This is a genomic window from Arthrobacter sp. AIWTK1 (assembly GCF_056680535.1).
The window spans coordinates 4,369,360-4,484,702 of sequence record NZ_CM155287.1; the positions used below are offsets into that span (position 1 = coordinate 4,369,360).

88 protein-coding genes, 1 tRNA gene and 6 rRNA genes (2 of these 95 only partly in view) are annotated in these 115,343 nt (G+C 65.4%); 40 read left to right on the top strand and 55 right to left on the bottom strand.

Annotation, left to right across the window (positions count from 1 at the left end; translation table 11 throughout):
- Nucleotides 1-74 carry the start of an SRPBCC family protein gene (locus AC1MDG_RS20060; protein ID WP_479806352.1) on the bottom strand. Its footprint begins 373 nt before the window's first position, so the window shows 74 of its 447 coding nt (coding positions 1-74); the start codon lies at nucleotides 72-74; its stop codon lies beyond the left edge, outside the window.
- A gap of 265 nt (nucleotides 75-339) precedes the next feature.
- Here AC1MDG_RS20060 and AC1MDG_RS20065 point away from each other — a divergent pair.
- From AC1MDG_RS20065 to AC1MDG_RS20075, 3 genes are all read left to right on the top strand, one after another.
- Nucleotides 340-413: transfer RNA gene (locus tag AC1MDG_RS20065), tRNA-Gly, on the top strand.
- 93 nt (nucleotides 414-506) lie between these two features.
- Nucleotides 507-656 carry a hypothetical protein gene (locus tag AC1MDG_RS20070; RefSeq protein WP_198011525.1) on the top strand — a complete coding sequence of 50 codons (150 nt, stop codon included), beginning with the start codon at nucleotides 507-509 and terminating at the stop codon, nucleotides 654-656.
- On the top strand, nucleotides 653-1,813 hold the full coding sequence (locus tag AC1MDG_RS20075) for a N(5)-(carboxyethyl)ornithine synthase (RefSeq protein WP_479806354.1): 1,161 nt from the start codon (nucleotides 653-655) through the stop codon (nucleotides 1,811-1,813). The genes AC1MDG_RS20070 and AC1MDG_RS20075 overlap by 4 nt, the downstream gene beginning before the upstream one ends.
- Here the strand turns inward: AC1MDG_RS20075 and AC1MDG_RS20080 are convergent.
- Nucleotides 1,746-3,293 (bottom strand): MFS transporter, encoded by a 1,548-nt coding sequence (locus AC1MDG_RS20080; RefSeq protein WP_479806356.1) that lies wholly within the window; start codon nucleotides 3,291-3,293, stop codon nucleotides 1,746-1,748. The two genes, AC1MDG_RS20075 and AC1MDG_RS20080, sit on opposite strands and share 68 nt — an antisense overlap.
- Nucleotides 3,294-3,466: 173 nt before the next feature.
- On the opposite strand from AC1MDG_RS20080, the gene AC1MDG_RS20085 reads away from it, so the two are divergent.
- Nucleotides 3,467-4,321: a LysR substrate-binding domain-containing protein gene (locus tag AC1MDG_RS20085; RefSeq protein WP_479806358.1), complete on the top strand. Its 855-nt coding sequence runs from the start codon at nucleotides 3,467-3,469 to the stop codon at nucleotides 4,319-4,321.
- 741 nt (nucleotides 4,322-5,062) lie between these two features.
- On the opposite strand, the gene AC1MDG_RS20090 is transcribed toward AC1MDG_RS20085, so the two are convergent.
- A complete protein-coding gene (locus AC1MDG_RS20090) occupies nucleotides 5,063-8,614 on the bottom strand; it encodes a bifunctional proline dehydrogenase/L-glutamate gamma-semialdehyde dehydrogenase (protein ID WP_479806360.1) in 3,552 nt (1,183 codons plus the stop codon).
- Between the two features lie 343 nt (nucleotides 8,615-8,957).
- A complete protein-coding gene (locus tag AC1MDG_RS20095) occupies nucleotides 8,958-10,421 on the bottom strand; it encodes an amino acid permease (RefSeq protein WP_479806362.1) in 1,464 nt (487 codons plus the stop codon).
- Between the two features lie 141 nt (nucleotides 10,422-10,562).
- On the opposite strand from AC1MDG_RS20095, the gene AC1MDG_RS20100 reads away from it, so the two are divergent.
- The 3 genes from AC1MDG_RS20100 to AC1MDG_RS20110 all read left to right on the top strand — a co-directional run bounded on the left by AC1MDG_RS20100 (nucleotide 10,563) and on the right by AC1MDG_RS20110 (nucleotide 13,092).
- Nucleotides 10,563-11,498 (top strand): LysR family transcriptional regulator, encoded by a 936-nt coding sequence (locus AC1MDG_RS20100; protein ID WP_043485245.1) that lies wholly within the window; start codon nucleotides 10,563-10,565, stop codon nucleotides 11,496-11,498.
- 97 nt (nucleotides 11,499-11,595) lie between these two features.
- A complete protein-coding gene (gene panD / locus AC1MDG_RS20105; RefSeq protein WP_200891066.1) occupies nucleotides 11,596-12,024 on the top strand; it encodes an aspartate 1-decarboxylase in 429 nt (142 codons plus the stop codon).
- Nucleotides 12,025-12,168: 144 nt separating this feature from the next.
- Nucleotides 12,169-13,092, top strand: a complete 924-nt coding sequence (locus AC1MDG_RS20110) for an AEC family transporter (protein WP_479806365.1) — start codon at nucleotides 12,169-12,171, stop codon at nucleotides 13,090-13,092.
- On the opposite strand, the gene AC1MDG_RS20115 is transcribed toward AC1MDG_RS20110, so the two are convergent.
- The 4 genes from AC1MDG_RS20115 to AC1MDG_RS20130 form a co-directional block, all read right to left on the bottom strand.
- Nucleotides 13,089-15,716 (bottom strand): trehalase-like domain-containing protein, encoded by a 2,628-nt coding sequence (locus AC1MDG_RS20115; protein ID WP_479806367.1) that lies wholly within the window; start codon nucleotides 15,714-15,716, stop codon nucleotides 13,089-13,091. The genes AC1MDG_RS20110 and AC1MDG_RS20115 overlap by 4 nt on opposite strands.
- Before the next feature lie 156 nt (nucleotides 15,717-15,872).
- Nucleotides 15,873-16,976, bottom strand: a complete 1,104-nt coding sequence (locus tag AC1MDG_RS20120) for a PP2C family protein-serine/threonine phosphatase (protein WP_479806369.1) — start codon at nucleotides 16,974-16,976, stop codon at nucleotides 15,873-15,875.
- Between the two features lie 84 nt (nucleotides 16,977-17,060).
- Entirely contained in the window at nucleotides 17,061-18,050 is a 990-nt protein-coding gene (locus AC1MDG_RS20125; RefSeq protein WP_479806372.1) for an LLM class flavin-dependent oxidoreductase, read from the bottom strand.
- Nucleotides 18,051-18,275: 225 nt separating this feature from the next.
- Nucleotides 18,276-19,082: a glycoside hydrolase family 25 domain-containing protein gene (locus AC1MDG_RS20130; protein ID WP_479806374.1), complete on the bottom strand. Its 807-nt coding sequence runs from the start codon at nucleotides 19,080-19,082 to the stop codon at nucleotides 18,276-18,278.
- A 104-nt stretch (nucleotides 19,083-19,186) separates the two neighbouring features.
- On the opposite strand from AC1MDG_RS20130, the gene AC1MDG_RS20135 reads away from it, so the two are divergent.
- From AC1MDG_RS20135 to AC1MDG_RS20150, 4 genes are all read left to right on the top strand, one after another.
- Nucleotides 19,187-19,888, top strand: coding sequence for a type 1 glutamine amidotransferase domain-containing protein (locus AC1MDG_RS20135; RefSeq protein WP_479806376.1), 702 nt, complete (start codon nucleotides 19,187-19,189; stop codon nucleotides 19,886-19,888).
- A gap of 198 nt (nucleotides 19,889-20,086) precedes the next feature.
- Entirely contained in the window at nucleotides 20,087-21,067 is a 981-nt protein-coding gene (locus tag AC1MDG_RS20140; protein WP_479806378.1) for an ABC transporter substrate-binding protein, read from the top strand.
- Between the two features lie 92 nt (nucleotides 21,068-21,159).
- Nucleotides 21,160-21,639: a helix-turn-helix transcriptional regulator gene (locus AC1MDG_RS20145; RefSeq protein ID WP_479806380.1), complete on the top strand. Its 480-nt coding sequence runs from the start codon at nucleotides 21,160-21,162 to the stop codon at nucleotides 21,637-21,639.
- Nucleotides 21,640-21,648: 9 nt separating this feature from the next.
- The gene (locus tag AC1MDG_RS20150) at nucleotides 21,649-22,059 is read left to right on the top strand and encodes a VOC family protein (protein WP_055807104.1); all 411 of its coding nucleotides are present in this window, start codon (nucleotides 21,649-21,651) and stop codon (nucleotides 22,057-22,059) included.
- A gap of 102 nt (nucleotides 22,060-22,161) precedes the next feature.
- On the opposite strand, the gene AC1MDG_RS20155 is transcribed toward AC1MDG_RS20150, so the two are convergent.
- From AC1MDG_RS20155 to AC1MDG_RS20185, 7 genes are read right to left on the bottom strand one after another with little or no spacing between them, the layout of a single operon-like run.
- The gene (locus AC1MDG_RS20155; protein WP_479806383.1) at nucleotides 22,162-23,535 is read right to left on the bottom strand and encodes an NtaA/DmoA family FMN-dependent monooxygenase; all 1,374 of its coding nucleotides are present in this window, start codon (nucleotides 23,533-23,535) and stop codon (nucleotides 22,162-22,164) included.
- A gap of 9 nt (nucleotides 23,536-23,544) precedes the next feature.
- Nucleotides 23,545-24,630 carry an LLM class flavin-dependent oxidoreductase gene (locus AC1MDG_RS20160; protein ID WP_479806385.1) on the bottom strand — a complete coding sequence of 362 codons (1,086 nt, stop codon included), beginning with the start codon at nucleotides 24,628-24,630 and terminating at the stop codon, nucleotides 23,545-23,547.
- Nucleotides 24,627-25,463: a DUF1684 domain-containing protein gene (locus AC1MDG_RS20165; protein ID WP_479806387.1), complete on the bottom strand. Its 837-nt coding sequence runs from the start codon at nucleotides 25,461-25,463 to the stop codon at nucleotides 24,627-24,629. Before AC1MDG_RS20165 ends, AC1MDG_RS20160 begins: the two co-directional genes overlap by 4 nt.
- The gene (locus tag AC1MDG_RS20170) at nucleotides 25,441-26,607 is read right to left on the bottom strand and encodes an LLM class flavin-dependent oxidoreductase (RefSeq protein ID WP_479806389.1); all 1,167 of its coding nucleotides are present in this window, start codon (nucleotides 26,605-26,607) and stop codon (nucleotides 25,441-25,443) included. The genes AC1MDG_RS20165 and AC1MDG_RS20170 overlap by 23 nt, the downstream gene beginning before the upstream one ends.
- The gene (locus AC1MDG_RS20175; RefSeq protein WP_479806391.1) at nucleotides 26,604-27,638 is read right to left on the bottom strand and encodes a transporter substrate-binding domain-containing protein; all 1,035 of its coding nucleotides are present in this window, start codon (nucleotides 27,636-27,638) and stop codon (nucleotides 26,604-26,606) included. The genes AC1MDG_RS20170 and AC1MDG_RS20175 overlap by 4 nt, the downstream gene beginning before the upstream one ends.
- 10 nt (nucleotides 27,639-27,648) lie before the next feature.
- Nucleotides 27,649-28,485, bottom strand: a complete 837-nt coding sequence (locus AC1MDG_RS20180) for an amino acid ABC transporter ATP-binding protein (RefSeq protein WP_479806393.1) — start codon at nucleotides 28,483-28,485, stop codon at nucleotides 27,649-27,651.
- On the bottom strand, nucleotides 28,482-29,540 hold the full coding sequence (locus AC1MDG_RS20185; protein ID WP_479806395.1) for an amino acid ABC transporter permease: 1,059 nt from the start codon (nucleotides 29,538-29,540) through the stop codon (nucleotides 28,482-28,484). Before AC1MDG_RS20185 ends, AC1MDG_RS20180 begins: the two co-directional genes overlap by 4 nt.
- Before the next feature lie 263 nt (nucleotides 29,541-29,803).
- On the opposite strand from AC1MDG_RS20185, the gene AC1MDG_RS20190 reads away from it, so the two are divergent.
- From AC1MDG_RS20190 to AC1MDG_RS20205, 4 genes are all read left to right on the top strand, one after another.
- Nucleotides 29,804-31,807, top strand: a complete 2,004-nt coding sequence (locus AC1MDG_RS20190) for an FAD/NAD(P)-binding protein (RefSeq protein WP_479806397.1) — start codon at nucleotides 29,804-29,806, stop codon at nucleotides 31,805-31,807.
- Complete coding sequence (locus AC1MDG_RS20195; protein ID WP_479806399.1) at nucleotides 31,795-32,343, top strand: GNAT family N-acetyltransferase; 549 nt, start codon at nucleotides 31,795-31,797, stop codon at nucleotides 32,341-32,343. The genes AC1MDG_RS20190 and AC1MDG_RS20195 overlap by 13 nt, the downstream gene beginning before the upstream one ends.
- 9 nt (nucleotides 32,344-32,352) lie before the next feature.
- Nucleotides 32,353-34,077 carry a helicase HerA-like domain-containing protein gene (locus AC1MDG_RS20200; RefSeq protein ID WP_479806401.1) on the top strand — a complete coding sequence of 575 codons (1,725 nt, stop codon included), beginning with the start codon at nucleotides 32,353-32,355 and terminating at the stop codon, nucleotides 34,075-34,077.
- 144 nt (nucleotides 34,078-34,221) lie between these two features.
- Nucleotides 34,222-35,214 carry a hypothetical protein gene (locus AC1MDG_RS20205; RefSeq protein ID WP_200891068.1) on the top strand — a complete coding sequence of 331 codons (993 nt, stop codon included), beginning with the start codon at nucleotides 34,222-34,224 and terminating at the stop codon, nucleotides 35,212-35,214.
- 77 nt (nucleotides 35,215-35,291) lie between these two features.
- On the opposite strand, the gene AC1MDG_RS20210 is transcribed toward AC1MDG_RS20205, so the two are convergent.
- The 15 genes from AC1MDG_RS20210 to rpmB form a co-directional block, all read right to left on the bottom strand.
- Nucleotides 35,292-37,310: an NHL domain-containing thioredoxin family protein gene (locus AC1MDG_RS20210; protein WP_479806404.1), complete on the bottom strand. Its 2,019-nt coding sequence runs from the start codon at nucleotides 37,308-37,310 to the stop codon at nucleotides 35,292-35,294.
- On the bottom strand, nucleotides 37,310-39,469 hold the full coding sequence (locus AC1MDG_RS20215) for a bifunctional copper resistance protein CopD/cytochrome c oxidase assembly protein (protein ID WP_479806406.1): 2,160 nt from the start codon (nucleotides 39,467-39,469) through the stop codon (nucleotides 37,310-37,312). Before AC1MDG_RS20215 ends, AC1MDG_RS20210 begins: the two co-directional genes overlap by 1 nt.
- Nucleotides 39,470-39,638: 169 nt before the next feature.
- Nucleotides 39,639-39,923: an HU family DNA-binding protein gene (locus tag AC1MDG_RS20220; RefSeq protein ID WP_011693739.1), complete on the bottom strand. Its 285-nt coding sequence runs from the start codon at nucleotides 39,921-39,923 to the stop codon at nucleotides 39,639-39,641.
- A 725-nt stretch (nucleotides 39,924-40,648) separates the two neighbouring features.
- Nucleotides 40,649-40,765, bottom strand: a 5S ribosomal RNA gene (gene rrf / locus AC1MDG_RS20225).
- A gap of 211 nt (nucleotides 40,766-40,976) precedes the next feature.
- Nucleotides 40,977-44,102, bottom strand: a 23S ribosomal RNA gene (locus tag AC1MDG_RS20230).
- Between the two features lie 536 nt (nucleotides 44,103-44,638).
- Nucleotides 44,639-46,162, bottom strand: a 16S ribosomal RNA gene (locus tag AC1MDG_RS20235).
- Together the 16S, 23S and 5S rRNA genes form the textbook arrangement of a ribosomal RNA operon.
- A 540-nt stretch (nucleotides 46,163-46,702) precedes the next feature.
- The gene (locus AC1MDG_RS20240; protein ID WP_479806409.1) at nucleotides 46,703-49,828 is read right to left on the bottom strand and encodes a glycoside hydrolase family 2 TIM barrel-domain containing protein; all 3,126 of its coding nucleotides are present in this window, start codon (nucleotides 49,826-49,828) and stop codon (nucleotides 46,703-46,705) included.
- Nucleotides 49,829-49,986: 158 nt separating this feature from the next.
- Complete coding sequence (locus AC1MDG_RS20245) at nucleotides 49,987-50,745, bottom strand: glucose 1-dehydrogenase (protein ID WP_479806411.1); 759 nt, start codon at nucleotides 50,743-50,745, stop codon at nucleotides 49,987-49,989.
- 182 nt (nucleotides 50,746-50,927) lie between these two features.
- Nucleotides 50,928-51,953 (bottom strand): LacI family DNA-binding transcriptional regulator, encoded by a 1,026-nt coding sequence (locus AC1MDG_RS20250; protein ID WP_479806413.1) that lies wholly within the window; start codon nucleotides 51,951-51,953, stop codon nucleotides 50,928-50,930.
- 399 nt (nucleotides 51,954-52,352) lie between these two features.
- Nucleotides 52,353-52,469, bottom strand: a 5S ribosomal RNA gene (gene rrf / locus AC1MDG_RS20255).
- A gap of 211 nt (nucleotides 52,470-52,680) precedes the next feature.
- Nucleotides 52,681-55,806, bottom strand: a 23S ribosomal RNA gene (locus AC1MDG_RS20260).
- Between the two features lie 536 nt (nucleotides 55,807-56,342).
- Nucleotides 56,343-57,866: ribosomal RNA gene (locus AC1MDG_RS20265) — 16S ribosomal RNA — on the bottom strand.
- Between the two features lie 686 nt (nucleotides 57,867-58,552).
- Nucleotides 58,553-58,858, bottom strand: a complete 306-nt coding sequence (gene rpsN / locus AC1MDG_RS20270) for a 30S ribosomal protein S14 (RefSeq protein WP_043485315.1) — start codon at nucleotides 58,856-58,858, stop codon at nucleotides 58,553-58,555.
- Between the two features lie 5 nt (nucleotides 58,859-58,863).
- Entirely contained in the window at nucleotides 58,864-59,031 is a 168-nt protein-coding gene (gene rpmG / locus AC1MDG_RS20275) for a 50S ribosomal protein L33 (RefSeq protein WP_011693743.1), read from the bottom strand.
- Nucleotides 59,031-59,267, bottom strand: coding sequence for a 50S ribosomal protein L28 (gene rpmB, locus AC1MDG_RS20280; RefSeq protein WP_011693744.1), 237 nt, complete (start codon nucleotides 59,265-59,267; stop codon nucleotides 59,031-59,033). The genes rpmG and rpmB overlap by 1 nt, the downstream gene beginning before the upstream one ends.
- 479 nt (nucleotides 59,268-59,746) lie before the next feature.
- Here rpmB and AC1MDG_RS20285 point away from each other — a divergent pair, with 479 nt between their 5' ends.
- Genes AC1MDG_RS20285 through AC1MDG_RS20295 form a run of 3 tightly spaced genes read left to right on the top strand, consistent with a single transcriptional unit; the run spans nucleotide 59,747 to nucleotide 62,542 of the window.
- Nucleotides 59,747-61,192 carry a ferredoxin reductase family protein gene (locus tag AC1MDG_RS20285; RefSeq protein ID WP_479806415.1) on the top strand — a complete coding sequence of 482 codons (1,446 nt, stop codon included), beginning with the start codon at nucleotides 59,747-59,749 and terminating at the stop codon, nucleotides 61,190-61,192.
- Complete coding sequence (locus AC1MDG_RS20290; RefSeq protein ID WP_479806417.1) at nucleotides 61,189-61,722, top strand: FMN-binding protein; 534 nt, start codon at nucleotides 61,189-61,191, stop codon at nucleotides 61,720-61,722. Before AC1MDG_RS20285 ends, AC1MDG_RS20290 begins: the two co-directional genes overlap by 4 nt.
- 46 nt (nucleotides 61,723-61,768) lie before the next feature.
- Nucleotides 61,769-62,542: an FAD:protein FMN transferase gene (locus AC1MDG_RS20295; RefSeq protein WP_479809150.1), complete on the top strand. Its 774-nt coding sequence runs from the start codon at nucleotides 61,769-61,771 to the stop codon at nucleotides 62,540-62,542.
- A gap of 42 nt (nucleotides 62,543-62,584) precedes the next feature.
- Here AC1MDG_RS20295 and AC1MDG_RS20300 read toward each other — a convergent pair whose 3' ends face one another.
- From AC1MDG_RS20300 to AC1MDG_RS20310, 3 genes are read right to left on the bottom strand one after another with little or no spacing between them, the layout of a single operon-like run.
- Complete coding sequence (locus AC1MDG_RS20300) at nucleotides 62,585-63,346, bottom strand: SGNH/GDSL hydrolase family protein (RefSeq protein WP_479806419.1); 762 nt, start codon at nucleotides 63,344-63,346, stop codon at nucleotides 62,585-62,587.
- A 43-nt stretch (nucleotides 63,347-63,389) separates the two neighbouring features.
- Nucleotides 63,390-65,204, bottom strand: a complete 1,815-nt coding sequence (gene glsA / locus AC1MDG_RS20305; protein ID WP_479806421.1) for a glutaminase A — start codon at nucleotides 65,202-65,204, stop codon at nucleotides 63,390-63,392.
- A 57-nt stretch (nucleotides 65,205-65,261) separates the two neighbouring features.
- Complete coding sequence (locus AC1MDG_RS20310; RefSeq protein WP_043485332.1) at nucleotides 65,262-65,741, bottom strand: MarR family winged helix-turn-helix transcriptional regulator; 480 nt, start codon at nucleotides 65,739-65,741, stop codon at nucleotides 65,262-65,264.
- 79 nt (nucleotides 65,742-65,820) lie between these two features.
- Between AC1MDG_RS20310 and AC1MDG_RS20315 the strand changes: the two genes are divergently transcribed.
- Both AC1MDG_RS20315 and AC1MDG_RS20320 read left to right on the top strand, forming a co-directional pair.
- Entirely contained in the window at nucleotides 65,821-66,453 is a 633-nt protein-coding gene (locus AC1MDG_RS20315; RefSeq protein ID WP_043485335.1) for an NADPH-dependent F420 reductase, read from the top strand.
- Between the two features lie 22 nt (nucleotides 66,454-66,475).
- On the top strand, nucleotides 66,476-66,763 hold the full coding sequence (locus AC1MDG_RS20320; RefSeq protein WP_043485337.1) for a YciI family protein: 288 nt from the start codon (nucleotides 66,476-66,478) through the stop codon (nucleotides 66,761-66,763).
- Here the strand turns inward: AC1MDG_RS20320 and AC1MDG_RS20325 are convergent.
- From AC1MDG_RS20325 to AC1MDG_RS20350, 6 genes are all read right to left on the bottom strand, one after another.
- Nucleotides 66,760-67,611 carry an SGNH/GDSL hydrolase family protein gene (locus AC1MDG_RS20325; RefSeq protein WP_479806424.1) on the bottom strand — a complete coding sequence of 284 codons (852 nt, stop codon included), beginning with the start codon at nucleotides 67,609-67,611 and terminating at the stop codon, nucleotides 66,760-66,762. The two genes, AC1MDG_RS20320 and AC1MDG_RS20325, sit on opposite strands and share 4 nt — an antisense overlap.
- A gap of 157 nt (nucleotides 67,612-67,768) precedes the next feature.
- On the bottom strand, nucleotides 67,769-68,809 hold the full coding sequence (locus AC1MDG_RS20330; protein ID WP_479806426.1) for a siderophore-interacting protein: 1,041 nt from the start codon (nucleotides 68,807-68,809) through the stop codon (nucleotides 67,769-67,771).
- Nucleotides 68,806-69,633 (bottom strand): ABC transporter ATP-binding protein, encoded by an 828-nt coding sequence (locus AC1MDG_RS20335; protein WP_479806428.1) that lies wholly within the window; start codon nucleotides 69,631-69,633, stop codon nucleotides 68,806-68,808. The genes AC1MDG_RS20330 and AC1MDG_RS20335 overlap by 4 nt, the downstream gene beginning before the upstream one ends.
- A gap of 1 nt (nucleotide 69,634) precedes the next feature.
- Nucleotides 69,635-70,768, bottom strand: coding sequence for a FecCD family ABC transporter permease (locus AC1MDG_RS20340; RefSeq protein ID WP_479806430.1), 1,134 nt, complete (start codon nucleotides 70,766-70,768; stop codon nucleotides 69,635-69,637).
- Nucleotides 70,765-71,826 (bottom strand): FecCD family ABC transporter permease, encoded by a 1,062-nt coding sequence (locus tag AC1MDG_RS20345; RefSeq protein ID WP_479806432.1) that lies wholly within the window; start codon nucleotides 71,824-71,826, stop codon nucleotides 70,765-70,767. Before AC1MDG_RS20345 ends, AC1MDG_RS20340 begins: the two co-directional genes overlap by 4 nt.
- A gap of 10 nt (nucleotides 71,827-71,836) precedes the next feature.
- Nucleotides 71,837-72,955 carry an iron-siderophore ABC transporter substrate-binding protein gene (locus AC1MDG_RS20350; RefSeq protein ID WP_479806434.1) on the bottom strand — a complete coding sequence of 373 codons (1,119 nt, stop codon included), beginning with the start codon at nucleotides 72,953-72,955 and terminating at the stop codon, nucleotides 71,837-71,839.
- A gap of 254 nt (nucleotides 72,956-73,209) precedes the next feature.
- Between AC1MDG_RS20350 and AC1MDG_RS20355 the strand changes: the two genes are divergently transcribed.
- The 3 genes from AC1MDG_RS20355 (at nucleotide 73,210) to AC1MDG_RS20365 (ending at nucleotide 77,204) form a co-directional block, all read left to right on the top strand.
- On the top strand, nucleotides 73,210-75,162 hold the full coding sequence (locus AC1MDG_RS20355; RefSeq protein WP_479806436.1) for an MFS transporter: 1,953 nt from the start codon (nucleotides 73,210-73,212) through the stop codon (nucleotides 75,160-75,162).
- Nucleotides 75,159-75,716 (top strand): TetR/AcrR family transcriptional regulator, encoded by a 558-nt coding sequence (locus AC1MDG_RS20360; RefSeq protein ID WP_479806438.1) that lies wholly within the window; start codon nucleotides 75,159-75,161, stop codon nucleotides 75,714-75,716. The genes AC1MDG_RS20355 and AC1MDG_RS20360 overlap by 4 nt, the downstream gene beginning before the upstream one ends.
- A 279-nt stretch (nucleotides 75,717-75,995) precedes the next feature.
- The gene (locus AC1MDG_RS20365; RefSeq protein ID WP_479805105.1) at nucleotides 75,996-77,204 is read left to right on the top strand and encodes an IS110 family RNA-guided transposase; all 1,209 of its coding nucleotides are present in this window, start codon (nucleotides 75,996-75,998) and stop codon (nucleotides 77,202-77,204) included.
- Between the two features lie 92 nt (nucleotides 77,205-77,296).
- Here the strand turns inward: AC1MDG_RS20365 and AC1MDG_RS20370 are convergent.
- Nucleotides 77,297-78,510 (bottom strand): IS3 family transposase gene (locus AC1MDG_RS20370; RefSeq protein ID WP_479805279.1). Its coding sequence is split into 2 segments (ribosomal slippage): nucleotides 77,297-78,249 and nucleotides 78,249-78,510, totalling 1,215 coding nucleotides; the frame shifts between segments, so codons are not numbered across the junction.
- Nucleotides 78,511-78,870: 360 nt separating this feature from the next.
- Here AC1MDG_RS20370 and AC1MDG_RS20375 point away from each other — a divergent pair.
- Nucleotides 78,871-79,365: an FBP domain-containing protein gene (locus tag AC1MDG_RS20375; RefSeq protein WP_479806440.1), complete on the top strand. Its 495-nt coding sequence runs from the start codon at nucleotides 78,871-78,873 to the stop codon at nucleotides 79,363-79,365.
- Nucleotides 79,366-79,394: 29 nt separating this feature from the next.
- Here AC1MDG_RS20375 and AC1MDG_RS20380 read toward each other — a convergent pair whose 3' ends face one another.
- The 4 genes from AC1MDG_RS20380 to AC1MDG_RS20395 form a co-directional block, all read right to left on the bottom strand.
- Entirely contained in the window at nucleotides 79,395-80,132 is a 738-nt protein-coding gene (locus AC1MDG_RS20380) for a hypothetical protein (protein ID WP_479806442.1), read from the bottom strand.
- A gap of 119 nt (nucleotides 80,133-80,251) precedes the next feature.
- Nucleotides 80,252-83,731 (bottom strand): ATP-binding protein, encoded by a 3,480-nt coding sequence (locus tag AC1MDG_RS20385; protein ID WP_479806444.1) that lies wholly within the window; start codon nucleotides 83,729-83,731, stop codon nucleotides 80,252-80,254.
- Nucleotides 83,728-84,597 carry a DUF4194 domain-containing protein gene (locus AC1MDG_RS20390; RefSeq protein WP_479806446.1) on the bottom strand — a complete coding sequence of 290 codons (870 nt, stop codon included), beginning with the start codon at nucleotides 84,595-84,597 and terminating at the stop codon, nucleotides 83,728-83,730. The genes AC1MDG_RS20385 and AC1MDG_RS20390 overlap by 4 nt, the downstream gene beginning before the upstream one ends.
- A 2-nt stretch (nucleotides 84,598-84,599) precedes the next feature.
- Nucleotides 84,600-86,048 (bottom strand): DUF3375 family protein, encoded by a 1,449-nt coding sequence (locus tag AC1MDG_RS20395; RefSeq protein WP_479806448.1) that lies wholly within the window; start codon nucleotides 86,046-86,048, stop codon nucleotides 84,600-84,602.
- A 304-nt stretch (nucleotides 86,049-86,352) separates the two neighbouring features.
- Here AC1MDG_RS20395 and AC1MDG_RS20400 point away from each other — a divergent pair, with 304 nt between their 5' ends.
- From AC1MDG_RS20400 to AC1MDG_RS20410, 3 genes are all read left to right on the top strand, one after another.
- Nucleotides 86,353-86,655 carry a hypothetical protein gene (locus AC1MDG_RS20400; protein WP_479809151.1) on the top strand — a complete coding sequence of 101 codons (303 nt, stop codon included), beginning with the start codon at nucleotides 86,353-86,355 and terminating at the stop codon, nucleotides 86,653-86,655.
- Between the two features lie 64 nt (nucleotides 86,656-86,719).
- On the top strand, nucleotides 86,720-88,705 hold the full coding sequence (locus AC1MDG_RS20405) for an acyl-CoA dehydrogenase family protein (RefSeq protein ID WP_479806450.1): 1,986 nt from the start codon (nucleotides 86,720-86,722) through the stop codon (nucleotides 88,703-88,705).
- A 157-nt stretch (nucleotides 88,706-88,862) separates the two neighbouring features.
- Nucleotides 88,863-89,693 (top strand): TIGR04086 family membrane protein, encoded by an 831-nt coding sequence (locus AC1MDG_RS20410; protein WP_479806452.1) that lies wholly within the window; start codon nucleotides 88,863-88,865, stop codon nucleotides 89,691-89,693.
- Here the strand turns inward: AC1MDG_RS20410 and AC1MDG_RS20415 are convergent.
- Nucleotides 89,690-90,106, bottom strand: a complete 417-nt coding sequence (locus AC1MDG_RS20415) for a YchJ family protein (RefSeq protein ID WP_479806454.1) — start codon at nucleotides 90,104-90,106, stop codon at nucleotides 89,690-89,692. The two genes, AC1MDG_RS20410 and AC1MDG_RS20415, sit on opposite strands and share 4 nt — an antisense overlap.
- Nucleotides 90,107-90,302: 196 nt before the next feature.
- Here AC1MDG_RS20415 and AC1MDG_RS20420 point away from each other — a divergent pair, with 196 nt between their 5' ends.
- The 6 genes from AC1MDG_RS20420 (at nucleotide 90,303) to AC1MDG_RS20445 (ending at nucleotide 97,617) form a co-directional block, all read left to right on the top strand.
- On the top strand, nucleotides 90,303-90,944 hold the full coding sequence (locus tag AC1MDG_RS20420; protein WP_479806456.1) for a hypothetical protein: 642 nt from the start codon (nucleotides 90,303-90,305) through the stop codon (nucleotides 90,942-90,944).
- 151 nt (nucleotides 90,945-91,095) lie between these two features.
- On the top strand, nucleotides 91,096-92,169 hold the full coding sequence (locus tag AC1MDG_RS20425) for an aldo/keto reductase (RefSeq protein ID WP_479806458.1): 1,074 nt from the start codon (nucleotides 91,096-91,098) through the stop codon (nucleotides 92,167-92,169).
- 50 nt (nucleotides 92,170-92,219) lie between these two features.
- Nucleotides 92,220-93,224 carry an aldo/keto reductase family protein gene (locus AC1MDG_RS20430; RefSeq protein ID WP_479806460.1) on the top strand — a complete coding sequence of 335 codons (1,005 nt, stop codon included), beginning with the start codon at nucleotides 92,220-92,222 and terminating at the stop codon, nucleotides 93,222-93,224.
- Between the two features lie 2 nt (nucleotides 93,225-93,226).
- On the top strand, nucleotides 93,227-94,129 hold the full coding sequence (locus AC1MDG_RS20435) for an SDR family oxidoreductase (RefSeq protein WP_479806462.1): 903 nt from the start codon (nucleotides 93,227-93,229) through the stop codon (nucleotides 94,127-94,129).
- Between the two features lie 149 nt (nucleotides 94,130-94,278).
- The gene (locus AC1MDG_RS20440) at nucleotides 94,279-96,399 is read left to right on the top strand and encodes a M12 family metallo-peptidase (protein WP_479806464.1); all 2,121 of its coding nucleotides are present in this window, start codon (nucleotides 94,279-94,281) and stop codon (nucleotides 96,397-96,399) included.
- 108 nt (nucleotides 96,400-96,507) lie between these two features.
- Nucleotides 96,508-97,617, top strand: a complete 1,110-nt coding sequence (locus AC1MDG_RS20445; RefSeq protein WP_479806466.1) for a sulfite oxidase — start codon at nucleotides 96,508-96,510, stop codon at nucleotides 97,615-97,617.
- A 19-nt stretch (nucleotides 97,618-97,636) separates the two neighbouring features.
- Here AC1MDG_RS20445 and AC1MDG_RS20450 read toward each other — a convergent pair whose 3' ends face one another.
- The 4 genes from AC1MDG_RS20450 to AC1MDG_RS20465 are packed head-to-tail and all read right to left on the bottom strand — an operon-like array spanning nucleotide 97,637 to nucleotide 101,571.
- The gene (locus tag AC1MDG_RS20450; RefSeq protein ID WP_479806468.1) at nucleotides 97,637-98,128 is read right to left on the bottom strand and encodes a ribose-5-phosphate isomerase; all 492 of its coding nucleotides are present in this window, start codon (nucleotides 98,126-98,128) and stop codon (nucleotides 97,637-97,639) included.
- On the bottom strand, nucleotides 98,125-99,891 hold the full coding sequence (locus AC1MDG_RS20455) for a dihydroxyacetone kinase family protein (RefSeq protein ID WP_479806470.1): 1,767 nt from the start codon (nucleotides 99,889-99,891) through the stop codon (nucleotides 98,125-98,127). The genes AC1MDG_RS20450 and AC1MDG_RS20455 overlap by 4 nt, the downstream gene beginning before the upstream one ends.
- Nucleotides 99,892-99,936: 45 nt before the next feature.
- Nucleotides 99,937-100,713, bottom strand: coding sequence for an SDR family NAD(P)-dependent oxidoreductase (locus tag AC1MDG_RS20460; protein ID WP_479806472.1), 777 nt, complete (start codon nucleotides 100,711-100,713; stop codon nucleotides 99,937-99,939).
- 33 nt (nucleotides 100,714-100,746) lie between these two features.
- On the bottom strand, nucleotides 100,747-101,571 hold the full coding sequence (locus tag AC1MDG_RS20465; RefSeq protein ID WP_479806474.1) for a sugar phosphate isomerase/epimerase family protein: 825 nt from the start codon (nucleotides 101,569-101,571) through the stop codon (nucleotides 100,747-100,749).
- Between the two features lie 184 nt (nucleotides 101,572-101,755).
- On the opposite strand from AC1MDG_RS20465, the gene AC1MDG_RS20470 reads away from it, so the two are divergent.
- The 5 genes from AC1MDG_RS20470 (at nucleotide 101,756) to AC1MDG_RS20490 (ending at nucleotide 106,264) form a co-directional block, all read left to right on the top strand.
- Nucleotides 101,756-103,093 (top strand): MFS transporter, encoded by a 1,338-nt coding sequence (locus tag AC1MDG_RS20470; RefSeq protein ID WP_479806476.1) that lies wholly within the window; start codon nucleotides 101,756-101,758, stop codon nucleotides 103,091-103,093.
- A 23-nt stretch (nucleotides 103,094-103,116) separates the two neighbouring features.
- Nucleotides 103,117-103,998, top strand: a complete 882-nt coding sequence (locus AC1MDG_RS20475) for a transketolase (RefSeq protein WP_479806478.1) — start codon at nucleotides 103,117-103,119, stop codon at nucleotides 103,996-103,998.
- Nucleotides 103,995-105,002, top strand: coding sequence for a transketolase family protein (locus tag AC1MDG_RS20480; RefSeq protein WP_479806480.1), 1,008 nt, complete (start codon nucleotides 103,995-103,997; stop codon nucleotides 105,000-105,002). The genes AC1MDG_RS20475 and AC1MDG_RS20480 overlap by 4 nt, the downstream gene beginning before the upstream one ends.
- Nucleotides 105,003-105,135: 133 nt before the next feature.
- Nucleotides 105,136-105,795, top strand: coding sequence for a GntR family transcriptional regulator (locus AC1MDG_RS20485; RefSeq protein ID WP_043485402.1), 660 nt, complete (start codon nucleotides 105,136-105,138; stop codon nucleotides 105,793-105,795).
- Between the two features lie 34 nt (nucleotides 105,796-105,829).
- The gene (locus AC1MDG_RS20490) at nucleotides 105,830-106,264 is read left to right on the top strand and encodes a DUF1003 domain-containing protein (protein ID WP_479806482.1); all 435 of its coding nucleotides are present in this window, start codon (nucleotides 105,830-105,832) and stop codon (nucleotides 106,262-106,264) included.
- Here the strand turns inward: AC1MDG_RS20490 and AC1MDG_RS20495 are convergent.
- From AC1MDG_RS20495 to AC1MDG_RS20510, 4 genes are all read right to left on the bottom strand, one after another.
- Nucleotides 106,258-107,040, bottom strand: a complete 783-nt coding sequence (locus tag AC1MDG_RS20495) for an SDR family NAD(P)-dependent oxidoreductase (protein ID WP_479806484.1) — start codon at nucleotides 107,038-107,040, stop codon at nucleotides 106,258-106,260. The two genes, AC1MDG_RS20490 and AC1MDG_RS20495, sit on opposite strands and share 7 nt — an antisense overlap.
- Before the next feature lie 94 nt (nucleotides 107,041-107,134).
- On the bottom strand, nucleotides 107,135-108,835 hold the full coding sequence (locus tag AC1MDG_RS20500) for a DUF4389 domain-containing protein (protein ID WP_479806486.1): 1,701 nt from the start codon (nucleotides 108,833-108,835) through the stop codon (nucleotides 107,135-107,137).
- A gap of 73 nt (nucleotides 108,836-108,908) precedes the next feature.
- Nucleotides 108,909-109,964 (bottom strand): zinc-dependent alcohol dehydrogenase family protein, encoded by a 1,056-nt coding sequence (locus tag AC1MDG_RS20505; protein ID WP_043485412.1) that lies wholly within the window; start codon nucleotides 109,962-109,964, stop codon nucleotides 108,909-108,911.
- Nucleotides 109,961-110,362: a hypothetical protein gene (locus AC1MDG_RS20510; RefSeq protein ID WP_479806488.1), complete on the bottom strand. Its 402-nt coding sequence runs from the start codon at nucleotides 110,360-110,362 to the stop codon at nucleotides 109,961-109,963. The genes AC1MDG_RS20505 and AC1MDG_RS20510 overlap by 4 nt, the downstream gene beginning before the upstream one ends.
- 288 nt (nucleotides 110,363-110,650) lie before the next feature.
- On the opposite strand from AC1MDG_RS20510, the gene AC1MDG_RS20515 reads away from it, so the two are divergent.
- Both AC1MDG_RS20515 and AC1MDG_RS20520 read left to right on the top strand, forming a co-directional pair.
- Nucleotides 110,651-111,289 carry an SRPBCC family protein gene (locus AC1MDG_RS20515; protein WP_479806490.1) on the top strand — a complete coding sequence of 213 codons (639 nt, stop codon included), beginning with the start codon at nucleotides 110,651-110,653 and terminating at the stop codon, nucleotides 111,287-111,289.
- Nucleotides 111,290-111,301: 12 nt separating this feature from the next.
- A complete protein-coding gene (locus AC1MDG_RS20520) occupies nucleotides 111,302-112,825 on the top strand; it encodes an amidohydrolase (RefSeq protein WP_479806492.1) in 1,524 nt (507 codons plus the stop codon).
- A gap of 81 nt (nucleotides 112,826-112,906) precedes the next feature.
- Here AC1MDG_RS20520 and eat read toward each other — a convergent pair whose 3' ends face one another.
- Entirely contained in the window at nucleotides 112,907-114,340 is a 1,434-nt protein-coding gene (gene eat, locus AC1MDG_RS20525; protein ID WP_479806494.1) for an ethanolamine permease, read from the bottom strand.
- Nucleotides 114,341-114,427: 87 nt separating this feature from the next.
- Nucleotides 114,428-115,343: the 3' portion of a phosphotransferase enzyme family protein gene (locus tag AC1MDG_RS20530; protein ID WP_479806496.1), read on the bottom strand. It continues 125 nt past the right edge of the window; only the last 916 of its 1,041 coding nucleotides appear in the window; the start codon falls outside the window, past its right edge; it ends in the stop codon at nucleotides 114,428-114,430.

The window sequence follows — 115,343 nt, forward strand, 5'->3', positions numbered from 1 at the left end:
AGCCCGTCCTGCAGGAAGTGGTACACGGTCATGGCATCGCGTTCCACGACGACCTCGTACTCTGCAAATGCCACGGGGATCCCTTGATAGTCGGACAGCTTTCGTGCGTAGCCCGTTCCCCTGATACTGCAGCTAACCCCAACAGGATAGTCAGCCGGGACAGCGTCGGAGCGGCTGCGGCCGTGCCTTAACCGAAGAGTTATCGAAAGGACCGAAGCGTTATCGAAAGGGCGCCTTCGCCGGACGGACGTGTCCCTGTTCTGGGAGTGCGCACGGCTGGGGTAAAGTAAATCCGGTTGACGCAACCGGGACGCAGCCGAGGTAGTGGCTGGTCCCTCTGCGGCTGTAGCTCAATGGTAGAGCGCTAGCTTCCCAAGCTTGATACGCGGGTTCGATTCCCGTCAGCCGCTCCATTCCTTCCACCCTGCTTCTTCCGCCGGGGCATTAGGCGGCTACCTGTATCGTCAGAAGTCAGGAACCCCTTCGGTTCCGCTACAGGAGCAATCATGGCTGACAAGTCCCCGCGTCAAGCAGCATCCGCAAAATCCGGCAAATCCATCAAGGAAAAACGAGCCGACAAGCGAGCCGCGGCAGCGCCGCCCAGCTCCCTCGACAAGGCAACCGCCACCAAGGCAGCGAGCCCCAAAAAGAAGTGACCGGTTCCCAGAACCACCTCAGCCTCGGAGTACTGGCCAGCACGCGCAAGCCTGACGAACGCCGGCTCCCGCTCCATCCCCTGCACTTTGACCGCATAGCACCTGGGCTGCGGCGGAACATCATCCTCGAAGAAGGCTACGGTGAACGGTTCGGCGTTTCGGACCGACACCTGGCCACCCTCGTGGGACGGATTGCCACCCGGGGCCAGATCATTGCCGACGCCGACGTCGTCCTGCTGCCCAAGCCGCAGCCGGAGGACCTGGCCGAACTCCGCGACGGCCAGGTCCTCTGGGGCTGGCCGCACTGTGTCCAGGACCGCGCCGTCACCCAGCTGGCCATCGACAAGAAGCTCACGCTGATCGCCTTCGAGGCCATGAACCACTGGGCGGGCGACGGCGGCTTCGGCCTCCATGTCTTCCACAAGAACAACGAACTGGCCGGATATTGCTCGGTCATCCACGCCCTCGCCCTCACCGGCTCCACGGGTGTCTACGGACGGCGGCTCAGCGCCGTCGTCATCGGTTTCGGGGCCACGGCCCGCGGTGCCGTCACGGCGCTGAACGCCCACGGCATCCACGATGTCCAGGTGCTCACCAACCGGGGCGTGGCCGCCGTCGGCTCGCCCATCCACTCGGTGCGGATCGCCCAGTTCGACCATGACGACAAGGCGCCGTTCCTCAGCCAGGTCATCACCGAACGCGGCCGGGTGCCGCTGGCACCGTTCCTGGCCGAGAGCGACATTGTGGTGAACTGCACGCTGCAGGACCCCAACGCCCCGCTGACGTACCTGCGTGAAGAGGACCTCAGCGCGTTCCGTCCCGGCAGCCTGATCGTGGACGTTTCCTGCGATGAGGGAATGGGCTTCAGCTGGGCGAAGACCACCACCTTCGCCGAGCCCATGCTCACTGTGGGCGACCATATCGACTACTACGCCGTGGACCATAGTCCGTCCTACTTGTGGAACGCCTCCAGCTGGGAAATCAGCGAGGCACTGCTTCCCTTCCTGGAGACCGTCATCTCCGGCCCCGAGGCCTGGGCCGGAAACGAGACGATCGCCCGCGCCATTGAAATCCGCGCCGGCGAGATCCTCAACAAGGACGTGTTGCAGTTCCAGCAGCGGCAGGCGGAGTACCCGCACGCCCCTCTGGGCGGGTAGGGGCCGGCTGGGGCGCCGTGAGCCTGGCACTCCCGGGCAGGCGGCGCGCCGGCTTCTTCGCCGTCCGGCTGACAATCCGGAGGAGGCGGCGCCGGTCCTTGAGGTCCACCTTGAGGGTCAGCTCGCCGCGCCGGGCCAGCACGACGGCGATAGTCACCGCTGCCAGGACCGGCATCCCGCCGGAGACGAGGATGGCGGTGTGCGGATCCAGGTGCTCGGCAATCCAGCCCATCATGGGGCCGCCGATGGCCTGGCCGCCGATCAGCACCATGATGTACAGGCTCATGACTCGTCCGCGGATCCCCATGTTGGAGCTGATCTGCACCAACTGGTTGGCCGCGGTGAGGAACATCAGGCACCAGAAACCGGAGAGCACCATAGCGGCGCCGAACCACACCATGGACGGCGCCAGGGCCGCCAGGCAGAGCATCAGGCCGTACATTCCGGCGCCCAGCACCACCGACCGCAGTCGCAGCTGCCGGCGGCGGGTGGAGGTTATCGCCCCGGCGAGCGCACCTAGCGCCACCAGCGCGTTCAGCAGGCCGTAGCCGCCGGCACCGGCGTCGTATACGTGGTCGGCGAACGCGGCCAGCAGCACAGGCAGGCTCATGGCGAAAACGGCGATGAACCCGGCCATCAGCCACGGCCAGTAGATGGTGGGCTTGCTCAGCGCGTACTGCAGCCCCTCCCGGAGCATCCCCTTGCGCTTCGGTGCGGGTGCCGAGATGAACAACTGGTCCTTGCGCAGGAGCAGCAACATGGCCACCGTGGAACAGCAGGCCGCGGCGTTGGCGGCGAAGGCCCAGCCTGCGCCCACCGCAGTGAGCAGGATGCCGGCAAGTGCGGGTCCGATCAGCCCGCCCAGCTGGAACGTCGTGGAGTTCACGCTGATGGCGTTGCGCAGGTACGTGGGGCCCACGAGTTCGTTGACGAAGACCTGCCGGGCCGGCTGGTCCAGCACAGTGACGAGCCCTAGAACGAGAGCGATCGCGTAGACGTGCCACACTTCAATGCGCTGGCTCAGCGCCAGGATGGCAAGGGCGGCGGCAAGCCCTGCGGCAACCGACTGGCAGAGGATGAGGATCTTCCGCTTGGGGAACCTGTCCGCCATCATCCCGCCCCACGGCCCCAGCACCAGCGACGGCATGAACTGCAGCGCCACGGTGATGCCCACCGCCGTGACGGAGCCTGACAGCTGCAGCACCAGCCAGTCCTGCGCGATCCGTTGCATCCAGAGTGCGATCACCGCGATGAAGTGTCCGATGGCGAAGATGCGGAAGTTGGGGACGCGGAGGGAAATGAAGGTGTGGCGCCAAGGCAGCCGTTCACTGACGACGGCGATCGGCTGGGTGACGTCCTGCGGCTGCGGTGACGGCGGCTCCAGTGACGGTGTCCGCGACGCGGACTGCGGTGACGGGGAAACTGCGGAATCGATGACGGGCTGGCTGACGGTTGCCGTGGAAGGCGGAGGGGGTGCCACAGGGAATCCTCAAGGGTGCGGGCGGGCGGGATACGTCCACGCTATGGTGGCCCCAAAGAATTATGAAGCGTATTGTTCCTATAACTAACATTGCGAAACGTAATGCCGCAGAGGGGCTTGCCCGGTTGCGCCGGGCCGCCACCCGGCACGCCGCCCGTTATCCCAGGAGTGCCATGTTTGAACCCGCCCAGCTCCGCTCCTTCCTGGCGGTTGCCGAGACCCTCAGCTTTACCAAGGCGGCGGAACGGCTCGGCCTGGCCCAGCCCACCGTCAGCCAGCATGTTCGCAAGCTGGAGGCCGCGGCCAAAAGGGTCCTGATTGCACGGGATACCAGGGACGTGCGGCTGACGGATAATGGCGATGCCATGGCAGGTTTCGCGCGGACCATCCTGGCCGCCCACGATGCGGCGTCCCGCTATTTCTCCGGGTCCGCGATGCGCGGCCGGCTGCGCTTCGGGACGGCGGACGACCTCGCGATCACTGGGCTCCCGCGCATCCTCCGGGAGTTCCGCCAGATCTACCCCCAGATCAACCTGGAACTCACCGTGGGCCAGAGCGACCAGCTCTACCGGAAATTGAACGCCGGCCAGCTGGACCTCGTGTTCGTGAAATGGGTCGCCGGGGCCAAGGACGGCACCGTGGTCCAGCACGACGCCTTCGCCTGGGTGGGCTTGGAGCAGACTGTGCTGGAGCCGGGGGACCCTGTACCGCTGATCGCCTACCCGTCGCCCAGCCTCAGCCGGAAGCTTGCCATCGACGCCCTCGAATCCCGGGGCCGGACCTGGCGCATTACGTGCACCACCCGGCAGATCAGCGGAGTCCTGGCGGCAGTAAGAGCCGGCATCGGGGTCGCCGTGATGCCGTCCTCGCTGGTCCCGGATGACCTCAAGATCATCACCCGCCGCTTTGACCTGCCACCCGTGGGAGACGTCGACTTCACCCTCATCCGCAACCCGCTGGCCAATGCCGAAGTGATCGAAGCACTCACTCAGGCAATTGTTGGGCGCACGCTCAAGCGCTCCGCATAGCAGTTAGCACTCGCCCGCGTCAGGGCACTGCAACTAATTAAGTAAGTAGGTAGTTGGCCCCGGGCGGGTGGTTATTCCACGTAAGTGATTGAAGATATTACGTGCGTAAATTATGCTGAATTTTGTTAGAGGTTAAGCAGAAGCCAATGACAACGATTCGATGACGAACCGTGTCCGCCGCCGCTGCCTTGGGGGCGCCTGACGGACTAAGTTCGGGATAGGCATGCGATGACGCCAACCACGAACCACCCGCAACTTTCAGTCTCAAATTCAGTCCACTCCCACAAAACGGTACGCCCGCTGACCGTTGGGACACACCGCAACACGCCGGTGCATCACGAAACGAGCCCACACGCCGACCTAGTCAGTCAGCGCGAACCGCACCCCGCCGCCACCCTGGTGGACACTGAGTTTGTAGGCAGCCCCTACTGCGAAAGCTGCGGGACAGATGAATTCATTTACCTGGAGACGTTTGTCCCGGCCACGTTCCGGCACGACGGCACTGTCCGGAAGCCGGGTGAAGTCACGTATTTCTGCACTGGATGCGAAGAATTCTCGGCACACTCGGTCCCGGCCTCGTGGGTGCCGCCCGGTTGGTACCTGGGCTAGCTCCGTCAACCGACATCGCCGCAAATAGACATCGCCGCCGGCAGGCACCCTCGGGTACCTGCCGGCGGCGATTGCTTTGTGGGAGGTAACTCGGTGGCCGCGTCCCGCCCCGCGGGCGGGACGCGGAGCCTCTTAGATCAGGCTGTCCGAGAGGTGGTTGGGCGTGCCGAAGCGGTGTGCGGTGATGCTGACTGCCTGCTCGTGCAGGAAGGGCAGCAGTTCCACACGGCCGGCTTCGGTGACCGGGTGGGCGTAGATGGCCAGGTCCGGGCGTCCGCCGGTAGCTTCAGCCAGCGCCGTCGCGTCGCCGCCAAGGAGCCGGATCCGGCCGCCGGACAGCTTTCCGGCGTCCGCGAGCTTCGCGGCGGAGGCCAGCCACGCGGCGTCGTCCTCCACCGTGGCGGTGATGTCCAGGGCGGCGAGCGCCGCCTTCAGCGGAGCGGGGAGTTCGACGGCGGTGGAGACCGTCAGTGCCGAACCCGCCAGGACACCGGCGGCTACCGTCCTGACCAGGGTGGCGACCGGTTCGCCCTCGGAGAGCCGGACCGTTACCGGCAGGGAGCGGTAGCGGAAGATGTTCCGCTCCGCGCTGAGTCCGGAGACATCCTTGGCGGTGCCGAACTCATCGGCCCAGGCAAGGGCGTCGGAGGCCAGGGCCCGCTGCAGGGCTTCGAAGGCGGCAGCATCGAGTGCGTCCTTCGCGGCACCCGCCAGACGGCGGACGCCGGCGTGGGTCACAGCCGTCTTGGGGCTTTCACCGGGGCCGCCGGCCGTGCTGGCTTTGCTGACCCAGTCGCCGAGTCCGGCGAGGTAGTTGGGTCCGCCCGCTTTGGTTCCTGCACCGACGGCGGACTTCTTCCAACCGCCGAACGGCTGGCGCTGCACGATGGCGCCGGTGATGCCGCGGTTCACGTAGAGGTTGCCGGCCTGGACGGTGTCCAGCCATACGCCCACCTCTTCAGTGCTGAGTGAGTGCAGGCCGGCTGTCAGGCCGTACTCCACCTGGTTCTGGATGGCGATGGCGTCTTCCAGGGTGTCCGCGGTCATGACGCCGAGCACCGGTCCGAAGAACTCGGTGAGGTGGAAGTACGATCCGCGGCGCACGCCGTAACGGATACCGGGGCTCCAGAGCCGGCCGGTGTCGTCGAGCTTCCGCGGTTTGACCGCCCAGTTTTCGCCTTCACCAAGGGTGGTGAGTGCATTGAGGAGCTTGCCGTTGGCGGGTTCGATGATCGGACCCATCTGGCTGGCGGGGTCCTCGGGGTAGCCCACCTTGAGTGAGGTGACGGCGTCGATCAGCTGGTTGTGGAACCGCTTGGAGGTGGCCACGGAGCCCACCAGGATCACCAGTGAGGCGGCGGAGCACTTCTGCCCGGCATGGCCGAAGGCGGAGTAGGCCACGTCCTTGGCGGCGAGGTCAAGGTCGGCGCTGGAGGTAACGATGATGGCGTTCTTGCCGCTGGTTTCGGCCAGGAGCGGCAGGTCCTTGCGGAAGGAGCGGAACAGTTCGGCGGTCTCGTAGCCTCCGGTCAGGATCACACGGTCCACGGACGGGTGGGAGATCAGCTGCTGGCCGAGCTCACGCTCCCCCAGCTGGACCATGGTCAGGACGTCGCGGGGCACGCCGGCTTCCCAGAGCGCCTCGATCATCACGGCACCGCTGCGGCGGGCCTGCTTGGCGGGCTTGATCACGACGGCGGAGCCGGCGGCGAGCGCCGCGAGGGTGGAGCCGGCCGGGATGGCCACCGGGAAGTTCCACGGCGGGGTCACCACGGTGAGCTTCGCGGGCACGAACGTGGCGCCGTCGACGTCGTCGAGCTTGCGGGCGGACTCGGCGTAGTAGTGGGCGAAGTCCACTGCTTCGCTGACCTCGGGATCACCCTGGTCGATGGTCTTGCCAGTTTCGCTGGCCATGACCTCGAGCAGGTCCGCGCGGCGGGCCTCCAGGATGTCGCCGGCGCGGTGCAGGACGGCGGCGCGCTCGGCACCGCTGAGGGCGCCCCAGGCCTTGCCCTTTTCGACGGCGGTGGCGATCACCGTGTTGAGCGTTTCAGCGTCGGTGATGGTGGCAGCTTCCACGGAGGCGTTGCCCAGCGTGGAGAACGGGACGCGGTCCAGGATAGCCCGGCCCCAGTCACGGTTGGCGGGCAGGGAGGGGTCCGTGTCGGGGGTGTTCTCGAAGGAGTCATGCGGCATCGGCTCGGCCGGGAGGCTGCGGTTCTGCCGGCGGTTGGGGCCGGGAACTTCGTCGTCGAGCTCTGCCAGGGAGGCGAGGAAGCGCTGCTTCTCGCGCTCAAAGAGCACCTCGTTTTCGCTGAGCTCGAAGACGGCGGACATGAAGTTGTCTTGGCTGGCGCCTTCTTCGAGGCGGCGGATCAGATAGGCGATGGCCACGTCGAACTCGGCCGGGTGCACCACGGGGGTGTAGAGCAGCAGCGAACCGACGTCCTTCTTGACGGCTTCGGCCTGGCCCTGCGCCATGCCCAGCAGCATCTCGAATTCGATGCTCTGCTGTGCGGTATCCGCGATGCCGCGCTGCTTGGCGAGAAGCCAGGCAAAGGCGATGTCGAAAAGGTTGTGGCCTGCGACGCCGATCCGGATGTTCTTGATCCGTTCCGGGTGCAGTGCGTAGTTGATGACGCGTTTGTAGTTGGTGTCCGAGTCCTGCTTGGTGCCCCAGGTGGCCAGCGGCCAGTCGTGGAGCGAGGACTCGACCTGTTCCATGGGCAGGTTGGCGCCCTTGACCACGCGGACCTTGATGGCGGCTCCGCCGTCGGCGCGGCGGGCGGCGGCCCAGTCCTGCAGCCGGATCATGGCGGCGAGGGCGTCCGGGAGGTAGGCCTGGAGCACGATGCCGGCCTCGAGGTTCTTGAATTCTGGCTTGTCCAGGATCCGGGTGAAGACCGCGATGGTCATGTCCAGGTCCTTGTACTCCTCCATGTCCAGGTTGATGAACTTGGCCTTCTGTCCGCCGGCGGCAAAGGAAGCGGCGCGGGTGAAGAGGGGAGTGAGCTTTTCGACGACGTGTTCCACGGCCTCGTCAAACGCCCAGGCGGAGTGCGGCGCGACGGTGGAGGAGACCTTGATGGACACGTAGTCCACGTCGGGGCGGGCCAGCAGGGTGTGTGTTCCCTCGAGCCGGCGGGAAGCCTCGTGCTCACCCAGCACCGCTTCGCCGAGGAGGTTGACGTTGAGCTTGATGCCGTCCTTGCGGATCTTGGCGATGGCCGGACCCAGCTTGGCGTCCGTGGCATCGACGATCAGGTGGCCCACCATCTCGCGGAGCACCTTCCGGGCCGCAGGGATGACAACCTGCGGCAGGACGGGGGCCATGGTGCCGCCAAGGCGGACGGCGCTGCGCATGTACCAGGGCAGGAACGCGGGAACCTTCGGCGCAAGGGCTGCCAGGTTGCGGGCGGCGACGTGCAGGTCCTCGGGGCGGACCACGCCGTCGACGAAGCCCACCGTGAAGTCGAGGCCGTTCGGGTCCTTCAGGACACCGGCGAGCTGTTCAGCGGATGAGTCCACGGGCACCTTGGCGGCTTCCGTCAGCCAGTGGCGCACCAGAGCGATGGCTTCCCCGGCCACGGCCTGGGCCTCAGGTACGTGCGAACCGCCCTTAGGGGCCGATTCGGTGACCGTCTTTCCGGTGCGGACACCGGGCTCCGTCGAAATGTGGGTCATGGCTAACACTCGTTCTTTCCGTAGGTGAGGACCTTCTTTCCATCAGTATGATCCTCCCGTCACTTAAGATAAAGCGACGTTTTCTGAGCAATACAGGTTAGAAAAGCCAATGATTTGGAGCCCAGCCCGAACGTTCGGACACCACCCCGACGCTCTCTCACTTCCGGCCCCCTTTTCCCCGACGCTCTCTCACGTCCGGCCCCCTTTCGGCCGAAGATCCCTCACTTCCGGCCGGAAACGACGAACCCCCTCCCACCGGAGTGAGAGAGGGTTCGTCGGTAAGGCACCGGACCTGAGAGAGCGTCCAGTTATTTGCCGCAGGAAGTGAGAGAGCATTGGGTGGCTACGCCAGGGGGCGGTGCATCTCCACGGCCTCTTCGTGCCTGGGGCTGTCCGGGTTCATCAGCGAATGCTTGCGGCCGTAGCCGAAGTAAATGACCAGCCCAACCACCAGCCAAACGCCGAAGCGGAGCCACGTCTCCCAGTGCAGCTGGAACATCAGGAAGGCCGAGGCCAGCACACCGAATGCAGGGATGACCGGCATGAACGGCAGGCGGAAGGCGCGGGGAGCGTCGGGCTTCTTGTAGCGGAAGACGATCACCGAGAAGCAAACCACTACGAACGCGGCCAGGATGCCGATATTCGTCAGGTCTGCGACGGCCTTGATCGGGAAGACTCCTGCCAGCAGGGCCGACGCGACGCCGGCAATCCAGGTCACCCGCTGAGGGGTTCCGTGATGGTCCGTCTTGGCGAACCAGCCCGGGAGCAGGCCGTCGCGGCTCATGGAGAACCAGACGCGGGTGACACCGAGGAGGAAGGTCAGCATCACGGTGAGGATCGACAGCACCGCGAACACGGAGATGATGGTGGCAATGACAGGCAGGCCGACGCCGCTAAACGCGGAGGCGAAGCCGGCCTTGGGATCGATGTCCTTGTAGTTCTGCATGCCGGTGAGGACCAGGGTGGCTGCCACGTAGAGGAGCATGGCGATGATGAGCGACAGGATAATCGCCTTCGGCATGTGCTTCTTGCCGTCGGTGGCTTCCTCGGCCGCGGTACTCATGGCGTCGTACCCGAACACCGCGAAGAACACAGTGGCCGAACCAGCCAGCACGGGGCCGAACCCGCTTGGCATGAACGGGTTGTAATTGTTCGTGTCGATGTAGAAGATGCCCAGGCCAATAATGAACAGGATCAGGACAACCTTGATGGCCACTGCCACCAGCTCAAACCGGCCGAACGCCCGGGTTCCCCGGGAAAGGATCCAGGTCACGATGAGGCAGACAACAATGGCGGGGATGTTGACGATTCCGCCCTTGCCCTCGTCCGGGGTTGACGTCATCCAGACGGGCATGTGGACGCCGATGCCGGAAAGGAAGGCATCGAAGTAGCCGGAAATACCAATGGCCACCACGGCCACAATTGCGATGTATTCGAGGAGCAGGTCCCAGCCGATGAACCAGCCGATCACTTCGCCAAGGGCCACATAGCCGTAGGTGTAGGCCGAGCCTGCGCGGGGAATCATGCCGGCAAATTCCGCATAAGACAATGCGGCGGCCGCCGAGGCGAGGCCCGCAATCAGGAAGGAAAACAGTACGGCAGGGCCCACGCCCGGCTCGCTCTCGCTCCCGTGGGCGACGAGGCCCGCCAGGGAAAAGATGCCGACGCCGATGATGCCGCCGACGCCGATGGCTGTCAGCTGCCATAGGCCCAGGCTTTTCATCAACCCGCTGTGTTTGTTTTCTTCTTCGATGTCGTCAATCGGCTTACGCCGCATGATCGACTGGGATAAATCTTTTGTTCTCATCAGGGACTCCTGCATAGATGTGGACCCATCAATCCGCCCTGTGATGGGGGTTACTCAGTCTGTTTAGTATGCAAGCCCGGTTGCATTAGATAAAGTGAATTCTCCTAATTAATATTCATTAGATTTAGCGAAGGAACGGCCATGCTTGATGTCAGGCGATTGAGGCTGCTCCGTGAGCTCAAAATCCGTGGAACCCTGGCCGAGGTGGCGGACGCCCTCCAGTACAGCCCATCCTCGGTTTCCCAGCAGCTGGCGCTGCTGGAGAAGGAGGCCGGGGTGCAGCTGCTGCGCAAGACCGGACGGCGGGTCCAGCTCACCCCGCAGGCTGAAGTCCTGGTGGCGCACACCGCTCACCTGCTCGAAACGCTGGAACAGGCCGAGGCCGATCTGGCCGCAAGCCTCACCACCGTGTCCGGGACCGTCCGGATCGCCGTCTTCCAGTCCGCCGCCCTCGCCCTAATGCCGGGGATGCTGACCCGGATGGCGTCCACGTATCCCGAAGTCAGGATCGAGATGGTGCAGCGCGAACCGGAAACGGCGTTGCATGAAACGTGGGCCCGGGACTTTGACCTGGTGATCGCCGAGCAATATCCGGGCCACGCCGCCCCGCGGTACGCGGAACTGGACCGGATCCGGCTGACCGGAGACGCCATCCGGCTGGCCGTCCCCGGACCGGACAAGGGCCTGCAGCCCATCCGGTCACTCGAAGACACGGCGGACCTTGCCTGGGTGATGGAGCCGCGGGGTGCGGCATCCCGCCACTGGGCTGAGCAGGCGTGCCGCAGCGCCGGCTTCGAGCCCGACGTCCGGTACGAAACCGCGGACCTGCAGGCGCAGATCCGGCTGATCGAGTCCGGCAACGCCGTCGGCCTGATGCCCGACCTTGTCTGGACCGGCCGGGAAACGTCGGCGCAGCTGCTGCTGCTGCCCGGCAACCCGCACCGGACCGTCTTCACGTCCGTTCGGCGGTCCAGCGCCAAGCGGCCCGCCATCCTCGCCGCCCGCGAGGTGCTGGCAGTTACAGCCGATTCGATTGCCCCCGCGGGCCCGGTCCCGCCGGAGGCAAAATCGGCATAATCCCCAGGAAAAACAATCTGGTGGACGCCCCGCGGGTTGGTGGGAAGTTCCCTGCGTCACAGCGCGAAAGTGCGCCGGGCGTTAGACTGGGCACGTTATGAATCGCACAATGTTTAAGTCCAAAATCCACCGGGCCACTGTCACGCATGCCGATCTGCACTACGTGGGGTCGGTCACCGTTGACCTGGACCTGCTGGAGGCTGCGGACATTCTTCCCGGGGAGCTCGTGGCGATCGTTGACGTCACCAACGGCGCCCGGCTGGAGACGTACACCATCGCCGGCGAACGCGGTTCGGGCGTTATCGGCATCAACGGCGCGGCTGCGCACCTAATGCACGAAAATGACATCGTCATCCTGATCACCTATGCCGAGATGACCACCGAAGAAGCCAGGGCCTACACGCCCAAGGTGGTCCACGTGGACAAGGACAACAAGATCGTCCAGATCGGCAACGACCCCGCCGAGGGGCACACCCGCGGCCTGATGCGGCCGCCGTTCGCCCTCAACAACTCCGCCCTGAACTAGGCATCCCCTCCGGAACAGCCCCGTCCGGATACCGAGATCCTTCCCACACTCCGGCTGCGGGCTGAATAAATCTGATTAGGCTGGGATGGTGAACGCCACCCCCCTCCCGCCCGGCCTGCCGGGGAACCTGTCAGGGACATCCGGGTGCTAGGCGTTCTCGCGGGCTTCTTCGTAGTGTGGTCCATCATTCTGGTGGGCATGTTCGTGGGCCGCCGGAAGATTCTGGGAGAACACGCCCGGCCCGTGCTCAGCTCGCTGACGTTCTTCGTGGCCAGCCCGGCGCTCCTTTTCGAGACCCTTAGCAAGGCCAAACTCCACGACGTCTTTGCCGCTCCCCTGCTGGTGACCGCCGCCGGCGCGATGATCACGGCAGCAATCTTCTTTGTGATCGTCCGGTTCCTGCTGAAACGGACCGTCCCGGAATCGCTGATGTCGTCCATGAGTGCGTCCCTGGCGAACTCGGCCAACCTGGGTATTCCCATCGCGGTGTACGTCCTCGGCGACGCCAGTTACGTGGCACCTTTGCTGATCTTCCAGCTGGCGTTCTTTACCCCGCTGTTCCTGATGGCCCTGGATGCCACCACCAGCGCCCACCGGACCACCCCTGCCGGCTTTGCGCTGATGATCCTCAAGAACCCGATGATTGTGGGCTCCGCACTGGGCCTGGTGGTCGCGGGAACGCACTGGCAGGTGCCGGAGCTGGTCATGCAGCCGATCCACCTGATCGGAGGGGCGGCCATCCCGGCCATGCTGATCGCGTTCGGCATGAGCCTGAACGGCTCCCGGCCCTTGCATGCAGCCGCCGGCCGCCGCATCGACACGGTCCTCGCCAGCGCATTCAAACTCGTGGTCCATCCGGCCATCGCCTATCTGGTGGCACGGCTGATCGGCATGGAGGGGCAGGCCCTGTTCGCCGTCGTGGTGACGTCTGCATTGCCCACCGCCCAGAATGTTTTCGTCGCGGCCAGCCGCTACCGAACAGGCATCACCGTGGCCAAGGACACAGTGTTGATCACCACGGTCGTGGCAGTACCGGCCATGATCTGCGTGGCCCTGCTCCTCACCTAGGTCTTCTGGTGCTGGTCCAGGATCCGGGCACAGCGGATGAAGCCCAGGTGGGAGTACGCCTGCGGATGGTTTCCCAGGTGCGTTTCGGTACCGGGATCGTACTCTTCGGGCAGCAGGCCGGTGGGGCCGAACAGGTTCACCAGCTGGTCGAACAGGTCCCAGGCCTCCTCGATCCGGCCCACCGCCACATAGGCCTCGATCAGCCAGGTGGTGCAGATGTGGAAGCCGCCCTCCAAACCCGGCAGGCCGTCGTCGTACCTGTACCGGAAAACGGTGGGTCCCACCCGAAGATCCCGTTCCACGGCCGTGACGGTGTCCAGGAACCGCTGGTCGTTCACGTCCAGCAGCCCGGACAGGCCGATGTGCAGCACGGCGGCGTCGAGGTCGGGACTGTCGTAGGCCACCGTGTAGGACGCGGCGCCCTCATCCCAGCCCTCGCGGAGGACCTCCTCGCGTATTGTTTCGGCGGTGGGCGCCCATGCGGGCTCCGGCGCCCTGCCGTGCCGGGCAGCGGTGCGGAGCGCCCGGTCCAGAGTCACCCAGCACATCACCTTGGTGTAGACGTGGTGCCGGGGTGCGCGGCGCGCTTCCCAGATCCCGTGATCGGCCTCATGCCAGCGGGCCATCACGGCGGAGGCCATCTGGACCATCAGCTCCCAGTGCGAATCCTCCAGAGCGCCCTCCCGCTCGCTCACTGCGCAGATCAGCTCCGCGATGGGCCCGAAAACGTCCAGCTGCACCTGGTGGTCCGCGGCGTTGCCGATCCTGACGGGGCGTGATCCCGCATAGCCGGGCAGGCTTTCGATGATGGCCTCCGTGGACAGCGGCGCCCCCGTAACCGAGTACAGCGGGTGCAGCCATTCAGGCCCGGGCGCGTTGTCCACGATGCGGCCCAGCCAGCGCAGGAATCCGTACGCCTCCGTGGTGGAACCCAGGTCCACGAGCGCGTTGACGGTCATGGAGCCGTCCCGCAGCCAGCAGTAGCGGTAGTCCCAGTTCCGGGTGCCGCCGATTCCTTCGGGCAGCGAGGTGGTGGGGGCTGCCAGGACGGCGCCGGTGGGTTCGTGCACCAGCGCGCGGAGCACCAGCGCCGAGCGGCGCACCAGCGACGGCTTGACGCCCGGCAGGTCCAGGTCCTGGACCCACCGCCGGGAGTGGTGCGCGACGGCGGCGCGACGCTCGGTTTCGCCGCCCACCCCGGTGTGGCTGGGCTCGGTGTCACCGCAGCGCAGGTTGAGCACCACGGGGCCGTTCCGCAGGTTGACGTCAGCGGTGGCCGTGGCATGGCGGCCGTCCGAGGTGATGGAGAAGCTGACGCCGGGAGCCAGCAGGATGATCGGATCGGACGTGCCCACCACGTGCACCTCCTCGCCGCGGGCCTCCATGCTGAACGGGGCGTTGGCGTAGTCCGGCCGGGGCGCGAAGACGATCCGGGCCGCGCCGCTGCCGGACAGCACCCGGACCAGGCTGGTGATCCCCTCCGGGGCAGGCTCGAGGTAGTCCGTCACGGTGACATCGGCCCAGCGGGTTTCCACGATCATGGTGCTGTCCACATAGCGCTGCCCCAGCACCTGGGACGCCTTGACCGGTTCCACCGAGAAGTGGCCCGCGGCGTCGCCGCCCAGGATGTGGGCGAACAGGGACCCGGAGTCCGGCAGCGGGTGGCTCATCCAGCACACCTTGGCCTCGGGGGTGATCAGGGCAGTGGATGAGCCGTTGCCGATCATGGAGTGGCGCTCCAGTCCAACGGCGTCCTCCCCGAAGAGCCAGGCGCGGCGCAGTTCGAACAGGATGGCCAGGACCCGGGCAAAGGATTCCGGATCGCGGAGGCGGTGGGCTGCCCCGGTGGGTCCCTCCCCCACCTTGATGCCCATGTCGGGGCCGCGGAGGGTGGCCATGGCCAGTTCGTCGCTGGAGGCGTCGCCGGCATAGAGGGCGGCACTCACGCCCAGGCGGGCACGCAGATGCTCCAGGGCGTCCGCCTTGGACGGTTCCACCACGGAGAGGTCCAGCACGGAGCCGTCCACGATGTAGAACAGGCCGTGGGCGCGGGCCACTTCCTCGGCCTTCTCCAGCACCTTGGCAACAATCGCAGGTGAGGCCGGCCGGGTGTGCACGGACACCGCTACGGGCTTGCGCTCGATGCTGATCCCCTTGTAGGCACCGATCGTTTCAACAAGCGCCTGGCTTGCCTGCTGCAGGACCGATTCGGTGGCAAGGGACAGGCCGTGGGCGAAGCCCATGTCGAACTCGGCACCGTGGGACCCCACCAGGTGCACCTCCGCCGGGAGCCTGGAAACTGCCGCCAGGTCCCGCAGCGACCGGCCGGAAATGACGGCCGCGTGGGTGTTGGGCAGTGCGGCCAGGGCGCGCAGCGCAATTGCGGCGCTGCCCAGCGGCAGGGTTTCGGTGGAGATCCCCTCCGCGTCGCAGAGCGTTCCGCCGTAGTTACAGGCCACCAGCAGCCCGGGCGTGCGGGCCAGGATCTTGAGTTCAGCCAGCAGGTGTGGCGTGAGACCGTCGTCGGCGGCATCCGACTGCACAAAAGCGCGGAGCAGGCCGAGCGGCAGGGACCGGGTCAGAAGGGCAGAATCGGCCACGGACTGATTGAGCGGAGTAGGCACAGGCGACGTCCTTCGGATAATCCCCAATGATGCGTGAGAGAAGTCCGGCGAGGGACATACCCCCAGTCTCCGATGCCGTGGTTACACCAGAATATCCCTGTCATTGCGGGAATGTAACGTGTGCTCCGCCGTCGATTTGGGGACGGGGCGGGGCAGCTATCCCCGTGCCCGTTTCAGCACCACCACAGTGGCGTCGTCGGAAACGTCGCGGCCCGAGGCCAGCTCCAGGACGGCGTCGCAGGCCGCTTGGGCGCTGGCGCTTCCGGAAACGGTTCCGGCCACGACGGCCGTCAGGACCTCGACGTCGGGATAGACATCCAGCAGTCCGTCGCTGACTACAGCGAGGCAGTCGCCCGACTCCAGCGAAACCCGGTGCGCATCCCATTCCTGGTCAGGCCATGCTCCCACCGGAGGGCCTCCGGTGAGCAGCCGTGAGCAGCTTCCGTCCGCTTTGATGTGCAGCGCAAGGCCGTGGCCGGCGTCCAGGTAGTCCAGGATTCCGGTGGCCGCATCAAGCCGTGCGTGGAAAAGGGTCACGAAGGATGCGGACTGTTCGAGGTCCGCTTCGAGGATCCGGCCGGCCGAGCTGAAGGCCTCACTCAGCGGCGTCCGGTGGGCCACTGAACGCATGACGGCACGGACGGTTGCAGCAATCAGTGCGGCCCCCATGCCTTTGCCCATGGCATCGGCCAGGGTGAGCTGCAGGCCGCCCTCGCTCGGGTACCAATCGAAGAAGTCGCCGCCAACATTGCGGGAAGGCCGGAAGGATCCGGCGATGTCAAAGCCGTCAAGGGACATGCCTTCCGCCGGGAGCAGGCTGCGCTGGACCTCCACGGCCCGGCGCAGTTCGTCCCGGGCTGCGGCTTCATGGACGGCGCTGGCTCGCGGCCTGCGGAACAGTGCGGTGATCCGGGACGCGAGCTCCCGGGGGCTGAAGGGCTTGGTGATGTAGTCGTCCGCACCGGTGTCCAGCCCGGTGAGGCGGTCCAGTTCCTCGCCGCGGGCGGTGATCATCAGGATGTAGGCGTCGGAAAACCGGCGCAGTTCGCGGCAGACCTGAACGCCGTCGATGTCCGGCAGGTTCAGGTCCAGCGTCACCAGTTCCGCGCCGTCGCGCTGCATCAGCTCGACGCCGGCCCGTCCGGATGACACGGCGGACACCTGGAAGCCCTGCTTGGTGAGAATGTGGACGAGGAGGCCGCGGATATCGTCGTCGTCCTCAATGACCAGGGCACGGCGTACGTCCGGCTCATCAGTCATGCCCTTATTAGACTCCGTGCGGGCCGCAGTTGTCACATCGGTACCATCCGGGCCGTCCCGCAACACCAGGGCGGGAGGGTGCCCCTAGGCGCGGACCAGCCCCGCAGCCATGGCGAGGAGTTCCACGGACCGCAGCCGGGCCTCGGTTCCGTTGCTCTGGTGGGCAACGATCAGTTCGTCCGCATCGGCGTGGGAGGTGAACTCGTCCAGGTAGTCCATCACCACGTCCGGGGTCCCGACGGCCGAGTACTTCATCATCTGGGCCACGTGCTGGCCCTGCGGCGAGTCGAGGATCATGTCCGCCTCGTCGTCGGTGAACACCCTGCCGTTGCCAAAGAACAGGGACACGCGGGCGCGCTTGGTGGCCTGGAACATCTCCTGGGCCCCGGAGGCGGTATCGGCCGCAATCACGTTGACGCCCGCAATCACGTGCGGCGCGTCCAGCTGGGCCGAGGGCTTGAATTCCCGGCGGTAGATGGCCACGGCGTCCTGCAGGGCATTGGGAGCGAAGTGCGAGGCGAAGGCGTACGGCAGTCCAAGCTGTGCTGCGAGCCGGGCCCCGAAAAGCGAGGACCCCAGGATGTACAGCGGCACGTTGGCGCCCTTGCCCGGTGTCGCTTCAACGCCCTGGATGCGCGTGGGGCCGGTGAGGTAGCCCTGCAGTTCCAGCACGTCCTGCGGGAAGCTGTCCGCCGACATCGGGTCGCGGCGGAGGGCGCGCATGGTGTTCTGGTCGCTGCCGGGCGCACGGCCCAGTCCGAGGTCGATGCGGCCCGGATGCAGCGTCTCCAGCGTGCCGAACTGCTCGGCGATGGTCAGCGGGGAGTGGTTTGGGAGCATCACGCCGCCGGCGCCCAGCCTGATACTGCTGGTGTTGGCCGCGATGTGGGCGATCAGCACGCTCGTGGCCGAGGACGCGATGGAGGACATGTTGTGGTGCTCCGCGTACCAGACGCGGCGGTAGCCCAGCTCCTCTGCCCGCTGCGCCATGGCCACACTGCCGGCGAAACTCTCGGCCGCCGTCTGGCCCTTAGCAATGGTCGCCAGGTCAAGGATGGAAAGCGGAACAGTCACGGAGGAGCCGGCCTTTCGTAGCGGAGCGTTGCGGTCGCCGTTCCGGTAGCGGAACAGGCACACTGGCGACAACGACGGCGGCGCCCCGGTTATTTCTGCACGTCGCCGTGGCGCCGGACACGCGGGAGTCGCGCTACCGGCCACGCGGGAGCGGGGCCGCCGTTTCCGGCGAGACCGCCCCGTTTTAGCTCACTTGTGCTATTTCGTCTTGCATTGTTGTAGCAGCTACCTACAGGCGTAGTTGTAGTCGAGGCCGTTGGAGACATACTGCGTCACTGCCACCGTGCTGCCCGGCGTGAGCCCTTCCAGGGAGCAGTTGGCCTTGGCGCCCTTTAAGGTTCGCGCCCCTGCGAGCCAATTGGGAAGTCCCGCCAAATTGCTGGTGGAGGGGACCGCTCCGGCAATCTTGCCCCACTGGTAGCCGGTGGAATAGATCCCGACGTCGGCGCCGATGCTTTCGAAGTAGGCGGTCATACCTTCCAGGTCTGCCCGGTTGGCTTCGGTGTCCGACTGCCAGCTGTTTTCGGTCTCCACGTCCAGCCACCAGAAGTAGTCCTCCGGGTCATCGACACCGCGTAATACGGCGTCGTCGTAGGCTTTCGCATAGCCGTACACATAGGCGCAGGCTTTGTCGTTCTTGCCCCCGCACTTCCCGTAGGGGTTGTCCACCATGGTGCCCATGTAGAAGTTGGATGTGGGCCACCAGGACCCGGCCAAGCCGGGGTTGGCGGTGTTGACGTAGAGGGCTACGCGCGGCTGGCTGGTCGCCTGCGGATACCTGATGCTGGACTCGGCCCAGTCCAGCTGATCCTCAAGGCAGGGATTCGTGGCGTTCGCTAGTCCGTTGTTGACGCCAACAACCGCGAAAGCCAGCCCCTCGGGAAGGGTCTTTCCACATTGCGGCCATGAGACATCGATGCCCACGCGATCGGACGTGCGCGGGGGCGCCGCCGTCGCCGGACCACTGCCCGCCAGGGCCAGTGCTAGCGCCGTGGCAACGGACAAAACCATCTTCAGCATCGATGCGGCCATACCAAAGCTTACGTCGCGGCCCCCTCCGCAGGAATACTCAGCATGCTTAGCGGGTTGCCTCCTTAGGAGCCGGGCCGAATGGGCCGGCAGAACAGGAGCACAACATGGCTAACATCCTGATGGTCGTATCCGCCGCGGATTCCCTCACCATGCGCGACGGCAGCAAGCACCCCACCGGCTACTGGGCCGAGGAGCTCGTGGTCTCGCACCAGACCCTGCTCGACGCCGGACACAGCGTCCGGATCGCGACCCCCGGCGGCGCCAAGCCCACCGTGGACGAGGTCAGCCTCGCCGCCGAGTCCGCCGGCGGCCAGGACCGCGCGGACAGCTTCCGTGACTACCTCGCCAAGATCGACGCCGAGCTTTCCGCGCCGCTGGTGCTCGCCGACGTCGACCCCTCCGGGTACGACGCCGTGGTGATGCCGGGCGGCCACGGCCCCATGGCGGACCTCTACCAGGACGCCGACCTGGGTCGCATCCTGGCTGAGGCAGACAGGACCGGCAAGGTCATCGCGCCGTTCTGCCACGGCCCGGCGGGCCTTCTCAGCGCCGTTGACGACGACGGGAAGTTCGCCTTCGCGGGGCGCCGGCTCACCGTCTTCTCCGACGACGAGGAACTCAACGGCGGCACCGGACCCAACACGCCGTGGTTCGTGGAGGACGTGCTCAAGGAAAAGGGCGCCATCGTGGAGAACGGCGCAGCCTGGGGCTCCAACGTGGTCCGCGACCGCAACCTGATCACCGGGCAGAACCCGCAGTCCAGCGAGGACGTGGCGAAGGAAGTCATCAAGGCCCTCGCGGAGTAGGCAGGCTTTCCCCGCGGCGGCGGGGCATCTTCGGCCCGGCCGCAGCGTCACGGCCGCAGGTTCCGTGACGCCCGCGGACGTCGGATTAACCCCGATTACCCCTTGTATCGCCGGGTTTCACGGCGCTTTGACCGACATTTCCCCCTAACGGATAGTTGCTGACACAAGCACGAAATCCGACATTTCCAAGGGGAAACCATGGCCCGTTTTTCACTCAGAGCCGGCATCACCGCCGCGCTGGCAGCCACCACTTTGCTGGGGCTGGCGGCGTGCTCGGACCCCGGGGCTTCTGCGGCTTCGGGGTCCGCCCCGGCAACGTCGTCCACGGGCGTCAAGCAGTTCAACCTTTCGCCGGAGCAGGACCGCGTGAAGGCTGAAGTGGATCCGGCCGCCGCGGCTTTGGTCCCGGAAGCAATCAAGAAGGACGGCAAGCTGACGGTGGCCGTCAGCCCGTTCGCGGCACCGTTGGCCGTCTATGCCACGGACAACAAGACGCCGGTGGGCAATGAGGTGGATATCGCCGTCGCGCTGGCCCAGACGCTGGGTCTGGAAGCTGACATCGTTCCCACCGCCTGGGCCGACTGGCCCCTCGGCGTCGAGTCCGGGAAGTACGAGGCCGTGCTGTCCAACGTCACGGTGACCGAGGAGCGGAAGCTCAAGTTCGATTTCGCCAGTTACCGTGACGACAAGCTCGGCTTCTACGCGAAGAGCGACAGCTCGGTCGCGAAGGTGGAATCTTCTCCGGATGTCGCCGGCAAGCGCGTGATTGTGGGTTCGGGGACCAACCAGGAGTCCATCCTGCTGCGCTGGGATGAGGAGAACAAGAAGAACGGCCTCCCGGCGGTGGAGTTCCAGTATTACGACGACGACTCCGCCTCCTCGCTCGCCCTCCAGTCCGGACGGGCGGACCTGACGTTCGGGCCGAACGCGACGGCGGCATTCAAGGCGGCTTCCGACGCCAAAACCAAACTGGTTGGCCTGGTGGACGGCGGCTGGCCGCTGAAGGCCAGCATCGCGGCCACCACCAAGAAGGGCAACGGTTTCGCCGCCGCAGCCCAGGCAGGACTGAACCACCTGATCGAAGACGGCAGCTACGCCAAGATCCTTGACCGCTGGGGCCTCAGTTCGGAGGCCGTGCAGAAGTCCGAGCTGAACCCTGCGGGGCTGCCCAAGAAGTAGTCCGGCCTTCGACGGGGAAGGTGCAGGGCGGCCGGCGGCTGCCCTGCACTTCGTCGTGGCGAAACCCCGGCACTGCGGCGTACGCTCATGGCATGACCCCGCAAGAGCTTGCCAACCTGGCGCACCTGCGCCGGGCACGGGACCTGATCGACAGGGACTTCGCTCGCGCCTTGGACGTGCCCACCATGGCGGCCAAAGCCCTGATGTCACCGGCGCACTTCTCCCGGCAGTTCCGGGCCGCCTACGGCGAGACCCCCTACAGCTACCTGATGACCCGCCGGATCGAGCGGGCTATGGCGTTGCTCCGCGGCGGCATGAGCGTGACCGATGCCTGCATGGCAGTGGGCTGTACGTCGCTGGGATCCTTCAGCTCGCGCTTCACGGAACTTGTCGGGGAACCGCCCAGCGCATACCGGCTTCGGGAACACAGCGCAGTGGAGGCGATGCCGGGTTGCGTGGCACGGATCAGGACACGGCCTGCGCGGCGGGGTGCCAGGCCTGCAGGTCCCGGGAATGAAGCTGCCGCCCAAGTGAGCAGGATTCAAGAAGCGGCCCTGACGCCCGCGGAATAGCTTTGTTGCATGAACATTTCACTCCAGTACTGCAACATCACCGTCAATGACACCGAAAAGGCCCTTGCCTTCTACCGGGATGCGCTCGGCCTCGAACTGCGCAACGACGTGGCCTCCGGAGGATTCCACTGGATCACGCTCGGGAGCGCAGCCCAGCCGGGCCTTGAGATCGTGCTCTCCGAGCCGCATGCCGGCCGCTCCCAGGAGGACGGGGACATGATGCAGGAGCTCCTCACCAAGGGAGTCCTGCCGATGCTCGTCTTCCGTACCGACGATCTGGACTCCACCTTCGAGAAGGTCCGGGCGTCCGGGGCCGAGGTCATGCAGGAGCCGATCGACCAGCCGTGGGGGCCGCGAGACTGCGCCTTCCGGGACCCCTCCGGAAACATGGTCCGGATCGCCCAGGCACCGAAGGACTAGAGGTACTGCTGCCAGATAGTCAGCTGCAGCTTCACCGTATCCGCGGCCGACTGCCGGTCGGCATCTCCCACTTCCGTGCCGGACACGTCGCCGCTCATCGGCTCAGACCCTCGCTTCCGAAGGCGCAGCCCCGACGGCGGACTCCGCACGTTCCGGCGTGGACAGTCCCAGGTTTTCCCGCAGCGTACTGCCGGCATATTCGGTGGGGTAGACGCCGCGTTCCTGCAGTGCGGGCACCAGGTGGTTGACGATGTCGTCCAGGCCGGTGGGAATCAGCCACGGCGAGATGTTGAAGCCGTCCACGGCGGCGGTGCGGGCGTATTCCACCAGCCGGTCGGCAACCTCGGCGTAGGAGCCGTTGAAGGTGGCGTCCACGCGGCTGGTCTTGGCCGAGACGAACTGGCGGATGGACAGTCCCTTCTCCTTGGCTTCCGCCCGCCACTGGTCGGCCAGCTGGCGCGCCTTGGCCCCGTGGAAGCCGCTGCCGCGGGTCTCGGAGGTTTCCTCCACCACCGGATCAATCTCCGGCAGCGGCCCGTCCGGATCGTATTCACGCAGTTCGCGTCCCCAGAATTGTTCCAGGTAGGCGATGGCCTGCTGCGGTCCGATCTGGAGGCTGCGGACCCAGGCTTTCTTGACCCGGGCCTCCTCCGGCGTCGCGGCAAGGATGAACTCGCTGGCCGGCATGATTTTGACGTCGTTCGCCCCCCGTCCTGCGTTCAGCGTCCGCTCCACGATGTCGCGCCGGAAGTCCAGGGCGTCGTCGAGCTTGGGGTGGGCGGAGAAAATAACGTCGGCCTGCCGGGCAGCGAAGTTCCGGCCCTCCGGGGAGTCGCCAGCCTGGAACAGCACGGGCCGGTACTGGGGGCTGCGGGGCAGCCGCGGGGTCACATCCACGGTGTAGTGCTGCCCTTCGTGGACCACGCGCTGCCACTGCCCGGCGGCCGGGTCATGCGAATCCCAGATCCGCTTGGCGGTCTCCACGAACGCCTCGGCATGCGTGTACCGGTCAGCGTGGTCCAGATACCCGCCGCGACGGAAGTTGGCGCCGGTCCAGGCGTTGTCCGTGGTGACGATGTTCCACGCCGCACGTCCGCCGGAGAGCAGGTCCAGCGAGGACAGCCTGTGCGCGAGGTCCGCCGGATCGTTGTAGGTGGTGTTTTGGGTGGCGACGAGTCCGATGTTGGAGGTCACGGCGGCCAGGGCTGCCAGCATGGTCTGGGCGTCGGGACGCCCTGCAACGTCCAGTTCATGCGGTCGGCCCAGGTGCTCGCGGAGGCGGAGCCCCTCACCCAGGAAGAAGGCGGCAAACAGTCCCCGTTCCGCCGTCTGGGCGATGCGGCGGAACGATTCGAAGTCCGTCTGCGAGCCGGATTCGGCGGCCTTCCAGATGGTTCCCGAGTTGACGCCCTGGAAGAAGATGCCGAACTGGAGCTTCCCGGTCGGCTGGTATTTAGCACGGCTGTGCTGTGTCATGGTTTTCCCCTAGTTTCCGACGGCGGTTGCGGCGTAGCGGCTGGCTGGACGTTCGAGGCCCAGCAGGTCCCTGAAGGTCCCGTCCTGCGACACCGGAGCGAGCACGCCCCTGCGCCGGAGTTCCGGGAGTACCAGCCGGGACAGGTCCTGGAAGTCGACGTCGAACCTGGCCGGATGCAGCCGGACCCCGTCTGCGACCTCCAGTACTTCGGTCAGCAGGTCTGCCAGTTCGGCGGCAGATCCGGCGAAGCGTGCCCGCTGGGCGCCGGCAGCCTCGCCCCCCGTGTCCTCCCCTGAGGCGGACGATTCTCCTCCAAGCCGCTGGGCAGCCGTCTGGCCGCGGGCGTCCAGGACGACGTCGAGCTCCACCACGACGGCGGGCGATCCGCCGCCCAGCCGCTCCCGCACGTCGCGGACCTCGTCCGCGAGGAGTTCCACAGTGGGGGCGGACACCAGGACGGCATCCACCGCGGCGGGCTCAACCAGGCCGTCGCCCACGAGGGCTGCGGGTACGAACACCGGCAGCTGCCCCTGCAGGGGACGGGGGATGATGGACGGTCCCTTGACCGAGTAACCGGGGCCGTCGAAGTCCACGTAGTGCAGCCTCCCGGCGTCGAGGTAACGGCCGCTGGCGACGTCGCGGATCACGGCGTCGTCCTCCCAGGAGTCCCATAGCCTGCGGCTGACCTCGATGGAGGCGGCGGCCTCCCGGGCAAGGACGTCGCCCGTGACGTGAGCACGTCCAACGGCAGCGGCCGCAGCGCGGTCGTCCTCCGCTGTTGCAATCCAGCCGGCGCGGCCGCCGCTGACGTAGTCCAGGCTGGCCAGCTGGGTGGAGGCGTGAAAGGGCTCGGTGTAGGCCGTATCGATCTCCGGTATCAGTGCGATCCGCCGGGTCAACGGCCCGGCGAAAGCGGCGCGCTGCAGCGCGTTGAGCCGCCCTTGCGCCGGGGAATCGCTGAATGTCACGGCGTGGAAACCGGCCGACTCGGCGGCCAGCACGGCGGCGGCGAGTGCCGAAGCTCCCCCGGCAACGCCGTCGAGCTCCAGCGCCAGGAAGCCCCGGCCTCCGGGGGTGCTGCTTGGGTTGCTCATCGTTCGTCCTGACGTTCGGTGGGGGTCTTCTCGCCGGCTTCGACGGGCACCGGCAGGCGGTTCTCGGCCGGCGGCAACGGGCACGTGGCCAGGTCCGTGTAGGCGCACGGCAGGTTCACGGACCGGTTGAAGTCCAGGCTGACCCTGCCGTCAGGGCCGGGCGCAGCGACGGTCAGCGAGCGGTTGGCCGCGTAGGTGGTCTTGCCGGACGTTTCATCCGTGAACAGCACCGACAGGCTGCCCGGCGCGTGGCCGTTGAACGCCGTCAGCGTCAGGTCCAGCCCGCCCAGCCGGAACCGTATCTGGCCCGGCGCTTCGTAGACGTGCTGGATGCCCTCGACGGCGGCGCCCACAGTGGTGGCACGCGGTTCGTCGAACGGCACGAAGGTGCCCTCGACGACGTAGTCGGGGTCCGGCGCATACACCGGCGTCCCCCGGTACTCCCGGAGCAGTGGATTGTCCGGATGGCGCGGCCGGACGATGTACTCACCGCCGCGTTTGGCGAGTTCGACGACGGTGTCCCCCGCCGCCAGGTTGATGCCGCCGCGTTCCGCGATGGGGCCAAACTGCACGGTGACGCTGCCGCCGTCGGGGTTTAGCTCCCTGCTGTCCTGCTGCAGGTTTTCGTCTTCCGCCAAAACCAGCCGGACGGCGTCGTCCTCCACATTCCAGGTGCCGGGCACGCCCTCGAGCCGCGCGGGTTCAGCCCCGAGCCAGTACAGGTGCGTAACGGCCAGGAAGCCGTGGGCGGCAGCGCGGTGGCGCTCATGGGCGGCGTGCCACTCGGCCCAGGCCGCAGCGAACGATGTTTCAGTGTGCGTAGACGTGGGCATGATCGCTCCTGTAGTTGTCATGGTCCGCCGTGACGGCAGCGGCCGCGTCCGGTTCGGTGGCTACGGCAGACTCCGGACGGCCACCGAAGGGATCAGCGGGTTCCCACAGGCTCGTGGGCGCGGCCGCCCTGACGGCCGGTATGACCTCGAGAGCAAACCGCTCCAGGATGTCGAGCTGCTGTTCGAAGGGCAGGGCGGTGGGCAGCGAGATGGACTGGAGGTCGTGGCCGTAAACCTCGTGGTAGCGAAGGATCTTGTCCACCACCTGCTCGGGGCTGCCCACCAGGGCGGGTCCTTCCGCGACAGCGTGGTTGATGTCCCGGAACGGGGAGTTGTTGCCCGGCACGTTCCTTCCGGCGGTCAGTGCCTCGTAGACGGGGCCGAACTGCGTCTTGGCTTCCTGCGTGGTGTCCGCGATGAACACGCCGCCCGCGCCGCTGCCCGATCCGAGGTACTGGTGCCGCGGATCGTGCCCGTGGCGTTCGTACTCTTCGCGGTAATGGTCGATCAGCACCTGGTAGTTCTCGCGAGGCTGGATGGCGTTGGCAGTGAACAGCGGATCACCCCACTTTGCCGCGAGTGCCGCGGAGGTCAGGGTGGTGGCTGAGCCGTGCCAGACACGGGGTGCGCCGGCGAAAGGCCGCGGCGTGGTGGTGGTCGGTTCTGTCAGCGCGGAGCGGAATCTTCCGGTCCACGTGACGTTTTCCTCGGTCCACAACCGGCGGAGCAGCCCGTACTTCTCCGCCAGGAGGTCCCATTGGTCCTCGAGGTCCAGGCCGAACAGCGGATACTGCAGCACTTCGTTGCCCTTGCCGATCACCAGTTCCAGGCGGCCCCGGCTCAACTGGTCGATCGTGGCGTAATCCTCGGCAACGCGCACGGGGTCAAGGACGGAGAGGACGGTCACCCCGCTTTGCAGCCGGATCCGGCTGGTGACAGCGGCGATGGCGGCAAGCACGGTGGTGGGCGACGACGAGATGAACTCCCCGGCGTGCCGCTCCCCCACCGAGAAGCTGTCGTAGTCCAGCTCTTCCGCACGCTGCGCGGTCCGGACCACCTGGTTGAGCCGGTCAGCCGTGGAGACGATCGCCCCCGTGACCGGGTTTTTCAGGTGCGGGATGATGTCGAGGACCTGGAACTTCATTTGGCAGTCCCGAAGTTGGCCTCGGTGACGGCCTTGGATTCCGGCAGGGCTTCCTCGGACAGTCCCCAGCGTTCCAGGACCTTGCCGTAGGAGCCGTCCTTGATGGCGGAGTTCAGCGCCTCCGTGATGACCGGGGCCAGCCCGTTGCCTTTGAGCGACGTGGCAGCCACCAGGGTCTCGGACGGCCAGCCGGCATTGACCTTGCCCACGATCTTCAGGTCGTCCCGGGTGTTCTCGCGGTACGCCGTGGACGGGTAGGGCGCGATGTTCAGGTCGGTGCGGCCCGAGGACAGCGCCAGGATGGTGTCGGCGTCGGAGGAGTAGTACTGCAGTGCCGCAGGCGCCTTGCCCTTGGCCTCAAGTTCCTTGTTCCACGCCAGGAGGATCTTCTCCTGGTTGGTTCCGGAACCTACCGAGACCTTCAGGCCGGAAATGTCGTCCGCGCCCTTGATGTCATAGCTGGAGCTCTTCTTGGCTTCGAAGCCCATGTACGCGGCCCTGTAGCTGGCAAAGTCGAACAGCTTCACTCTGGCGGCGTTGATGCCCACGTTGGAGAACACTGCCTCGAAGTCGCCGGACTGGGTCTTCAGCGGCCAGTTCTCCCAGGACGTGACCTGGACGTCGAGCTCCAGGCCCAGCTTGTCCGCCACGAGCTGCGCGATGTCCAGCTCCGAGCCGATGGGCGTCTTGTCATCCGTGGCGTGGAAGGACAGCGGGATCGAACCGGCCGTGGTGGCAACGGTCAGTTTTCCGTCCTTGCCGATCAGCTCGGGGACCTTGGCGGCGAGCGCTGCGTCTTTACCCGCCCGGATCCGCTGCTGGTCCGGCGAAGTGTTGTAGACGACGCCGTTGCGTGCCGCCGTCGTCCCCGGGTTACCGGAAACTGAACCGCCGGAGGCCGCGGCCCCGGGATCGGCGCAGCCGCTCAGCGCGAGAGTGCCGGAAAGAGCTCCGACAAGGACGACGGCGGGGAGCGCCGCCAGCGTGCGCGGACGGCCGCTGCGGTCATGCCGGTAAGTGGAGAGTGCCATGGAGGTTTCCTTAGATATTGAAGGCGGGTTCGATCACCTTGGAGAAGAAACTCCTGGTGCGTTCTTCCTGCGGTTTGGTGAAGATGTCCTGGGGCGCGCCCTGTTCCACGATCTGCCCCTGGTCCATGAAGACCACGGTGTCCGCGACGTCACGGGCGAAGCCCATTTCGTGGGTGACGATGATCAGGGTGGTCCCGGAGGTGGCCAGTTCGCGGATGACGTCCAGGACCTCGTTGACGAGTTCCGGGTCCAGCGCCGAGGTGGGCTCGTCAAAGAGGAGGATCTTGGGGTCCAGCGCCAGGGCCCGGGCAATCGCCACGCGCTGCTGCTGTCCCCCGGACAGCTGGCGCGGGTAGGCGCCGGCGCGGTCTTTGAGGCCAACCCTGTCCAGCAGTTCCAGCCCTCGTTCACGGGCTTCGGCCTTGGTCAGGCGCGGCTTGCCGGAGCGCGGTGCCACCACGGGGGCTTCGGCCACGTTTTCCAGCGCAGTGAGGTGCGGGAAGAGGTTGAAGTTCTGGAAGACCATGCCGATTTCGGTGCGCTGCTTGAGGATGTCCTTCTCGCGCAGTTCGTGGAGCCGCTTTCCGCGGACCTCGTAGCCCACCAGTTCGCCATCGATGGCGATGAAGCCGCCATCCACCTTTTCCAGGTGGTTGATGGTGCGCAGCAGGGTTGACTTGCCGGACCCGGACGGCCCCACGATGACGGCGACGCCGCCCGGTTCCACGGTCAGGGTGATGCCTTTGAGGACTTCCGTGGTCCCGAAGGATTTCCGGACCTTGGTGATTTCGACCAGTCCGCGGGTGGTGGTGGCGGATGCAGCGTGTGCGGCGACAGCCGTGCTCATCGGGTGCTCCTTGCTCGGTCGTCGGTAACGGCAGCGTGGGTGGCGAAGAACCTGCGGGCCTTCTGGAGCGGCGTCAACGGAAGCGTCCGTACGGCGCCCTTCGAATAGTGCCGTTCGATGTAGTACTGGAAAACGCTGAGCACGGACGTGATCACCACGTACCAGAGGGTGGCCACCAGCAGCAGGGGAAGAACCTGCTGGGTGCGGTTGTAGATCACCTGGACGGTGTAGAACAGCTCCGAGTACGCCAGGACGTAGACGATGGAGGTGCCTTTGACCAGGCCGATGATCTCGTTGAAGGCGGTGGGAAGGATGGCACGCATGGCCTGAGGCAGGACGATCCGGGTGGAGCGGCGCCAGGCCGGAATGCCCAGGGCCGCAGCCGCTTCCAGCTGGCCCTGGTCCACCGACAGGATGCCGCCGCGGATGATCTCCGCCGAGTACGCCGCCTGGTTCAGGGTCAGGCCGAGGACTGCTGCCGCGAACTGGCTGATCAGGGTGGTGGTCTGAACTTCGAAGAAGCGGACGTCCGTGAAGGGAATTCCCAGGCTGATCTTCTCGTAGAGGTAGCCGAGGTTGTACCAAAGGAGCATCTGCACCAGGAGGGGGGTGGAGCGGAAAATCCACGAGAACGTCCAGGACACCGAGACCAGCAGGCGGGAAGCGGAGAGGCGCATCAGGGCGAGGATGAAGCCCAGGATGAACCCGAGGGCACCGGAGATGGCGGTCAGCTTGAGCGTTTCCGCCAGCCCGTTCACCACGGACTGCGCGGTGAACCACTGGGCCACCACGCCCCATTCCCAGCGCGGGTTGGTGGCCAGTGACCACGCCACTGCGGCGACGCCGAGCGCCACCGCTGCGGTGCCCACCCAGCGCCACGGGTGGCGGGACGGGACCAGCCGGTAGTCGGCGTAGTCGGTGGCGGGCTTGCGGGCTTCGGGTCCCCGGGGTCCGCCCTGCTCCGCGGACGGGCCGGAATCGGGAACGCTTGCGTCAGTTCCGGCGGACGCCGGCCCGGTTGCGGACTGCGCTGCCCGGGTTGCTGTTGAACTCATGCGCCACCTCGCTTCTTGTTGTGTTGGGTTGTCGGTTCGGATTGCTGCAAATCTAGGGACGCCCGAAACCGTGGGCAAGGCGGCATGTTGCATGCGTTCACGGGAGTTCGCATGGCGTCATGAGTCGTTTTCTTGCGCGGATTTACGCGGCGTGACGCGGCATGAACGGCCGTGACCGGGACCTCGCACCGGCCACGACCGGCTGCCTAGCATGGGCGGAATCCCCGGTCCGTGACCACCCCGCCTTGAACAGGAGCCCAGCCATGCCAGCGATCATCCCTACCGTGGCCTTTGTGGGCGGAGGTCCCCGGACAGCGGGCATTCTGGAACGCCTCGCGGCCAACCGGCCAGAGCTTTTTTCCAGCCCGCTGGCCATCCATGTCATCGAGCCCCACTCACCCGGCTCCGGCAGGATCTGGCGCTACGACCAGCACCCGGGGCTCCTGCTCAACTCCGCAGCGGCTGACATCACCATGTTCACGGATGACTCCGTAGCGTGCGACGGCCCGGCCGCGGGCGGCCCCGGGCTCGCCGCATGGGCTGCCGGTGTGCTGGACGGCACCATCACGGACATCCCCCCGCTCGCCGCTGACCTTCGGCGCCAGTTGCACGCCTTGGACGGCGCCACCTTCCCCACCCGCCAGCTGCAGAGCGTGTACCTCGAGTGGTTCTTCCGCCGGGCGGTTTCCGCGCTAGGGACCGACGTCACCGTCACCGTCCACCGGGACACCGCCGTCCGGATTGATTCCGACGGCGACGGCGCGTACCGCGTGAGGCTCGCCGGAGGCGGCACGGTTGACGCCGGCGTCGTGGTTTCCGCCCTTGGCCACACCGATTCGCTGCCGGACGAGGCGTCCGCCGGCTTTGCCGGCTTTGCTGCACGGCACGGTCTCTTCCACGCGGCCCCCAGCTACACCACCGACGTCGACTATTCAGCGCTGGCCCCCGGCCAGGACGTGATCGTCTCGGGCATGGGCCTGGCCTTCCTGGACCTGGTGGTCCTGCTGACTGAAGGCCGGGGCGGCCGGTTCCAGGAAACGCCCGACGGCGGCCTGGCGTACGTTCCGTCCGGCGCTGAACCGCGGCTCTGGGCGGGTTCGCGGCGCGGAGTCCCCTATCATTCCAAGATTTCCTCCACCCTCCGCGGCGAAGTGGCCGGCGAGCCGCAATTCTTTACCGCCGACGCTGTGCAGGCCCTGCTGGCGCGGCACGGGGAGCTGGACTTCCGTACCCACCTCTGGCCGCTGATCGCCAAGGATGCCGGTTACGGCTACTACCGCGAACTCTTCACCGGCTACCCGGAACGGGTGAACACCGGCTGGAACGAGTTCTCATACCGGTTCGGCGCACTGGACTGGTACAGTCGCGGACGCGAACGGCTGGTGCTCGATTCGGTGCCGGACACGGAGTTCCACCTGGATTTCGAGAAGCTGGACCACCCGCTTGCCGGACGTGACTTCGCCGGACACGATGACGTGCAGGGCGCCGTGGCCGCGTACATCGAACACGACCTGCGGCTGCGGACCAGCCCGGACCACTCGGAGACGCTGGCCTTGTTCATCGCACTGCTCAAGGTCTACATGGATCTGGGGCGGCTGGTGCCGGCCGGACGGCTGAATGCGCGGTCGCAGCAGGCGGTCCACGGCTGGTGGCACGGATTCTTCAGCTTCGTGGATTCCGGCCCGCCCCCGCAACGCCTGCGGGAACTGTTGGCGCTACACCGGGCAGGGCTGCTGCAGTTCCTCGGCCCCGGGCTGGAGATTACCGCCGATGAGGTGTCCGGACAGTTCGTCGCTGCGTCAGCCCGGGGCGGGGTGCGGGTGCAGGCCGGGGCCATGATCGAGGCACGGCTGCCCGGACCGGCGGTGGCTGGCTCGGCGAATCCGCTACTACGGCACCTGCACAGCTCAGGACTCGGCAGCGAGCAGACTGTCCTCACCGCCGAAGGCCTCCACGCAACCGGCCGGCTGCTGGTCTCGCCGGCCAGCGAGCTGGTCAATCCCCTGGGCGAACCGAACCGCAGGCTCTTCGCCGTCGGACCCCACACCTCCGGCTGGGGCGCCGGTGCCTTTGCCCGGCCCCGGACGAATGCCGCCCCGTTCCGGGAGAACGATGCGCTGGCGCGGCAGATCCTTGGCTTGCTCGCTGAGCATGTCGCTGGTGGAGTTGGACGCGGAGGAGAAGGACCCGGTGAAGGTGAACACCGTGACGTCGAAGCGGCGGCTGTAGCGGCCGCCTCGGGAAAGGCCCAGCCATGGATCAACTAACCGTCCCGCAAGGGCCGTCACAGGCGCCTGGCCCGTTGGAGCTGTCAGCGCTGACCGTGCTGAACCTGCCCATGCATGATGCGCGGGTCCGGCCGCTGCTGGACGAGCTCGCCCGGGAGTACGACACCCGGTATGGCGACTTGTTCGGCCGGAAAGCGGCCGCCGAAGAACTCAACCGCTACCCTGCCGCTGAATTTGCCGCCCCGGGCGGGGCGCTGCTGATCGTCCAGGAAAACGGCGAATCCGTAGCGGGCGGCGCGTTCCGGCGGCACGGGCCGGAGACGGCCGAATTCAAGCGGATCTGGACGCACTCTGCCCACCGCCGGCGCGGGCTGGCCCGGTTCGTGCTGGCTGGGCTTGAGGCCCTGGCAGTCCGGCGAGGCTACAGCCGGGTGTACCTGACCACCGGCCCCCGGCAGCCCGAAGCGAAGCACCTCTACCTGGCCTCGGGGTACGAGCCGCTGTTCGACCTGGCGGCCGATCCCGAAACCATCAAGTTCCTGGCATTCAGCAAAGATCTGGGCCCCCGCAGCTAAGCTATCGGCATGGCCATCAAATCCACTGCTGATAAAGTCGCCACCATCCAAAAGGGTTACACCTTGGAAGGCGCCACCATCGAACTGGGAGCTGCTCTCGTCGACGGCGAACTCCACAAGGATGCACCCGTCCGGCTCCCCCTCGCCATGATGAACCGTCACGGACTGGTGGCCGGCGCAACAGGAACCGGCAAGACCGTCACGCTCCACATGATGGCGGAGCAGCTGTCCACAGCCGGGGTGCCGGTTTTCCTCGCCGACATCAAGGGAGACCTTTCCGGGCTGGCCACTGCCGCCACGGGCAGCGAAAAACTCAAGGTGCGCACGGACAGCATCGGGCAGGCCTGGGCGGGGAAGACATTCCCCGTGGAGTTCCTGGCGCTGGGCGGCGACGGCAACGGCATCCCTGTCAGGGCCACCATCACCTCCTTCGGCCCCATCCTTCTCTCGCGAATTATGGAGCTCAACGACACCCAGGAATCCAGCCTGCAGCTCGTCTTCCACTTTGCGGACAAGAACAACCTGGAACTGATAGACCTCAAGGACCTCCGGGCCGTCATCCAGTTCCTCACGTCGGACGAAGGCAAGGACGAGCTTGAGGCGCTGGGCGGCCTCTCCAAGGCGACGGCCGGCGTCATTCTCCGCGAACTGGTCACCCTTGAGGCCCAGGGCATGGAAGCTTTCTTCGGCGAGCCCGAGTTCGACACCGCCGAACTGCTGCGTACCGCCCCCGACGGCCGCGGCGTCATCACCTGCCTGGAACTGCCCACGCTGCAGACCAAGCCCATGGTGTTCTCCACGTTCCTCATGTGGCTGCTCGCAGACCTCTTCGAGGACCTGCCCGAAGCCGGGGACCTGGACAAGCCCAAACTGGTCTTCTTCCTCGATGAGGCGCACCTGCTGTTCAACGACGCCTCCAAGGCGTTCCTGGAGGCCATTACCACCACCGTCCGGCTCATCCGTTCCAAGGGCGTGGGCATCTTTTTTGTCACCCAGACGCCGAAGGACGTTCCAGCCGATGTCCTGGGGCAGCTGGCAAACCGCATCCAGCACGCCCTGCGCGCGTTCACTCCGGAAGACGCCAAGGCACTGAAGGCCACCGTGTCCACGTTCCCGGTCAGCGACTACGACCTGGAGGAAACGCTCACCTCGGCCGGCATCGGTGAAGCCGTCATCACGGTGATGAACGAAAAGGGCGCCCCCACCCCGGTGGCGTTGACCCGGCTGCGAGCCCCGGAATCGGTGATGGGCCCCAGCAGCGAGGACCTGGTCAAGAGCACCGTGGCCGGTTCGGCGCTGCTCGCCAAATACGGCACGGCCGTGGACAACGTCTCCGCCTACGAGAAGATCTCCGGAAAGAGCGCCGCCCCCACCGGAGCGGCAGCACCCGGCCAGCCTCCCACTCCCGCCGCGGACGTTTTTGTTCCCAATAGCCCCGTTCCCGGAACCAGGGACCAGGCCGCAGTGGACGCCGATGCCCGCCGCATCGAGGAAGAAATCCTCGGCCGCCCCAGCAGCAGGCCCGCACCGGCACCGGAACGGCCCCGCAGCGCGGAGCGCCAGGCACCGCAGGCCCGCAAGGAATCAGGTGGCGGCATGGTTGACGACCTCGCCGGAGCCTTGGGCGGCGCGCTGGGCGGCGGCCTCAAAAGCATGGCCCGCTCACTCGGAACCCAACTGGGCCGGGAGCTGCTGCGTGGCGTCTTCGGCACCTCCTCCCGGCGCCGCCGCTAGCGCCGCCGCCGGGGCAACCGGCCTGGCCTGCACGGGGGCCGCCCGGCCGCCGTCGAACTGTCAGACAGCTTCCGGGTGCCGTCATGCTTCTGGGCCCCCGCACCTGTTTTCACGCGCCTTGCAGGTAACGTAAGGTGCGTGCAGATGAGTCAAGCGTTGGTGAGGATCGCGGCCGGGTGGCTGCTGGGCCTGATGCTCGCCATCGCCGGAGCCATCGTCGCTGTGAATCTGGTGAATGCCTCGGTAGCGAGTCCCGAGCAGCCCGTACGTGAGTATTTGGACGCTCTACAGAAGGGCGAAGGGGAAAAAGCTCTGGGCTTGCTGCGTGCTTCCGTGCCACAGAGTGACGCCGCCATGCTGGACGGAACAGCGCTGCAAACAGCCGCATCCCGGGTGACCAACGTGAAGTTCGGCGAGACCCAGGAACGCTCCGGAAACCAGGTCATGGTTCCGATGGAATACACCATTGACGGCAGCAGGCTTAGCACCGAGTTCCTGCTGGAGCGGACCGGGACCGAATGGATTTTCTTCAACAAGTGGGCGTTCGTGCCGGGCGCGCTGCCCGTCCTGGAAGTCACAGTGGTCAACTCCAACCAGGCCACCCTCAACGGTGTGCCGGTGAACATGCCCAACGGCCGCAACTCCTTCGCCGTCTTCTATCCCGGCGAGTACGAGGCCAGCCTCAACGGCGAATACTTCTCCGCCCCGGCAAGCCGTGCCACGGTCTCCGGACGTGACGTACCCACGGCTCCGCTGAGCCTCCTGACGGAAGCCACCCCGGCGCTAAAGGACGCCGTGGGCGCCAAGGTCAAGGAATTCCTGGACAGCTGCGCCGCGCAGGCAGTGAAAGAACAGAAGCTCCAGCCCGACTGCCCGTTCTACCACGCCACCTTCAACCGGGTGACGCCGGGAACCATCAACTGGACCATCAGCGAGTACCCCAAGGTATCCATCGAGCCCTTCGGCGGCCGCTGGGTGGTGGCACCCCTGGACGGGAAAGCGCGGTTGCAGGCGCAGCAGACAGACCTGTTCACCGGCGCCGTCAGCGACTTGAACGTGGAGCACGACTTCAGCTTCACCACCCGCCTCGATGTTGACGGCGACACCATCAGGGTCACCCCGCTCCTCAGCTACTAGGCTCCCGGGTCCGAAAGGCTGCGGCGCGTGACCAGGGGTCACGCGCCGCAGCCTTTCGTGGTGATTTGAGGAGGACCTCAGTCCATGCCGCGGAGGTCCAGGACCAGCTCAGTGTCGCCGTCGGCCTGCAGCACCACCGGGATGCCCCAGTCCTGCTGGTACAGGTGGCAGGCGGCGTGGTCGGGGATCTCGCCGTCGGCCGTTTCGGGCCCGTCGCAGGCCGCCGCGCGCGCCGTAATGTGGAGCACGCCGTCGGGAACGTCGGAGGAGAGCTCCAGGGTCCGCTGCAGGCCCACCGAGGTTCCGCCGCCGGCAACCAGCAACCCGGGAGGCGTGGAGGAGATCTTCAGCTGTGTGGGGTCACCCCAGCGGTCATCGAGCTTCTGCCCAGTGGGAGCCGTAAAGCGGACGGTCAGTTCCAGCGTTCCGGGGGCGACGGGGCTCTTGGGCCGGTGTGTCTGGACCGCGCCCTCGTCCACCTGCTGCGCCTCCTTCGGGATGGGCACGTAGACCAGCTGGTGCTTGTTGGCTTCCACCACCACCAGCAGCGGCTCGGAACCGGCAACGTGCGTGTGGTCCACAATCACGTCGGACGGCTCGGACAGCCCTCGGGCCAGGGTGGAGACGGTTCCCGTGGCGGGGTCGTAGCGGCGGACGGCACCGTTGTAGGTGTCGGCGATGGCCACGGAGCCGTCCGGCAGAACAGTGACGCCGAGCGGGTGCTGCAGCCTTGCTTCCGCGGCGGGACCGTCGCGGAAGCCGAAGTCGAAGAGGCCCTTGCCGACGGCGGACTCCACGGTGACCGTCCCGTCGTCGTCAATCACAAGTTTGCGCAGCGCGGACGTCTCGGAGTCGGCCACCCAGATGTTGCCGTCGGCGTCCTCGGCCAGGCCGGACGACTGGGCGAACCAGGCTTCGTGGGCGGCTCCGTCAAGGAGGCCCTCCAGCCCGTTTCCGGCAACGATGGAGACCGCTCCGGAAATCGGGTCGAAGCTGAAGATCTGGTGGACGCCGGCCATGGCAACCACCACAGCGTTGAGTTTGGTGGACCAGACAACGTCCCACGGCGAGCTCAGGGCAACGTCCAGGGGATGGTCGCTGAGGCGACCGGTGAAGCCTGCAGCGTCCTCGTCCACGCGCGCCGGACCCGTCTCGAGCAGTCGCTGCACGCCGTTGCCGGCGAGCGTGCTGACGGTTCCGTCCGCGAGGGACAGCCCGCGCAGGCGGTGGTTGACGGAGTCGGCAATCACGACGTCGTAGCCCGTCTTCGCTGCCACGTCTTCCGGCAGGAGGACAAGGCCCTGCGGTTCGTTGAACTGGGCGGTGGGCTTGACGGAGTCGACGTCGGCACCGGGGCCGTCGGCGTGGCCCTTGGTTCCGGAGCCGTAGGTGCTCAGCACCGTATGGAAATCCGTGTCCAGCTCCACCAGGCGGTGGTGGCCGGTATCAGTGACGAGCCAGGAGCCCGCGCCGGGAGCGGCGCCGTCGGACGTTCCGCTGGCTGAAGTGCCGGCGCCTGAGGTGCTCCGGCCGGCCGGGAGGAAGAGGGCCTTGCCCGGGAAGCGCAAGGTGCCCGACGTCGGCTCCGGAGCCACGTACGGGCCGTTGCCGCGGTGCAGGGTGCCCTTGGCCTCGTGCTGGGTGATGAGCTCGGGGATCAGCACGGACAGGCCGTCCGCGTGGCCTTCACCGGAAAGGTGGGCCACGATGTAGCCTTCCGGGTCGATGACCACCAGGGTGGGCCAGGCGCGGGCCGTGTAGGCCTTCCAGGTCTCCAGCTCGGGGTCGTCCAGGACCGGGTGGTGGATCTCGTAGCGCTCCACGGCGGCGGCGAGGGCGACGGGATCGGCCTCGTGCTCGAACTTCGGGGAGTGCACACCCACGGTCACCAGGACGTCGGAGTACTTTTCCTCCAGCGGGCGCAGCTCGTCGAGCACGTGCAGGCAGTTGATGCAGCAGAAGGTCCAGAAATCCAGGAGCACGATCTTGCCGCGCAGGGCTTCCAGGTCCAGGGACTTCCCGCCGGTGTTCAGCCAGTTACGGCCCACCAGTTCGGAGGCGCGGACCCGGTGGTGGGTGCGTACGATTTCGCTCATCAGCGTCCTTCCAGCTTTGAATTGCGTTCAGCCAGCTTGGCGTCGCGTTCAGCCAACTTGGCAAACATATCGTTGTAAGCAGTGAGATCGGCGTCGTTATTCCTGTCCGCCGCGCGGTCGGTCCTCTTGGACTCCCGCGCATCGGAGCGGGACCACATGACGGCGACGCCGATTGCCACCAGCAGCGTGGGTACTTCGCCGATCCCCCAGGCCACTGCGCCGCCCATCTGCTGGTCGAGCAGCGCGGAGGGTCCCCATGCCCGGCCCAGGTTGCCGAAGTAGTCCGCGGCCAGCAGCCCGGTGCCGCCCATGATGGACACTCCGAAGAAGGCGTGGAAGCCCATGGTGGCCAGGAGGAGCAGCAGCCGCATCGGGTAGGGTGCGCGGCGGGGCAGCGGGTCGGTGCCGATCATGGTCAGGACGAAGATGTAGCCGGTGAGGGCGAAGTGCAGGTTCATGAGTTCGTGGCCCACGTGGTCCCGCATGGCGTAGCCGAACGCGTCCGAGTAGTAGAACAGCACGATTGAACCGGCGAAGTTGGCCGCGGCGAAGAGCGGGTGCGTGACCAGCTGGGCGAACCTGGAGTGCACAAACAGCAGAAGCCATTCCCGCAGGCCCCGCGAGCCGTCTCCGCGTGCGGGCAGGGCGCGCAGCGCGAGCGTTACGGGCGCGCCGAGGACCAGGAAGATCGGCGCCACCATGGTGAGGGCCATATGGTCCACCATGTGCGCTGAGAACAGCACGCGGCCGTAGACCGCGGGCGGGCCGGAGGTGATGTAGGTCAGGACCAGCAGCCCGATCACCCAGTTGATGCTGCGGAACCAGGACCACGAGTCGCCGCGTCGCAGCACCTTGACCACGCCGAGGAAGTAGGACACAAGGCCGAAGGCAGCGACAGCGATCCAGAGCCAGTCCAGGCGCCATTCCGTGAGCCAGCGTTCCGGGGTCAGTTCTGGCGGCAGTTCGTAGCCGGAGAGGATGAACGCCGGGGAGGCGTCAGCAGCGAAGGTGGTGGGCTGCGGAGGCGCGGAACGGCCCAGTGCGACGGCGATGCCTGAGGTGGCTCCCATGATCAGCAGTTCGGCAACGACCAGCTGCCACAGGACCCGCCGGGAGGACAGGGCGGCGCCCTTCCGGTTCAGCTGCGGGATGACCCACTGGCGGTGCATCAGGCCAATGCCGCCAAGCATCAGCGTGGCCACGGCCTTGGCGAGCACCATTTGCCCGTAGGCGGACCCAAAGAGATCGTGCCAGCTGGTGATCCGGATGCTTGCGTTGATGACACCGGAGGCAAACACCAGGACAAAGGCAAACCCGGCAAGGGAGGAGAAGCGTCGGAGCGTGGGCTCGGTGATGTCGGTCTTGCCGGCTGCTTTGGCTCCCACGCTGGCCCCGGTGAGGATGCCGGACAGTATGGCCAGCATGATGATGCCGCCCACCCAGGCAGACACGCCAACAAGGTGAAGCGCCAGGGAGTTGATGGCGCCTTCGTGGTCGCTGGAGCTTGAGGAGTGCCCGATCAGGGCGATGGGCACCATGCCCACCAGCGACAGCACCAGCGTGATCGCCAGGCCGGTGAGGGACCGCACCCCGAACAGCGCAGTGGTCACCACGGCTGCCACGATGGTCACGGTCAGCCACGCACGGCCGGTCTCGATATCCGTCATGAAGTAGACCAGCGCGCGGGTGAACTCGGCATCCCCGGAAAGGGATTGGCCGGCAACGTCCGAGTAGGTGAGCACGAGCACTGCGATCGCTGACAGCGTCCAGGCCGCGCCCGCGGCTGCCGCCACGGCCAGCGCCCGGGAGAAGGCCGGGTGCTCTGGGGTGGCCGTGTCCTTGGAGCGGGAACCGCTGGCATTGCGTGGCAGGATTCCGACGGCGAAAATGAGGCCGCCGATCACCGTGGCCAGTGAGACGTTGTGGATGGCCTTGCTGATGGGCAATCCCCAGCGGATCAGGGCGCCGGGATCGGACACCTCGCGTGCGGCGGCCGCGCCGGAGAACAGGAGGGCTGCTGCGAGCCCCAGGAAGAGCGCCGCAAGACCGGCGAACTGCCACGGCCGGGAAATGCCCGCAGCAACGCCGGGTACCCCAGTCTTTCCCGGAGTGGGGGAAGGCTGCGGAAGGTTAGGGCGGGATTTTGCTGCTGAGGGCACCTATCCATTGTCCGCTACGGGTGCCTGCGCCGCGAATCGGCGGGTTCAGAGCAGACGGGTTCATCGCAGCCGGGTTCATCGCAGCCGGGTTCGCCGCAGTCGGGTTAAACGCAAAGGGAGCGGCAACCCTCAGGTTGCCGCTCCCTTTCAAGCGTTGGGACGCCGGATGCTACTTCTTGGAGACAGCAGCCTTCAGCTTGGAGCCCGCGGTCAGCTTGACGCTGTGGCCTGCGGCGATCTGGATGGTCTCGCCGGTCTGCGGGTTGCGGCCCGTACGGGCTGCACGGTCGGTGCGCTCAACTGCGAGCCAGCCCGGGATGGTGATCTTCTCGCCCGCGGCGACAGAGGTCTCGAAAACCTCGAACAGTGCATCGAGCACGGAGTTGACGGCTGCCTGGCTGGTGCCGGCCTTGCCTGCTACCTCTGCAACAAGTTCACTACGGTTCTTAGCCATTTATGTCCTCCTGGACGGTCATGATTTCTGGAGCCTGAACGCGGCATGCGCACAAGCCACTGTTCGAAAACTTACCAGCTTGCCGCGGTCAGGTCCGCAAATTCCGCGTGTTTCCGCCATTTTTTGAGGTAAATCACCGGTTTTGAGGCCTTTTGACCCCGTATTTCGCCATCAGCGGACGGCCGCCGCAGCCCGCGTGGGGAAAGGTGCGCGACGCTCTCTCACCTTGCGCGCTCCCCCTTGCGACGCTCTCTCGGTTGTGGCGGGTTTTTCGCGGATGCTCTCTCGGTTGTGGTGGGGTTTGCGACGGCGGCGGCCGGCCCGGGTGCCCGGGGGCCGGGGGCCGGGGCCGCGGGGGGGTGAGAGAGCGTCACCCGGGAAGGGGGCCCTAAGTGAGAGAGCGTCTGGTGGTGGTTGCGGAGGAGGAGGAAGGCGACCAACGGCAGGGGCCGGGTGATCCACCCTCGGCTTGCGACGCTCTCTCGGTTGTTGCCGGTTTTTCCGGGACGCTCTCTCGGTTGTGGCGGGGGTTCGACGGCGGTGGCCGGCCCGGGTGCCCCGGGAAGGGGGACGGTGGTGAGAGAGCGTCCGCCAGGAAGGGGAACGGGGGGGTGAGAGAGGGTTGCCCGGGAAGGGGGCCTTAAGTGAGAGAGGGTGCTGGTGTGGTGTGTGGTTAAAGTGGGAGAGCCCCAACCGTGTGGTTGGGGCTCTCGACCTGAATGGTGTTCCGGCGGTGACCTACTCTCCCACACCCTCCCGGGTGCAGTACCATCGGCGCTGTGGGTCTTAGCTTCCGGGTTCGGAATGGGACCGGGCGTTTCCCCCACGCTATGACCGCCGTAACCCTTGCTCCACAACCCTGGCGGGTCGGGAAATTTTGTGGTTACAACATGCTCTGCCTGGTAGGGCAGTTGTGGTTTTGTTATGTAGTTTTTCGGTTCTCAAGCAACGGGTTTGTTGGTTGGGAACCACATAGTGGACGCAAGCAGTCTTGTTATCTTTTTACCGCCCCTGGGTGCAAACCCCTTTTGAACGGGTTTGCAGGGGTGGTGTGTGGTGTAAGTTATCGGCCTATTAGTACCGGTCAGCTTCACGAGTCGTTAGTCCTCGCTTCCACATCCGGCCTATCAACCCAGTGGTCTGGCTGGGGGCCTCTCACACACAAGGTGTATGGAAATCTCATCTCGAAGCGAGCTTCCCGCTTAGATGCTTTCAGCGGTTATCCCATCCGAACGTAGCTAATCAGCGGTGCACTTGGCAGTACAACTGACACACCAGAGGTTCGTCCGTCCCGGTCCTCTCGTACTAAGGACAGCCCTTCTCAAATTTCCTGCGCGCGCAGCGGATAGGGACCGAACTGTCTCACGACGTTCTAAACCCAGCTCGCGTACCGCTTTAATGGGCGAACAGCCCAACCCTTGGGACCTACTCCAGCCCCAGGATGCGACGAGCCGACATCGAGGTGCCAAACCATGCCGTCGATATGGACTCTTGGGCAAGATCAGCCTGTTATCCCCGAGGTACCTTTTATCCGTTGAGCGACGGCCATTCCACAATGTACCGCCGGATCACTAGTCCCGACTTTCGTCCCTGCTCGAGATGTCTCTCTCACAGTCAAGCTCCCTTGTGCACTTACACTCGACACCTGATTGCCAACCAGGCTGAGGGAACCTTTGGGCGCCTCCGTTACTTTTTAGGAGGCAACCGCCCCAGTTAAACTACCCATCAGGCACTGTCCCTGACCCGGATTACGGGCCGAAGTTAGATGTCCAAAGTGACCAGAGTGGTATTTCAACGATGACTCCACCCGAACTGGCGTCCGGGCTTCAACGTCTCCCACCTATCCTACACAAGCCACTCCGAACACCAATACCAAACTATAGTAAAGGTCTCGGGGTCTTTCCGTCCTGCTGCGCGTAACGAGCATCTTTACTCGTACTGCAATTTCGCCGAGTTTATGGTTGAGACAGCGGGGAAGTCGTTACTCCATTCGTGCAGGTCGGAACTTACCCGACAAGGAATTTCGCTACCTTAGGATGGTTATAGTTACCACCGCCGTTTACTGGGGCTTAAATTCTCAGCTTCGCCTTGCGGCTAACCGGTCCTCTTAACCTTCCAGCACCGGGCAGGAGTCAGTCCGTATACATCGTCTTGCGACTTCGCACGGACCTGTGTTTTTAGTAAACAGTCGCTTCCCCCTGGTCTCTGCGGCCCCGATCCCCTCCGGACAGCATGTGTCCATCAAGGTTGGGGCCCCCCTTCTCCCGAAGTTACGGGGGCATTTTGCCGAGTTCCTTAACCATAATTCTCTCGATCGCCTTAGTATTCTCTACCTGATCACCTGTGTCGGTTTGGGGTACGGGCGGCTAAAACCTCGCGTCGATGCTTTTCTAGGCAGCATAGGATCACCGAATCCCCCCCTACGGGGGTCCCGTCAGGTCTCAGGCATCATGAACGGCGGATTTGCCTACCGTTCGCCCTACATCCTTGGACCGGGACAACCATCGCCCGGCTCGGCTACCTTCCTGCGTCACACCTGTTAATACGCTTACCTCCCAGGATCAGGTCCCGCGCTCCACCAAAAACCGCACACCACAAGGGTGATTGGTCAGGTCTCGGGCGGTTAGTATCCCCTGTTCAGCATGGGCGGTTTTTCGCCGGTACGGGAATATCAACCCGTTGTCCATCGACTACGCCTGTCGGCCTCGCCTTAGGTCCCGACTTACCCAGGGCAGATTAGCTTGACCCTGGAACCCTTGATCATTCGGCGGACGGGTTTCTCACCCGTCTTTCGCTACTCATGCCTGCATTCTCACTCGTGTAGGCTCCACCGCTGGTTTACACCGCGACTTCACTGCCCACACGACGCTCCCCTACCCATCCACACTCCTGAACCACAAAGGCTTGGATAAAATGTGAATGCCACAACTTCGGCGGTGTACTTGAGCCCCGCTACATTGTCGGCGCGGAATCACTTGACCAGTGAGCTATTACGCACTCTTTTAAGGATGGCTGCTTCTAAGCCAACCTCCTGGTTGTCTTCGCAACTCCACATCCTTTCCCACTTAGCACACGCTTAGGGGCCTTAGTTGGTGGTCTGGGCTGTTTCCCTCTCGACTATGAAGCTTATCCCCCACAGTCTCACTGCTGCGCTCTCACTTACCGGCATTCGGAGTTTGGCTGACGTCAGTAACCTTGTAGGGCCCATTAGCCATCCAGTAGCTCTACCTCCGGTAAGAAACACGCAACGCTGCACCTAAATGCATTTCGGGGAGAACCAGCTATCACGAAGTTTGATTGGCCTTTCACCCCTACCCACAGCTCATCCCCTCCATTTTCAACTGAAGTGGGTTCGGTCCTCCACGACGTCTTACCGTCGCTTCAACCTGGCCATGGGTAGATCACTTCGCTTCGGGTCTAGATCACGCCACTGCAACGCCCTATTCAGACTCGCTTTCGCTACGGCTGCCCCACACGGGTTAACCTCGCGACGTAACACTAACTCGCAGGCTCATTCTTCAAAAGGCACGCCGTCACCAGAATCAGACTGGCTCCGACGGATTGTAAGCACACGGTTTCAGGTACTGTTTCACTCCCCTCCCGGGGTACTTTTCACCTTTCCCTCACGGTACTGGTCCGCTATCGGTCATTAGGGAGTATTTAGGCTTATCAGGTGGTCCTGACAGATTCGCACGGGATTTCTCGGGCCCCGTGCTACTTGGGATACTCTCCAGGCGGTACACAACATTACGGTTACGGGGCTCACACCCTCTCTGGCCGGCCTTTCAAGACCGTTCACCTATGCCTGCACATCACACCCCACTGTCCCGGCAGAGACAGAACGGAAAGTCCCACAACCCCGACCATGCAACGCCCGCCGGCTATCACACATGGAACGGTTTAGCCTGATCCGCGTTCGCTCGCCACTACTAACGGAATCACTATTGTTTTCTCTTCCTGCGGGTACTGAGATGTTTCACTTCCCCGCGTTCCCTCCACGCACCCTATGTGTTCAGATGCGGGTCACCAGGTAACTCGCGTCCCTGGCGGGGTTTCCCCATTCGGACACCCTGGGATCACAGTCCGGTTATCGACTCCCCCAGGCTTATCGCAGATTCCTACGTCCTTCTTCGGCTCCTAATGCCAAGGCATCCACCGTGTGCTCTTAAAAACTTGACCACAAAAGATCAATCAGAAATTTTCGAGAGAACCACAGAAACCAACCACACCCAACAACCACCCCCCGCCCCGAAAGACAAGGAATCATCATCACGCGCAGCCAGATCCAGGTTCATATTCTTGGAAATTGCTTCTTATAAAAGATGCTCGCGTCCACTATGTAGTTCTCAAACAACAACCCCGTACCACACACCCCACACACCCAAACAGTGCATGCTCGCTGCAGCCGGGAAACCAGAAACAAACAAGTACCAGGATCAACCCCGCAAAGGGAGACCACGGTCCTGTTGCCTCAGGACCCAACAGTGTGCCAAACACTAAACCGCACCAACTCCGCCCCCGCCGTTCCAGGACACCCTGCTCCACAAGAGAGCAGCACATCCGTACTGGGCAAGGACAAAACCATGCGGCCGCTATTCGTTGATATTCCACCCGTGAGCACCCGCCGCAGAACTAGCGTCTGCGCAACGGGCGTACTCCTGACAACCCCCGAACACTCACATACATGAGGCAGGGTGATTGTAGGTGCTCCTTAGAAAGGAGGTGATCCAGCCGCACCTTCCGGTACGGCTACCTTGTTACGACTTAGTCCCAATCGCCAGTCCCACCTTCGACAGCTCCCTCCCACAAGGGGTTAGGCCACCGGCTTCGGGTGTTACCAACTTTCGTGACTTGACGGGCGGTGTGTACAAGGCCCGGGAACGTATTCACCGCAGCGTTGCTGATCTGCGATTACTAGCGACTCCGACTTCATGGGGTCGAGTTGCAGACCCCAATCCGAACTGAGACCGGCTTTTTGGGATTAGCTCCACCTCACAGTATCGCAACCCTTTGTACCGGCCATTGTAGCATGCGTGAAGCCCAAGACATAAGGGGCATGATGATTTGACGTCGTCCCCACCTTCCTCCGAGTTGACCCCGGCAGTCTCCCATGAGTCCCCGCCATTACGCGCTGGCAACATGGAACGAGGGTTGCGCTCGTTGCGGGACTTAACCCAACATCTCACGACACGAGCTGACGACAACCATGCACCACCTGTGAACCGGCCCCAAAGGGGAAGGACTGTTTCCAGCCCGGTCCGGCCCATGTCAAGCCTTGGTAAGGTTCTTCGCGTTGCATCGAATTAATCCGCATGCTCCGCCGCTTGTGCGGGCCCCCGTCAATTCCTTTGAGTTTTAGCCTTGCGGCCGTACTCCCCAGGCGGGGCACTTAATGCGTTAGCTACGGCGCGGAAAACGTGGAATGTCCCCCACACCTAGTGCCCAACGTTTACGGCATGGACTACCAGGGTATCTAATCCTGTTCGCTCCCCATGCTTTCGCTCCTCAGCGTCAGTTAATGCCCAGAGACCTGCCTTCGCCATCGGTGTTCCTCCTGATATCTGCGCATTTCACCGCTACACCAGGAATTCCAGTCTCCCCTACATCACTCTAGTCTGCCCGTACCCACCGCAGATCCGGAGTTGAGCCCCGGACTTTCACGGCAGACGCGACAAACCGCCTACGAGCTCTTTACGCCCAATAATTCCGGATAACGCTTGCGCCCTACGTATTACCGCGGCTGCTGGCACGTAGTTAGCCGGCGCTTCTTCTGCAGGTACCGTCACTTTCGCTTCTTCCCTACTGAAAGAGGTTTACAACCCGAAGGCCGTCATCCCTCACGCGGCGTCGCTGCATCAGGCTTTCGCCCATTGTGCAATATTCCCCACTGCTGCCTCCCGTAGGAGTCTGGGCCGTGTCTCAGTCCCAGTGTGGCCGGTCACCCTCTCAGGCCGGCTACCCGTCGTCGCCTTGGTGAGCCATTACCTCACCAACAAGCTGATAGGCCGCGAGTCCATCCAAAACCACAAAAAGCTTTCCACCCCCCACCATGCGATGAGGAGTCATATCCGGTATTAGACCCAGTTTCCCAGGCTTATCCCAGAGTTAAGGGCAGGTTACTCACGTGTTACTCACCCGTTCGCCACTAATCCCCCAGCAAGCTGGGATCATCGTTCGACTTGCATGTGTTAAGCACGCCGCCAGCGTTCATCCTGAGCCAGGATCAAACTCTCCGTTGAAGTAAAACAAAAACAGACACAACCAGGCACCACGGGAAAACGCGGAACCAGACTGCACAAAATTTGAAACCAGCCAAAAACACCAGACCATCCACGGGATGGACAATCCAGCACATTCAACCAATCCATAAAATAAATTGGTATCAACAAACTTGGCACACTATTGAGTTCTCAAACAACAGACACACCCGGCACCACCACAACCATAAACCAGCCGTGGATCGCTCCGGAGCAACTTTTCTAACTTACCCGATCCCGGATCGCTTTGCAAACCGGCGTTTCCGCCATCCACAAGCACCACAGGAAGGGTCCCCACCCGGTTTCCGCACGCCATCACAGCGCCGTTTTTCAGGCCAATCAGAAAGGGGGTCGGTCGCTATCTTTCCGCATCAGCGGCGGCGACTCGAATTACTTTACACGCCCACAGCACCCCACACAAATCCACCCCCCAACACGCAGAACACACCGAAAAACCCCCGCAACGGCGGGGTTTTCCGGCGTGATCCGCCGCTTAGGGACGCTCCGCGGTGCGATAAGGCTCTATGTGGACTGAGTCACAGCGAAGACGAACGAGAATTCGGCCTCACGCGGCGCCAGCCGGTAGCCTTCCAGCACTCCCGGACCGCAGGCCGCAGTTCCGACTCCGTGCACTGCGTGATCGAGGTACACGTAGCTGCGGCCGTCCGGAACAAGGTCGGGCCGATGGGTCGCGGCATCCAGTACCGCCAGGCTGTAGGGGCGCACGGTAAGGGCAAAAGGCTCGCCATCGATGGTGAGCCGGCCGGCGTCGAGCTCCAACGCTGCCGAGTACACGCCGGAACGTGCGCCCGATTCCTGAGGCCGGACGTACTCAACGTCCATGTCCTTCAACGGCAGGCCGTACCAGCCAAGCTTCGTGCCCTGTCCCGTATCCGGGTAGCTATGGTGCGGCCCTTGGCCGAACCACTCCACGGACTTGGTGGCCGAGCCCATCACGATTTCCACGCCTATGCGCGCCCACGGCACTGGCCAGCCGGCGTTGACCCACGAGCCGACCGGCTTGACCGTCGTTTCCAGGCTGACGGTGTCGCCGTCACTGGTCCAGACGTATTCGGCGAGTACACCGAACTGCTTACCGGCGGCAGCAACCCGTGTGCGCACCACAAGCTCCTCCTCGCCGCCTTCCGCGGGCCGGGAGGAAATGCCGACAAGCCTCGCATGCATGCGGTTGAGCCCGGCGTCCATCCACTGTGTGGCTACGGGACGGGGATCCGGGCTGCCCCATTCAGCTCCCAGGTCGTTGTCCGTGGGTGCACGCCACAGCAGGAGCCGGAGACCCTCGACGGCAGCGTCGCCCAACCGGACAGGCTGACCCGTCGCCCGGTCGAATACAGCCGGCCCCAGGCGAAGAAGATCACCCTCCACCTCCACACCGGCGCCGGCGGCGCGCTGCGAGCCACCAACCTCCGGCGCCAGGGCACCAACCGCCGTCGGGGCCAAGGGCAGATTGGCAGATTCCTGGCCCCATGCGACCTCGTGGCCCGCGTCGGCCCAGGCGGTATCTTCCGTGAGGACTGCCGAAACAGTCAGCACCGCCGGCGTCTGCCCCGTGCGTTCCAGCAGTCCTGCCGGCAGCCGCACAGCGGCGGATTCCTGCGGCGCCACGGGCGCAACGTCAACCAGACCGCCGTCGACCGTTTCGCCGTCGGCCTCCACCGTGTACCGGAACTCCAGCCCCGACGTGTCAGCGAAGTCGAAGCGGTTGGTGAGCGTGAACCCTGACCAGTCCGCCGCCACCTCAACGGTCAGTGGTTCGATGACCTTCTTGAAATCGAGGAGTCCCGGGCGCGGCACACGGTTGGCGTCCACCAGTCCGTCAGTGACGAAGTTGCCGTCGTGGACGTCCTCGCCGAAGTCGCCGCCATAGACGAAATATTCCTGCCCGTCAGGGCCTGTTCGGGTAATTCCGTGCTCCAGCCACTCCCACACAAATCCGCCCATCAGCCGCGGGTGGCGGTGAAAAAGCTCCTGGTATTCGGACATGCCGCCCGGGCCGTTGCCCATGGCGTGGACGTACTCGCACAGGACGAACGGCATGGCACGCCGCCGGGCGTCAAGGTCCACATCATCGAGCGGAGGCTCCACGCCCTGGCCGATCAGCTCCGTTTCCGCCTGGCTTGCGTACATCCGGGAGTACACGTCCACGTAGGCCGAGCTGCAGTCGCCCTCGTAATGGATAGGCCTGGAGGGGTCTCGGAGTTTGGTCCAGCGGGACATTGCCGCCAGGTTTTCGCCCGTGCCCGCCTCGTTGCCCAGGGACCACATGACCACCGACGCGTGATTTTTGTCGCGCTCCACAGTCCGTGACATCCGGTCCACGAGGGCCGCCTGCCACTGCGGATCCGCGCTGGGATTCTGCTTCCAGCCGCCTTGTTCGAAGCCGTGCGTCTCAAGGTCGCATTCCAGGACGACATAGAAGCCAAGCTGGTCCGCCAGCGCCAGGAGCTCAGGGTGCGGCGGGTAGTGCGAGGTCCGGATGGCATTGATGTTGTGCTGCTTCATCAGCCGCAGCTCGCTCTCCATGACCTCCCTCGGCACCACGCGGCCCAGCTTGGGATGGTGTTCGTGGCGGTTGACGCCGCGGAGCAGGATCCGCCGGCCGTTCACCTTGAACTGTGCATCCTCGATGCTGATGGTGCGGAAACCGAGCTGCACCGAGACTGTCTCGCCGGCCGTACTGACTGTGGCGTCGTACAGCCGCGGCAATTCTGCCGACCACGGATCGACGCCCGGGAGCCGATGCTCCACCCCGGCGGGCAGTTCCAGCCCCAGTTCCGGAACGCGCACGACGGCGGCAGCCTGCTGCCCTTCCCGGCTCGCCTCTACACGGAGGATGCCTTCGCCGCTGCGGTGGTCATAGTCGGCGTGGACGAAGACGTCGTCGAGTCCCACCGACGGGCGAGCCTGCAGCGTCACGTCCCGGAAGATGCCGGGCAGCCACCACATGTCCTGGTCCTCCACGTAGCTGGCTGCCGAGAATTGCGCCACCTGGACCGCAAGCACGTTCCGGCCGGGCACAAGGACCCCCGTGGCATCGAATTCGTGGGCGAGCCGGCTGCCGCGCGTCGTACCCAGCAAGGTGCCGTTCAGCCACACGGTTCCCGCAGACTCAATGCCGTCGAAGCGGATCAGCGCTGCCGGGAAGTACTCCGGCCCCGCCTCGAACTCGACGAAGAGGTCGCCGACGGGATTGGCGTCCGGAACATGCGGCGGTTCCACAGCAAAGGGGTACTGGACATTGGTGTACCAGGGTGTGCCGTGGCCGTGCATGGGCCAGCTGGACGGTACCGGGAGGTCGCCAAAGTCCGGACGGTCACCACCCGACTGCCAGCCGTCCTGGGGCGCCTGCCGGATGCCCGCGTGAAGCCTGAACTTCCACACGCCGTTGAGCGACAAGCGCGGCGCATCGCTCTCAAGGTAGGACCGTGCCGGCATCGTGCCCTGCGGGGGAGCCACGGAAGCTAACTCCGCGACCTGCTCGGCGGCGATGTCGAGGGGACGCTCGGGGGCGTGCGCCGTCCGGCCGTCCGCGGCCTCGGTCCCGGCCTCGGGGCCGGCCTCAAAACCGGGGCCCGGACCGCTGCCTGCTGCGAAGGTGGGGCTGGCGGTGGTCGGCTCGACGGGCATGATGGTCCTCGGGTTTGGGGGCGGTTCCGGTGAGCGTGCGCGTGCGCGTGCACGACTGCGGCGGAATGACTTCGTGAACGTTCACGTTCCATCGAGCGTACGCGAATGCAGCGCGCTTGGAAAGAGTGAGTAAGCACTTGAACCAGGCTAATTTGCTGTCAGACCGGCGAGCCCCCGGTAGGCTCTGGCGCCACGGTCCCGGCGGTTTCACCGCCGTCGATCACGAACTCCGAGCCCGTAATGAAAGAGGACTCGTCAGACGCCAGGTACACCACCAGATCGGCCACTTCGCGCGGTTGACCGATCCGGTGTAATGGCACGTGGCCGGTGTCGAACGTCATGCCAGCTGTCATGGGCGTCTCAATGACGCCCGGGTGGACTGAATTGACGCGGGTTCCGGACCCTCCCAGGTCGAGGGCCGCACTCTTTGTCAGCCCGCGGACGCCCCACTTCGACGCTGTATAACCGGCCAGGCTTTCGTATCCGCGGACACCGGCAATTGAGGAGATATTGATGATCGAGGCGCGTCCGTTCGACGCCAGGGACGGCGCCGCGGCCTTGATGCCGTTGAAGACGCCGGTCAGGTTGACGTCGATGATCCTGGACCATTCTTCATCGGCGCACTCATCAATCCGGCCAAAATTCACGATGCCGGCGTTGTTGACCAGCACGCTAAGGCTGCCGAATTCGGTGACGGCGGCATGTACAGCCTGCCGCCAGTCCGTTGGGCTCGTCACGTCGAGGTGGACGAAACGCGCATTGTCGCCCAGCTCCGCGGCCAGGTCGGTCCCTTCCTGGTCCAGAACATCGCCGACGACCACCTTTGCGCCCTCTTCAAGCATCCGCCGCGCTATCGCGGCTCCAATCCCGCGCGATCCGCCACTGATGAGGCCTACTTTGCCGTCCAGCCGTCCCATCCCTGCTCCTGTCCCAGACTTGGTCTCGAGCCGCCGGCAGGCGGCTCGCGCGGCAGGCCCGGCAGCCCGGGCAGCTGCACAGTAGCCCCGTCACCAGCTTGACGTCTGCGGTACACAGCCAGAAGGGCACTTCGACTCATAATGGCAGTCTTCATCGCCCTGCTAACCGGAGCAGTGCGGCGTCAGGCTGTTTCCCGGAGGACCAGCCGATGCTTCAGGGTAAGGCGCGACGAGGACGAACCCGGGCTGACGGCTCCCGAGAGCAAACCGTCAAGAAGTTCGACGGCGGCCCTTCCGACCTCGCGCAGGTCCAGTGCCATGGTGCTGAGCTCGGGACTCAAGAGCTCGCCGAGCGGGATACCGTCCATGCCGATGACGGCACAGTCCTCCGGCACCCTGCGCCCCGCAGCGAAGAGTGCCTTCAGGACGCCGGCGGCCATCAGGTCGTTGAAGGCAAGGATCCCGTCCGTCTCCGGATGGTCCCGAAGAAATGCCGCTGCTGCTTCCTTGGCCGCCTCTGCCGTCTCTTCCGCAACCACGAGGGACCACGACGTCCCACGCTCGTTCAGCCGTCCAGCGACGGCCTTCCCGCGGACGGTGCGCGGGGCCCGTCCGCCGTTTTCAGAGGCTGACCCGGCCTCCAGATAGGCGATGTGCCGCTGTTTCGTTTCCAGCAGGTGATCCACAGCCAGCATCGCAGCGTGCTGGTAGTCAAAGTTAATGCTGCCGGCCGCACCGACCTCAGCTTCATCGAGGATGATTAGCGGACGGCGGCCCAGGACGGCCTGCGCCTGCTTGGCGTAACCCCCGAGGTAACCAATGACAGCATCCACTTGGGGAGCCAAATGCTCAACGGCGTCCAAGCCGCTGCGGCCGCCATGACCGTAGTCGTCCACCACCACGTGCCAACCTCGGAGCGTGGCGAGTTCCACGACGCTTGAGGCAAACGCCGGGAAATACGGGTTAGTGAGATCCGGGATTGCCAGGCCCACAGACGTCTTTGCTCCCTGGACGAGCCCTTTGGCGAAACGACTGGGTGTGTAACCGAGCTCCTGCGCCAACTCTCGCACGCGCTGGCGGGTGGATTCCTTGATCCCCGGCATGCCATTCATTGCCCGGGTGACAGTTTGGCGCGAAACCCCGGCCGCCGCGGCCACATCAAGGATTGTGGCCGGCTTGGCCGGATATCCGGGCGGTGTGTGGCTCATGAAGTGTAAGTCTAGGGGCGGCAGTGAGAGAGCGTTGCCCAAAAGGCTGCAACTAGTGAGAGAGCGTCTGGTGGTGGGTGGTTGCGTCGGAGGAGGAAGGAGACCAACGGCAGGGGCCGGGGAGCCCGCCCTCGGCTTGCGCACTCCCCCTTGGGACGCTCTCTCGGTTATTGCCGGTTTTTCCGGGACGCTCTCTCGGTTGTGGCGGGGGTTCGACGGCGGCGGCCGGCCCGGGTGCCCCGGGCCGGGGCCGCGGGGGTGAGAGAGCGTCACCCGGGAAGGGGAACGGTAGTGAGAGAGGGTTGCCCGGGAAGGGGGCCTTAAGAGGGTGCTGGTGTGGTGTGTGGTTAAAGTGGGAGAGCCCCAACCGTGTGGTTGGGGCTCTCGACCTGAATGGTGTTCCGGCGGTGACCTACTCTCCCACACCCTCCCGGGTGCAGTACCATCGGCGCTGTGGGTCTTAGCTTCCGGGTTCGGAATGGGACCGGGCGTTTCCCCCACGCTATGACCGCCGTAACCCTTGCTCCACAACCCTGGCGGGTCGGGAAATTTTGTGGTTACAACATGCTCTGCCTGGTAGGGCAGTTGTGGTTTTGTTATGTAGTTTTTTGGTTCTCAAGCAACGGGTTTGTTGGTTGGGAACCACATAGTGGACGCAAGCAGTCTTGTTATCTTTTTACCGCCCCTGGGTGCAAACCCCTTTTGAACGGGTTTGCAGGGGTGGTGTGTGGTGTAAGTTATCGGCCTATTAGTACCGGTCAGCTTCACGAGTCGTTAGTCCTCGCTTCCACATCCGGCCTATCAACCCAGTGGTCTGGCTGGGGGCCTCTCACACACAAGGTGTATGGAAATCTCATCTCGAAGCGAGCTTCCCGCTTAGATGCTTTCAGCGGTTATCCCATCCGAACGTAGCTAATCAGCGGTGCACTTGGCAGTACAACTGACACACCAGAGGTTCGTCCGTCCCGGTCCTCTCGTACTAAGGACAGCCCTTCTCAAATTTCCTGCGCGCGCAGCGGATAGGGACCGAACTGTCTCACGACGTTCTAAACCCAGCTCGCGTACCGCTTTAATGGGCGAACAGCCCAACCCTTGGGACCTACTCCAGCCCCAGGATGCGACGAGCCGACATCGAGGTGCCAAACCATGCCGTCGATATGGACTCTTGGGCAAGATCAGCCTGTTATCCCCGAGGTACCTTTTATCCGTTGAGCGACGGCCATTCCACAATGTACCGCCGGATCACTAGTCCCGACTTTCGTCCCTGCTCGAGATGTCTCTCTCACAGTCAAGCTCCCTTGTGCACTTACACTCGACACCTGATTGCCAACCAGGCTGAGGGAACCTTTGGGCGCCTCCGTTACTTTTTAGGAGGCAACCGCCCCAGTTAAACTACCCATCAGGCACTGTCCCTGACCCGGATTACGGGCCGAAGTTAGATGTCCAAAGTGACCAGAGTGGTATTTCAACGATGACTCCACCCGAACTGGCGTCCGGGCTTCAACGTCTCCCACCTATCCTACACAAGCCACTCCGAACACCAATACCAAACTATAGTAAAGGTCTCGGGGTCTTTCCGTCCTGCTGCGCGTAACGAGCATCTTTACTCGTACTGCAATTTCGCCGAGTTTATGGTTGAGACAGCGGGGAAGTCGTTACTCCATTCGTGCAGGTCGGAACTTACCCGACAAGGAATTTCGCTACCTTAGGATGGTTATAGTTACCACCGCCGTTTACTGGGGCTTAAATTCTCAGCTTCGCCTTGCGGCTAACCGGTCCTCTTAACCTTCCAGCACCGGGCAGGAGTCAGTCCGTATACATCGTCTTGCGACTTCGCACGGACCTGTGTTTTTAGTAAACAGTCGCTTCCCCCTGGTCTCTGCGGCCCCGATCCCCTCCGGACAGCATGTGTCCATCAAGGTTGGGGCCCCCCTTCTCCCGAAGTTACGGGGGCATTTTGCCGAGTTCCTTAACCATAATTCTCTCGATCGCCTTAGTATTCTCTACCTGATCACCTGTGTCGGTTTGGGGTACGGGCGGCTAAAACCTCGCGTCGATGCTTTTCTAGGCAGCATAGGATCACCGAATCCCCCCCTACGGGGGTCCCGTCAGGTCTCAGGCATCATGAACGGCGGATTTGCCTACCGTTCGCCCTACATCCTTGGACCGGGACAACCATCGCCCGGCTCGGCTACCTTCCTGCGTCACACCTGTTAATACGCTTACCTCCCAGGATCAGGTCCCGCGCTCCACCAAAAACCGCACACCACAAGGGTGATTGGTCAGGTCTCGGGCGGTTAGTATCCCCTGTTCAGCATGGGCGGTTTTTCGCCGGTACGGGAATATCAACCCGTTGTCCATCGACTACGCCTGTCGGCCTCGCCTTAGGTCCCGACTTACCCAGGGCAGATTAGCTTGACCCTGGAACCCTTGATCATTCGGCGGACGGGTTTCTCACCCGTCTTTCGCTACTCATGCCTGCATTCTCACTCGTGTAGGCTCCACCGCTGGTTTACACCGCGACTTCACTGCCCACACGACGCTCCCCTACCCATCCACACTCCTGAACCACAAAGGCTTGGATAAAATGTGAATGCCACAACTTCGGCGGTGTACTTGAGCCCCGCTACATTGTCGGCGCGGAATCACTTGACCAGTGAGCTATTACGCACTCTTTTAAGGATGGCTGCTTCTAAGCCAACCTCCTGGTTGTCTTCGCAACTCCACATCCTTTCCCACTTAGCACACGCTTAGGGGCCTTAGTTGGTGGTCTGGGCTGTTTCCCTCTCGACTATGAAGCTTATCCCCCACAGTCTCACTGCTGCGCTCTCACTTACCGGCATTCGGAGTTTGGCTGACGTCAGTAACCTTGTAGGGCCCATTAGCCATCCAGTAGCTCTACCTCCGGTAAGAAACACGCAACGCTGCACCTAAATGCATTTCGGGGAGAACCAGCTATCACGAAGTTTGATTGGCCTTTCACCCCTACCCACAGCTCATCCCCTCCATTTTCAACTGAAGTGGGTTCGGTCCTCCACGACGTCTTACCGTCGCTTCAACCTGGCCATGGGTAGATCACTTCGCTTCGGGTCTAGATCACGCCACTGCAACGCCCTATTCAGACTCGCTTTCGCTACGGCTGCCCCACACGGGTTAACCTCGCGACGTAACACTAACTCGCAGGCTCATTCTTCAAAAGGCACGCCGTCACCAGAATCAGACTGGCTCCGACGGATTGTAAGCACACGGTTTCAGGTACTGTTTCACTCCCCTCCCGGGGTACTTTTCACCTTTCCCTCACGGTACTGGTCCGCTATCGGTCATTAGGGAGTATTTAGGCTTATCAGGTGGTCCTGACAGATTCGCACGGGATTTCTCGGGCCCCGTGCTACTTGGGATACTCTCCAGGCGGTACACAACATTACGGTTACGGGGCTCACACCCTCTCTGGCCGGCCTTTCAAGACCGTTCACCTATGCCTGCACATCACACCCCACTGTCCCGGCAGAGACAGAACGGAAAGTCCCACAACCCCGACCATGCAACGCCCGCCGGCTATCACACATGGAACGGTTTAGCCTGATCCGCGTTCGCTCGCCACTACTAACGGAATCACTATTGTTTTCTCTTCCTGCGGGTACTGAGATGTTTCACTTCCCCGCGTTCCCTCCACGCACCCTATGTGTTCAGATGCGGGTCACCAGGTAACTCGCGTCCCTGGCGGGGTTTCCCCATTCGGACACCCTGGGATCACAGTCCGGTTATCGACTCCCCCAGGCTTATCGCAGATTCCTACGTCCTTCTTCGGCTCCTAATGCCAAGGCATCCACCGTGTGCTCTTAAAAACTTGACCACAAAAGATCAATCAGAAATTTTCGAGAGAACCACAGAAACCAACCACACCCAACAACCACCCCCCGCCCCGAAAGACAAGGAATCATCATCACGCGCAGCCAGATCCAGGTTCATATTCTTGGAAATTGCTTCTTATAAAAGATGCTCGCGTCCACTATGTAGTTCTCAAACAACAACCCCGTACCACACACCCCACACACCCAAACAGTGCATGCTCGCTGCAGCCGGGAAACCAGAAACAAACAAGTACCAGGATCAACCCCGCAAAGGGAGATCATGGTCCTGTTGCCTCAGGACCCAACAGTGTGCCAAACACTAAACCGCACCAACTCCGCCCCCGCCGTTCCAGGACACCCTGCTCCACAAGAGAGCAGCACATCCGTACTGGGCAAGGACAAAACCATGCGGCCGCTATTCGTTGATATTCCACCCGTGAGCACCCGCCGCAGAACTAGCGTCTGCGCAACGGGCGTACTCCTGACAACCCCCGAACACTCACATACATGAGGCAGGGTGATTGTAGGTGCTCCTTAGAAAGGAGGTGATCCAGCCGCACCTTCCGGTACGGCTACCTTGTTACGACTTAGTCCCAATCGCCAGTCCCACCTTCGACAGCTCCCTCCCACAAGGGGTTAGGCCACCGGCTTCGGGTGTTACCAACTTTCGTGACTTGACGGGCGGTGTGTACAAGGCCCGGGAACGTATTCACCGCAGCGTTGCTGATCTGCGATTACTAGCGACTCCGACTTCATGGGGTCGAGTTGCAGACCCCAATCCGAACTGAGACCGGCTTTTTGGGATTAGCTCCACCTCACAGTATCGCAACCCTTTGTACCGGCCATTGTAGCATGCGTGAAGCCCAAGACATAAGGGGCATGATGATTTGACGTCGTCCCCACCTTCCTCCGAGTTGACCCCGGCAGTCTCCCATGAGTCCCCGCCATTACGCGCTGGCAACATGGAACGAGGGTTGCGCTCGTTGCGGGACTTAACCCAACATCTCACGACACGAGCTGACGACAACCATGCACCACCTGTGAACCGGCCCCAAAGGGGAAGGACTGTTTCCAGCCCGGTCCGGCCCATGTCAAGCCTTGGTAAGGTTCTTCGCGTTGCATCGAATTAATCCGCATGCTCCGCCGCTTGTGCGGGCCCCCGTCAATTCCTTTGAGTTTTAGCCTTGCGGCCGTACTCCCCAGGCGGGGCACTTAATGCGTTAGCTACGGCGCGGAAAACGTGGAATGTCCCCCACACCTAGTGCCCAACGTTTACGGCATGGACTACCAGGGTATCTAATCCTGTTCGCTCCCCATGCTTTCGCTCCTCAGCGTCAGTTAATGCCCAGAGACCTGCCTTCGCCATCGGTGTTCCTCCTGATATCTGCGCATTTCACCGCTACACCAGGAATTCCAGTCTCCCCTACATCACTCTAGTCTGCCCGTACCCACCGCAGATCCGGAGTTGAGCCCCGGACTTTCACGGCAGACGCGACAAACCGCCTACGAGCTCTTTACGCCCAATAATTCCGGATAACGCTTGCGCCCTACGTATTACCGCGGCTGCTGGCACGTAGTTAGCCGGCGCTTCTTCTGCAGGTACCGTCACTTTCGCTTCTTCCCTACTGAAAGAGGTTTACAACCCGAAGGCCGTCATCCCTCACGCGGCGTCGCTGCATCAGGCTTCCGCCCATTGTGCAATATTCCCCACTGCTGCCTCCCGTAGGAGTCTGGGCCGTGTCTCAGTCCCAGTGTGGCCGGTCACCCTCTCAGGCCGGCTACCCGTCGTCGCCTTGGTGAGCCATTACCTCACCAACAAGCTGATAGGCCGCGAGTCCATCCAAAACCACAAAAAGCTTTCCACCCCCCACCATGCGATGAGGAGTCATATCCGGTATTAGACCCAGTTTCCCAGGCTTATCCCAGAGTTAAGGGCAGGTTACTCACGTGTTACTCACCCGTTCGCCACTAATCCCCCAGCAAGCTGGGATCATCGTTCGACTTGCATGTGTTAAGCACGCCGCCAGCGTTCATCCTGAGCCAGGATCAAACTCTCCGTTGAAGTAAAACAAAAACAGACACAACCAGGCACCACGGGAAAACGCGGAACCAGGCTGCACAAAATTTGAAACCAGCCAAAAACACCAGACCATCCACGGGGTGGACAATCCAGCACATTCAACCAATCCATAAAATAAATTGGTATCAACAAACTTGGCACACTATTGAGTTCTCAAACAACAGACACACCCGGCACCACCACAACTTCACAGCCGTGGATCGCTCCGGAGCAACTTCCCAAACTTACCTGAACTCAAGACTCAAAGCAAATCAGCGTTTCCGTGATCTGCCGGTCATCGAGACCATCCCCGCCTTCACACAGCACGCCAAGTTGCGAACCGTTTTTCAGGCTGTTTAGAAGGGGTTTTGGCCGCCTTCGGTAACCAGCTTCTCGCCGGCCCCCTCTCGGCGACTTAGAAAACGATACACCTACTTTGCCCTCACCGCAAACCCTCCCCGCTTGGAGGTCTAACTCCCGCCAATCCGGGCCAAAACGGGCACTGCCGGCACTTTCCGGGGCATTGGCGTCGTGCGCGGATTCTGTGTGCTGCATCACCGCAGCCGACTGGTCGGGCAAGCCCGACCGGAACCCGAACGGTTTAACGCAAGAAGGGCCGGCAACCGTGAGGTTGCCGGCCCTTCTTAGACCACTGGAATCAGCAGCTCTGAGCTAACAGCTGTACTGAATTACCAGGAAGACTTGGTGATGCCCGGAAGCTCACCGCGGTGAGCCATGTCGCGGAAGCGAACACGGGAGATACCGAACTTCTGGAAGGTACCGCGGGGACGGCCATCGATGATGTCGCGGTTACGCAGACGTACCGGGGAGGCGTTGCGGGGCAGCTTCTGCAGGCCGAGGCGTGCAGCTTCGCGTGCTTCGTCGGTTGAGTTGGGGTCAACCAGGGCCTTCTTCAGTTCGAGGCGCTTTGCAGCATAGCGCTCGACGATGACTTTACGCTGTTCGTTCTTAGCGATCATTGACTTCTTAGCCATAGTGCTTAGCGCTCCTCTCGGAATTCGACGTGCTTACGGATGCGGGGGTCGTACTTCTTCAGAACCATGCGGTCCGGGTCGTTACGACGGTTCTTGCGCGTGACGTAGGTGTAACCCGTGCCAGCGGTCGACTTGAGCTTGATGATCGGACGTACGTCCTTGTCCTTAGCCACTAGAGCTTCACTCCTCGTGCCAGGATGGCGGCTACGACAACGTCGATGCCACGCACGTCGATGGTCTTGATGCCACGTGCAGAGACCTGCAGGGTGACATTACGGCGCAGGGACGGAACCCAATAGCGCTTCTTCTGGATGTTCGGGTCGAACCGGCGCTTGTTGCGGCGGTGCGAGTGCGAAATGCTGTGTCCAAAGCCCGGCTCGGCTCCGGTCACCTGGCAGTGTGCTGCCATGACGACTCTCCTCGTGAAATAAATGAAACGGTCCGCAGCGTTCCGCGTCCCGTGCGACAGGCGGCGTCCGCATCCAGCTTTCACACATTCGGCAGTCCGCAGGCGTGGACAGTCGGCGAAAGCCGGCTGTTTTCCGCACTACGGGCGAACATGATTGGCCACGAGTACCGGGCAGAGGAATCCACTGCGAAGTACCGGGATGCTGGGCGAATACAGGAGTGCACGCAACTTGAGCCCCTAACTACCGGCCTTGAGGACTGTCGATGTTGAGGACAGATCCCGCCAACCGGAGCAATTGCACACGCTCCGCGCCACCTAGCGCCTACCAAGTCTACGAGCTTGACTAATTAAAGGCCAATCGGGTAGCCGTCGTTGCCGCTCGGGGGTGCATAAGCCCGGCACGCCCACCGTTCCCAAGTCACATCGGCGCCGAAGACTTTTCACAGCAGAATGAAAGGATTCGGCTGCAATCTTGAAGCATGAACACACAACTCCTGCCGGCCATGCCCGCCAGTTCCCGGGGCACCCGCAAGGGGCCGGGCACTTTTACGGCCCAGCACCGCCGGCGCCTTTTCCGCGCCGACCTGCTGACAACGTCAGCCTGGGCCTCCGTTGCCGCCGCAGTGGCGTTATGGCTGGCCGACGGCGGTGCTACCGGATTCTCTACACCCGCCGGAGCCTTCACCGCGTTGGGTATTGTGGCCGGACTCGCCGGCATGGACCTGGTCCTCCTGATGTTGCTGCTGGCGGCACGGATTCCACTCATCGATCAGACCGTCGGGCACGACCGTGCCCTGGAATTCCACCGGAAGCTCGGCAAACCGTCGCTCTACCTCCTGCTGGCGCATGGAATCCTGATCGCCATCGGCTACGGAATGGCCGAGGGGCTGGATCCCGTCAGTGAAGCAGTTTCCCTCTGGGTGATGGTCCCGGATATGTGGCTGGCCTATATTTCCATGGCGCTGTTCATCGCCGTCGTGGTCACCTCCCTTGCTGCCGTCCGCAGGCGCTTTCCCTACGAGTTCTGGTACGCGGTGCACCTGCTGACCTATGCCGCCGTCGCTACCTCAATCCCCCACCAGTTCAGTGTGGGCGGGCTGTTCGCCGAAGGTACCTGGCAGCGCTGGTACTGGCTGGCCGTGTGCATCGCCACGGGCGCCGCACTCCTTCATTACCGCGTCCTGGAACCCGTCGTTGCCACGTTCCGGCATCAGCTCACGGTAAGCCGGGTGGTGCAGGTGGCACCCGGCGTGGTCAGCATCGAGATGCATGGTCTGCACCTGAACGAGCTGGCCGGAACCGGAGGCAGGTTCTTCATCTGGCGGTTCCTGGCTCCGGGCCTGTGGTGGCACCCCCACCCGTTCAGCCTCTCCGCCGAGCCGCTGCAGTTCGATGCGTCAGGACGCGGCCTGCTGCGGATCACGGTCCGAAACCTTGGGCGGGGTTCGGCGCAGCTTGCCGCAGTGAAACCGGGGACCAAGGTGGCGGTGGAGGGACCCTACGGAATCTTCAGCACCGCCGCCCGGAGCCGGGACAAGGTGGTGATGATCGGTGCCGGGATCGGCATCACGCCTCTCCGGGCCCTCCTTGAATCGACGCCCTTCGCTCCAGGGCAGGCGACCGTCATCCTCAGGGGCCGCAGTGAGCAGGAACTCTACCTAGGCGACGAAATCCTGGAACTTGCCGGAAACCGGGGGGCGACCGTATTCCACCTGACAGGTGGCCGCTCGGGCCGGCACCCGGGCAGCTGGCTCCCGAACAGCGCCACTGAAGCCGGCTACCGGCTGGCGGACTATGCCCCCGACGTCGCAACCGCGGATGTCTATGTCTGCGGACCGGCGGCGTGGGCACGGAATGTCCTTGCCGATGCCCGCGCCGCGGGCGTCAAAGAAGACCAACTCCACTACGAAAGGTTCGACTGGTGAGAATACGCTCAGCAATATCAGCAACACTTGCCTCCGCGGGCATCCTTCTTGCGGGGTGGCAATCGGGCATCCACGTGGAAGACACACGGGGCGCCGCGGCCAGCACGTCGGCAGGAACCACCGGTTCCACCGGTTCCAGCTCAGGTTCCACCGGTTCAAGCTCAGGCACCTCGGGCACGGGCTCCACCTCAGGCACCGCCGCGACAGATTCGGGCGCGGCCGCGGAACCCACAACCGGTGCCGCTGCCAAGGCCGGCGGAACCTACGCCGGCAGCGTGGTGCAGACCCGCTTCGGTGCCGTCCAGGTCCAGATCACGGTCAATGCCGGTTCCATCACCGACGTCACGGCACTTCACCTGACAGACGACGACCGCAAGTCCATCATGATCAGCAACCGGGCGGCGCCCCTCCTTAAAGCCGAAGTCCTCGCTGCACAGTCAGCCGACGTCCAGACCATCGGAGGCGCCACCATAACCAGCGACGCCTACCTGAGCTCCCTCCAGGCGGCCATCGATGCAGCGAACCTCTGACTATCCGCCGGCGCCGCCAGCCCTGCGGGCCAGGACCTTCAGCTGTATGGGTACGGTGGTGAGCCTGACCCTGCCCGCAGCATTAGGGGCAGACAAGCTGGCAGCGGCAACCGCCGTCGTCGAACAGCTCTTCGCGGGGCTCGACGAAACGTTCAGCCTCTACCGGCCCGACTCGGAAGCCAGCCGGCTGGCACGCGCCGAAATCGCGCTCCCGGAGGCGTCCGAGGACATGCGCCGCCTGTATGCCGACGCCGTCGGCTGGCGGCTGCTGACCGAGGGGGCTTTCACCCCTGAGCGGCCCGACGGCGTCCTTGACCTGTCCGGGATCGTCAAGGGGTATGCGATCCAGGAGGCGGGTACGTCCTTGCTGGCGCTGGGCCTTCGCGACTGGTGCCTGAACGCCGGCGGCGACGTGCTGGTCAGCGGATCACCCGTGCCGGGAAGCCCGGAATCCGCGGGACGCGAGCCGTGGCGGGCCGGGATCGTTGATCCGGAGGACCGCCGAACCTTGATTGCCGGCTACCCGCTGGGCGGCCGTTCCGGCGCGAAACTGGCCCTGGCAACGTCCGGGTCCGCGGAACGGGGAGACCACATCTGGGCCGCCGGCGCAGGCAGCGGCGCCCGTCCCGGATCGGCTGCTCCGGTCTTCCGCCAGGTTTCCGTTGCGGCGGCGGACATCGTGACGGCTGACGTGCTGGCGACGGCGATCGTAGCCGGCGGGCTGCCGATGCTCGACCGCGCCACCGACGGGTGGGATATAGAGGTACTGGCCGTGCGCGCCGGCGGCGAACTGCTCGCGACGCCGGGCTTCCGGCGGTGACTTCCGACGTCGGCATTGCTCACAGTGCCGGCGTGCGGCGGGTCAGAGCCGGGTGAGCTGGCTGTACCGGGGCTGGAGGCCGTCGCCCGAGGACTTCCCCGTGACCCGGCGGACCACCCAGGGTCCCGCGAACTCCCGCACCCAGCGCGCGTTTGCCCTGATGGCGTCAGCCCTGCTCAGCTCAGGCACAGGCGTCATGGGCGGTACATCAATGGAGTGATCGTGTTCGAGGACAGTCAGCACCCTCTTGGCCATGTTCGCGTGCCCGGCGGAGGACATGTGCATCCGGTCCTTGGCCCACATGCCCCAGTCGTAGTACTCGCTGAAACGCCAGTAATCCACCAGCAGGGCGCCGTGGTCGCCCGCAATGCCGCGCACCAGCTCGTTGTAAATGGCGGTGCGGCCGCGCATCGTGCCGAAAACCTTGGAACCGCGGGCGTCGAAGCCCGTAAACATCACCACGGTGGCGCCGGTGGCATTCAGCTTGCGGATGCCGGCGTCGTACTCTGCCAAAAGGTCGTCGATATCGATCTTGGGGCGGAGGATATCGTTGGCCCCCGCGTAGATGGTCACCAGCGTGGGCTTAAGTTCGACGGCGGCGTCCACCTGCTCTGCCATGATCTGCCGGAGCTTCCGGCCCCGGATGGCGAGATTCGCGTACCCAAAGGACGGGTCCGCTGCGCAGAGCTGCTCAGCCACCCGGTCCGCCCAGCCCCGCACGCCGTTCGGGCGTGCCGGATCGTCGTCGCCGACGCCTTCCGTGAACGAATCTCCCAAGGCAACATAGCGGGCGGCAAAGTCCATAGCGACAGTCTGCCACCCGTTGCCGCGAGCAACAAAGCGGCGGCTACTCGCGGATCCGGACGGCCGATTCGCGCAGGTACTGTTCCACCCGCGTGTAAGCATCCCGGGTCAGGGCTTTCCACAGGGCGATGGCAAGCCTCGGATCGGTGGACTCCAGGTCGGAGATCGCCTCGTCGCTGAGCACCATCACCTCCACGGGGCCGTCCGCCCTGACCGTCGTTTCCTGCCGGTTGCCGCTGCCCAGCGCCAGTTCGCCGAAGGTCATGCCGGCGCTGAGGGTGTTGAGCTTGACCCGGTCCGGGCCGGGCCCGGCCGACGTACTGCTGACCTTGCCGGAGGTAATGAAGTAGACCCCGCCGAACCGCAGCCCGATGCGGCGGATGACGTCGCCGTCGTCGAACTTCTTCGCTGTCATGAGGCCCTGCAGGGCCAGCGCGTCCATCTCCTCGAGGGGCGCCAGCGCAGGCGAGTCCGTGACCGGAACGTGGTCCCGGAGCAGCAGCCGGTCCCCGTACTTGGCCAGCAGCCGGTTTTCACAGAATTCGACGGCGGCACTCCGGGTCGAAAACGACGGTACCGCCCCATCCCGTTCGCCAAGGGACTCCGCCACCGCGCCGTCCGCCTCAATCAGCACCAGCTCGCGGCCTGCGTGGGACAGCCCCTCCCGGGACTTTTCCAGCAGGCGCAAGGCGACCTCGCTGACCTGGTCGGTCCGGCGCAAGTCCAGGACCACCAGCTCGACGTCGTCGTCCAGGCTGCTGAGCTCGCGCACCATGGATTCGGTCCCGGCGAAGAGGAGGTCACCGTTGAGTTCGATCACGCGCGCACGGTGCCCGTGGGCGCGGAGGATGTCCGCCGCTTCGGCGTTGCGCCGGATGCCCGAGGGCGTTTCGGTGACGTCGTACGCGGCAAGTATGGCCGAACGCCCGGTGCGCGCAGCCCGGACGAAATGCAACTCCATGTCCCGTGAGAGCCTCTGGGCCGTGGCCAAACCCCGCACGCTGCTGCCGTGTTCATCGAGCGGCGGCGAGTAGACCGCCAGCCCCACCTGGCCGGGCAGGACGGCGATAATCCCGCCGGCAACACCGCTTTTTCCGGGCATGCCCACGCTGCTGATCCAGGCGCCGGCATCGTCGTACATGCCGGACGTCATCATCACCGACAACACCCGCTCCACCGGGCCGATGTCCAGTACCTGCCGGCGGGTGAGCGGATTCTTTCCGCCGTTCGCGAGCGTGGCAGCCATGATGGCGAGGTCGAAGCTGTTCACCATGACCGAGCACTGCCGGAAATAGTCCTCCAGGACAGGCGTGGGATCATCCTCGATGATGTCGAAGGACCGGAGCAGGTGGGCCAGCGCCGTGTTGCGGTGGCCGTGCTTCAGCTCGGATTCGTAGACCTTTTCGTTGACCGAAAGCTGACGGCCGGCGAATGCCGAGTACGTGCTGAGGATCCGTTTGAACCTCGACTGGCCGCCGGACCCCCTGATCAGCGACGTAGCGGTGAGTGCACCCGCGTTAATCATGGCGTTCGCCGGGCGGCCCGTCCCCTCGGCCAGCGAAATTTCGTTGAAGGAGTCGCCGGAGGGTTCAACATCCACCTTGGCATCCACGGCCTCGCTGCCGAGATCCTCCAGGGCAAGCCCGTAGGTGAACGGCTTCGAGATGGACTGGATGGTGAATTCCGCGCGTGAGTCCCCCACCTCATAGACCTGGCCGTCCACTGTGGCCAGCACAATGCCGAAGCTGTCCGGGTCCACGTTGGCCATGGCCGGAATGGTGCTGTACGGCTTGCCGTCCTTCAGCAGGGCGATCTCGGCGTGGATCTGGCGCAGGTAGCTCTGGATGGGCGATTCCATGGAGCCAACACTACGGGCGTGGCGCACCCCTGCGCGTCGCTGGCCGGGACTCGCTGGTCAGGACTCGCGCAGGATCCAGTGATCGGCGTCCAGGCGGCCCACGATCTTCTCGCCAATGCGGGCCAGGTCAGCGACGTCGCGCTCGGACAGGGCATCAAGGAACAGCGTCCGGACCGCTTCCACGTGGCCCGGCGCCAACTCCACAATGGTGGCCATGCCGGCATCCGTCAGGTGGGCGGTGGTCACGCGCGCGTCGCGCGGATGCGGACGGCGTTCCACCCACCCCCTCTTCTGCAGCTTGGTGACCACATGCGACAAACGCGACAGCGAGGCACTGGTCCGGGCGGCGAGTTCGCTCATGGGGAGGAAACGGCCTTCCGCTTCGGAGAGCATGGCGAGTACGTTGTAGTCGAAGAGCGAAAGCTTGCCCGCCGCGTGCAGCTTCGTGTCCAGCGCCGCGGGCAGCAAGGTGTTGATGCTCAGCTGGGCAAGCCATGCACGGCGTTCATCGGTGTTGAGCCAGCGCGGTTCGGTCATGGATACATCCTAGGAGAAAAAATGATTGACAGTTCAAGCCCCGGCTGTCCTGATCAACTGTCCCGGTCAAAGGAGCGCCATGACTGACATCACGATCATCGGCACCGGCAACATGGCTGCGGGAATTGCTGCCCGCGCCGCCAGTGCCGGACGGAGCATCCAGATCCTCAGCCGGGACGCCGTGGCTGCTTCCGCGCTGGCTGCCGAAACAAACGCGACCCCCGGGACAACCGGACAGGAAATTGAGGGAAACATCGTTGTCCTTGCCACCCATTTTGAGGTGTCCAAGGAAATCGCCGCCCGGTACGGCGAGGCACTCAACGGCAAGACGATCGTGGACGTCTCCAACCCCGTCAACAACGAAACCCTCGATTCCCTCACTGTGCCCGCCGGGAGCTCCGCAGCCGAGGAGATTCAGGCGCTGGTTCCGGGCGCCAACGTGGTCAAGGGCTTCAACACGGTGTTTGCCTCCACGCTGGCGGACGGAGAGGTGGGCGGGCAGACCCTCGATGTCCTGCTGGCCGGGGATTCCGCCGACGCCAAAGCCGCCGTCGCCGGCTTCATCAATGATTCCGGCCTGCGCGCCATCGACGTGGGGCCGCTGCGCCGGGCGCGGGAACTGGAGGCCTTCCAGCTACTGGTCATTGGGCTGCAGGCGGGTGACGCCCACCCTGACTACAACTGGAATAGCGCACTCAAGCTGCTTCCGTAGCAGGAACCGGTAGGCTGACCGCATGTACGTTGTCTCCCTGACCTACAAGGTTCCCGAAGAGATCGTCGATTTCCATCTCAAAGCACACGTTGACTGGCTGCAGGACGCGTTCGACCAAGGCATTTTCATTGTGGCCGGCCGGAAGATCCCCCGCACCGGCGCGCTGCTGCTGTCCAATGCGGACCGGGCCAGCCTGGACGCGGCGCTGGTCAGGGACCCCTTTTACACCAACGGGGTGGCGGAGTTCGACGTCGAGGAATTCCATGCCGGCAGGGTGGCCCCCGGTTACGAAAACCTGCTGGACAGCTAGTTCTCCCGGGGCGGCCCGTCCGGCGCCGTCTTGAGGAGTTTTTTGAGTCCGCCCTTCCGCGGGACCCTCACCGGTTCCGGCCAGCGCGGGCTGAGCCGGTCCCCCAGGGTGACGCCGCGCAGCTTGCGGCCAAAGAGCGGCAACACCCAGTCGTGCACCCAGCGCCGCTGCCGCTGTTCCCACTCGCGCAGGCTCAATTTGTCCGGCGGCTCCCACTCCAGCGGGTTGATCTTGTGCGGAACGCCCAAATGGTCCAGTACCTGGGCGGCGAGGTATTTGTGGCCGGCCTTGGACATGTGTAACCGGTCCGAATCCCACATCCGCCGGTCATGGAACGCTTCGAAGCACCAGTAATCCACCAGGACCGCGTTGTATTTGGCTGCGATTTCGCGGACCCGGCGGTTGTAGGCGGTGTTGCGTTTCTTCAAGGGCTCCAGGACTGCGGAGACCTTGACGTCGAATCCGGTGAACAGCACCACCGTGGCACCCGTGGCGGCAAGCCGGGCCACGAGCGCCTCGTACTCGGCCATGAGCGCATCCACGTCGGTGCCGAAGTCGAGGATGTCGTTGCCGCCGGCATACAGGGTGACCAGCGTCGGCTCCATCGCGAGCGCCGTTTCCAGCTGTTCGTCGATGATGTGGCGAAGCCTCTTGCTGCGGATGGCCAGGTTTGCGTACTCCCACCCCGGTTCGGCCTTCGCCAGCTTCTCAGCCACCCGGTCCGCCCAGCCGCGGACCCCGTTGGGTAGCCGCTTGCTCCGGTCCCCCACGCCCTCGGTGAACGAATCCCCCAAGGCAACAAACCGCCGTCGCCCGTCCCGGTCCGGAAGCAAAGGAAATGAACCCATCCCGGCACCCTATCCAGACAAAGAAACGGCCGGGTTAACGGCCGACGACGGGAGGTGAGAGCGTTTGCGATTAGGCGGCAGGATCCGCGAGAGGGATCGGAAAACAGCAGCGAAAAGTGAGAGAGGGTCTGTCCTCCGGCGCTAAAGTCGAGGCCCCTTACAGCTCCGCTTTCCCCTGGCGCCAGTAGCCCATGAAGGCCACCTGTTTGCGGTCGATCCCGACGTCGCGCACCAGGTAGCGCCGCATCTCCTTGATGACCCCCGCTTCGCCGGCAATCCACGCGTAGAACGGCATGGCGCCGGCGGGCATTCCGGGGTTCTTCGCGGCCGCGATGGCCGAGGTTTCCATCCGCGCGGGCGTCTCCCAGAGGATCTCCTGGTCCACGTCCACGTCCTCCGGTTCCGGACCGGCCCCGCCGGAGGCGGCTTTGATGCCCACCCAGCCCGGTTCGGGAACGGCGGCCCGGACGGCTTGCTGCAGGAGTTCACCGTGCGGGCGTGATCGCCCGATTGAGGCGCCACGCGCCAGCCAGGTGATTTCGACGTCGGCGTCCGATGTCAGGTCCTGGAAGTCGCCGGCTTCGGGGACCTCGAGGAAGGCGTGCCCGCTCATGTAGGCCGGGAGGCTTTCCAGGATGGCGCTGATGGCGGGAACAGCGGTTTCATCGCCGGCAAGCAGCACGCGCTGGGCCAGTCCGGGACGCCATTCGATGCCGGAGTAGGTTTCGGCCGTGACGCAGTGCGCTGCGCGGTTGTTGGGGCCGATGAGGGTGAGCGCGTCCCCGGGTTTGGCGTTCAGGGCCCAGTGTGCGGCCGGCCCGCCGTGGCCGTTGGAGTCGAAGTGCATCACGAAGTCCACGTCGATCTCGGGGTAGACGGCGTCGAGCCGTTCCTGCCGGACGGTGTAGGTGCGCATGGAGCCACGGGTGGCCGGATCCATCGCCAGCCATTCCCGGTACCAGCCGGTCTGCTCCATCCGGAACACGGGCAGCGGCAGCCGGGTGCCGTCCTCGGCAAGGGACGGGATCATCAGCTTCACCCGAAGGTCCAGGGTTCCGCCGTGGACGCCGAAGTCACGCAGCGAGTACCCGCCGAAGGTGATGCGGCGGAAGTTGGGGCTGAGTTCCTGCACGGCGGTGACGGTCACGTCGAATGCGAGGGTCATGGGTTCGGTGGTGGCAATCCCGCGGGTTTTCATGAAACGAACTCCAGTTCAGTTGCAGTGGTGTGGTGCCGGCCGAGCGGAATGATCAGCGGTGTGCCGGACACGGGGTCGCGAAGCACCCGGGAGTCCAGGCCGAAGACGTCCCGGACCAGGTCTTCGGTCACCACGTCGGTGGAGGCGCCCTCCGCCACGATCCGGCCATCCTTCATGGCAATCACGTGGTCCGCGTACCGCGCCGCGAGGTTCAGGTCATGCAGGACGATGGCCACGGTGGTGCCGCGCTTGCGGTTCAGGTCCGTGATCAGGTCCAGCACTTCGACCTGGTGGGCCAGGTCCAGGTAGGTGGTGGGTTCGTCAAGGAGCAGCACCTCGGTCTCCTGGGCCAGTGCCATCGCGATCCAGACGCGCTGGCGCTGGCCGCCGGACAGTTCGTCCACGTTGCGCCCGGCGAGGTCCAGCGTTTCGGTGGCGTCGAGCGCGCGCTGCACCGCGCGATCATGGTGCGACAAGTCGCCTGTTGACCAGCTGCGGAAGAAGCCCTGGTGCGGGTACCGCCCGCGTCCCACCAGGTCGCGGACCGTGATGCCGTCCGGTGCGGTGGGGTGCTGGGGCAGGAGACCCAGGGTGCGGGCCACATCGCGGGCGGAGCGGGTGTGGATGTCCTTGCCGTCCAGCGTCACGATGCCGGCCGCGGGCTTCAGCAGCCGGGACAGTCCGCGGAGCAGGGTGGACTTGCCGCAGGCGTTGGCGCCCACGATCATGGTCACCTTGCCCTCCGGGATATCCGCGTACAGCCCGTCAACCACAGTGCGCTGGGCATATTTCAGGGTGAGGTCCGTCGCGCGCAGAACAGCCATCTCAGGCATCCTTTCGGTTGGAAGTGACCAGCAGCCACAGCAGGAACGGGGCGCCCAGCGCGCCGGTGACCACGCCGACCGGAAGGACGGTTCCGTCCAGCAGCAGGGGCGCGATGTTCGCGGCGAAGTAGTCCGCCGCCAGTACGATCAGTGCCCCGACGAAGGCCGACGCCGGGAGGCTGGCTTTTGCGGTGAAGCGGCGGGCGATGGGACCGGCCAGGAAGGCGACGAACGCCACCGGGCCGGCTGCCGCCGTCGCCACTGCCGCGAGTGCCACGGCGACCACCACTACAGCCAGCCGCGTGAAGCCGACCCTGATTCCGAGCCCGGCAGCGGCGTCGTCGCCGAGTTCGAGGATGCGCAAGGGGCCGGAGAGTGCGGCTGCGGCCGGGATGAGGACATGCAGCGCAAGGGCAAGGACTCCGGCGCGGTCCCAGCTGGCGGAATTGAGGGAGCCGTTAAGCCACACCAGGGCGTCGGCGGCGGTGCGGATGTCCGCCCGCGTCATGAGGAAGCTGACCACGGCGTGGAGCGCGGCGGCGATGCCCACGCCCGCCAGGATCAGCCGGCTGCCTGCGGCGTTGCCACGGTTTCCGCCGCCGGAACCCAGTGAGCCGCCGCGGGAAATGGCGTAGATGAGCGCGGCCACACCCAGCGCACCGGCGAGGGCAGCGCCGGAAACCACGGCGCCGGACGCGCCGAAAACAATGATGGCCGTGACGGCGGCGGCGCTGGCCCCGTAGCTGATGCCGATGACGTCCGGGCTGGCCAGCGGATTGCGGAGCATGGTCTGGAAGAGGGCGCCCGCCAGGCCGAACGCGGCGCCGATCATGGTGCCGATCACCGCCCGGGGGAGCTTGTTTTCCATCACGATGAAGCTCGCGCCGGGGATTTTCTGGCCGCCGGTGAGGTGGGCGAGCAGGATTTTGAAAAAGTCGGGGATCGTCACGGTGTAGGTGCCCAGCAGCACGCTGGCCGCGAAGAGGACTGCGACGGCGAACGCCAGCACGGCGGTGCGGTTCAGCGCGGCGGGGCGCCCTGTTTCAGCCGCGGTTTTGGGTGCGGCGCCAGGCCCGGCCCCGGGTGCGTTGTCTCCGAGTTCACGCCCAATGTGCGCGAGGTCTGCCTTGCTCACAGTCCGGCCCCCTTCCCGCGGCGGACCAGCCACACAAAGACGGGCGCGCCCACGAGGGCCGTCATGATTCCCGCCGGGACTTCGCCGGGCAGGAGGACCACGCGGCCCAGGATGTCCGCGGCCAGCAGGAGCACCGGGGCCAGGACGAGGGAAAAGGGCAGGATCCAGCGGTAGTCGGGCCCGGTGAGGAAGCGTACGGCGTGCGGAATGACGAGTCCCACAAAGCCGATGGGCCCGGCCAGGGCGGTGGCGGACCCGCACAGGAGCACGATGCCCAGGGCGGTGACGCCGCGGACCAGGCCCACCCGCTGACCGAGGCCGCGGGCGATGTCGTCCCCCAGAGCCAGGCTGTTAAGGATCCGGCCGGTAGCCAGCACAATCCCAGCGCCAAGAAGGAGGAACGGTACGCCGGGCAGCACCACGGACCAGTCGCGCCCGGCGATCCCGCCCACCTGCCAGAACCGGAACCGGTCCAGGGTGTCCTGGCTCGAGACCAGGATGACGTTCATCACCGAGTACAGCCCGGCGCTCAGGGCAGCGCCCGCGAGGGCGAGTTTCACCGGCGTCGCACCGTCCCTGCCCAGCGAGGCGACCAGATAGACGACGGCTGCAGACGCCGCAGCGCCGAGGAACGCGAACCAGATGTAGCCGGTCAGGGACGAGATCCCGAAAACGTAGATGCCGGTGACCACAGCCAGCGCGGCTCCGGCATTGACCCCCATGATGCCGGGGTCGGCCAGCGGGTTGCGGGCCACGCCCTGCATGGCGGCGCCGGCCAGGCCGAGGGCTCCTCCGGCGAGGAGGCCCAGGGCCGTGCGGGGAATACGCGCGTGGACCACGGCGTGGTCGCCGTCGGCAGGATCGAACCGGGTCAGCGCCTGCCACACGGTGTCGAGGGGAAGCCCGCGGGCGCCGACGGCAAGCGACACTGCAGAAACAAGGACAAGTACGACGACGGCGGCCAGCAGCCAGGCAGCTTGCCGACCTGCGGGGCGGCGGCGGCCGGAAGGTGAACTCAACGCATCGGCCGGACGCGCCGTCGTCGTACTGGGTGTCATGGTGAGCTGCCTACTTCACTGCGTCCGCTGCGCCGGCCAGCTGCGGCAGGAACGTGTCCAGCGACCACGGCAGGCTCAGGGGCGACGACGCCGAGATGGACAGCGTGAGCGTGTTGTCCGAGTCGGCAACCAGCGCGCCGTTCTTGATGGCCGGGATCTGGCCCAGCAGGGGGTCGGCCTTGATGGAATCGGTGGTGGCGGAGTCCGGAACCCAGGTCACGAAGATGTCCGATTCGAGCTCGTTGGCCTTTTCCGCGGACCAGGGAATGAAGAACTCCTTCGAGCCCTTCGAGTTCTCCTCCACAACGGGGGCCAGCTTCATGCCGATCTCCGAGAGGAAGCGCGGGCGGTTGTCGTTCGCGGTGTAAACCTTGACGCCGTCGCTCTTGGCGGGCTCCAGGTTGCCGTAGATAAAGCTCTTGTCAGCGAGCTGCGGGTACTTGGCGACCTTGTCCTTAATGGTGGCTTCGGTGTCCGAGACGAGCTTGGCGGCCTCGGATTCCTTGCCCAGGGCCTTGCCGATGATGGTGGTGGAATCCTGCCAGGAGGTGCCGTAGGCGATCTCGGGGTGGGCCACGACCGGGGCGATCTCGCTGAGCTTCTTAAAGTCCTCTTCCGTCAGTCCGGAGTAGGCGCCCAGGATGACGTCCGGGTTGAGCTTGGCGATCTCGGTGAAGTTGATGCCGTCCGCCTCGGAGAACTGGACCGGCGCCTTCTCGGTGCCGAAGCCGGCCCCCAGCTCTTCCAGCTTGGCGTCCTTCCACGGCGTGGAGCCCTTGTCGTTGCCGCCCCATTCGTTCTTGGGGACGCCCACTGGAACGACGCCCAGGGCGAGTGCGACGTCGTCGTTGACCCAGGAAACCGTGACAACCCGCTGGGGCTGGGACTCAATGGTGGTCTCGCCGAAGACGTGCTTGATGGTGACGGGGAACTGCGAGCCGGCGGACTGGCTGGCCGCTGCAGTGCCGGTGCCGGACGCCGCCGGACCGGTGGAGCAGGCAGTGAGCGAGAGTGCCGCAGCTGCCAGGACGGCGGTTGCCTTGCCGGCGGTTTTGAGCAGCACGCGGCGGGACGGGCCTGCAAACATGCTGCGGCCGGCGCCCGGGCCGGAGAAGAGGGGGGAAGTCACGGAACTCCTTAGGTCAATGATGCGAACCCAAGTAAGGCTAGCCTATCCTTCTGTGAATTACGGAAGGTTTGCGTAACGTAATTGTCTCGATCGCCACTAAGTTCCGGACGCATTGCCTCGGGCGCCGGTCTAAAAGTGAGGCTTCACACCCTCGAATTTCTTGATGGCGCGGGGTGAACAATGGTTCACTTGAAGACGAGTAAACGCGCGTTCACCCCTTTGTGGCCGCCTCACGCCCAGAAGGTTCCGCCCTGATGCCCCAATCCCGTAGTAGATCCATGTCCCCCGGCGCCATCACGGCAGTCCTCGCACTGAGCGGCACTGTGGTGGCGCTGATGCAGACCCTGGTGGTGCCGCTCCTTCCGGACTTTCCCGGAATCCTGGGGGTCACGGCGGACGACGCCTCCTGGCTCGTCACCGCCACGCTGCTGTCCAGCGCCGTGGCCACCCCGATCGTGTCCCGGAGCGCGGACATGTACGGGAAACGGAAAATGATGGTGATCTGCCTGGCTATCATGGTTGCCGGCTCCATCGTGGCTGCGGTGGGGGGAAGCTTCCTCTGGCTCATCGTCGGCCGGGCCCTGCAGGGGTTTTCCTCGGCGTTGATTCCCGTGGGTATCAGCATCATGCGCGATGAACTGCCGAAGGAAAAGATGGGGTCCGCCGTCGCCCTGATGAGCGCCACGCTGGGCATCGGCAGCGCGCTGGGTCTCCCGCTGGCCGGCGTCCTCTACGAAAGCCTGGGCTGGGAATCCATCTTCTGGGTTTCCGGTGGCGCCGGAACACTGCTGCTCGCCGCCGTCGTCCTGGTGGTCCCCGAATCCAAGGTGCGCACGCCGGGCCGGTTCGACTACCTCGGCGCAGTGATTCTTTCCGGGGCGCTGGCGGCGCTGCTCCTGGCCATCTCCAAGGGCGGCTCGTGGGGCTGGGGTTCCGAGCCGGTACTGCTTCTGTTCCTTGCCGCCGCCATCCTCCTGGCCGCGTGGCTGCCCTACGAGCTGAAGGTCAGCCAGCCGATGGTGGACCTCCGCACCTCAGGCCGGCGCCCCGTCCTCCTGACCAACCTGGCCTCCCTGCTGGTGGGCTTCGCCATGTTCGCCAACATGCTCCTGACTACCCAGCAGCTCCAGCTGCCCACCTCCACCGGCTACGGTTTCCAGCTCAGCGTGATCACCGCCGGCCTCTGCATGGTTCCGTCCGGTCTGGCCATGGTGGTCTTCGCCCCCGTTTCCGGCGGCATCATCCGGCGGTTCGGCGGGAAGTCGGCGCTGATCGCGGGCGCGGCAGTCATGGTGGTGGGCTATGTTGGCCGGGTTTTCTTCTGGGATTCCATTGCCTCGGTGATCATCGGCTCCACCGTGGTCAGCGTCGGGACGGCAATCGCCTACGCAGCGATGCCCACCCTGATCATGGGCGCCGTGCCCATCACCGAAACAGCCTCGGCCAACGGCCTCAACAGCCTGGTGCGGTCCATTGGAACATCGACGTCGAGTGCGGCCGTCGCCGCCGTCCTCACCTCCGTGACCATCACCGTGGGATCCGCCCGGCTGCCGTCCTTCGAAGCATTCAAGGACGTCTTTTGGATGGCAGCACTGGCGTCCGCGGCCTCCATGGTTGCTGCAGTGTTTATCCCGCGGGCAGCGGCCGCCGCCAAGGCAGGGCTCCCGGCGCCGGCCGCCACCGAGCTGGTGGTGCAGGGACGCGTCCTGACAACCGACCGCCGCCCGGTCACCCCCGCCGTCGTCACCGTCCTGCAGACCAGCGGCGAACCGGTGGACTGGAGCCGGGTGGACAGTGACGGCAACTACTCCGTGGCGCTGCCCGGAGCGGGCACCTACCTGATGGTGGCCAACGCTGCAGGCTGGGCACCAATGGCCGAGGTGTTCGACTTCGACGGCCGCACGCTTCAGCAGAACTTCCATCTGGAAGACCGCCTGGAACTGGCCGGAACCGCCACCGTGGGAGGCAAACCCCTCCCGGACGCGGTGGTGACCCTGCTGCAGGCCTCCGGCGAACACGTGGCAACAGTCCGTACCGATGTCGAGGGCCGGTATTCGCTGCCGCTGCCGCTGGCCGGACGCTACATCGTCACGCTGCTGCACCCGGCGACCCACCAGGCCATGGCCCGGAAGCTGGCCGTGGACAACCGCTCGGTGACCGCAGACCTGTCGATGGACACTCCCGCCGGGCAACTGGTGGACGCATGAGCGCGGCCGGGGTGTCCAGCCGCGACGCCGTCCTGGATTCGGCCGGGAGGCTGTTCGGTGAGCGCGGCTACCGGGGCGTGACGGTCCGCGACATCGCCTCCGACGCCGGCGTTTCCGCAGCCCTGGTGATGAAGCTTTACGGCTCCAAGGAAAAACTGTTTGCCGCTGCCAAGCCGGATGAGTCGCTGCTGTCCGAGCTCGACGTCCCGGCCGCCGAGCTGGGTGCGGCGCTGGTGTTCCGCGTGCTGATGCGCCGGGAGCGCGGACTGAAGGAGCCGTGGGCCATGCTCCCCTTCACCATCCAGGACTCCCCGACGCCCGACGCCGCCCGCGCGGAAACGCGCGAACGGTACCTCGCCGCCATGGCCGGGATTCTGAAAGATACGACGCCGGACCGGCGTTACGCCTCCACCGTCGTCGCGCTGATGACCGGTTTCGGCGAGGCGGTAAGGACGCTCGGGATGTTCGACGGCTGGGACTTCGACGACCTGGTGGCCCACTACGGGGCGATCGTCCAGGCCCAGGTCGACGCCTGCGGCGCCGCCCGCCCGTAACGCCCTCTCCCTTTTGGCCCCCTTTCCCCCAACGCTCGTTACCTTTTTCGTAGCCCAGTTCTGTTGCAGGATGTGGGTGTGCTTGCCTGACCGGCCCCGGCATGATTATCACGCTCTGTCGTTGGATGATCCTGAGAGTGTTGTCACCGGGGTCCGGGCGGGTGGCAGGGTGACCGCTAATAGGGGCAGGACAGTTTGGGAACGTCGTGCGTAACGTGGGTGCGGGGCTCTGACACCGAGGGTCAGGCTGGCACGAAAGTCAGTGTCCAGGACCGGGAGGTGCGCCAGGTGATCAGGAACCACGAAAACGTTGAAGTGTTCATCGGATTGGATGTCGGCAAGGGCGAGCATCATGCTGTTGCCTTGGACCGGACCGGGAAGAAGTTGCTGGACCGGGCCCTGCCCAACGACGAGACCCGGATCCGGGAGATCCTGGCCGAGCTTGAACACCACGGCCGAATCCTCGTGGTGGTCGACCAGCCCGCGACGATCGGCGCGCTCCCGGTTGCCGTGGCCCAGGCCGCAGGGACGCTGATCGGCTACCTTCCCGGTTTGGCGATGCGCCGGATCGCGGACCTGCACCCCGGGGAAGCAAAAACGGACGCCCGGGATGCGTTTATCATCGCCGACGCCGCCCGCACCATGCCCCATACTCTGCGCTCGGTCCAGCTCGCAGACGAGCAGACCGCCGAGCTGACCATGCTCTGCGGTTTCGATGATGACCTGGCCAAACAGGCCACCGCCACCTCGAACCGGATCCGTGGCCTGCTGACGCAGATCCACCCGGCACTCGAACGCGTCCTGGGACCCCGGCTGGACCACCCCGCGGTCCTGGATCTGCTACGGACCTGGCCCACACCCGAAGCGCTTCGCCACGCAGGACGGCGCCGGATCGGGAACCGGCTGACCAAGCTCGCGCCCCGGATGGGCGAACGCCTCGCCGATGACATCATCGAGGCCCTGGGCCAACAGAGCGTGACCGTTATCGGCACGAACGCCGCAACCATCGTCCTGCCTGAACTGGCCGGCATGCTCGCCAGGATCCACGAAGGCCGCGCCACCGTCTACACCCAGGTCGAAGACCTCGTGGAGGCCCACCCTCTTCACCAGGTCCTGATGTCTTTGCCGGCCGTCGGCATCAGGACCGCAGCACGGATCCTCACCGAAGTCGCCGGCAAAGACTTCCCCACCGCCGGGCACCTGGCCTCCTACGCCGGCCTGACTCCGGTGACATGGCGCTCCGGGTCCTCCATCCGAGGCGACCGCGCCTCCCGAAGAGGCAACAAAGTCCTCAAACGCACCCTCTACCTCTCCGCATTCGCAGCCCTCAAAGACCCGCTCTCCCGCGCCTACTACGACCGCAAACGAGCCGAAGGCAAACGCCACAACCAAGCCCTCATCGCCCTTGCCCGACGCCGCTGCGACACCCTCTACGCCATGCTCCGCGACGGCTCCCTCTACCAGGCAAAATCACCCGCAGCAGCTTGACAAAAAACATAGGGACACTCTCACATCCCGCCGGGGCCTGCATTGCCGACGTGCGCTCGTCAAGTTTTTGAGACAGTTCTCGTTGTTGTTGTTTAGGCGGCCAGGGGTTCCTGAACGGTGCTTTGGTAAGCGGTGTGGGCTGTTACGGGTGGTGCGCCGCCGGCCCGGCGGTTGGGTCGCCGGCGGTTGTACCAGCCCTCGATGTAGTCCATCACAGCGCTCCGGGCGGCGAGCCTGGAACCGAAGCGCTTGTGGTGGTAGAACTCGGTTTTGAGGTGTGAGAAGAAGTTCTCGGCGACCGCGTTGTCCCAGCACACCCCGACCTTGCCCATGGACTGAGTGACCGCGTTAGTGCCGCACCATTGCTGGAATTCGTCAGAGGTGTACTGGGTGCCGCGGTCGGAGTGGAAGACCACAGAATTCTCGGCGAAGCGGCCGTGGTTCCGGGCCATCCGCAGGGCCGCGGTGCACAGGCTCGCACGCATGTGTCCGGCCATGGCCCAGCCAATCACCATGCCGGAGAACAGATCGATGACGGTGGCCAGGTAGAGCCAGCCCTCACCGGTGCGCAGGTAGGTGATATCGCCGACCAGACGGGTCCCGGGCATGGTGGAGGTGAAGTCGCGTTTGCCCGTGGCATCGAGCATGTGGTTCTCGATGTGGGCGGTCTTGGCCTGCTGGTCCTGGACCGTGGTCTGCTTCCAGGCCTGAGTTCGGATGGCACGCAGGCCGGTCTCGCGCATGATGGCCCCAACGGTTGGGGCGGAGACCTTGGTCCCGGCGGCGTTCAGCAGCAGGGTCAGCTGGTCCCGGCCGGCACGGCCTTCCTCCTTCGTGTAGAGGTTGGTGACCGCGGCGGTCAGATCCTCATGCCGCACCGCGCGTGGTGAGGGCCCGGCGGGGTTGCGCCACCGGTAGAACGAGGCCCGGGAAACCTTCAACGCCCGGCACAGCCACACCACCGAATGGTTGGCCTTCTCCGCTTCGATGAACTCGTAGAAGTCCTCTACTTTTGCTTCGCGGCAAAGAAGGCGCTGACTTTTCCCAGGAACTCGACCTCGGCCTTCAGCCTGGCGTTTTCGGCCAAGGCCTTTTGGTGCTCTTCCCAGGCAACCGGGCCCCTGTCCTCGGGCGGGACAGGAGCGTTTGGTTGACGTTCCCGATGCCGGTGAAGCCAGTTCCCCAGCGTGCTTTCCTTCACCCCGATCTCTTCGGCGACCTGCTTCACCGAACGGTTCGTGGACAAAACCAGCCGCACTGCTTCCTCACGGAAAGCGGCATCATATTTTCTTCTGGGCGTGGTCATCTGAAGTGAAGCTCCCATCAAGCTGTCTCAGAAAACCATACGACCGCAGACGCCCTTCGAATTTGGGAGGATGGCGGAGCGGGCGCTAGCGTCCGGCAATCGGGCGGCTTGGATCGGGCCGCCCGCGGAACGAGGGGAATGAGCATGCCGAAGACCGTCGAGGTCATCGCAGCCGCGGGAAGCGGGGCGGCCGGAATGGCCTGCTTTGCGGCCAAAGCGACGTCAGCATTCCCGCACCGGACCCGCCTCTAGCCGTCCGGCAGGTACTTTCCTTCCTTGGGCCTCCGGTGTGCCCGGATTCAGCTGACAAGAGACCGCTAATCCCCTTGCGGGGCCCTACGTTGTCGAAAGCTCATTGTCATGCAAAAAATCACCGCCCAGCAGATCCGTTCATCCTTCATCAACGCCAGCCGCTCAGAGACGGCCAAGCTCACCCTGCCCCGGGAGTTCGACACCCTGGACTGGGACAGCCTGGACTTCTTGGGGTGGCGGGACGCCAAGATGCCGCTCCGCGGCTACCTCGTGGTCCCGGTTCCAAGGGGGTTGACGGGCATCATGCTCCGCGCACCCGAGGGCGGAGCCAAGAAGAGCCGGTCCGTTCTGTGCGAACTGTGCCGCGACGTGTTCTCGAAGGACGACGTCCTGTTGTGGGTTGCCAAACGTGCCGGCCAGTCAGGCCGAAACGGCAACACCATAGGGACGCTGATCTGCGCCGACTTCCTGTGCAGCGGGAACGTGCGCGTGGAACCGCCGGCCAATGAGATCAATCCGGACCCTGCCGCCGTCGTTCTTCGGCAAATCGACGGACTGGTGGCGCGGACGGAACTGTTCCTCAACCGGGTCCAAGGACGCTAAACCGGGTGCGACGGGGCAGGCGCGACAAGTCAGCTGTACGAAATGCTCAACAACAGCGCTTTGAGTGCCTGCCCCTCGGCCCCTGCCAGCCAGGACTTGGCCGCCTCATCGCTGTCGAACGGCTTCTCGATGAACCGGACATCGGCCACCAGGACCTCGTCCCCGATGCGGATGATCCCGTCAACCCGGGAGTCCTCCCCGTTCGCGGGCGTCCCGGCCGTCAGGTGCATGCGGTACGCCGGGTTGCCATCCATCCGGTCCGCGTAGAAGGAGTAGTGGGCGGCGGGAGCAAGCTGCTGGCTGAGGCCCGGGACGGGTTCAGACTCGAAGACGGTTCGGTTTACCGGGTGGCGCACAGCATCGGCCATCTGGCCGGAATACACCGTGACCTGCTCCGTGCCGCTCGCGTCGAAGACGGTCGCCGTGCGGGACAGCGAAGGCTCCCCCGCCCCGGTGAACAGTTCCACCCTCCAGTCGGCCGGGTACCTGAACGACAGGCGCCCGTCCGGGAACGTATACGTCGCGACGTCGGCAGGGCCGGGAGCGGACGACGACGGGCGGCCGCCGTCCGTCGTCGGGGCAGCCGTCGTCGGGGCAGCCGTCGTCGGGGCAGCCGTGGCGGTGGCTGATGCCGCGCCCGCCGGCCCCGACGGCGTTCCGACACTCGACGGAGACGGCCCGTCGGAGGAGGCCGCGGGGGTGCCTGCACCGCAGCCGGCCAGGGTGAGGGCGGCGGCGGTTGCAAGGGCGGCGCCCTTCCATATCACCCGTAATAAATCCATCGATTGGTTATACTCCGCCACGATCAGGCTGCGGCGGGCGGGAGTGAGAGAGCGTCCGCCAAAAACCGCCGGAAGTGAGAGAGCGTCCGGGTGGGCGGCCGGGGTCAGCGCAGTACGATGTCCACCGGGTTCGCCTCGGACCTCCACTGGCCCTCGGCACCGGGCCTCGGGCCGATCACAGGAGCAGTGAGCACACCGGAGCGGTTGGTGCGCTTGTCCCGCAGGATCTCCGTGACGGAGCCCAGGTGCCGGGACAGGTCGATGACGTTCTCCGGCGCGGCAAGGAGCAGCTGGAAGCCGAATTCGTGCAACGCCTTGATGCCCGCGCCGGCGAATTCCTCCGAGGCAAGGACAAATGCCTCGTCCATCATCACCGTGCCGTACGTGGTGAAGCCCTGCTCCGCGATGCCCAGCTGGTAGCTCAGCGCCGCCGCCATGATGAACGCCGTGAACCGCTGCCGCTCGCCGCCGGACATGGAACCCGTATCCGCGTGCATGAATACGTCGGTCCGCTTGCCCCGGCCCTTTCCGTTCGACGGCGTTCCCGTCACTTCGCGGTGCTCCTTGCACTGGATGAACAGGTGCCCGCGCACATCCAGCACTTCGGCCCGCCAGCGCCGGTCCTCCGGAGTCTGCGACCCCAGCCGCTTCACCAGCGTTTCCAGCGACTTGTAGCGGTTGGTGAGCTCGGCGTCGTCGTCCGCTTCCGAACCGGAAGCCGGTGCACCGGCCGCGCGCGAGGGCCGCACATGCCGGATCCTCAACGCATTCTGGATGGCGTCCTTGAACTGCTTCGCGGTGGGCGGCAGAGTCTGTTTGATGTCGAGTTCCAGGAAGCTGCCCTCATGAAAATTGACCTCGGACAGGATGCCGTTCAGGGGCAGGATGCGGCTGGTGATGGACCGGCGTTCCTCATCCAGCAGGTGCAGCAGGGTGCTGAACGATTCGTGCGTGCGCTGGTTGAAGAACTGCCGGAACTCGGCCTCCTGCGCCGGCAGGCCGTCGCTGACAATCGCGTGGTACCGGGCTTCGAACTCCCCGGCGGCGCCGATCGAGGTGCCGTGGTCCGCGGAGATGGCCGTGCCCCATTCGCGGACGAATCCTTCGAAGATGCGGGTGAGGCGCTCCGAGGTGGCCTGCCCGCGGGACTCCGCAGCATGCAGTTCAGCGAGGAGCCGGGTCCGGACCTGGTTGGCCAGGTTGTCCAGCTCATGCATTTCCGTGACGTCGCCAACGCCGCCGAAGTCGGCACAATATTGTTCCAGCGCGGCAACGGTGGCGTCCGACGGCGGAGCCTGGCGCAGGCGGGTGCGCGCCGCTTCCAGCAGCGAATCCGCTGCGGTGAGCTGCTGATCCAGCGCCTTGTATTCGCTCTGCAGGACCGCTGCGGCCTCGGTGCTGGACTGGTGCTTCTGCCGGGCCGCCTCGATGTTGGCACGCAACGGCTCCAGGTCGGCCTGGGCGGCGAGGGCATCCTTGAGGCGCTGCTCGATTTTGCCGAGCTCGTCCTCCGCCACAGCCGCGGAAACCTGTTCCCAGGGCCGGTGGTCTTCGGCGATCCGGCGCAGGGCCTCCAGCTGGCGGGTCATCCCCTGGTGCGACTCTTCGCGGCTTTGCGCGAGTTCGGCGGCTTTGGCCAGTTCCTGCTGCAGGTCCTCCACCTGCGCGGCAACGAGTTCGAGCTTCGACGCGTTGTCGAAGCCGAGGACGTAGTCCTGCCTGCTGGTGAAGCGGTCGTCTTTCTCCACCGTGTGGCGGTTGCGTTTGACCACGCCGCCCAGGCTCAGGCCCTTGTCCAGCGCAGCCAGTTCGTCCGGGTCCTCGACGCACGGGTAGGCGAAGTCGACGGCGATCCGCTCGCGGATCCACTGCCCGGCGTCGGCCACCGGCCCGGCGGTGAGGATGTCCAGCTTGGACAGCAGATCGCCGTCGGCCACGTCTTCAACGGCCAGCGCACCGCCGGCGAGCGGCTTGGACACGTCCACCGCACGGAGCGCGCCGCGGACGGAGTTGTCGTTCAGGTAGCGGGTGACTGCGGCGAAGTGCTCGCCGGGTACCAGCAGCGTGGTGGCCAGATTCCGCAGCGCGCGTTCGGCGGCAGGCCGCCATTGCTCCTGCCCATCGGCGAGGTCGATCAGTTCGCCGCCGAACGGCATCTGATCCTCCGGCACGCCGGTTGCCGCCGCGATGGCGGCCCGGTTTTCAATGCTCGACGGCGGGAGCAGGGACTTGCGCGTCTTCAGCGAGACGAGTTCCTGCTGGGCCGCCGCCAGCTCACGTTTCTTCGTGGCGTGGCCGTCGAACGCCTCGAAGCGCAGCTCTTTGAGCGACTCGGAGTCGTCCTGCAGTTCGGCCGAGCGGTCGGCGGCGTGGGTGTGCGCCTGCTCCCAGCCCTCGGCCGTCCACTCGAGGTCAAGGCCGGCATCCGCCAGCGCCTGCCGTGCCGCCTGCTCCACCTGCTGGCGGAGCTTGAGTCCCACCCGGGCGTTCTCCAGCGACTGCTCAATCGCGGAGATCGCGTTGCCGCCCTGGTTGTTGTAGTCCGCCTCCAGCTGGCGCAGGTCCTTGGCCAGGCCGTCCCGGACCGCGCGCTCCGCGGCAAGCTCCCTGGCCTTGGCCTGGGCGAGGTCCTTGTAGCGGGCCAGGGTCTTTTCGTGGACCGTGACCGCGAGCTGCTGCTTGTACGCATCAAACTCTTCACCGGCGAGCTCCCGCAGGCGGTTCGCATCCAGCAGGGACTGCGCGTATTCCTTGTTCAAGCCGGGCACCGGAGCCAGCTGGTCGCGCTGCTGCCGCACGTCCTCCAGCCGCTGCCGGATGGACATCAGGTTGCTGAATTCCTCGACGACGTCGTCCGCCGCAGACAGCGTTGCGGGCGCATCAAGCACCTGGTCCCGGAAGAACGTGTTCACGCTGCCGCCGAGGCCCTTGCCGGCCTGGATGACGCGGAGCAGCGGCAGGGCCTGGTCCGAATTGATCCCGAGCAGCCTGCGGAACCTCTCCGCAAACGCCTTGTGCACATCGAAGACCTGCGCGTCCGGAAAGATCGCGTCCAGCGCAGCCTTGGTGAAGCGCTTCTCGGCGATGCCCTCGATCGCGGCAAGGTCCAGCGGTTTGTTGTCGATCAGGTAGTACCGGCCGACGCTCGACTCCGTGCCGTTCTTCGGCAGGTCGAAGAGCGCCGACACCGTCACTTTCGTGCCGGCCGCGTTATCGAACGTCAGGGCGACGGCGGACCAGGTAGCACCGGGGCGCTGGAAGGCGCTGGCCGACCCCTCGCCAACGGCCTTGTCGCCCACCTTGCCGCGCATGTAGGTGAATGTGGTTCTCTTGTCCTCCACGGCACCGGAGCGCTGAGCGGCGGCCTCGTTGGAGCGCGGCCGCGCATCGAACACCCGCAGCATGGCGTCAAACAGCGTGGACTTGCCGACGCCGGAATTGCCGGTCAGCAGGGTGCCGTCGCGGTCCACGTGCATCGTGTGGGCGCCATGGAACGTGCCCCAGTTAACCACCTGGACCAGGGCCAGGCGCATCTGGCCGGGGTTGGTGAGCTCGCCCATGGGCAGCATGGTTGCGATGCTCACTTGCTGTCCTCCGCGTCGTCGTCAGTGTCGTCGTCATCCGTTTCGACAGGCTCAACCACCGGATTAGCGTCAAGCTCAATGAGCGCTTCCGTTCCGGTGGGGTCTGCTGTTGCCGCCACCAGGGCCTCGATATGGGCCGGGATGTCGCCGATGTTTTCGAAGGGGAGGGCCAGCGGCAGGGCGTTGGAGATGGTGTAAACGTCCTCGAGGCCGGTGGTGATGAGGAGCTGGCGGGCCAGGAGCTTGGTGATGGCGCGGTTGACGACGTCGGAGTCGCGCAGGGCGTCCTGCTGGCCGGAGGGCTGGTAGTGGGCCACCAGCTCGGCGATTTCTTCCTTCGTGATCGTGGGATCCGTCTGGGCCGTAACGTGGCGGTCCAGCAGGAGCCGCAGGCGCAGCAGCAAGATGGTTTCCACCCGGCTGAGCGCACGCTGCTGGCGCAGGATGCTGGAGCGGGTGCTGCCTCCGATGGCTTCAGGGTCCACCGGGCGCAGCACTGCCACCTTGCGTTCGTGGTCCAGCTGGAGCGTCAGGAACAGCTCGGACAGCCGGCTCCGCAGGATCAGCTGGTTGTCCAGCAGCGTGGTCCAGAGTTTCTCGTCCCGGCCGCCATCAACATAGGGGCCTTTCAGCAGCTTCACCAGTGCCTGGCGGACCTTCATCGGGAGGACGCCGGTGTCCCCGGGGAACAGCGCGGCGCCGTCCACGAAAGTGTCCCGCGGAGTCACCGTAAAGGGCTCGGCGTGGATGTGTCCGGGGGCGGAGGGGACCTCCGGGGTCTCGACGGGCTCGACCACCGGCACTTCGGGATCAGCGACGGCGGCATCCGCCGTCGCTGCACTCGTAGTGTTTGAAAACTCAGTCATCGTCAATCCTTTGTGAGGGTGACCACCGGCAGGAATGCCTTGCGGGTGGTTCCGTCTATTTGTTCGAAGTCGATGGCGTCCCAGCCGGCGCGGTCGAAGCCGGCCCCGTCGTGCAGGGCGTGGGACAGCAGCGCGCGGATGGAGTTGATGTGGCGTTCCTCCGGCGGAAGCTGCTCCCAGGCCTCCGGGAGCGTGGCGGCCCCGGCGAGCGCGGCGCGGATGGCTGCCGGGTTGGCCTTGCCGGTGCGCGGCGAGCGCACCCGGTCCGAGTCGCTGAAGGCGATGGGGTCGGCGAGCTTCGGGGGCGCCGCGAACTCGTCGGGGTCGAAAAGCTTGACCATGGACAAGGACTCGAAGCCTGCGTTGAAGAGCACCGGTCCGGGCACCAGGCCGGGGCGTTCCCGCTCATAAGGCAGCGAGCGGATGGCCTGTTCAGCTTCCCGGAGCACCTTCCGCAGCCGCACGGACTGGCGGAAATCGTCGCTCTGGACATAGGTGTTGAGGCTTTCGCTGAGCTTGCCGTAGATCCGCTGGATCTGGCTATGCTGCGTTCGGAGCTCGGCCACCAGGTTCTTCAGCGTCTCGCGGTCGTCGTGGCTGAGGTCGTCCGCGAACTGACGGCTGAGCACCTCGCCGATCGCCGACCGGAACCGCAGCTGCTGCTGGGGATCCTCCAGGAATGCCGTGAAGGACCGGAATGTCCTGCCTTCAGGACTCTGCCGCAGCCGCTTGTCCGCCTCCAGCACCTGCGCCATGGTGGCACCTTTGCTGAGCGATTCCTCGATGATCTGGTTGCGGAGTTCGCCCACCAGCTCTTCGATCCGGTCACGCATCTTCTTGTAGTCCGCGGGCAGGCTGGCGGCGAGGTCGAGGATGTTTCCGGCGGCCTCCACTGCTTCGTCGTCGTCCAGCAGCCCGTCGAAGTCGCCGGAGCTGATGTCCTGGATGAGCTGCTGGCGCTCCTCGATCTCGTCCTCGAGCGACTCAAGCCGGGCACTCTGGTCCGGGTTGGTCTCGTTGGCGAGCTTTTCGACGTCACCGAGCAGCGTCCCCAGGCGGGAACCGTTCAGGGTGGAGCGTTCGCTGGAAAGGCTGTCCAGGAAAGCCAGGACGCGGGCGGCGGGTTCGGTGATTTCGTAGACGATCTGCCCCGACTGGTTACGGCGGGTCAGGAAATTCTTACGGGTCCATTCGTCCCCGAAGGATTTCCCGTTGGCCATTCCGCCCAGTCCGGGGTCCTGGCGGCGGAGCTGTTCAAGGAAGGCGTCGACGTCGGCATGGAACTCTTCCAGCGGAAGCTGCGGACGGGTGCGGGTGAAGGAAGCCTGCAGGACGGCGATGACCCACGGCGCGGACCGCGTGAGCGCCCAGGCCGGCCCTTTGGTGAGGAGTTCGAGGTCCCGGAGCCGGGCGCTGATCGCGTCCGCGGAGGACGGGGCGGATCGGGACACGCACTCTCCTTCAGCTGCCACGGGACTCGTCGGGCAGCGGAAAACCCGAAAACTGCCAACTACAAGGTTAACGCAGTGCCCCGGGCAGCAGCTCCGGCATGGTGTCCGGCCCGCCGGCAACCCGTGACTCCTGTTACGCCTGTTACTGGTGGGGTTTAAGTGACCGCACCGTGACCTACGCTCCGGTAGCATTTCGATCGCGCATCAACCCTCGCGCCACGGCGTGATGAGTCTGGCTGACCGCGCCGCCCGCACCCTACGCTCGTGCTACTCGATCCATCAGGCAATGACGCAGGGGGAAACCATGCAGTTCGATCTCAGCGCAGTTGAAACAGGCACTTTCGTATTCATCGGAACTCTTATGTTCGGGATGCTGATCGTGGGTTTCATGATGACGGCCGGCTTCCTGGCCATGGTGCTCGTGGGAGTGGGCCGGCTCGCCTGGTTCATCGTTGCCGGCACCCTGCTGGGATTGGTCCACGGCATCAACCACCTGTGGGACCGGATGGTGCACCACGCCTCCACAGTGGAACTCCCCAGCGACTTTCAAGGGCAGCCTGCCCCTAGCACGGGAACTTACCCGCGGGTAGCATTGAGGGACAGCTGAAGGGTTCTCCACCCGAGGCGGACCCAGGGCTCGAGCCGGCCACCCCGGTTAGAGGAGATGCCCCGTGAGCTCTGCCACTGACAGTCCAGCCGCCGATGTTCCCGTCGCCCCCGACAAGATCGGACCGGAGGCCACCGAGGCGGATGCCCGGGCCATTACGGAGGCCGCCCGGGAAACCTCCTGGGACCGGCCCAGCTTCGCCAAGGGTTTGTACCTCGGCAGCTTCGATCTCTCGCTGATCCATCCCTGGCCCGAGGCCAGGGCCGAGGACGTGGAACGCGGCGACGAGTTCATGGCCCGCCTCACCGCCTACTGCAGGACCATGTCCGGCCGCCTGATCGAGCGGGACGCCAAAATCCCGGACGAGTACCTCGCCGGCCTGGCCGAGCTGGGCGTCTTCGGCATGAAGATCCCGCGCGAATATGGCGGCCTGGGCCTGTCCCTCGTGTACTACGGCCGCGCGCTGGCCCTGCTGGGCTCGGTGCACCCGAGCCTCGGTGCGCTGCTGTCCGCACACCAGTCCATCGGCGTCCCTGAGCCTGTCAAGGTGTTCGGCACTGCGGAGCAGAAGCAGGAGTACCTTCCCCGCTGCGCCGCCGGCGCCATCACGGCGTTCCTGCTGACGGAGCCCGACGTCGGGAGCGACCCCGCCCGGATGGGCAGCACCGCAGTTCCCACGGACGACGGCGACGCTTACGTTTTGGACGGCGTGAAACTGTGGACCACCAACGGCGTGATCGCCGAACTGGTGGTGGTCATGGCCGTGGTCCCGGAGCACAGGGATTCCGACGGCACGGTCCACAAGGGCGGCATCAGCGCCTTCGTGGTGGAAATGGACTCCCCCGGCATCACGGTGGAAAACCGCAATGCCTTTATGGGGCTCCGCGGCATCGAAAACGGGGTGACGCGATTCCACCAGGTGCGGGTACCCGCGGCAAACCGGCTCGGGCGGGAGGGCCAGGGCCTGAAGATCGCCCTCACCACCCTCAACACCGGACGGCTGTCCATCCCGGCCCTCTGTGTGGCATCCGGCCGGTGGAGCCTGAAGATCGCCCGCGAATGGTCCAACGCACGCACGCAGTGGGGGCGGCCGGTAGGCAAGCACGAAGCCGTGGGCAAGAAGATCGCTTTCATCGCCGCCAGCGCCTTCGCCCTGGACGCCGTGTTCGAGCTGTCCGCCGAGATGGCCGATGCCGGCCAGAAGGATGTCCGGATCGAGGCCGCCCTGGCCAAGCTCTGGTCCACGGAGATCAGCTGCCGGATAGCTGACGAGCTGGTGCAGATCCGCGGCGGACGCGGCTTCGAGACGGCGGACTCTCTGGAGGCGCGGGGCGAGCGCGCCGTGCCGGCCGAACAGCAGCTCCGGGACCTCCGGATCAACCGGATCTTCGAGGGTTCCTCGGAAATCATGAAGCTCCTGATTGCCCGTGAGGCCGTGGATGCGCACCTCGCCGCCGCCGGGGACCTTGCTTCCGCGGATGCCAGCCTGCAGGACAAGGCGCGGGCGGCCGTCGGCGCTTCAGGCTTCTACGCGAGGTGGCTGCCCAAACTGGTGGCGGGCGCGGGGATGGATCCGCGGTCCTACACGGAGTTCGGCCGGCTGGCCAAGCAGTTGCGTTTCGTGGAGCGCTCCTCCCGGCGGCTGGCCCGCCAGACGTTTTACGGAATGGGCCGGTGGCAGGCAAAACTGGAGCACAAGCAGGCGTTCCTGGGCCGGATCGTGGACATCGGCGCGGAGCTGTTTGCGATGGCGGCATGCTGTTCGCGGGCTGAAGGCATGCTCCACACTGCGCCGGAGCGGGCCGCCACTGCCTATGAACTCGCCGAGGCCTACTGCGAACAGGCGCGGGTTCGCGTGGACGAGTACTTCGACCAGCTGTGGCGGAACACGGACGACGCCGACCGCGACCTTACGGAAAAGGTGCTCGCCGGCGACTACACATGGCTGGAAGCAGGCGTCCTGGACCAGTCCGAAGGCACCGGGCCATGGATCGCGGACGCGTCCCCGCGGCCGTCCGTGAAGGAGAACATGCACCGCAAATACCGCTGATTCACGCTGATTTCCGCCCCGCCGGAGATACTAAGCATCCTTGCTACCACCGGCAGGCCGTGGTTAGGTGGTGATAAGAGCACCATGCATGTCTCCGCATAGCGGTGGCCGGCCCAAACAATGGGCCCGGTTCAATCGATGAAAGCGAGAACGCCTGATGAGCAGCACAGCAGGACCCGAAGACAGACAGCCGCGCCGCGCCCGTGTCGACCGTACAGACGGCCTCGACGCGAGCCACGCAGACCGGAACGGGGTGGAAGGCAGGCTGGAGGGCCGCCGCAGCTACGCTGACGCTCCGCGTACCAGCGGCGATTACGACGCCGGCACGGACCACGACGCCGACACCCGCGCCTACGCGGTGCCTCCGACGTCCGAGCCCGTTGTGGCCGCTGACCCCCATGCTGCCACCCGCGAGACTGTGGTTGCCCGCGAGAAGGAGCAGTTCGGCGGCATCAAGGTCGGGTCCGCATTCTTTGGCTGGCTGGCCGCGACGGGAACGGCCGTCTTGCTGACGGCCCTCGTTGCAGCGGCCGGAACAGCAGTGGGGCTCGCCACCAGCACGGACGTCAACGAGGCCGTGAACCAGGCCTCCGGCGACCAGACCGTGGGGCTGGTGGGGATCATTGTGCTGCTGGTCATCCTCTTTGTGGCTTACTACTGCGGCGGTTACGTGGCCGGCCGGATGGCGCGCTTCAACGGCGCCAAACAGGGGTTCATGGTGTGGGTCTGGGCCGTGATCTTCGCAATACTTGTTGCGCTGCTGGCCATGATCGCCGGTGGACGCTTCAACATCCTCGCCAACCTGAACAGCTTCCCGCGGATCCCCGTCAATGAAGGGCAGCTGACCACCTCCGGCATTATCGCCGCCGTCGTGGTCGCTGTGGTCGCACTGATTGGGGCCGTGGTGGGCGGCATGGCCGGCATGCGGTTCCACCGCAAGGTGGACCGGGCCGGGTTCACCCCCGTTGAAGCGGACGCTGACCGCTAGGGCACAACCTCGTCCAGGTAGTACCAACGGCGGTCAACACGCAGGAACCGGCTGGTTTCGTGGTGGACGCCCCGCTCGCCGTCGTGCCGGAAGTGGGCCCTGAACTCGACGGTCCCTTCCGAATCCAGCGGTCCGCCGCGGAACGTGGAAACAACGTCCAGCCGGCGCCATTCGATGGCCGGATCCAGTTTGAGTTCCGCGGGCCGGGTATCCGGATGCCAGGTTCGGAGGAGGTAGGCGGCATCGTGCACCACGAACGCGCTGTACCGGGAGCGCATCAGCTGTTCCGCCGTGGGGGCATCGGCGTCACCGCGGTGGAACCGGCCGCAGCAGTCCGCGTACTGCTCACCGGACAGGCAGGGGCAGTTTCCGGGGTGGGGCACGGCGGTCCTTTCAGGCTGACTGAGGGGCATCAAATGACTGTCTCCGACTATATGCCCGGACCGGGGCGGAACCGGCCGTGTCATATCCGATAACAGCTTCGACACAACCCCGTCGCGGGCCTCAATGCGGGCGTGTTGCCCCGCAAAAGTCCGTATTGTTAAGGGGTGCTTATCGGCGGGTAGTTGCTGCCCGTACACAGGCGCTGCAGGCCGTGAGGAGAGGTAAATGGAAGATCCCACCACCATTGCCCTGAACCTGACCTTTTTTGGCACGCTCGGTGTGGCCTTCGTCATGTTCATCGGACTCTTCCTGGTCTTTGTTGCCACCTTGCTAATTGCAGGGCTGGGCCGGCTGGTCGGCGTAATGGTGATGGCGCTGTTCGGCCGCCGCGCCGCCGGGCCCGCTGCGGAAACCGCCATCCGTGCGCCCCGCCGTACTTTCAGCCTGAAGGCTCCTCAGTCCGGTCCCCTCAAATCGAAGCTGCGGAGCCCCAAGGAACACCCGGCGCGCACCAGCACGGCCCGCGGCGAGGGTCCCGCCCTGGCCGAGGACTGGGCCGCGGCCGTCGCCCGGGCAGACGCCCGCGCTGCCGCCCGGGTTGAGGCCGCGGCGCCGCCCGAAGTGAAGGTCACCGTGCGTGATCTCCCCAGTCCGGATGCCCCGGTGGAAGACGTCAGGGCGGTTGCACCGCTGGTGGAGTCCGCCACGGACCAGCACGCCACCGTCAAGGCCATCCCGCGCTCCTTCGAGAAACCCCCGGCCCCGGGACGGATGGCCATGCTGGACACTGGTTCGCTGGTCTCGCTTGCCGGCCATCCCGGCGCCCTGAAGGACACCCTGCCCACTGATCACCGCCGCGCCGGCTAAGTCACAATTCTTCATTGACGCCGCTGCGTTACCCCGCACTACGCAAGGCTAAGAAGTGCTTCGGCGCCGGGGTCCGACCGGCCAATTTTGTGTAGCCTCGTGACGATCCACAGCAGTCGGTTGTGGGGGGTCAAACGTGAGGAAACCGGGAATGAGCCTCAACCAGCTACGGGTATTCGGGCGCAGCGGGACATTAATCAGCCCGCTCACCCTGGGCACCATGAACTTCGGCGAGGGCGCACCTGCGGACCCGTCAGGCGCCGGCGGCAGCGCCCACGGCTACGCACCCACCGGTGCCGATGAAAGCATCCGCATCATCAACGCTGCGCTGGACGCGGGCATCACCGCCGTGGACACTGCGGACGTCTACTCGCAGGGGCAGAGCGAGCACGTGGTGGGTTGTGCCCTGAAAGGCCGCCGCGACGACGTCTTCATCGCCACGAAGTTCCACGGCCAGATGAGCGCCAACCCTGCCCACTCCGGAAACTCGCGGCGCTGGATCATGCAGGCCGTGGAGGGAAGCCTTCGACGCCTGCAGACGGACCGGATCGACCTGTACCAGGCGCATCGTCCGGACTACAACACGGATGTGCTGGAAACCATCACGGCGCTGAACGACCTCATCCGGCAGGGCAAGATCCTCTACTACGGAACGTCCGTGTTCACCCCGGCGCAGCTGGTGGAGGCCCAGTGGCTGGCCACCACCAACCACCTCATTCCGCCCGTTGCCAACCAGGTCCCCTATTCGATGCTGGTCCGGGGCACCGAGCGCGACGTCCTGCCGATCGCCCAGCAGTACGGCCTCGGTGTGCTGGCCTACGGTCCGCTGGCCGGCGGCTGGCTGTCCGGGAGCTTTGTCCTGGACGCCGGGAAGCCGCCCACGCGGGTCCACTCCCTTCCCGGGCGCTACGACATCTCGGGCCCGGCAAGCGAGCGGAAGCTGCACGCAGCAGACGCCCTGGCCCGGCTGGCGGACAAGCTGGAGCTGCCGCTGGTGGACCTGGCAGTCGGCTTCGCCCTGAACCACCCGGCTGTCAGCAGCGTGATCGTCGGCCCGCGGAGCGAGGAGCACCTGCACGCCTACTTGAACGCCGCGGACACGGTGCTGGACGAATCCGTGCTGGATGCCATCGACGAGCTGGTGCCTCCGGGCACCAACTTCGTGGAGCGGGACGCCGGCGCGGTAGTCCCCTCTTTGGAGTACGCGGAGCTCCGGCGAAGGTAGCTGGCGGAAAGCCCTTACCCTGAGCAACCAAGTGGGCTACGGTGAAAACCATGGAATTCAGATACCTCGGCAACAGCGGCTTCAAGATCTCCGAAATCACGTTCGGCAACTGGCTCACGCACGGCTCCCAGGTGGAGAACGATGTGGCCACCCAGTGCGTGCGGGCGGCACTGGACGCGGGAATCAGCACATTCGACACCGCAGATGTCTATGCCAATACCGCGGCGGAGAAGGTACTGGGCGAGGCACTGAAGGACGAGCGCCGTGAGTCGCTGGAGATCTTCACCAAGGTGTTTGGCCCCACCGGACCCAAGGGCCACAACGATGTGGGACTGTCCCGCAAGCACATCATGGAGTCCATCAACGGTTCCCTGACGCGCCTCCAGACCGACTACGTGGACCTTTACCAGGCCCACCGCTATGACTACGAGACGCCGCTGGAAGAGACCATGCAGGCGTTCGCGGACATCGTCCGGCAGGGCAAGGCGCTGTACATCGGTGTCAGCGAATGGACGGCCGGCCAGATCAGGGACGGCCACGCGCTCGCCAAGGACCTGGGCTTCCAGCTGATTTCCAACCAGCCGCAGTACTCCATGCTGTGGCGGGTCATCGAGGCCGAAGTGGTCCCGACATCCGAAGAGCTGGGCCTGTCCCAGATCGTGTGGTCCCCCATGGCCCAGGGTGTGCTGAGCGGCAAGTACCGGCCCGGGAAGCCGGCCCCCGAAGGAAGCCGTGCCACGGACTCCAAGGGCGGCGCCAGGATGATCGAACGCTGGATGTCCGACGAGGTCCTGAGCGGAGTCCAGCAGCTCAAGCCGATCGCGGAGGAAGCCGGACTCACCATGGCCCAGCTCAGCATCGCCTGGGTGCTGCAGAACAAGAACGTTGCCTCCGCCATCATGGGCGCGTCCCGTCCGGAGCAGATTGCCGGCAACGTGGCGGCCGCCGGCGTCAAGCTGGACCAGGCCATCATGGACAAGATCGACGACGCCATCGGGTCACTGGCCGAACGGGACCCGGCCCAGACCAAGTCGCCCGCGTCCCGGGAGGCCTAGCCGTGGCGGACGGGGAGGGTGCCGCCGGCACGGGGACGGGCGGACCAGCGGTCGGGGACCTGCCCGGCCTGGCGGTCGCCGGATCCACCGGACAGCTCGGCGGACTCGTCGCCAGGATCATCGCCGACGCCGGGCTGCCGCAGCGGCTGCTGGTGCGCGACGCCGCCAGGGCACCTGACCTCCCGGGCGCTGTTCCGGTGGTGTCCACGTACGGGGACCCGGTGCTGGCGAAGTCCTCGCTGGCGGGCGTGAAGACGCTGTTCATGGTGTCCGCTGCCGAGGCCGAGGACAGGCTCCAGACGCATTTCGCGTTTATTGACGCAGCTGCCGCGGCCGGGGTTGAGCATGTGGTGTACACGTCCTTCTTCGGCGCCTCCGCAGACTGCACGTTCACGCTGGGCAGGGACCATTACGCCACCGAGGAGCGGATAAGGGCCTCCGGGATGAAGTACACGTTCCTGCGGGACAACTTCTACCTCGACTTCCTGCCGCTGCTCACCGGAGAGGACGGCGTCATCCGCGGACCGGCGGGCGACGGCGTCATGGCTGCCGTAACCCGCGGGGACATCGCCCGGTGCGCGGCGGCAGTGCTGGGTGATCCGGCGGTGCACGTGGGCAGGACCTACGACCTCACCGGGCCGGAGGACATCTCCCTGCAACGGGCCGCGGAGCTCCTCACCGCGGGCACAGGACGGACCGTCAGCTTCCACAATGAAACCGTGGAGGAGGCCTATGCCTCCCGGGCATCCTACGGCGCACCGGCCTGGCAGGTGGATGCCTGGGTGAGCACCTACACGGCCATTGCCAACGGCGAACTGGCCGGCCCGACGTCGGACGTTTATGGCCTCACAGGCAAGGAACCCCAGGGGCTCGCGGACTTCCTCAAGGAGGCGCATCACCTCTAGTGCCCGCGCACGGTCAGCGTGTTAACAGTGTTGTTTGAGTTCATTAAAGTGGCTGTTGTTATTCTCAAAACCCCAATAACGGATTAGGCTTTGCTCACCCGCCATTCGGTCGGGGCATGTTGCTACAGCACGCACTTTTTGGGGATCCAATGCGCTCGACAACTTCCGCGGTTCTGCGGGCTCTGACTTTACTGACTTTCCTGGTCTCAGGAAGCCTCGTCGCCGTCGCTCCGGCGCAGGCCGTAGACACGCCGCCGTCGCCGCCGCCAGCGCCCGTCGACTTCATCCGATCAGCGCCTTCGGGGGTCACGTCCGGGTCGCTCACGACGGAATGGCTCCCCCGTGCCGGCAACGTCAAGGTATCGCTTGTCACAATCCAGACCGCGGATAAGACCACCGCTGAGACGGACGCTATCAATATTGACGCCGCCAAGAATTCGATTAGCGCCGCCAGCAGTTACTGGAACGGAATGTCCGGCGGGCGGCTGTCCCTGTCCATCGTTGACGTTGTCAAAGGGTTCAAGACCAGCGCACGCTCGGACTGGAACTTCGACGACATCCTGGAGAGAGTCACCAAGGAACTTGGCTGGATCGAATCAGCCAACACCAGCCTTGTGATTTTCATGCCCCGCAACGACGTGGTGGTTTACGGCCAGGGCGGAAATCTTGGCGCCGGCTGGTCCGGCGGAGCCACCAGCGGGCGCGTCCTGATGCCCTACCCGGGCACGTATACGAACACGGTGATGACCCACGAATTCGGCCATGTCTTCGGCCTGGACCACGCCAACAGCATCCAGTGCTCCGACGGAAGCTCGGACTCGACGGCGTCGTTCGGCCGGCTGGACAACGGCAACTGCTGGTCGCGTGCCTACGGCAATGACACGTCCGTCATGGGTCCCACGCGCGCCGCCATCCCCACGATCGACTCGTACCACTACGACCTCGGCTCGTTCGGCAACGGTTATGAGATCCGCGATGCCGGTACCATCCTGGGTGCCAAGAGCTTCAAGGTGACGCCCTGGGCCGGCACCGGTGACTACCGTGCGCTGACGTTCACCGATCCCATCAGCAACGAGGTCTACTACGTGGAACTTCGCATGCCTGTGGGTTACGACGCTCTCACTGCGGTGTCCGGCAACCAGGGCGTGCAGATCCTGAAGGCCGATCCGTCCGATCCGGCCGCATCAATGATCCTCATGCCCAATACCAAACCCTATGACGGCTGGTACCACCCGAACCTGGCCTGGCAAGGGGGCAAGTTCACCACCGCCGCAGGCACCACGATCACCATAGACTCCATCACGAGCAGCGCGGCCACCATCACCATCCGGGGCAAGAGCCCGTATTCCTCTTACTTCAAGCACGTCGATTCTCCGAGCATTTACGGCAAACGTCCCGACGGCTCCTTCAAGTCGCTGACCTGGAGCGAGTACTCGGATCTGGGGTTCCCGGCGTATGCCACCCTTCCGGCAGTCAGCTTCGTCAAGAACAGCTGGAGCACCACCATCTATGCCGTGGACAGCACCAACAAGGGCCGGGCCCTGAGCTATGCCGACTGGACTGCGTACGGGCAGCCCGCCCCGGCGAGTTTCAAGCTCCTGGCCGGAACGTATTTCTTCGGCAAGTTCAATGACTCCGCCTTGTACTACTTCAGCCCGGCCGGGGAAACCACGGCGTCCCAGTCGCAGTGGACCAGCGCCGGATCCCCCGCCGTCAGCCTGCCCGTGCGATATGTGAAGTACTCCTGGGAGCCCACCATCTTCAAGGTGGAGGCAACGGCAACCGGCCAGGCCGAATACGACGCCAAAGTGTCTGCCCTGAGTTTCTCCGACTGGAGCGCCGCCGGTTACCCGACACCGATGGCCACCGGCTTCGTCGGCGGCTCCATCACCAGCAAGTACAGCAACCTGCCCACCATTTTCCTCAAGTCTCCGTCTGGCAACGTCCACGAACTCACCTACGCGGAATGGATGGCCATCCCCGCGGCGAAACGGACATTCACGGATCTCGGAACGGGCCGTTTCGTGAAGAATTCCTGGAGCGGCGCCATCTACCTGGTGGGAAGCACCTACAAGGGCAGCCATCTTAACTTTGCGCAGTGGCAGAGCTACGGGATGCCCACGCCGCAGACCAGCACGCTCATTCCGGGCAGCAGTTTTGTGAAGCTGACCGGCAGCACTTCCCTTTACTACGATTCCCCGGCCGGCCTGGTTACGGCCACAACCGCCGAGTATGTTGCCGCCGGCTCTCCCGCCGTCGTCATCCGCTAGACCAGGTTCGAAGGCAGTAGCTTGTGCCGGGTTCCCCAGTCGGGGTGCCCGGCATTGCTGCGTGGGCCCGCCCTTGACGCACCGGCGGCGTCGGCGTAGACCAGTGCCATGACGAAGCAGATTTCCCGTCGCCGTCAGTCCCTGAAGCCCGCGGCGCACGCAGGAGAACCCACCCACGGCCCGCTCACCGCAGAGGAACTGCAGCTTGCCGTCAGGAACCATTCGATGCCGCTGGAGGCCTTGCGGGAGGACACCACGCCGCCGGGGCTGCACTACGTGCTGACGCACTTCGACATCCCGTTCATCGACGCGGATTCCTGGCATCTGAGGATCGGCGGTGCCGTGCAGCGGGCCGTCGAAATCAGCCTCCGGGCGCTCCGGCGGGACCCGACCATCAGCATTCCGGTGACGCTGGAGTGCGCCGGCAACGGCCGTTCGCTGCTGCACCCGCGGCCGCTGAGCCAGCCGTGGCGGCTCGAGGGCGTGGGAACCGCGGAGTGGACCGGTGTTCCGCTGGCGTACCTGCTGGCCCAGGCCGGCGTGGACGAAGACGCCGTCGAAGTGGTGTTCACCGGCGCCGACGCCGGCATCCAGGGCGGGGTCCGGCAGACGTATGCGCGCAGCCTGCCCATCAAGGAGGCCCTGCGCCCCGACGTGGTCCTGGCCTACGAGATGAACGGCCGCGAGCTGCCGCCGCAGCACGGCTACCCGCTGCGCCTGGTGGTCCCGGGCTGGTACGGCATGGCCAGCGTGAAATGGCTGGAGTCCATCCAGGTGCTGACCCACCCGTTCGAGGGATTCCAGCAGTCGGTGGCGTACCGCTACCAAGAGGACGCGGACGACGCCGGCACCCCGGTCTCCCGGATCAAGGTCCGTTCGCTGATGATTCCGCCGGGCATTCCGGACTTCTTCACCCGCAGCAGGGTCCTCTCCCCCGGACCGGTGATGCTCCAAGGCAGGGCCTGGTCCGGCGAAGGCTCCGTGGTCCGCGTGGAGGTGGGGATCGACGGGAAATGGGTGCCCGCGCATCTCGGGCATCCAGCCGGGCCGTTTGCGTGGTGCGAGTGGACGCTGCCGTGGGTGGCGGACCGGGGCGAGCATGAGCTCGCCTGCCGTGCCACCGACGCCACCGGAGAGATGCAGCCGCTGGAGCAGGTCTGGAACTACCAGGGCATGGGCAACAACGTGGTTCAGCGCGTGAAGGTCAACGTTGAATAGCTGCCGCTGACTGGGCGCGTCAGCAGGCTTCGAAGTCGGTCAGGACCTTGACCTTGCCGGCCGAGGCGGAGCCGGGGTCGAAGGTGTAGCCGAGCCACTCCCGGGCAAGCCTGCGGGCAAGCTCCACGCCCACCACGCGCTGGCCCATGGTGAGCACCTGGCAGTCGTTGGAGAGCACCGAGCGTTCCACCGAGAAGGAGTCATGGGCGGTGGCCGCCCGGATTCCTTCCACCTTGTTCGCGGCGATGGCCACGCCGATCCCGGTGCCGCAGAACAGGATGGCCCGGTCCGCGAGGCCCTCCTTGATCATCTCCCCGGCGGCAATCCCCACGTACGGGTACGGAGTGGTGAACTGCTCGGGGGCATCACTGCGGTTGACACCGATGTCGATGATTTCGCTGACCCGGGGATCGTTCCGCAGGTCCTCCATGATCCGGTCCTTGTAGTCCACGCCGGCTTCGTCGGCGCCCAGGATGAGTCGAATGCCCACGACCTGTCCTTCCCCGGTCATGACGGTGTTCCTGCGGGCTGGCGGGTTGCAGCCGGAGCTGCAAGGTGCGGGCCCATGACGGAGAAGATCATGGCCAGGGACGTGGCCCCGGGGTCCGCCGTGCCCACGCTCTTTTCGGCGAGCGGCCGGGCCCTGCCTTTGAGCGGACGCAGGGAAGCGGTGGCTTCCGCTGCCCCCGTGGCGGCCGCGGCAGCTTCGGCCCACGCCGCTTGAAGCGACGCCCCGGCGTGCCCGGCACCGTCGGCCACCAGCCGGCTATACGTTTCGGTGAAGGGCAACAGGGCGTCCACCATGGTCTTGTCCCCGACGTCCGCCTTGCCGAGGCCGGTGATCCTTCCCGCGAACGCCGCGACCGCCGCGGCCAGTTCCGAAGGTCCCGGGGCCAGCTGGTTGCCGAGGGCTTCGCCGAAGGACCGCAGACCGGCACCCCACAGCACGCCGGAGGTTCCCCCGGCTTTGTCAGCCCAGGCGTCCCCGGCGGCCGCAAGAACCGCCCCCGCTCCGGCACCGCCGGCAGCGGCGTCCTCGGCTGCGGCCACGGCCGCGTCGATCCCGCGGACCATCCCGCGTCCGTGGTCGCCGTCGCCGGCTACCGCATCCATGTCCCCCAACCGGGCTTCGGCACCGTGCAGGGAATCCCGGGCCGCAGCGAGCGCTGCCAGGCAGTGTGCCGCATAGCCGCGCGAGTCTTCGGTGGCCTCAAAAGCGGCGGGTGCGGCGGCGGCGTCGGACGTTTCCTCCGCCATCCGGTCACCGGACTGCAGGGCGGCATTGCCCCGCCGGTAGGCCGGCGTTTCAGCCGGAGCGGTCCAGAGCGGCTCAAGTTCGTCGTCCAGCCAGGTGATGGTGAGGGAAACGCCGGACATGTCCAGGCTGGTGACCAGTTCGCCCACCTCCGGCATCACCAGCGTGTAGCCGGCGGCGCGGAGCAGCGGAGCCACGGTGAGCCAGAGGACAAACAGTTCCTCATGCTTGGTGGAACCGAGGCCGTTGAGGATGACGGCGAGGCGGTCGCCCGCGCTGTGCGGCGTCTCGGCCAGCAGCCGGGAAACGAGTTCCTGGCCCAGTTCCTTGGCGGGCGGCAGCTCGGTGTCGAACAGGCCGGGCTCGCCGTGGATCCCCAGGCCCAGGCCCATCTGACGGTCCTTGAGGGTGAACAGCGGCGCCTCGGCACCGGGAAAGGTGCAGCCGTGGAAGGCGCTGCCGATGGTGCGGGTCAGGCTGTTGGCCTTCCGGCCAAGACGCACGACGTCGGCCAGGCCTGCGCCCGCTTCGGCGGCGGCGCCCATGATCTTGAAGACGGTGAAGTCACCCGCGATGCCGCGGCGTTTCTCCGCTTCCGACGGCGGTGCGCTGGCGACGTCGTCCGTGACCAGGACGTTTTCCACCTGGATCCCCTCCGCAGCGAGCCGTTCACTGGCCATGCCGAAGTTCAGCACGTCCCCGGCGTAGTTGCCGTAGGTGAACACCACACCGGCGCCGGAGTCCGCCGCCTTGGCCACGGCATAGGCCTGCTGCGCGGAAGGGGATGTGAAGATGTTGCCCACCACGGCGCCGTCGGCCAGCCCGGTGCCGATCAGGCCGGCGAAGGCCGGGTAGTGGCCGGAACCGCCGCCGGCGAGGACAGCCACTTTGGGCTTGGCGGGGCGGTGGCGGCGCACGGCCCCGCCGGGAACCTGGCGGACCAGGTCGGCGTGGACGTCGCAGAACCCGGCGAGGGCTTCCTCGGCGAAGTCGGACGGATCGTTGAAAATTCTGGTCATCGTGGGCTCTCCAGGCTGCGCTCGGTCTTCTGAATGGCGAGACTGCTAGTGGATGTGGCTTCCGCCGTTGATGTCGATGGTGGTTCCGGTGAGGTAGGCCGATTCCTCGGAGGACAGGAAGGTGATGACGGCGGCGATTTCCTCGGTGGTGGCGTTGCGGCCCAGTGGGATGCCGGCGTTGATGGCGGCCTCCTGCTCCTCGGTGCTGCCCACCCGGATGTTGGTGTCCACGGCGCCCGGGGTGATGGCGTTGACGGTCACACCGGTGGCGCCGATTTCCCGTGCGAGCGCCTTGGTGAAGCCCAGGATGGCGGCCTTCGCGGCGGAATAGGGGACCTTGCCGAAAACGCCGCCGCCACGCTGGGCGGAGACGGAGGACATGTTCACGATCCGGCCCCAGCCGCTGGCGATCATATCCGGCAGGAAGGCCTTGGTGACCAGGTAGGTTCCGGTGGCGTTGACGTCCATGACCTTGTGCCACAGTTCCAGCGTGGTCTCCAGGAACGGCACCGGGGAGGTAATGCCGGCAATGTTGGCCAGGGCGCCAACCGGGGGAAGGTTGCCGCTGCTGACCTCTGCTGTGACGGCGGCGTAGGCGGCGTTGACGGAGCCCTCATTGGCGACGTCGATTTCGTGGCCGAAGGCGGGGACATTGAATTCGTTGCCGATTTCGGCGGCGACCTTGGCGGACTTCTCGCCGTCGAGGTCCAGGATCACCACCGCCCAGCCCTGGCTGGCGTAGCGGCGTGCGGTGGTGATGCCGATCCCGCGGTCCGAAGTGGCTCCGGTGAGGACGGCGGTGCGCTGGATGGTGGTAGTCATGATGCTCCTTGTTGCTTGGTGTGTATGTGGTGGTCAGATGAGGTCTGAGATGAAGCTGGCTGCCTTGGCCGCGGCCGCCGGGCGTTCGTCGTGTGTGACGTCCCGGGTTTCCAGCTCCAGGGAGAAGTGCCCGGTGTAGCCCCGCGCTGCGAGCGAGCGCAGCCCGGCGGCAAAGTCCGCCCGGCCGTTTCCGACGCTGAGGTTGATGTTGCCGGGCACGGCGTCCCTGATATGGACGTGGGTAATCCGGCCGTCGTGCCGTTCGAGGTATTCAAGCGGGTCCTCGCCGGCGGCAACGATGTGGCTGAAGTCCATGACAATCCCCACTCCGGAGCCGGCCAGCCGGTGCGCCAGCAGTTCAGCGCGCTCCAGGTTCCAGCAGAACCTCAGGAAGTGCAGGGATTCGGTCCAGAGTTCGACGCCGAATTCAGCGGCACGCTGCCCGGCATGGATGAGCTGGGCCGCGATGGTGTCCAGGTCCTCGTCAACGCTACGGACCGGATCGTGACCCAAGGCACCGCACGGAAGCACCAGTGCCTTCGCGCCGGTGTTGGCCGTGAGGGTGAGCAGCGCCACCAGGTGCCGTTCGCGGGCGGCCTGCCCGCCGGCGTCGAGCACTGCATTGAGATCCCCGATGTCCCCGTTGACCGAACGGACGCGCAGCCCGGAGGCGGCAACCTTCGGGGTGACGGCCGTGACGGCGTCCGCATCCAGTTCATACGGAACGTGGTCGCAGACGCCGGGCAGTGCACCCAGGTCGATTTCTTCGAAGCCCAAGGCGCTGATGGTCCGCAGGGCCGTGCCCAGGTCCTGGTGCCGGAAGCTGATGGACGAGCAGCCGAGTCGGGAGTTGAACATCTTCGTTGATCCTCTGAACGAGCGGGGTGATGTGAATCACTGTAGGGGCTTCACTGTTGACAGTCAACCTCCAACATTGACTGTTGACATTGATGCATGACCGGGGTCACACTGGCATATCATTTGTTAACAGTCGACAGCGGCGGTGCGGAAGCGTTGCCCGCTCTTCGAAAGGGAACCAGCTATGAGCAACGAAGCTCTGAAAATGCGCGGCCACGTGCACGGCACAAAGGACGCCAGAAGGGTAGCCATCGGCTCCGGCGTCGGCGCAGTAATCGAGACCTACGACTTCATCGGATTCGGCACTGCGGCCGCACTGTACTTCGGAACGGCCTTCTTCCCCACCGGCGATCCGGTGACCGGTACGTTGGCGGCCTTCGCCACCCTGGGGGTGGGCTTTGCGGCCCGGCCCATCGGCGGCATCATCGGCGGCCACCTGGGCGACAAGCTCGGCCGCAAGCCCGTCCTCGTTGCCTCCCTGATCCTCATGGGCGTTGCCACGTTCCTGATCGGCCTGCTCCCCACCTACAGCCAGGTGGGCCTGCTGGCTCCCGCACTGCTGGTATTCGTCCGCATCGTCCAAGGCCTGGCCTTCGGCGCAGAATGGGGCGGCGCCATCCTGATGAGCTATGAGCACGCGCCCTGGAAGTCCAAGGGAAAGTACACCGGCATCGTGCAGGCCGGATTCCCCGTGGGCCTCCTCCTCGCCAACCTCGTATTCCTCGTCAGCGTGAACCTCGGCGGCGAACTCGCCTGGCGCATTCCGTTCCTCGCCAGCATCGTGCTGGTGGCCGTCGGCCTGATCATCCGGTCCAAGGTGCCCGAGTCCCCCGTCTTTGACGAGGTCAAGGACAGCGGCCACATCGTGAAGTCACCCATCGTCGAGGTCCTCAAGACCGACTGGCGCAACATCGTGAAGGGCATCGGCCTCCGCATCGCCGAGACCGCCGGCTACGCCGTCTCCGTCACGTACATGATTTCCTACCTGAACAGCCAGCACCTGGCGGACAAGACCCAGACGCTCGTGGCCCTCTGCATCGCCTCGGCGATCGGCATCTTCGCCACCCAGGCCTGGGCCCGGCTGACGGACAGGATCGGCCGCCGCCCGCTCTACATCTGGTCCTGCGCCTTCGCCGTACTGTTCGCCGTTCCGATGTTCCTGCTGGTCAACACCGGAATGTTCATCTTCGTCATCGCCACCCTGATACTCTCCTACGCGGTCTGCCAGAACTCCCTGGCCGGCGCCCAGGGTGCTTGGTTCCCGGAGCTCTTCCAGGCCAAGACCCGCGCCTCCGGCGCCTCGCTGGCCTACCAGATCTCCGCCATGGTCTCCGGCTTCACCCCCTTCATCACCACGCTGCTGTTTGTCAGCTTCGGCTGGATGGGACCGGCACTGCTCTTCGGCAGCTACGCTCTGATCGGGCTCTGGGCCGCCATCACCACCCGCGAAACCTGGGGCAAGCGTGAGCGCGAGCTGGCCGACGAAGCCACCAAAAGCACCCCCCAGTCGGTGAACGCCTGATGACAACCACAGAAGAAGCCCCAATGACCGCCACACGGGAAACCATGGCCACCACAACAGAACGCGTTGACAGTGTTTCAGCCGCCGCCTACCGGATCCGTCACCACGCCCTGAATATGGGCGAGGTCCAGGGCCAGGGCTACGTGGGCCAGGCGCTCGGCGCGGCGGACATGCTGGCCGCGGTTTACGCCGACCAGCTCCGCTACCGCGCCGATAACCCCGAGTGGGAGGGCCGGGACCGGTTCCTGCTCTCCACCGGCCACTACGCGATCGGGCACTACGCCGCCCTCGCCGAAGCCGGGATTGTCCCGGTGGAGGAACTCGAGACGTATGGCTCAGACGACTCCCGGCTGCCGATGTCCGGGATGTCCACCTACACCCCCGGGATGGAGATCTCCGGCGGCTCCCTGGGCCACGGCCTCACCATCGCGGTGGGCATGGCACTGGGCCTGAGGTACCAGGGCTCCGGGGCGAGGGTCTACAACTTCCTCTCCGACGGCGAACTGGACGAAGGCTCCACCTGGGAGGCCGCCATGGGCGCGCACCACCACCAGCTGGGCAACCTCACCGCGATGGTGGACATCAACGCACTGCAGGCGGACGGGAAAACGGACACCGTGCTCCGCACCGAGCCTGTGACCGAAAAGTGGGAATCCTTCGGCTGGTACACCCAGCGGGTGGACGGCAACAACATGGCCGCACTCCTGCAGGCCTTCGACAACGCAGCCGCCCAGGCTGCCGCCGTCGGACGTCCTTCCGTGATCCTGTGCGACACGAAAGTGGGACGCGGAGTACCGCTGCTGGAAGAGCGCGAAAAGGCGCACTTCATGCGCATCGAAGAACACGAATGGCAGCTATGCCGCGAACAACTGACCGCAGGATTCGAAGGGACCACCGGACGATGAGCACAGCAGCCGCCGTAAAGGGCGCCACCCCCAAGCTGAAGACATCGGCCATGATCGCGTCCTTCGCCGATCCCGGCCAGAAGACCGCTTCCGCCCCGTTCGGCCATGCACTGGTGAAGGCCGCGCAGGAGAACGACAAGATCGTTGGCCTTACCGCCGACCTGGGCAAATACACGGACATGCACATCTTCGCGCAGGCATTCCCGGAACGCTTCTTCCAGATGGGCATGGCCGAGCAACTGCTCTTCGGAGCGGCCGCGGGCCTGGCCGAGACGGGGCTGGTGCCGTTCGCGTCCACGTACTCCGTGTTCGCCGCCCGCCGGGCCTACGATTTTCTCTGCCTGGACAGCGCCGAGCCCAACCTGAACGTGAACATCGTGGGCGGTTTGCCCGGGCTGACCACCGGCTACGGTCCCAGCCACCAGGCCACCGAGGACATGGCGATCTTCCGCGGCATGCCCAACCTGACCATCGTGGACCCCTGCGACTCGATCGACATCGAACAGGCCGTTCCCCAGCTCGCCGCCAGCGAGGGACCGACGTACCTCCGGCTGCTCCGCGGCAACGTCCCCGCTGTGCTGGATGAATACGGATACACCTTCGAGCTCGGCAAGGCGAAGGTCCTGCGCGGCGGGAACGACGTCGTCTTCATCTCCAGCGGGCTCATGACCATGCGGGCGCTGCAGGCAGCGAAGGCGCTGGCCGCGCACAACGTGGACGTCGCCGTCGTCCATACCCCCACTATCAAGCCGTTCGACGCCGCCACCGTGCTGGCAGAGATCAACACCGACCGCCTGGCTGTGACGCTGGAAAACCACAGCGTGATCGGCGGACTGTTCGAAACCGTCGCATCCGCCGTCGTTACCGCCGGCCTGGGCAAGCGGGTGGTTCCGGTGGCGCTGCCGGACGAGTTCCTTGACGCCGGTGCCCTGCCCACCCTGCACGAACGCTACGGCCTCTCCGTGCAGCGGATCGTGGCGAAAGTGCTCGCGGAACTGAGCTAGCCGCAGCGCGGTTTAGAGACCGACGGCGGAGGCGCGGCCCCGGACAGGAGACGGGCCCGCGCTTCTGCCGTACCATCAACAGTTAACACACCGACTGTAGACAGTCGACCACTGACATTGAGGAAGTGCAACGATGGCCGGAGTGACAGCACCACTGCTGGGACTGCAGAAAAAGAGCCTCCGCGAGCAGGCCCTTTCCGCGCTGCGCACCGCCATCACCAGCGGCGAACTGGAACCCGGCCGGCACCTGGTGGAAACCGAACTCTCGGACATGCTGCAGATCAGCCGCGGAACACTCCGGGAAGCGCTGCGGCAGCTGGAGCAGGAAGGCCTGCTCTCAGCCGGGCCGCGCGGCCGCCTTTCCGTCCGGCACCTCGATGCCAAGGAAATCCGTGACATCTACTCGGTGCGTGCGGCGCTGGAATCCCTGGCCGCCCGCACCCTATGTGAGCTCCCGGACCGCCAGCACGTGATCGGCTCGCTGCGGGCTGCCATCGGCGCCATGGATGCGGCAGCCAAGGGCAGCCTCGAAGAGCGGATCGAATCCGACCTCGAATTCCACCGCACCCTGTGCCGCCTCACCGGCAACGAGACGCTCCTGCACTCTTGGGAATCACTGGAAGGTTCCATCCGGATGTCCATCATGTTTGCCGGACTGGAAAAGGGCGTTTCGAACATGAGCGTGGACCGGCACCACGACATCGTGGCCGCCATCGAAACCGGGGACGCTTCCCTGGCCCGCAAGACCATCCGCGAACACATGGACACCGCCGCGGACAACCTGGTGGCTTAGGGGCCACGCCTGCTCCAGCGCCTACGCTGGGCACATGACCGAGCACAAGAAAACGTGGCACGCCGAACACAAAGCCGGACTGAGCAAGGGGCAACGGGCAGCCGACGTCCTGCGCAACGGCATGGGCAGCTGGCCGTTCGTGGGAATCTTCATCGCGTCCATGATCGCGTGGGCACTGGTCAATTCGTTTGCTCTTGCCGACAGAGCGTGGGATCCCTACCCCTACATCCTGCTGAACCTGTTCCTGTCCATGCTGGCCGGCCTGCAGGGCGCCATCCTGCTCATCGCCGCCAAGCGGCAGGATGCCATCGCAGCCGCCATGGCCCAGCATGACTACGACACCGATGTGCGGGCGGAGGACGAAATCCAGAAGCTGACCGACATCAACAACCAACAACTGGAGATCCTCCGGGAACTGCGGCAGCTCCTTGCCGAACGCGACCGCGACGGCGGGGCGAGGGCTCAGTAGTCCACGATCGCGCCGCAGGAAATATTCACGGTGGCGTCGGTGATGGCGCCGGCCCGGTCCGAGGCGACGAACACCGCCACGTTGCCCACATCCTCCAGCGTTGCCGTCCGGTTCAGGTGCGCGGTCCGGGTGATTTCCTCCACAATCTCTTCACGCCCCTCAGCCTGCCAGGGAATGGTTTCCACGATCCCGCCCGTCACCAGCGTGACCACCCGGACGCCGCTTTTGCCGAGTTCCAGCGCCCACTGCCGGCGCTGGCCCTCCATGGCGTCCAGCGCAATCTTGAACCCGCCCAGCCCGTGCAGGGTCTGCGGACCCGAGCCGCCGAACATCAGAACCACGCCGGAACGCTGCCTGATCATGTGCCGCGCCGCGGCGCGGGTGGTGAGGAAGTGGGTCCGCGTGGCTGCACTGATGGGCTGGCTGAAGTCATCGGCGGCGATCTCCATCAGCGGCTGCTGGACGTCCCCGTAGGAGATCAGGTTGAAGGAGATGTCAATGCGCCTGGTCTTCTTTGCGGCCTGGTCCACGAAGGCATCCACCTGGTTTTCGTCCAGGGCATCGACGACGGCGGTATCCGCGCTGCCGCCCGCCTCGCGGATGTCGCGGGCTACCTTGAGGAGGCGGGATTCCGTCCGGCCGGCCAGGAAGACGTCCGCGCCCTCCGCCGCGAAGGCCCGCGCGACGGCCCCTCCGACGGGACCGCCGGCGCCGTACACCAGGGCGGTCCGGCCCTTCAGGAGACCACCGGACCCGGTTGTGTTTTCCTGCGGCATTGCGGGCCTCCTGCCCGGAAGTGGACGATTCCTCCCACTATCTTCCTGTGGGCCGCAGGTGGCAAGGGCACTGGGGATCAGCCCTCCGAAGGGATCAGCCCTCCGGAGGCTCAGCGCGCGGGGGCGCCGGGGGCGGCTGCGTGCGCGGGCCTGCTGCCGGCGGCACCGGCGGGCCAGGGGGCACGGCGGACTGCGAGGCTGGCACCGGCGGCGGAAGATAACCGGCCGGCGGTGCGTCGGCCGGGTCTGTCGGCCCCATGTCGAGGCGGAACGGAGGGTACTCGTCCCGCATCAGCGCCACGTAGGCAATGACGCGGTGGGTCCAGCGGTTCAGGCCGATCAGCAGGTCAAAAAGCCTCCGGCCGAAGCGGCCCGTAAACAGCAGGCTGAAACCGGCCACGATCACCAGCAGCCCGATCAGCGAGATCCCGCCGCCGCCCTGGTAACCCACCCAGGTCCCGTCAGCCCAGGTGCCGTCCACCCATCTGCCGTCCACCCATGTGCGCCGGTTGCCCCACGTGCTTGCCGCGCCTGAGAAGGCGGCGACAATCAGGAGCTGGGGAAGGGCCAGCAGCCACCATTTAACCAGGACCAGGCCCCGGGAGAGGTGCTCGGGATAGTCGACGTCGAAATCCGCCGGGTAGTCCGTCCGGGCCAGGGTGAAGGGCGGGTAGCGGTCCGTTCCGATCGCTGCATAGGCGTAGAAGGCAACCCGCCAGTTCCACCGCAGGACGCCCACGTTGAAGTTGAACAGCGAGCGCGGATAGCGGCCGGTGAACAGGATGGCAAAGCCCGCCACGATGGTGGTCACGAAGAAGGCGAACCAGAGGAAGAACAGCACGATGTAGTGCGGGATGGCCAGGAACCACTTGATCAGCCACATGCCGCGTGAGAGGGCCGGGTCCAGATAACCATTCAGCCGAACCGGGTACCGGGAAGTGTCCGATGGCTGCGGGTCCGTGGGCAGCGGCGTGCGGCCGCCTCCGGGCGGTATGGCCGCGGCCGCCGTAGGGTAGGGACCTGCGGCCCCCGGAGCTGCGGCGTACGGGGCATGGGCGTCCGGCCCCACTGGCACGGAGCCGGGGCCCATCGGCGCGGCCGCCGGGTAATGCGGCGGCGGGCCATGCCTGCCGAGCCCTGCGGCGCCGGCCACAATCAGCGGCACCCCCACCACCAGCAGGGCGATGCCGCCGATCAGGAGGCCGATGAAGACCGGCAACAACAGATCGGACCGCACGCCTGCCTGCAGGTCCACGGAGACCGGGGCGGCGCCGTCGGCGTTCATAACCACCACGGCCCAGCGGCCGCTGCGCAGGTCCCACTCAATCTGCTGGGTTCCCGTTCCCCGGGCGGAGGTGGACCAGAACGACTGCGCCCCGGGGGCAGCGGGTACGGCGTCGCCGGGGACCTCACGGTACTGGACGCGGAACGGGTAGGACTTCAACTCAGTGATTTCGGAGTGCCGGACGTTGTCAAGGTACCGGGCAACGTCCTCCTGCGGTCCGATCCCGATGAAGATCTGCTGCCCGGCCGCCGCCGTGCCGCGCAGCAGCAACCGGCCAGCGCTGTCCACCGGCAGGACGTCCGGCAGTTCCTCATCCACCAGAACGTTCAGGCCGGGCGAGGTGATGGCACGCGTGGCCACGTCGTAGCGCTCGGTGGGCGTGGTCAAATATCCGTTGTCGCGCTGCTGGAAGTTGACCCATCCGACGGCGCCGGCGGCTGTCAGCAGTCCAAGCCCCATCAGGGCGGCGAGGGTGCCGAGCACCAGCATGACTATCCGGCCTGGTTTCATGGCCAGTCCTTTCTTGCCTCTTGCTTGGCCCCCCGGGGTCTTATCCGCCGCTCTTTTGAGCGGGCGGACGCTTTCACGCCGTGATCACGACTTTGAGGGCCTTGGTTTCGGCGGCGCGGGCGAAGGTATCGTAGGCGTCCATGAACTGGTCGAACGTGAAGTGGTGGGTGGCGAATTTCTCGGCCGGAACCTTCTTCTGCGCCACCAGCTTGAGGAGCATCGGCGTGGTGTTGGCATTGACCAGGCCCATGCTGATGTTGATGTTCTGGATCCAGAGGTTTTCCACATGGAGTTCGACGGACTTGCCGTGCACGCCCACGTTGGCCACGTTGCCGCCGGGGCGCACCACCTCTGTGCACATGCCGAAGGTCGCCGGGATGCCCACCGCCTCGATGGCCACGTCCACACCCTGCCCGTCAGTGAGCGCCAGTACCTGTTCCTTCCAGTCGGCGTCGCCGGAGAGGACGACGTCGGTGGCGCCAAACTCGCGGGACTTTTCCAGCCGGTTCGCGTCAAGGTCGATCGCGATGATGGTTGCCGCGCCGTACAGTCCTGCGGTGGCGATAGCTGCCAACCCGACCGGACCCGCGCCCACAACCGCCACGGTGTCCCCCGGCTTGACCCGCCCGTACTGCACGCCGATCTCGAAGCCGGTGGGCAGGATGTCGGAGAGCATCACGGCCTGGTCGTCGCTGACTCCTTCAGGGAGGAGGTGCAGCGAGTTCTCCGCGTACGGGACGCGCACATATTCGGCCTGCGTGCCGTCAATCAGGTGGCCGAAGACCCAGCCGATGCCGGATGCCCCTTCCTCGCCCATGCAGTGCGAGTAAAGCCCGGTCTTGCAGTTGGCGCAGTGGCCGCAGGACTTGATGCAGGAAATGATGACCCGGTCCCCCACCTTCAGGCTGGTAACCGAGGAGCCGACTTCGGTGATGGTCCCTACGCCTTCGTGGCCCAGGATCCGGCCTTTCTGCACTGCGGGCACGTCTCCCTTGAGGATGTGCAGGTCCGTTCCACAGATGGTGGTGGTGTCCACCTTGACGATCACGTCGCTGGGGTTCTGGATGGTGGGATCCGGGACGTCGGTCCATGACTTTTCGCCGGGGCCGCCGTAGACGAGCGCTTTCATGCGTACTCCTTGACTCTGTGGATAAAGCCGGGGTCAACGATTTTCACGCGGCACGGCACCAAGGAGCGGTCCACTCCGGACGCCAGCCGGGACAGGCGGGCGCACTCGTGGAGTTGTTCCAGGACCGTGTCAGTGACCCGGGCGCGGGAGAGGTCGATGGTAATTTCTTTGCCGTGCAGCAGCGAGGTGGTTCGCCGCGCGACCACGTACAGGGCGCGGAGGTTGGCCCCCGTCACTACGCCACGGACTTCGATGCTGGCAGCCTCCAGGTCCGCTTCGATGCGGACCACCACCTTCAGCCGATGGTCCGAGTGTTCATAGTGCGTGGTGGATGAGGCTCCATGACGGGAGATGACGGAGGGTCGAGTACCCAGGACAGTTCGGGCGTGCTGATTCATGAAGCCGGGTCTCCTGCTATGTCCGGGAGGCGCACTGCACCATCCCTTCCCCAATGTTGTAGCGAGACCTGGTACTGATCGGCGAAGCATTTCCCTCCCCAAGGTGCGTGCGTGAGTAACGCAGGCGTGAGATGCCCCACATCAAGGATGGCCGGTCCGCGCCGCAACAGTAAGGGACGAAAGACCCCTTTACCGGGTGCGGGCCGAACCCGGGCGGGGTTTGCCCGCGGGACGGCCCCGGGGCTTATGGCCCGTGACAGGGGAACCGGCGGTCTGGAGAATTGCCCGATGAGGAAGCCACGGAACATACAACATATTTCCAAGCCCGCAGTGTTCGCCTGGCTGGTGGCATCGGCCTTCCTGTTCCGGCGTTTTCAGTTGCGCTGGGGTGCCACGGACGCCGAAGCCGACGGCGGGCTGCCTGGCGACGAATTCCTGTCCACCGCGGATCTGCAGTCCACGCGGGCGATCACCATCAAGGCTCCGGCGGATGAGGTGTGGCCCTGGCTGGCGCAGATGGGGCAGGGCCGCGGCGGACTCTACAGCTACGACTTCCTGGAAAACCTCGCCGGCCTGGACATCCACAGCGCCGACCGCGTCCACCCGGAGTGGCAGGACATCAAGGCAGGCGACCGCTTTCACCTGGCACCCGCTGCTTCCGCCGATCTGGAAGTGGGGCTGGTAGACCGGGGCAACGCCCTCGTGCTGCGCGTTCCTCCCGGATCCCCGCCCGGGCCGTTCGACTTCAGCTGGGCGTTTGTCCTGCAACCGCAGCCCGACGGCACCACCCGGATGGTGGTGCGGGAACGTTACGCCTACCGGCAGTGGTGGGCCCGGTGCCTGGTCGAAGCGGTGGAGGTTGCCAGTTTCATCATGTCCCGGCGGATGCTCCACGGGATCAGGAGCCGCGCAGAGGGAAACTCTTAGTAGCCTGTCCGTATGCCTGAACCCGCTGCGCCCGACCTCGTCCTTGCCTCCGTCCGGCAGCCCGGCGGGACGGACTGCTTGGACATTCACATTGCCCGGGGCGTTGTCACCCGGATAACGGCCGCGGATAGGCAGCGGAGCGGCGCGCGCACCGTTGACTTCGGCGGCCGGTACGCCATCCCGGGCCTCTGGGATGAGCATGTGCACATGACCCAGTGGGCCATGGCCGCCAACCGCATCGACCTGTCGCACGCCGCGTCGGCGAGTGACGCCGTCGACGTCGTCCGTTCCCGTATCGCCGGCAATGGCCTCCGCGTTGCGGTGCACAACCAGAACGACGGCGGCAGCGGCCCGACGCTGGTGGGCGTCGGCTTCCGTGACGCCGTCTGGGCGGACGTTCCCAGCTTGGCGATGCTCGACGCCGTGACGCAGGGCCGTCCTGCGGCGCTCATCAGCCATGACCTGCACTGCGTCTGGCTGAACAGCGCCGCAGCGAAACGCTACGGGGTGGAAGTGGACGCCGGCGGCCTGCTGCGGGAGGAACCGGCCTTTGCCCTGACCCGGGAGCTCGGCCGGCTGCCTGATCCGGTGGTTGACGCCTGGGTTGGCGAGGCTGCACGGAAGGCTGCCGCCCGCGGGGTGGTGGGGATCGTGGACTTTGAGATGACCTGGAACCGCGACGTGTGGCTTCGGCGGGTCGGCGCAGGCTTCGGTTCCCTGCGGGTGGAGGCGGGGGTCTATCCGGAACACCTGGACCGGGCGCAGCAGCAGGCTATGCGGACCGGGCAGGACATTCCGGGCGGGGACGGCCTGCTCAGGGTTGGGCCGCTCAAGGTGCTGATCGACGGCTCGCTGAACACCCGGACCGCGTACTGCGTGGACCCCTATCCGCACGGCGGGCGGGGCCTGCTCACCGTCAGCGAACCGGAACTGCTGGCGCTGCTCATCCGGGCCAGGGACGCCGGCTTCGTTCCGGCAGTCCACGCGATCGGCGACGCAGCGAACCAGGTGGCGCTGGACGCCTTCGAGGCCGCCGGCGTCCGGGGACGGATCGAACATGCCCAGTTCGTCCGGCAGGAGGACTTCGCCCGCTTTGGCCGGCTGGGCCTGACGGCAAGCGTCCAGCCGGCGCATGCCCTCGACGACCGCGACGCCGCCGACGCCAACTGGGGCGACCGCACCGACCGGGCGTTCCCGCTGCGGTCGCTGCTGGCTGCCGGGGCCACGCTCGCGCTGGGTTCGGACGCTCCGGTGGCGCCCCTGGATCCATGGACCGCGATGTCCGCCGCGACCACGAGGGCCGGCCGGGACGGACGCGGACCGTGGCACCCCGAGCAGGCCATCACCCGGGAGGAAGCCCTGGCGGCGTCCGCCCGCGGACGGAGCCGGATCAAGGTGGGCGACCCGGCGGACATCGCAGTGCTCGACGTCGACCCGCTCGCCGTTTCAGACGAGGTGTTCGCGTCGATGCCGGTGGCGGCGACGCTGGTTGCCGGCAGGTTCACGTACGACGACGGCGGGACGGTTGCGTCCTAAACCTGACCAGCGCGAACGGACACTTGAGGCCCCAAGCTCCGCCCGCCGTCGTCGTTCTCCCGCCGCCTAGGTCAGCGCAGGTCAGCGCAGCTCCGCTTCCGACTCCCGGATGCGGGCAAACTCCTCCTCCGGCGCGCCCGCCACCAGGTGGTGGCGGCTGTGGAAGGCAAAGTAGAGCAGCCCGACGACGAAGATGCCGGCCGTAATGGCCGCAGCCTGGATGTCAACGAGGAAGGTGGCAACCACCGCGATGACCGCAAGAGCCAGTCCGACGCCGGTGGTCACCACCCCGCCGGGCGTCCGGTAGGGGCGGTGCAGCTCCGGTTCACGCTTGCGCAGCACGATGTGTGAGAGGTTGAGCAGCACATAGGACACGGCTGCGCCGAAGACGGCGATGTTGATGAGCTTGTCGCCGTCGCCCACCGCGGCGGCCAGGATGAAGCCAACGATTCCGGGGACGATCAGCGCCCAGGTGGGCGTTTTCCGCGAGTTGGTCCGGCTGAGCCAGGTGGGCAGGTAACCGGCACGGGACAGTGCGAAGAGCTGGCGGGAGTAGGCGTAGACGATCGAGAAGAAGCTGGCCACCAGCCCGGCGAGGCCGGCATAGTTCACGAAGACAGCCAGGCCTTCGTTGCCGACGGCGCGCAGCGCGTCCGGCAGCGGGCTCGCGGACGTGCTCATCAGCGCGCTGCCGGCGCCCCCCGGAGCCAGGACCAGGACGGAGAGCCCCGTGAACGCGAGGACGGACATGGCCACGATGATGGCGCGCGGCATGTCCCGTTGCGGGTTTTCCGCTTCCTCGGCGGCCAGCGGGACGCCCTCCACGGCCAGGAAGAACCAGATGGCAAAGACGAGTGCGCCGATGATGCCGCCGAAACCGTTGGGCAGGAATGTGCTGGCACCGGCCGCGTCGCTCACGGGAATGTCGAACAGCTTCGTGGCGTCGAAGTGCGGCACCATTCCGACGACGAACGCGATGAGCGCCACCACCGCGATGCCCGTGATGACGAACATTGCCTTGAGCGCCTCGCCGACGCCAACGAGGTGGATGCCGATGAACAGCGCGAAGCAGACGAGGTATACCGGCCAGCCGTCCGTGATGCCGAACAGCCCCAGGCTCTCCACGTAGCCGCCGATGAAGACGGCGATCGCGGCCGGGGCTATCGAGTACTCGATCAGGATCGCGAGTCCGGTGGCAAAACCGCCCAGGCGGCCCAGTGCGCGGCGTGCGAAGCCGTAGCCGGCGCCTGCCACCGGGAGCGCGGAGGACATTTCGGCCAGGCCGAAGACCATGCACGCGTACATAACGCCCATCAGGACGAAGGCGATCAGCAGGCCGCCCCAGCCGCCGGCTTCGAGGCCGAAGTTCCAGCCCGAGAAATCGCCTGAAATCACGTACGAGATTCCAAGGCCGGCCAGGAGAAGCCAGCCGGCGGCACCGCGCCTTAGGCTTCGCTGTTCAAAATACGCTTTGTCGACGGCGCGCTGTTCCGCGGCCGGAAGGGTTTCAGTCATGGGAGTCTCCAGGAAAGGTGGGAGTGAAGTGTGAGTGTGGCCGTGGTTGCGGAGCCCGGGGGCTCCATCGAGAGCTGGGCCGAGGGCTCAGTCGAACAGCCAGGTGGGCGAGGTGAGGTAGCGCTCCGCGACGGCGACCGTGCCGGGGATCTGGGCATCCCAGAGTTCCGCGGGCAGCGCGTCGGCGCGGTGGGTGGTGGTCCAGCCGAGCATGGTCAGCCGGCGGATCATGCTCAGGGCCGCGGCGTGGTTCAGGTCCGTCTCGGTGAGGGGGCGGACCGTGCGGTAGCCGGCCACCCAGCTCTTCGCGACGTCCGGCGCGTAGGGCTCGTGTTCGATGAAGGACAACGCTGAGGCGAAGTCGTAGAGCAGCCAGGAGAAGCCGCAATCGTCAAAGTCGATAACGATGAGGGCGCCGCCGTCGATCATGATGTTGGACGGCCGCAGGTCTGCGTGCACCAGTCCCCAGCTGTCACCCGATACGGGAAGGCCGTCCAGCGCCGCGACGGCGGCGAATTCGGCGCGGCCCAGCACGGCCGCCTGTTCGGGCGTGAGGTCTGCGCGCCGCCAGTCCCCCCACCTGCTCGTTTCACCGAGCATGTCGCTCAGCTGCCAGGAGAAGCGGGTGAAGTCGGCCGGCAGCGGCCAGCGCTTGACCTGCTGGTGCAGTCGCGCCGTGGTTGCGCCGATTTCCGCGTAGTAAGGCCGCGGGTCGGCGAAGTCCTCGAGGATGTCCCCGGCTACGAAGGCAAAGGCGACGCAGTGCCATGCGGACCCGCCCGGGTCCGTGAAGGTATGCAGGAGGTCACCGCCGGCGGTGGGCACGACGTCGGGAACGCGCACTTCCGCTTCTTCCGCCAGGCGCCGGACCCAGGTGAGCTCGCCGGCGATCTGGCGGGCATCCCCCACATGGCCGGGACGGTGCACGCGCAGGACGGACACGGGAACGCCGTCCACCTCGATGCGGAACGTGGCGTTCTCCGAGACGGCGATCAGGGTGATC

Bases quoted from the DNA above. Each gene is read 5' to 3' on its own strand.
- AC1MDG_RS20070 (WP_198011525.1), top strand. From the start codon at position 507: ATGGCTGACAAGTCCCCGCGTCAAGCAGCATCCGCAAAATCCGGCAAA.
- AC1MDG_RS20085 (WP_479806358.1), top strand. From the start codon at position 3,467: ATGTTTGAACCCGCCCAGCTCCGCTCCTTCCTGGCGGTTGCCGAGACC.
- AC1MDG_RS20090 (WP_479806360.1), bottom strand. From the start codon at position 8,614: ATGACCCACATTTCGACGGAGCCCGGTGTCCGCACCGGAAAGACGGTC.
- AC1MDG_RS20095 (WP_479806362.1), bottom strand. From the start codon at position 10,421: ATGAGAACAAAAGATTTATCCCAGTCGATCATGCGGCGTAAGCCGATT.
- AC1MDG_RS20100 (WP_043485245.1), top strand. From the start codon at position 10,563: ATGCTTGATGTCAGGCGATTGAGGCTGCTCCGTGAGCTCAAAATCCGT.
- panD (WP_200891066.1), top strand. From the start codon at position 11,596: ATGAATCGCACAATGTTTAAGTCCAAAATCCACCGGGCCACTGTCACG.
- AC1MDG_RS20120 (WP_479806369.1), bottom strand. From the start codon at position 16,976: ATGACTGATGAGCCGGACGTACGCCGTGCCCTGGTCATTGAGGACGAC.
- AC1MDG_RS20130 (WP_479806374.1), bottom strand. From the start codon at position 19,082: ATGGCCGCATCGATGCTGAAGATGGTTTTGTCCGTTGCCACGGCGCTA.
- AC1MDG_RS20135 (WP_479806376.1), top strand. From the start codon at position 19,187: ATGGCTAACATCCTGATGGTCGTATCCGCCGCGGATTCCCTCACCATG.
- AC1MDG_RS20140 (WP_479806378.1), top strand. From the start codon at position 20,087: ATGGCCCGTTTTTCACTCAGAGCCGGCATCACCGCCGCGCTGGCAGCC.
- AC1MDG_RS20145 (WP_479806380.1), top strand. From the start codon at position 21,160: ATGACCCCGCAAGAGCTTGCCAACCTGGCGCACCTGCGCCGGGCACGG.
- AC1MDG_RS20150 (WP_055807104.1), top strand. From the start codon at position 21,649: ATGAACATTTCACTCCAGTACTGCAACATCACCGTCAATGACACCGAA.
- AC1MDG_RS20155 (WP_479806383.1), bottom strand. From the start codon at position 23,535: ATGACACAGCACAGCCGTGCTAAATACCAGCCGACCGGGAAGCTCCAG.
- AC1MDG_RS20160 (WP_479806385.1), bottom strand. From the start codon at position 24,630: ATGAGCAACCCAAGCAGCACCCCCGGAGGCCGGGGCTTCCTGGCGCTG.
- AC1MDG_RS20165 (WP_479806387.1), bottom strand. From the start codon at position 25,463: ATGCCCACGTCTACGCACACTGAAACATCGTTCGCTGCGGCCTGGGCC.
- AC1MDG_RS20170 (WP_479806389.1), bottom strand. From the start codon at position 26,607: ATGAAGTTCCAGGTCCTCGACATCATCCCGCACCTGAAAAACCCGGTC.
- AC1MDG_RS20175 (WP_479806391.1), bottom strand. From the start codon at position 27,638: ATGGCACTCTCCACTTACCGGCATGACCGCAGCGGCCGTCCGCGCACG.
- AC1MDG_RS20180 (WP_479806393.1), bottom strand. From the start codon at position 28,485: ATGAGCACGGCTGTCGCCGCACACGCTGCATCCGCCACCACCACCCGC.
- AC1MDG_RS20185 (WP_479806395.1), bottom strand. From the start codon at position 29,540: ATGAGTTCAACAGCAACCCGGGCAGCGCAGTCCGCAACCGGGCCGGCG.
- AC1MDG_RS20190 (WP_479806397.1), top strand. From the start codon at position 29,804: ATGCCAGCGATCATCCCTACCGTGGCCTTTGTGGGCGGAGGTCCCCGG.
- AC1MDG_RS20195 (WP_479806399.1), top strand. From the start codon at position 31,795: ATGGATCAACTAACCGTCCCGCAAGGGCCGTCACAGGCGCCTGGCCCG.
- AC1MDG_RS20200 (WP_479806401.1), top strand. From the start codon at position 32,353: ATGGCCATCAAATCCACTGCTGATAAAGTCGCCACCATCCAAAAGGGT.
- AC1MDG_RS20205 (WP_200891068.1), top strand. From the start codon at position 34,222: ATGAGTCAAGCGTTGGTGAGGATCGCGGCCGGGTGGCTGCTGGGCCTG.
- AC1MDG_RS20210 (WP_479806404.1), bottom strand. From the start codon at position 37,310: ATGAGCGAAATCGTACGCACCCACCACCGGGTCCGCGCCTCCGAACTG.
- AC1MDG_RS20220 (WP_011693739.1), bottom strand. From the start codon at position 39,923: ATGGCTAAGAACCGTAGTGAACTTGTTGCAGAGGTAGCAGGCAAGGCC.
- AC1MDG_RS20240 (WP_479806409.1), bottom strand. From the start codon at position 49,828: ATGCCCGTCGAGCCGACCACCGCCAGCCCCACCTTCGCAGCAGGCAGC.
- AC1MDG_RS20245 (WP_479806411.1), bottom strand. From the start codon at position 50,745: ATGGGACGGCTGGACGGCAAAGTAGGCCTCATCAGTGGCGGATCGCGC.
- AC1MDG_RS20250 (WP_479806413.1), bottom strand. From the start codon at position 51,953: ATGAGCCACACACCGCCCGGATATCCGGCCAAGCCGGCCACAATCCTT.
- rpsN (WP_043485315.1), bottom strand. From the start codon at position 58,858: ATGGCTAAGAAGTCAATGATCGCTAAGAACGAACAGCGTAAAGTCATC.
- rpmB (WP_011693744.1), bottom strand. From the start codon at position 59,267: ATGGCAGCACACTGCCAGGTGACCGGAGCCGAGCCGGGCTTTGGACAC.
- AC1MDG_RS20285 (WP_479806415.1), top strand. From the start codon at position 59,747: ATGAACACACAACTCCTGCCGGCCATGCCCGCCAGTTCCCGGGGCACC.
- AC1MDG_RS20295 (WP_479809150.1), top strand. From the start codon at position 61,769: ATGGGTACGGTGGTGAGCCTGACCCTGCCCGCAGCATTAGGGGCAGAC.
- AC1MDG_RS20300 (WP_479806419.1), bottom strand. From the start codon at position 63,346: ATGGACTTTGCCGCCCGCTATGTTGCCTTGGGAGATTCGTTCACGGAA.
- glsA (WP_479806421.1), bottom strand. From the start codon at position 65,204: ATGGAATCGCCCATCCAGAGCTACCTGCGCCAGATCCACGCCGAGATC.
- AC1MDG_RS20310 (WP_043485332.1), bottom strand. From the start codon at position 65,741: ATGACCGAACCGCGCTGGCTCAACACCGATGAACGCCGTGCATGGCTT.
- AC1MDG_RS20315 (WP_043485335.1), top strand. From the start codon at position 65,821: ATGACTGACATCACGATCATCGGCACCGGCAACATGGCTGCGGGAATT.
- AC1MDG_RS20320 (WP_043485337.1), top strand. From the start codon at position 66,476: ATGTACGTTGTCTCCCTGACCTACAAGGTTCCCGAAGAGATCGTCGAT.
- AC1MDG_RS20325 (WP_479806424.1), bottom strand. From the start codon at position 67,611: ATGGGTTCATTTCCTTTGCTTCCGGACCGGGACGGGCGACGGCGGTTT.
- AC1MDG_RS20330 (WP_479806426.1), bottom strand. From the start codon at position 68,809: ATGAAAACCCGCGGGATTGCCACCACCGAACCCATGACCCTCGCATTC.
- AC1MDG_RS20335 (WP_479806428.1), bottom strand. From the start codon at position 69,633: ATGGCTGTTCTGCGCGCGACGGACCTCACCCTGAAATATGCCCAGCGC.
- AC1MDG_RS20345 (WP_479806432.1), bottom strand. From the start codon at position 71,826: ATGACACCCAGTACGACGACGGCGCGTCCGGCCGATGCGTTGAGTTCA.
- AC1MDG_RS20355 (WP_479806436.1), top strand. From the start codon at position 73,210: ATGCCCCAATCCCGTAGTAGATCCATGTCCCCCGGCGCCATCACGGCA.
- AC1MDG_RS20360 (WP_479806438.1), top strand. From the start codon at position 75,159: ATGAGCGCGGCCGGGGTGTCCAGCCGCGACGCCGTCCTGGATTCGGCC.
- AC1MDG_RS20375 (WP_479806440.1), top strand. From the start codon at position 78,871: ATGCAAAAAATCACCGCCCAGCAGATCCGTTCATCCTTCATCAACGCC.
- AC1MDG_RS20390 (WP_479806446.1), bottom strand. From the start codon at position 84,597: ATGACTGAGTTTTCAAACACTACGAGTGCAGCGACGGCGGATGCCGCC.
- AC1MDG_RS20400 (WP_479809151.1), top strand. From the start codon at position 86,353: ATGCAGTTCGATCTCAGCGCAGTTGAAACAGGCACTTTCGTATTCATC.
- AC1MDG_RS20410 (WP_479806452.1), top strand. From the start codon at position 88,863: ATGAGCAGCACAGCAGGACCCGAAGACAGACAGCCGCGCCGCGCCCGT.
- AC1MDG_RS20415 (WP_479806454.1), bottom strand. From the start codon at position 90,106: ATGCCCCTCAGTCAGCCTGAAAGGACCGCCGTGCCCCACCCCGGAAAC.
- AC1MDG_RS20420 (WP_479806456.1), top strand. From the start codon at position 90,303: ATGGAAGATCCCACCACCATTGCCCTGAACCTGACCTTTTTTGGCACG.
- AC1MDG_RS20425 (WP_479806458.1), top strand. From the start codon at position 91,096: ATGAGCCTCAACCAGCTACGGGTATTCGGGCGCAGCGGGACATTAATC.
- AC1MDG_RS20430 (WP_479806460.1), top strand. From the start codon at position 92,220: ATGGAATTCAGATACCTCGGCAACAGCGGCTTCAAGATCTCCGAAATC.
- AC1MDG_RS20440 (WP_479806464.1), top strand. From the start codon at position 94,279: ATGCGCTCGACAACTTCCGCGGTTCTGCGGGCTCTGACTTTACTGACT.
- AC1MDG_RS20445 (WP_479806466.1), top strand. From the start codon at position 96,508: ATGACGAAGCAGATTTCCCGTCGCCGTCAGTCCCTGAAGCCCGCGGCG.
- AC1MDG_RS20450 (WP_479806468.1), bottom strand. From the start codon at position 98,128: ATGACCGGGGAAGGACAGGTCGTGGGCATTCGACTCATCCTGGGCGCC.
- AC1MDG_RS20455 (WP_479806470.1), bottom strand. From the start codon at position 99,891: ATGACCAGAATTTTCAACGATCCGTCCGACTTCGCCGAGGAAGCCCTC.
- AC1MDG_RS20460 (WP_479806472.1), bottom strand. From the start codon at position 100,713: ATGACTACCACCATCCAGCGCACCGCCGTCCTCACCGGAGCCACTTCG.
- AC1MDG_RS20465 (WP_479806474.1), bottom strand. From the start codon at position 101,571: ATGTTCAACTCCCGACTCGGCTGCTCGTCCATCAGCTTCCGGCACCAG.
- AC1MDG_RS20470 (WP_479806476.1), top strand. From the start codon at position 101,756: ATGAGCAACGAAGCTCTGAAAATGCGCGGCCACGTGCACGGCACAAAG.
- AC1MDG_RS20475 (WP_479806478.1), top strand. From the start codon at position 103,117: ATGACCGCCACACGGGAAACCATGGCCACCACAACAGAACGCGTTGAC.
- AC1MDG_RS20480 (WP_479806480.1), top strand. From the start codon at position 103,995: ATGAGCACAGCAGCCGCCGTAAAGGGCGCCACCCCCAAGCTGAAGACA.
- AC1MDG_RS20485 (WP_043485402.1), top strand. From the start codon at position 105,136: ATGGCCGGAGTGACAGCACCACTGCTGGGACTGCAGAAAAAGAGCCTC.
- AC1MDG_RS20490 (WP_479806482.1), top strand. From the start codon at position 105,830: ATGACCGAGCACAAGAAAACGTGGCACGCCGAACACAAAGCCGGACTG.
- AC1MDG_RS20495 (WP_479806484.1), bottom strand. From the start codon at position 107,040: ATGCCGCAGGAAAACACAACCGGGTCCGGTGGTCTCCTGAAGGGCCGG.
- AC1MDG_RS20500 (WP_479806486.1), bottom strand. From the start codon at position 108,835: ATGAAACCAGGCCGGATAGTCATGCTGGTGCTCGGCACCCTCGCCGCC.
- AC1MDG_RS20505 (WP_043485412.1), bottom strand. From the start codon at position 109,964: ATGAAAGCGCTCGTCTACGGCGGCCCCGGCGAAAAGTCATGGACCGAC.
- AC1MDG_RS20510 (WP_479806488.1), bottom strand. From the start codon at position 110,362: ATGAATCAGCACGCCCGAACTGTCCTGGGTACTCGACCCTCCGTCATC.
- AC1MDG_RS20515 (WP_479806490.1), top strand. From the start codon at position 110,651: ATGAGGAAGCCACGGAACATACAACATATTTCCAAGCCCGCAGTGTTC.
- AC1MDG_RS20520 (WP_479806492.1), top strand. From the start codon at position 111,302: ATGCCTGAACCCGCTGCGCCCGACCTCGTCCTTGCCTCCGTCCGGCAG.
- eat (WP_479806494.1), bottom strand. From the start codon at position 114,340: ATGACTGAAACCCTTCCGGCCGCGGAACAGCGCGCCGTCGACAAAGCG.